We start from the raw sequence: 115,343 nt of genomic DNA on the forward strand, positions 1-115,343 counted from the left end.
GAATTTTGGAGTTATATGAACTCAGCTATAAAAAATGCAAATCCAGATGCTTTTCTGATGGCCGAAGTGTATAATCCAAAAGAATACCGCAATTATATCAGTTTGGGGAAAATGGATTATTTGTATGATAAAGTAGAAACCTATGATAAATTAAAGGACATCATTCAAGGGAAAACACCGCCAGATGGACTTACTTATATTCGCAATGGCATGGCAGATATTGATGTTCATATGCTAAAGTTTCTCGATAATCATGACGAACAACGATTGGCAAGCCCTGAGTTTGCAGGTTCTCCAGAAAAAGGAAAACCTATGATGGTAGTTTCTACAATGATTAGTTCGGCACCTGTTATGATCTATTTTGGTCAGGAAGTTGGAGAAGCGGGAAATGAAAATGGCGGATTTGGTTCACATTCCAGAACTTCTATTTTTGATTATGTGGGTGTTCCCAATCACCAAAGATGGATGAATGATGGCGCTTTTGATGGAGGAAAACTAACATCAAGTGAAAAAGAATTGCGTGATTTTTATAAAAGACTACTAAATTTTGCTGTTAAAAGCACAGCGGTGATGGGACAGTTTGAAGATTTGCAAGAAGTGAATCGTCAAGCATCTTTGGGTTATGATCCAAATCATATTTATTCGTTCGTTCGTTGGTCTGATAATCAAAAATTAATTGTACTTACAAACTTTTCATCTGAAATCTCAGGAAGTTTTGAATTGAAAATTCCAGCAGATATTATCAGTAAATGGAATTTAAAAGACGGAAGTTATACTTTAAAAGATCAATTGTATGAAAAAAGCACAATCCAATTACAAGTAACAAATGGAGAGGGTAAAGCTTCAATTACTATTGCACCTTTAGAATCATTTATTTATCAATTGTAACTAAATTTTTGAATGTATTTATTAATAAAAAAAGCTGATACACATCGTATCAGCTTTTTTTATTAATTACTTTTTAAAAGTTGCTAGGTAGTTTTCATTTACCTTATCCCAATTTACTACATTGAAAAAAGCATCAATATAATTTTTCTTTTTGTATTGATAATCTAAGAAATAAGAGTGTTCCCAGAGATCCATCCCTAAAATTGGCGTTCCGTGAAAGCCAACAACAGGAGCATTTGGCATTAATGGATTGTCTTGATTTTGAGTAGTTGTTATTTGAAGTACTCCTGTTTTATCTACAACTAGCCAAACCCAACCTGATCCAAATTGTTTGGTCGCAGTATCTTTGAAAGCAGTTTTGAAATTAGAAAATGAACCAAAATCTTTATTGATACTTGCAGCCAAAGTGGCTTTTGGTTCTCCTCCTGCTTTTGGCGATAGACATTTAAAATACAGACCGTGATTGTAGTAGCCACCGGCTGTATTTCGGATTACGGGATCGTTTAAATCTAGTTTTTTTAATACTTCTTCAATGGTAAGATTTTCTTTGTCTGTCCCTAAAACAGCTTTGTTTAGGCTATTGGTATAATATAAATAATTTTTGTAATGTGATTCTATAGTTAAAGCTGAAAAATCGGGTATTAATGCGTCATAGCCAAATGAAAGTTTATCGAGTTGAAAAGAACCTTCATCAGCTTTTACATCATCCGGATTTCCGATGGTTACTTTTTCTTGTGCCGTAGGCAAAGGAACTTCAACAACCTCTGTCAATTTTTTTTCATTGCAGGAAATGAGCAGCAAAATAAAAAGTAAATTAGAGAATAGAAGAGTATTTTTTTTCATGGCATTTGGCAATAATTATTTAAATAATGAATGGATTAATTCAATATAATGTTGTTTGGCTTCTTTTTTTGTAAGATGACTAATTTGAATCCAGGCATTTGTTTTAAATGCATTTCTCAAATCGGAATTTTCCGAAACATTGAATCTTGTTTTGTCAAAAGTGGCATGTTTATAATAAGCATAAAGACGTAACTGAACATCTTGAGGTAAAGATGCTTGAGTCATTTTTGAAGCTATTTCTACGGCTTCTTGAAACTGCTTATCTAAATCTTTTTCAATCATTAAGATTTTATTGCAATTATTGTTTTCCCCCCTATTGCTTTTTGATCAAGAACAACATTTATAGGTGTTCCTAGTGGTAAAAAAATATCAACTCTTGAACCAAATTTTATAAAACCTGCATCAGTACCTTGAATTACTTGCATTCCTTCTTGAGCATAATTTACAATTCGTCGGGCTAATGCACCCGCAATTTGACGGTATAATATAGCACCAAAAGTTTTGTTTTCTATTACAACTGTTGTTCTTTCGTTTTCTTCACTGGCTTTTGGGTGCCAAGCAACCAGAAATTTTCCGGGATGGTATTTACTGAATTTAACAATTCCACTCAAGGCATATCGAGTAACGTGTACATTAATTGGAGACATAAAAATAGAAACTTGAATTCTTTTATCTTTGAAAAATTCACCTTCATACACTTCTTCTATTACAACCACTTTTCCATCAACTGGCGCTATAATATGATTTTCATTAATTTCGACAGTACGTTTTGGGTTTCTAAAAAACTGTAAAATGATAATTAATAGCAGTAAAGTTGCTATTTCAATAGTCATTCGAATCCATTCAATTTGGATAAAATGATCTGTTGCTAAAAATACGACAGCAGTAAAAATAGTGCCTAATAAAATACTTTGAGTTCCTTCTTTATGAAACATAACTTAAAATTTGATAAAATAAAAATACAATTGGTGCTACAAAGATAACACTATCTAATCGATCTAGAATGCCTCCATGTCCTGGCATTATGTTTCCACTATCTTTTTTTTCTGAAATTCGTTTGAATTTGGATTCAACTAAATCCCCTATTGTTCCGAAGATTCCAACAATCAAAGCAATTGTGATCCAAATGAAGGTGTTTTTTTCAGGAAGCATTAAAAAATATTTTGATATAAAATAACTCGCAAGTATTGCAAAACCGATTCCACCCAAAAATCCTTCAATGGTTTTTTTAGGAGAAATTCTTTCAAACAATTTATGTTTTCCAATTGATTTGCCCACTAAATAAGCAAAGGTATCATTAGTCCATATTAGAATAAAAATACTAATCAGAATGTTTGGATTATAGCCTTTTATTCCAAATGGTATTTTTGTGATAATAATAAACGGAAGAATAATATACCCAATCAAATAAATAAATTTTGAAAAGGCGTCCACTTTTAAATTTTTGTTGTCAAATAAAAATACGATGCATTTTAAGGAGACAAAGAGTGACAAAAAAAGAACTGCTAAATCAAAATTTTTGCTGTAACGTAATATGTATAAAATGCCGTCAATTTTTGTAGCTATTGCAATTTTATAAAAAAAGAAATAGAATAATAAGGCTATTACAATTGGTGCAATTTTGTTTAAGTGTACTAAATTACAAAACTCAAGTACTGCAATTAATAAAAAAATACCAAATAGAATGAAAAAAGTTTCTATAGAGTATTGTATTGAAGCTATTAATAATAAAATGTAAATAGCTCCAGATATTGACCTTTTTAGTGTTTCATTCATTTTAAAGATCTTCTAAAAGCAATAAATATAAATTTTTGGCAGAACTTCCGTATTGTGTAAAATCTTCTTCTTTAGCTTTTTCGAAATATTTTATTGTAGTTATATTGGTTGGATATTCACGGAGGTATTTTTTTCTAATAGCACTTAGTCCATCGCTCTTTCCTTCTACAATTTGGCTTGTATTTGCTAAAATAATAATATTAGTGGGTAAGTCGTTAGGTTTTTTTTGTTTGATTTGATTTGATGAAAATAATATTGAACCTTCCTCAGCAACCAGATTTTCACAACTGGATAATAAGAACTTTGGTTCTTTAGTGGACGTATATACTATTTTATTTTCGTCTAATAGACTAAATAACTTGGGTTCATAACATAATGCTTCGCTTTCAAACCAGTCATTTTCTTCAAGTATATTTTCAAATTGATCTTTTACCTCATTTAAATTTTCACAGTATAGAAATTTACCTCCATTTTTTTTAAAATTATAGATAAATTGCTCATCCAGAGGGGAATTGATATCTGGATTTGGTTTGTTACTATTATTCCCGTTATCTTCGTCTGAAGAAGGATTGCTAGTACCAAATAATTTACTGAAAATACTCATATTGTGTTAATCTACGTTTTATGTTACTTGAAAACGTTCAAAGATAAAAAAATCTTAATTCAAAACAGGGTTTTGAATTAAGATTTTAAAATATTATGTTAATTTGTTTTTAAGAGACTACTTCTTCAAGGTTTTTGTCAAAGGTTCTTTTACCGAAAATTGCTTCTAAATCATCTTTAAAAATAACTTCTTTTTCAATTAAAATTGATGCAAGTTGATCTAGTTTATCTTTGTTTTCCTCTAGAATTGCAATAGCTCTTTGGTATTGACTTTCTATTAAATCTGAAATCTCTTTGTCAATTATTTTTGCAGTATCTTCAGAATAAGGTTTTGCAAAACTATACTCACTTTGCCCAGTTGAATCATAATAGGTTACATTTCCAATTTTCTCATTAAGTCCATAAACCGTAACCATGGCACGGGCTTGTTTAGTTACTTTTTCTAAATCACTAAGTGCTCCAGTTGAAATTCTGTCAAAAGTTACTTTTTCGGCAGCTCTACCACCCATTGTAGCACACATTTCGTCAAGCATTTGATCGGTGCGAACAATTAATCTTTCTTCGGGCAAATACCAAGCGGCACCAAGACTTTGTCCACGTGGCACGATAGTTACCTTAATTAATGGTGCAGCATGTTCCAGCATCCAGCTTACTGTTGCATGTCCAGCTTCATGTATTGCAATTGCTCTTTTTTCTTCCGGGGTTACAATTTTATTTTTCTTTTCAAGACCGCCAACAATTCGATCAACAGCATCCAAGAAATCTTGTTTGTCTACTGCTTCTTTGTTATATCTGGCTGCAATCAATGCCGCCTCATTGCAAACATTGGCAATGTCTGCTCCAGAAAAACCAGGTGTTTGTTTTGCTAAAAAGTCAGTATCCAATCCTTCTACTTTTTTCAAAGGAGCGAGATGCACTTTGAATATTTCGGCTCTTTCGCGAATGTCCGGTAAATCAACAAAAATTTGTCTGTCAAAACGTCCAGCACGCATCAAGGCTTTGTCTAAAACATCAGCTCTGTTGGTTGCTGCTAAAACAATCACATTTGAATTGGTACCAAAACCATCCATTTCAGTCAGTAGTTGATTTAAGGTATTTTCTCTTTCGTCATTTCCACCAGACATATTGCTTTTTCCTCTGGCTCTACCTACAGCGTCAATTTCATCGATAAAAATAATGGCTGGAGATTTCTCTTTTGCTTGTTTGAATAGGTCACGCACACGAGAGGCACCTACACCTACAAACATTTCAACAAAATCGGATCCCGATAAAGAGAAAAATGGCACTTGTGCTTCACCGGCAACGGCTTTTGCCAATAATGTTTTTCCTGTTCCGGGCGGGCCAACCAGTAAGGCTCCTTTGGGTATTTTTCCTCCCAGATTGGTGTATTTTTCAGGGTTTTTTAAGAATTCTACAATTTCTTGTATTTCTTCTTTTGCTCCTTCTAAACCTGCAACATCTTTGAAAGTTGTTTTAATATCGGTTTTTTCATCAAAAAGTTTTGCTTTTGATTTTCCAATATTAAAAATTTGACCACCACCACCAGCTCCGCCAGACATTTTGCGCATGATAAAAATCCACACACCAATGATAATAATGATTGGTAATAGACTTACAAAAATATCTGTCCAGTTGCTTTTTGGCAAGAAATTAAAATCTTTTAATTTTCCTTCTGCAACAGCTTTTTCTAATTTGGTTTGAAAAATTTGATCATTTCCAATATCAAAAGAATAGTGAGGTCCTTTGTTTGGTCTGTCCAAAACATCTTTTGCTACTTTTTTGTGTTCAGGATCTTTTAAGGCTTGCGCATTCAAAAATACTTCAGCTTCTGTTTTGTTGTAAACAATAACTTTTTCAATTTGTCCTTTTTCTAAATAGGAATTAAATTTAGATGACGTTAATTGAGAAGGTTCCTGAAAACTAGATCCACCAGTTGCAAAACTAATACCTAAGAAAATTAAGAGAATTGCCGTGTAAATTAACCAAGGACTTACTTTAAATTTATTCGAATTTGGATTATTATCTTTAGCCATTAGAAATTTATTTCTTTAGTATTTATTTTCGATTTTTGTGATTTTTGCATCTCCCCAAAGACTTTCGATATTGTAATATTCACGTATGTGTTTTTGGAATACATGAACTACAATATGTACATAATCCATAAGTACCCATTCAGCTACATCAGAGCCTTCTACGTGCCAAGGTTTGTCTTTTAAGTCTTTTGAAACTGTTTTTTGGATGGAATTTACGATGGCATTCACTTGGGTATTTGAATTACCGTTACAAACTACAAAATAGTCACAAACTGCGGTGTCTATTTCTCTTAAATCTAAAATATCGATATCATTTCCTTTTACTTCTTCTATCCCTTTTATGATGTTTGCTAATAACGCATCATTATTTATAGTCTTTTTCGCCATTTAATTTTTTATATATAAGTTTGTAAAGTTACCATTTTTTGTGATTATTTTTGAACCTTAACATAATATTAAATTATGTTACACAAAAAAACATATATGAAGCTAATCAAACTCGATGCCATAGATTCAACAAATGAGTTTCTTAAAGGGTTGTCAAGTAAACAAGAGCTGCAAAACTACACGGTTGTAACTGCAGAAAATCAATTGAATGGTAAAGGGCAAATGGGCTCAAAATGGGAGTCTGAAGAGGGTAAAAACCTTATTATGAGTGTATTGATAAAGGATTTTCTAACTGATAATGAGACTTTTTTTAATCTAAATATAGTGGTGTCTCTTGCAGTTATTCAGGTTCTTGAAAATTATGCAATTCCTGAATTAAGTATAAAATGGCCTAACGACATTATGTCAGCTAATAAAAAAATAGGTGGCATATTGATTGAAAATAATATAAAAGGGAACGGAACTATTACTTCGATAGTTGGTTTAGGCTTAAATATTAATCAAACGCAGTATGATAATTTGCCAAGGGCATCTTCTCTGGCGGTAATTTGTAATTCCAGTTTTGATAAAGAAGAAATACTTTTTAAGATTATTTCGAAAATGGAAGAATTCATTCCTTTTTATAAAGAAAATGAAGTTTCTCTTTGGAATGAATATAAAAGCAATCTATTTAGAGTTGGGATACCGACAGCTTTTTCAGATGAAAATAATATTAATTTTATGGGAATTATAAAAGGGGTTACTGATGCGGGAAAACTTCAAATTCAATTGGAAGATGACAGCATTTGTGAATACAATCTAAAGGAAGTGCAAATGTTGTATTGATGCAGTACAGCTCAATTATAAAAACGAAAGCCTTTCAGTTTGTTCTGAAAGGCTTTCGTTTTTATTTTAATTTATTTTAAAGTTTGGTCATGTTGTTTGCCAAAGTTTCAATGAATTTTCCAATTGGGCCTTTTATCATCATTGCCATCATTGCATTAAATTCACCTTCAAAATCAAGTTTTACAGCACTTGAACTATCCGAAACAGTTTCAATGTTTGCAACCAAAGTAAAGGGAAGTTTGTCACTAGCTGCTCCCAAAACAATTTTGTTTGGCGCAACTTTTTCTTTCATTTTTAATTTGATTTCTGGCATTCCTTTTAATCCAAAAATAAAAGCATCTTCACCTATTACTTCAAATTTTGCAATATTATCAGGCATTAATTTCTCGAAATTTTTTACATCACTCAACAAATCAAATAATTCCTGACTTGATTTTTCAACCTTAACTTTTGGACTTTCTAAATTCATTTTTTATTTTTTTTTATATCTAAAATCTTTATTTTTATATCTGAAATCAGATTCCCCAAGTCGATGGACTTACATTCCATTCTCTTAAGGTTTGTTCTTCTTCTTCGGTAATGTATTTTTTTGTCACAGCCAAATTTAAAAGGTTTTGATAATTGCTTAGGGTATATAAGTCAATTCTAGCATTTTTAAAGTTCTGATCAGCAACATCAAATCCGTAGGTGAATATTGCGGCCATACCTTTAATATTGGCTCCTGCTTCCCGTAAGCCTTCAACGGCAAGCAAACTACTGTTTCCAGTACTTATTAAATCTTCTATTATTACAACGCTTTGGCCTTTTTGTAAAAACCCTTCTACTTGGTTTTGGCGACCGTGTTTTTTTGGTTCTGGGCGTACATATACAAAAGGCAATCCCATACTCTCTGCAACTAGCATACCTATTCCAATTGCCCCAGTGGCCACACCGGCAATTACATCTGGCTTGCCAAATTGTTTTTCAATATTTTTAGAAAATTCATCTCTGATATAATTTCTTATAGCTGGAAATGAGAGAATTAAGCGGTTGTCGCAATATATAGGCGATTTCCATCCAGAAGCCCATGTAAAAGGATTTCCTGGATTCAATTTAATTGCATTTATTTGCAAAAGCAATTCGGCTGTTTTTTCGGCAGTATCTTTATTAAAAATCATAATACAAATGTATAAAGTTTTTGTTAACGACAAACCACTTTTTTTGACAAATGAAATCTCCAAGGAGACCGATTTTCAATTATTTTTACTTGATAGTATTGATATTGAGCAGGTTATTGTCAAAATGTTTCAAAATAAAATTAAAAAAGCGTATTTGTATCATCCTGATGAAAGTGTGATTATGAAAACGTTGAAAGCAAAAATTCCTGTAAATAAAGCTGGAGGCGGTTTAGTTTATAATAAAAAAGGGGAGGTTTTGTTCATTTTTAGAAATGGAAAATGGGATTTGCCAAAAGGAGGTACCGAAAAAGGCGAGTTAATCGAAGATACCGCAATGCGCGAAGTAGAAGAAGAAACCGGTGTAAATGGTCTCACAGTTGTTAGAAAACTTCAAAAGACCTATCATGTTTTTAAACGCAATGGAAAATATAAATTAAAAATAACCCATTGGTTTGAAATGAATTCTGATTTTGAAGGCATCCCAATAGGGCAATTGGAAGAAGGAATTGAGAAAGTGGCTTGGTTTAAGCCAAATGAAATTCCGGAAGCTTTGACAAACTCTTATGAAAATATAAAACTGTTATTTGAAGAAGAATCTGAAGATCATGAAGTTTAAAAGTTAATTAAAAAGGCTCAATTCAGATTGATTTGAGCCTTTTTTGTTTTTTATTAATTTACTTTTCTATAAACAGGATATTGCAAGTGCGCTTTTTCATAATAAACAGAATGTTTGTAAATCCAGTTTAATTGTGCTTCGCTATCTTTTGCGAATTTTGAATCTTCAAGAATTTTTTTATCTAATTCATATTTTAATTTGGGGTTTTCCTTTAATAGCTGAGCGGCTAGATCTTCAAATACGTACTCAGAATATCCCTCTTTTTGTTGTAAAATGGTATCAAAAAAGTTCCAATTAAAAAAGGAATCAATTGCTTCCGGTTCCAATGTTTCCAATAAATATTTAACGGCTTTTTGGCTAGTTGAAAAAACGTAATCCCCTTTGGCGAAAGCCTTATTTTCTCTCTTGGCAATTACCTGCGTTTTTCTGTGTGGATAATGGCCTTCGTAAGCGGTATTTGAGGTTTTGTAATCTGCTATTTTATAGCTTTCTACCTCGATTATGGTGTCTTTTTTTAATTGTGTAAACGAACAATTGTTGCTTTTTAGTAATTCGATCACATTCCAATATCCTTTTGGAATGATATAGGATTCCGGAATAGTAACATCTTTTACAGATTTATATTCTTTGATGTAAGGGATACTTTTTTGGTACGGTTTTGATCGGTCGTAAAACAAGCGTTGCCCCTTTGTAGCTTCGCTTTTCTTGAAGCTGGCTTCGTATCCCGAAAACAGAAATGTGGTAATTTTTGTGCTGTCAATTTGCCATTCAATTGGATAGGAAGATTTTGGTTTGTATTGTTCTTCATTTTTTAATCGCAAATGTTTTATTTTTTGATAATTGGTATCTGTAAAAGCAATTGTTGAGAGCATGTATTCATAAGTTGCTTTTACACGTTCAGCATATTTTTTGAGCATGTGAGTTTCGACCACAAACCCAATAGTGTTAAACAATGAGGTGTATCCTGTTGTATATCTTGGGCTATCAGAGAATTGTACAAAACCATTGTCAGGTGTTTCTTCAAAAGCATTGACATACGGAGTGGTTTTGATATTTTTTTTCTCTAAATCGGTTACAATAAAAGGCATCATTTCGGTATTTAAATAATCACCCAACACAGTGCCTAATTTGTTATGCTGTGTCATTATATACGTTAGTTTGTATTGATAATCGGCACCGTTGCTCACGTGGTTGTCTATAAAAACATCGGGATTTATTTTATGAAAAATAGCGACGAAACTTTTGGTATTACGGGTGTCGGATTTAATCATATCCCGATTTAAGTCATAGTTTCTGGCGTTTCCTCTAAAGCCATATTCTTCCGGCCCTTCTTGATTGACTCTTGTGGTCGAATTTCGGTTTAGCGCCCCACCAATATTATAAATGGGGATAGTTACAATGACAGTGTTTTTCGGCGCTTTGACTTTGCCTGTTGCCAAATCACGAAACAGTTGCATAGTCGCATCTATTCCGTCTGGTTCTCCAGCATGTATGCCATTATTGATGAGAAGTACAGCTTTGTTTTTCTGAATTTCCTCAAAGTTGAAATTTTTATCAGGATTGAAAGTGATTATGTGCAATGGTTCTCCACTGTCTGTCAATCCCATTTCTTGCATTTGTAAGGTTGGGAAATCATGCGCCAATATTTTATAATAATCCATCGTTTTTTGGTATGTTGCCGATTGATTTCCGTTCCCTTTTTCGAAAAAAGTATCGTATTTATTGTTTTTTTGTGCAAATAATGAAGAAGCAAAAATTAGAAAACAAAACGGCAATAATTTCATGATTGTGAATTTAAAATAGAGAATCCAAAAGTAATTATTTTTGCATTCAATTATTTATAATTTGATTTTGCATTTTGCCGATCATTAAAAACTGAATACAAAACACTTTTTTTAAACTACCTTTGCAAAATGAATAAGAAACACCATTCCAACAATATACTTTTGAATTTAGGCATCGAAAGTCTAAACGAAATGCAAGAACTAGCGCAAGATGCTATTCTTAACGATAATAATATTTTATTGCTTTCGCCAACGGGTTCCGGAAAAACATTAGCTTTTTTATTACCTGTTTTAGAAATGCTGCAACCCGAAATTCTGTCGGTTCAATGTTTAATTTTGGTTCCATCACGTGAATTGGGCCTGCAAATTGAACAGGTTTGGAAAAAAATGGGTACCGATTATAAAGTTAATGTTTGCTACGGTGGGCATTCGATTGAAACAGAAATAAAAAATCTAAGCAATCCGCCAGCAGTTTTAATAGGCACTCCAGGCCGAATTGCCGATCATATTGACAGAGGAACTTTTCGCTTGGACAAAATTCAAACTTTGATTCTAGATGAGTTTGATAAATCTTTGCAACTGGGTTTTCACGAACAAATGTCCTTTATCATTGGTAAATTAGCAAAACTCAACAAACGGGTGTTGGTTTCGGCAACATCGGATATTGAAATTCCAAAATATACAAGAGTCGTTAATCCTACCATTTTGGATTTTATACCCGAAAAGGAGCAGGAAACAAATTTGTCTATGAAAATGGTAGTTTCGAAAGAAAAAGACAAAATAGGAAGTTTGTTCAATTTGATTTGTTCTTTGAAATCCCAATCGGCTATTGTTTTTTGCAACCATCGTGATGCCGCAGAACGAATTAGTGATACGTTAAACGAAAAAGGAATTTACTCCACTTATTATCATGGTGGAATGGATCAGGAGGAGCGTGAAAGGGCGTTAATTCAATTTCGAAATGGAAGTGTGAGTTATTTAATCACCACCGATTTGGCAGCCCGAGGACTGGATATTCCTGAAATGAATCATGTGATTCATTATCATTTACCATTAAAAGCGGATGAGTTTACGCATAGAAATGGACGTACGGCTCGTATGCTAGCCTCTGGAACTGCTTATATCATCGCACATGAAAGCGAGAAAAAATTGGATTATATTAATTACGGAATGGAAGTTTTGAAATTAGAAAATTCAACTTCATTGCCAAAACCGCCAGAGTTTCAGACGATCTACATCAGTGGCGGAAAGAAAAATAAATTGAACAAAATAGATATCGTTGGTTTCTTTTCTCAAAAAGGGAATTTAGAAAAAGGAGACTTGGGATTGATCGAGGTAAAGGATTTTATCTCGTTCGCGGCAGTAAAATTTAATAAAGTAAAAGATTTACTTCATGCTATAAAAGAAGAAAAAATGAAAGGCAAGAAATTTAAAATTGAAGTAGCAAGAAAAGTCATTAAAAAAGACGAGGAATAATACTTAGTGTTTTTTTAAATTAGTTTGTTATCGTTGTTGTGTCAGGCTTTTATAATTTACAAACAAAAAAAGTAGATTAATGTTGATAAATAAATGAATTAAAGAAAAAGTTAATTTTATTTATTATTATGTTTGCGCACAAATACTTACCTATTGAGTATATCATTAAACCCCAAATACATTATGAAAAAAATTATTGCAATTGCTGTTTTGTTTATTAGTTCTATTGGATTTAGCCAAATTAAGGTTTTAGAAACTGTGCCAGTAGAGAAATTAGGTCGAGTGAATAATAGCTTTTATGTTCAAAAAATTGGTGATGAGTATACTTTCTTTTATACTACATCTCCAAGTGAAGGAGAAGAGTCTAGCTTGAAAGCATTTACATTCAAAAACATTGATAATGCGTATCAAAGTTTGTATAAAATTATGTCTGGTGGTTTTACAGCTAGTCCATTGAATGATGTAAAATTGGAATTACCTAATAATTATGTTTGGTTGCATTATATTGTGAGCTCTGATAAAACAAATGTGCAATTTATGGTTACTAATAAAGAATCAAATATTACTAACATTTCTGAGCCATTATCTAAAGAACAAGTAGAGAAATTGTTTCAAAAAAGCTAAATTTTAGTATTCTTATTTTAGAATAAAAAGTTATCTAAAAAAAAAACGTCCCGAAATACATCGGGACGTTTTTGGTTTTGTGCAATTTTAGACTATATTTTCTTAACGTATTGTGTGATAATTACAATTTGTTGTCCGTCGACTTTTCCTTCAATGTATTCGGCATTTTCGTGATCCAAACGAATGTTACGTACCGAAGTTCCTTGTTTGGCAACCATACTTGATCCTTTTACTTTTAGATCTTTGATTAAAACAACCGAATCTCCATGAGTTAAAATTACCCCATTTACATCGCGGTGTATGATTTTGTTTTCGTCATCTTCTCCTTCTCCTGTTGCTTGCGCCCATGCTAGTGTGTCTTCGTCAAAATACATTTGCTCCAACAATTCTTGGGGCCAGCCATTTTTGCGTAAACGACTTAACATTCTCCAGGCTACCACTTGTACAGGAACGTATTCACTCCACATACTGTCGTTCAAACATCTCCAGTGGTTTAAATCTTCATGCCCTGGATTCTCAATTTGATCAATACAAGTAGCACAGGCAAAAATGCTTTCGTCCAATCCGCCTTTTTTGGCAGGTAATACTTGGTATTCTTTTAAGTTTTCGGTCGCAGCACATAATTCACATTGGGAACCGCTGCGTTTATTTAATTCTCTTTCGAAGCTCATTATAAAGTGTGTGTTATTTTAGGTTGCAAAATTACGGTTATTTCGTAGGTTTCGCAAATTTATGTTTTGGAGGGATAGATTATCATTTTTTGCAAATGTCTACCAATTGTAATGATTTAAATGACAAATAAAAACTACTTATGCAGTTTAACTCTTACCGCTTCAGGGACCAGCATTTCGTATTCACCATAATTTCGAATAACATCTCTCACGATGCTGGAACTAATATAAGAAGTTCGGGCTGCGGTCAATAAAAAGACAGTTTCTATTTTGGATAATCGTCTGTTGGTGTGTGCGATGGCTTTTTCGAATTCGAAATCAGCTGGATTGCGGAGTCCTCTGAGGATAAAATCGGCTTTGATTTTATGACACAGGTCGATGGTTAAACCTTCGTAAGTAATAACAGTAACTTTAGGCTCGTTTTTGAATGTCTCTTCAATGAAACGTTTTCTTTCTTCGAGGGTAAACATGTATTTTTTTTCGGCATTGACTCCAATGGCAATTACAATTTCATCAAAAAGCGAAATACCTCTGTTGATGATGTCTTCGTGACCTAAAGTGATAGGGTCAAACGATCCCGGGAATATGGCTTTCTTCATTTTTTTAAGTTTCTAAGATTCTGAGTTTCTAAGATTCTGAGAATTAGTATCTCACGCCCAATGATTATCGGGATTGTTACTTAGTAACTTAATTAAGTGCTAACTCTATTGCATTTGTAAATAAATCTTCCAAAGATATTCCTGCTGCTTTGGCTTGTTGCGGAATCAAACTTTCGGTAGTAAGACCTGGGATGGTGTTCATTTCGAGCATGTGCGGTTCGCCGTCTACAATGATGAACTCGCTTCTGGAGAAACCTTTCATTTTGAGCACTTCGTAAGCACGTTTGGCAATTTCTCCCACTTTTTGGGTCATTTCATCTGAGATTCTCGCCGGAGTAATTTCCTGTGATTTGCCATGATACTTGGCTTCATAATCGAAGAAATCATTTTCGGAAACAATTTCGGTAATGGGCAAAACGGTAATGATTCCTTTGTAATTAATCACTCCAACAGAAACTTCTGTACCGTCAAGAAAACTTTCTATGATGATTTCGTTGTCTTCCTTATAGGCAATTTCGATAGCAATTGGCAATTCAGCTGCAGTTTTTACTTTTGAAATTCCGAAGCTTGAACCTGCTTTGTTTGGTTTTACAAAACAAGGCAAGCCTAATTTTTGTACAATTTCATCGGTCTTAATGATGTCGCCTTTATTTAGATAGTAAGAAGTAGCGGTTTTTATTCCGTATGGTTTTAAGACTGACAATAAATCGCGTTTGTTGAATGTTAATGCAGCTTGGTAATAATCGCAGGCAGTTTGTGGAATGTTTAACAATTCGAAATAAGCTTGCATCAATCCGTCTTCGCCTGGTGTTCCGTGAATGGCATTGAAAACGCAGTCGAAAGTTTGTTTGGAGCCATTTATATTTACCGAAAAATCATTTCTGTCAATCGGGAATTCTGCATCATTGGCATCAACATATACCCATTTTTCTTTAAAAATATGAATGCGGAAGGCATTGTATTTGGTTTTGTCCAAGAATTGATAAACTACGTTTCCGCTGATGAGTGAGATCTTGTATTCGCTGGAATAGCCGCCCATGATGATGGCAATGTTTTTCATTTTATACGTTTAATTGGTTAAACGTTTAACCGATTAACCGATTAAACGTATTCTAAACAAAATTATCATTTTTTTTGAAACGAAATAGGTTTATCTTTGCGGGAAATAAAAATATTTATGAGCTTAAAAAAATATCTTACGAGTCGTGTATTTTTTGGACAAGTAGCGATTGCGCTTGCCATTATTGCAGTTTTGGGTTATTTATTCATGCATTGGCTGACATTTACAACAGATCATGGGCATGAAATAACAGTTCCCGATTTGAGAAAATTGACAGAGGAACAAGTGGAAGATAAGTTGGATGAATTGGATTTGGATTATGAACTTTTGGACAGTGTTGATTTTAGGGGAGATTTTCCAAAATACAGTGTGGTTGAACAAGATCCTATGCCAGGAACTAAAGTGAAAGTGGGCAGAAAAGTATATATTAAAATCAATTCTTCGGGGTTTTCGTCTGTGCGAATTCCTGATCTCATTGAAAAAACATACCGTGAAGCAGTGCCAACGCTAAAAGCTTTGGGACTTGAGGAAGGAACAATCACATATGTACCAAATTTAGGAAAAGACATGGTGCTGGAAATGCGCTATAAAGGCAGAAATTTGAAAGTCGGGGACAGAGTTTTGAAAGCCTCTAAAATTGATTTGGTATTGGGAGATGGAAAAGAAAGTTATCAAGAAGAAGCTGTGGATAGTTTAGCTACTCCAACACAAGAAACACCAACGAATGAGCAATAATAGTGATCCAATAGAAGAACTAGACGAAGAATTATTTGAACATTACAAGTTTGAGGTTCCAAAAGGGCAGGCCATTTTGCGAATTGACAAATATTTGATGGGTTTAATTCAAAATGCTACACGAAATAAGATTCAGAATGCAGCGACCGAAGGGAACATTTTTGTAAATGATGTCCCCGTGAAGTCCAATTATAAAGTAAAACCTTTTGATGTTGTTCAGGTGATGTTGTCACATCCGCCTTTCGAAAATAGGGTCGATCCTGAAGATATTCCGTTGGATATTGTTTATGAAGATGAGGCACTTTTGTTAATAAATAAGCCTCCTGGATTGGTAGTACACCCTGGTCATGGTAATTATACCGGAACTCTTGTAAATGCACTGGCGTTTCATTTTGAGAATTTGCCAATGAACAGCAGCGAGCGTCCAGGATTGGTTCATAGAATTGATAAGGATACTTCGGGATTGTTGGTTATTGCCAAGACCGAAGCTGCCATGACGCATTTGGCCAAACAATTTGAAGCCAAAACATCCGAAAGAGAATATATTGCGCTAGTTTGGGGCAATGTTGCAGCAGAAGAAGGAACAATTGAAGGAAACTTAGCGAGACATTTGAAAGACCGCATGCAAATGGCTGTTTTTGCCGATCCTGAAATAGGGAAGCCAGCGATAACACATTATAAGGTACTCGAGCGTTTTGGTTATGTGACGTTGATTTCATGCCGACTGGAAACGGGCAGAACACATCAAATTCGTGCACACTTGAAACATATCGGTCATCCACTTTTTAATGATGAGCGTTATGGTGGTCATTTGATTTTAAAAGGGACTACGTTTACCAAATACAAACAGTTTATTGAGAATTGCTTCAAAGCTTTGCCACGTCAGGCATTGCATGCAAAAACACTTGGCTTTATACATCCTACTACTAAAGAAATGATGCGTTTTGACACAGAATTGCCTCAGGATTTTCAGGATTGTATCGAGAAATGGAGAGGGTATTCCAAATCCCATCATGCTGAAGAAGATTAATGAAAATAGAAGCCTCAATTTTGAGGCTTTTTTTATGGAATAAATATTTTTTTAGTTTTCCGAATGATAGTGTATGATTCCTTTTGAACCACTTGGACTTGGAATTAATTCTAAAACGGAGTCCGGATAAAGATTCGGTTCCATTCGATGGGAAACAAATAAAATAGTACTGTTGGTTTCTTTTTTTATGGTATTGATAAGTTGTATTACCAAGGCTACATTATGGTCGTCCAATCCTTCAAGAGGTTCATCTAAGACTAATAATGGGGGATGTTTGATAACCGCACGAGTGATAAGCGCTACTCTTTGTTGTCCGATAGAAAGACGATTGAAAATTTTGTTTTTTAGATGACTCATCTCGATTAATTCTAGCCATTGCGAGACTATTCTTTTTTGTAAGCTTGTGGGTTCTGTATACAATCCAATAGAATCAAAGAAACCAGAGAGAATCATTTCTTCCAGATTATACCTTTTATTAAATAAGTCGGTCATGGCTGTATTGAAATAACCAATTTGTTTTTTGATATCCCAGACACTTTCCCCACTGCCTTTTTTTCTTCCAAATAGTTCAACATCTTGCCCATAACCTTTTGAATTGTCACCTGATATGAGAGATAATAGGGTGCTTTTTCCAGAGCCATTAGGGCCAATAAGTTGCCAGAATTCGCCTTGTCTTATAGTCCAAGAAAGGGAGTCTATAATTGGCCTTTCATCATAACTTACGTTTATAGAATTCATTTTGACTAGAACGCGATTATCAAAAACTTCTTGGTGAATTGGCATTTTATAACTGTCGTTTTCAATAGAATTCTTTTTAATTGCGTTTATGGTTTTCAATTCAAATGAATTATTGTCAATTTGTGCTTTATTACGAATAAAAGCAAGCAAATCGTCAATTCGATTGACCAATTGAATAATACGAACGGAATTTGAGATATTTTCGATTGCCGCTGTTAATTCAATTCTTGAAGCATGATCCAAATGATCTAAAGGATTGTCCAGAATGATGTAATCCGGCTTTTGTTTGAGGCAATATATTAAAAATTCCTTTTTTCGTTCACCCGATGAAAAGGTACGCAGGTTTCGTTTGGATTCGGCTGTAGCTTCAATGGATTCGTATTGGTATTCCTGTTCGATTAATTTTTGGATGGAAATATCTGAATACAGGATTCCTTTTAAATTATTGAAGTCAGCTAATTCTCCTTGAATTTCTCCAGATAATAGTGTATTTATAAAGATTTTTTTATCGACTTGATTGGATAAAAGGATGTCCCAATGTTTCATTTTGGATGGGTATTTTTCGATATGAATTAATTTGAAAAATTAGCTTCAAAAGCTTTAAAGCGATTATCCAAATCCTGAACCAATTGTTTTTTCACCACAGGATCTTGAATAAAACTATAGTTGATGCTGTTGTACACAAATTGTTTAATGTCTGGGTATGAAATGGTTTTGTATCTTTTGGCCAATAGGACATATTGTTCGGTCATATTCGTACGTAATATTCCAGCATCGTCAGTACTTATAACGATGGGTACACCAAATTCTTTGTACAATAGAATAGGATGGCGGTTTTCTTTTACTTTTAAAATAAACTCATTACTGCTAAGATTGATTTCAATCGGTATGTTATTTTTAGCCATATAACGCATTAAATCATAGCTTTTTTCCTCGTATGCTATATCAACTCCATGCCCAATTCTATTGGCACCAGCCGTATAAACAGCCGCATTGATATGCCATGTCAACTCTTCGGGACGTACAAGACCTAAGGTAAGTTCTCCGGCATGCAAAGTGTATTTTACCTTTGGGAAACGGCTGTGGCAGTACTTGAACATCACCATGTGCAACCAATAATCTTTCATCGAAGTTTCGCCATCTTCGGGAGAAACGATATTCACTCCAGCCATGAGTGGACTGCTATCGGCCGAAATAAAAGCAACGACAAGATTTTTGAATAAATCTACTGGTTCCATGAAGCGCAATACAAAGTTTTGATAGCGCATCGTGAATTGATTATCGTCTATTTTAAGTTCCTTGTGCATTTTGGCAACGAAGTTTACATTAAAATCGGCAGCATATTTTTTGGCCTCTTTTTGGATGAAAATAGCATATAAGGAATCCAACGACTGCATAACGGCTTTTTCATTTTTGGTTGCCGCCATTTTTCTTAAATGAGAATTGTATTTGGCTAAATCATCCGTTTTTATGCCACAAGGAATTGTTGATAATTGGGTTTCAATGTAGCTTACATTTTCTTTAATAGCCCTGCTTTTTAGTTCCAATAAACCAGCTCCGAAATTGTTTTGTGTGGCAGGTTCAAACTTCATGAAAGATTCAAAAAACAATTTATCCGAAGGGTAATCTACATTATTGTAATCTTTGATAGACCACTTATGCATTATTTTTTGTTTGTAAACATCCAATTCGCCATTCTTTTGTAAAATCGAAAATAATACCCAGTCATTTCCATCCTGTTTTTCTTGGTTTACAGTCATGGTTTGTGTATTCAAATAAAAATCTTCAGCAATAGCATGGGCCAATAAAGGTTCTGCATAAATTGAACCGGAATAATGATGGTGTAAATCGCCTCCTTTGGGCATTTGGGCAAAAAAAGCGGTAAGTTCAGCTTCGTTATTTTTGATTTTTTCAAAATATGTTTCGGCCGATTGGGCAAATCCTGCTTGGAATAGGATGTAAAAAAGAAGGGTGAAAAATATCTTCATGGTATAAATTTCGCTCAAATATAATTCAAATTTAATTGAAATAAAAATTGGTAATTTTGAAATTTTTTAGGCGTGACCATAAATTGGCACTAAAAAAAAAGAAATCAGAATTACCATTACTAAATTTTGAAAGCTAATTTATTGCTCTTTTTTAAATAAAGGTTTCACCATTACTTTCAGAATAATCCAAATCTACATGAAAAGTTTCCTTTAATTTCCAAAGCGCCAACAACGAAATTATAGATAATAACGAACCAACAATCATTCCTGCTTTTAGAATATTTCCTTCAAAAAGGCGGTCTCGAAAAAAACTGTAAATTAAAATAATTAGCGGAAGTGAACCCCTAACAAAATTGGGAACTGTGGTTGTTACAGTTGCTCGAATATTTGTCCCAAATTGCTCGGCAGCTATAGTTACAAATAAAACCCAATACCCAACGGAGAATCCCATTGTAAAACACAGAAAATAGAACGTTGAGGCTGATATTCCGTAGGCATTCAAATAGACGAAAACCATGATTAGATTAAAAACCAAAAATAGGCGCATGATTTTTTTTCGGCTTTTTAGCCATTGGCTCAACAATCCGCTGGCAATATCTCCAACAACCAAACCGGTATAACAAAACGCAATGGCCTTTCCTGCGGCGATGGTTTCGGCTTGTTGCACACCAAGAGCTTTGGCTAATTCGGGTGAAAAAGTTATTAGAACGCCTACCAAAAACCAAAGCGGAATTCCAATAAGTATGCATTGAATGTATTTTTTAAATCTTTTTGAGTTGGTAAACAAAGACAAAAAGTCTCCTTTCTTTTCATCACTTTGTTGTACTTGCGTGAACATCCCGGACTCGGTGATACTGATTCTTAAAAACAACAACATTATACCCAATCCACCACCTGCATAATAGCACAAACGCCAATCCTGAAAAATTTGATAAACCAAATAGGCGGCAACTGCTCCTGAAACGCCAACCGAAGCGACAATCATGGTTCCGTAGCCGCGTTTGTCTTTAGGTAAGGATTCGGCAACCAATGTAATTCCGGCGCCTAATTCTCCTGCAAGACCGATTCCTGCGATCAATCGCCAAAACGCATATCCGTCAACAGTAGTTACCATTCCGTTGGCAATATTGGCTACAGAATACAGTAAAATAGAACCAAACAAAACAGATAATCGTCCTTTTTTGTCTCCCAAAACGCCCCATAAAATTCCCCCGAAAAGCATACCGAACATTTGCATGCTAATGAGATATTCTCCTTGATTTCGAATAGCATCTCCTGTGATTCCAAGGTCTTTGAGACTATCTGTGCGAACGATTCCAAAAAGTAATAAATCATAAATGTCTACAAAATAGCCTAGGGCAGCAACAATTACGGCTGCATTGAGAATAGATTTGGAATTTTTGGTTAATGGAGTGGGGATGCTATTCATTAGGATTTGGTTTTATGGCTAGTTTCATTAATAAATCGGTTTGTTGGTCATTGCCTAAAATAAAAATATGTTTGTCGAATGTGACAAAACCATTTTTGGCGTAAAACTGTAAGGCTCTGTGGTTTTCCTCCCAAACGCCCAGCCAAATATAATCGACAGCTATTTGTTGTGCAACTTTTAGGGCTTGGTCGAACAATAATTGACCTATTTTTTTTCTGTGAAAGGCTTGTAAAACATAGATGCGTTGAATTTCCAGCGTGGTATCTTCAAGTTCTTCCGTTTGTGCACTGCCTAAATTTAATTTTAAATAACCAACAGCTTCCTCATCTAAATAAGCAATATAAAAAGGTGAATCCGGATTGTTTATTTCTAAAGTTAATTGTGTTGTATTGAAATTTTCCTGCAGGTATTTCTCCATGTTTTCAGGTGTATTTATACCTGAAAAAGTTTCGGTAAACGATTGTTTACTGATGTTTTGTAGAGTTGGTAAATCTCCTAAATCAGCTTTCTTGATTTCAATCATTGGAATTGTTTTGTTTTTTATAAAATCAAAAATAAACAAAATAACCGCATTCATTTTAAAAATCTATAATGGCATTAAACAATTCAATTTATTGTTTCTGAATTCTAGTTTTCAATTTGTACTTTTGAAAATCTAATAAAAGAATCTGAAAGCATAGCTATTTATGAAAATTGTACTATCTCCTGCCAAATCGTTAAACTTTGAACAAGAATTACCAACTACACAATATACTTCATCTTCTTTTTTAAAAGAATCGAGACAGGTTCATAAGGTTTTGAAACAGCAATCTCCTAAAAATTTATCGGAGCTGATGTCAATTTCAGATAAACTATCTGATTTAAACTGGCGGCGCAATCAAAAATGGAAAACCCCTTTTACACCCGAAAATGCCCGTCCGGCAATTTATGCTTTTGACGGCGATGTGTACACGGGATTGGACGCTTATTCGATTCCAATCGAAAAATTAGGTCAGCTTCAAGATAGTCTAAGAATATTATCGGGCCTTTACGGTTATTTAAAACCATTGGATTTAATGCAACCGTACCGCCTCGAAATGGGAACCAAATTACCCATTGGCGAAAGTAAAAATTTATATGAGTTTTGGAAAAAGACCATAACCAATTCCTTGAACAAAGAGCTGAAAAAAGGGGAGTTATTCATTAATTTGGCCAGCAACGAATATTTTTCTGCGGTGGATGTCAAAGGGTTGAAAGTTCCTGTCATTACTCCGGAATTTAAAGATTACAAAGATGGTAATTTGAAGATTATTAGTTTTTTTGCTAAGAAGGCCAGGGGATTAATGGTGCGCTATATTTTGGACACCAATGCCCAAACGATTGATGATTTAAAAGGATTCAATTATGAAGGCTATCAATTTGATGCTAATTTATCTAAAGGCAATAGCTTGGTTTTTACCAGATAGAATTCAGATAACAGGTTGCAGAAGGCAGATTGGAGAATTCAGATTTGAGTTTGTCGATGTGCTTTGTGGGCACGGATTACAAATCCGCGCTATTGGGTCGTTGTTTTTTTGTCTACTTATCGTTTATTAATTTCATTAATGCGTCAATAAATTGGTCTAATTCTCTTTTAGTTTTGTTGTCGATTAAATTTCCTTGTTCGTTAAATTTTCCTTTTATTCCTTGAATTAGCAAACTTGTTTCGTCCGTAAATTTTGCCATTGCTGTTTTCATTATTAGTTGCAATTCTTCGTGCCCTTTTTGCCCACTTGCGGAAGCTGTTATCAGTCCAGTTGGTTTGTCCGAAAAGATTGTTGTTGCAATACACCATTCGATTGCGTTTTTTAGTCCACTTGGAATGCTAAAAATATATTCTGGTGTACAAATAATTATTCCGTCAGCTTGTTCAATATTTTTTCTAAATTCAATTATTTGCCTTGGTGGTTTGTCGGCTGAAAGTTCTGGGTCAAAATGAGGTAGTAATTTTAGGTCGTTGTAAATTGTCAAGTTAAAATCATTTGTTGCCAAAACTGCGATTTGTTCAACAAGTTTAAGGTTTGCAGAATTTTCGCTGGCACTTCCGATAATTGCTAAAATATTTTTCTTCTCTATCATTAAATTCTGTAAGTTTCTTGTCTGTCGTAATTTTAGGTACAATGAAGGCCAACGTTCTGGCGCTTGGCGAGGTTGGGGAATAAAGAGGCGAGATTTTTCGGTTAAACACAAATTTTCCAAATACAAAACCATCTTTAAATTCAGCCTAAAACCCCAATCTTGCCAAACGGCTGTTAGCAGTAGTTTTTTATTCAATATCAGGAATCACTATATTTTAAATCTTTTCTCATTGCTTGAATTATTTCATTTTCGATTGCTTTAAAATCTGCTCCTCTCAAACGATTTGAAACTTCTACAGCTTTATGTGCCGCTTCAGAAAGTAATTTTGTATCAACACCAGGCGTTCTATAAACGGAATATGTATGAAAAGCTTCAAAACATTCTTGATACTCTTTGTTTAAGTCTTCAATCATTTTCAAAATAGATGGTTTGATAAATGGTTGGTTAATTAAGTAAAAGTTTATAAAATCGTTCGATTCTTGAAATAAATCCTTTGCCATTTCTTCGTTTCCAATCATACCATATTGTTCAAGCTTGAATTTAAAGTTATATATTCTTTTCAATAATTCTCGATGAATTTCAATTTTTTCTTTGAAGATACCAGAATATGCAATTTTATATGTTTCTAAATTTTCTTCCCATTTTGTTTTTATCCATGTAAAGAAAATTACATTACATGCTAAAGTTACTAGACCAGCAGATAAAGCAGTGAGAATAATTTCCATAGTTGATTTAGTTTTTAAAAGTGTATTGATGTATGGTTTTTTGTAAAATTACTGCTAACTTGTATATACTCGCTACAAAGTAGCGTTTATACACCCAAATTTGGGTTGATTGGCGAAGGTTTACTTCGTTTTATTCTTCCTTTCAAATATAGAAAATAATAGTCACAAACTTACAAAGCGCAAATTTTGTTTTTTTAGTCGTTTTTATGCTCCACCCAGTAAAATAGGGGATCCGAAGAAAAAAAAATGCCCTGATGCGAGCTTCGGACTCCCTGATGCGGTCTTCGGAGTGCTTGATACGAGCTTCGGACTCCCTGATGTGACCTTCTGAAAGCTTGATGCAATCTTCGGACTGCGAATTACAGTCTTCGGGCAGGTTTTTGCTTGTTTCGGATGGGTTTTTACGAGAATTCAGATAACAGATTTCAGATAGTAGAAATGAAAAAAGCTCCGAATCTCACTATTGATTAGTGAAATTCGGAGCTTATATTTGTTGTTATTTAAGTCCCGGCAAAAAGCAAAATCTCTCTCTTTAGCCCTGATAGTAGTGGAAATCCTTGTGAGCCGGGGTTCGGCTTACAAGATTGCAACGGATAGCGGGACAATGCTAGTTAAAAATGCCTAATCTTTCTGCTCCTTATTATTAGCTAACTCAATTCTGAATTCTGCCTTCTGTAATCTAAAAATCTTAATGCATCGCCTCAGCCGGATTTACTTTGTTTTTTCCTTTTTTGATTAAAAGAATAAAAGGAATACACAGCAGGAATAAAATCCCGAGATACATAAAAATATCCATAAATGACAGTACAGAACTTTGTGCCATTACTTTTAGTTCAAGCACTTTGTAGGCTTTTGATAACGCTTCATTGGCAGTATATCCTTTGGACATAAACCCCATTTGCAGCTGATGGACTGTTTGCTGCACTTTATAAGATGACTGGTCAAGATAGGATATTAAATTTACGCGATGTTCCTGATTGAGCCTGGTGAGGTAAGTGGTAATAATCGCAATACCAAAAGAACCTCCCAATTGTCTCATCATACCTGTAAAGGCCGCACCTTCGCCAATATGTTTCCCTTTGAGGGTGGACAATGATAAAGTGGTAATAGGCACAAACAATAATCCCAAACCAATACCTCTGAGAATTAATGGCCAAAACATGTGCTCAACGCCAGTGTCTGGTGTCATTACTCCACGCATCAAAAAGGTAAAAAGGAAAAACACTAGGAATCCTACTGCAACCATATAGGCTTGAGGTACACCACGCTGAATCATTTTACCGATAAATGGCATCATAATACCTGTTGTTATCGAACTTGGAATTAACAATAAACCTGCATCGGTAGCTGTCCATCCTAATATTGATTGGGTGTATACTGGAATAATAAATGTTGATCCATACAATCCGAATCCCATAATGAAAGACATAATGGTTCCGATTCTAAGGTTACTGTCTTTTAATACTTTCAGATTTACAATTGGATGCTTATAAGTGAGTTCGCGCCATATAAACAGCACTAAACCAAAGACCGAAACGACGCTTAAGGTTACAATCATGCTGTCATTGAACCAGTCGTCTTGTTGACCATGCTCCAAGACAAATTGCAGAGAACCAATGAAAGTGGCCAAGAGTCCAATTCCCCACCAATCGACTTGGTTGGCTTTTAGTTTGTCTCCATATTTTGGGCTTTTCACATAACCAATAGTTAGTAAAGTGGCAATAATACCAATTGGAATGTTGATGTAAAAAATGAAAGGCCATGAAAAATGATCCACAATATAACCTCCCAATGGCGGTCCCAGTGTTGGGCCAACGATAACTCCCATTCCGTATATCGCCTGTGCCATTCCTCTTTTGGCGACAGGATAACTTTCAGTAATGATGGTTTGCGCAGTTACCAATAAAGCTCCTCCTCCCAAGCCCTGTATGAATCGAAAGGCAACGAGTTCCCAAATATTTGTGGCATTTCCGCACAAAAAAGAAGCCACTGTAAAAATCACGATGGAAGTTGCAAAGTAATTACGGCGCCCAAATTGCTGTGACAACCAACTCGTCATCGGGATTACAATTACGTTTGCAATAGCATACGCGGTAATTACCCAGGCAATATCGGTTAGGGTAGCACCAAGACTACCTCTCATATTATTTAAAGCTACGTTTACAATCGTAGTGTCTACAATTTCGAGCAAAGCACACATTATACAGGTTATCGTGATGATGACCCTGTTAAAGCCGTATTCTACTAAATCGTCTTCTTGGTTTTGTACCATTTTGGATTTTTAATATATAATGGTTTAAATTCCTTTAAATAAGTTTTTTTGCAAAACTTATTATTTCAAATGAACATCTACATCTGCGTTCATACCAGGACGAAGCAATTCTATTTTTTTAGGATCATTATTGGGATTCAAACTAATTTTTACTGGTAATCGTTGAATGGTTTTTACAAAATTTCCGGTTGCATTATCTGGTGGAAGCAATGAAAAACGAGAACCTGTTGCCGGTGAAAATGAAGTAAGTGTTCCTTCAAAATCATAGTCAGGATAGGCATCTACTTTTACGGTTACTTTTTGGCCAATCACCATTTTGTTTAATTGTGTTTCTTTAAAATTTGCCACAACCCAAGCTTCACTATTGTTGATGATGTAAAACAAAGATTGTCCTTGTTGTACCAATTGTCCAGGTTGAATGTCTATTTTTGAAATCTGTCCGTCGATTGCTGCAGTTACAACAGTATAAGTCAAATTAAGTTTGGCAACATCAAGTATTGCTTTTGCTTTTTTGATATTGGCAGCAGCAACTTCTGTTTGTTTATTAGAAACTCTTGATTTTGCTTCAATCACTGTTTTTTGAAAAGCACTTGCTTTTTCTTGTTGTTGTAAAATACGCACTTGGCTTTCGGCTTCTTGTTTGGCTGCTAATGCTTGTTCGTATTGTTGTTTGGTAATCGAATGATTTTTATATAAATTTTCATAACGGGCATAATCACTGTTTGCTCTTCCCAATCTAATTTTTGCAGTTTCAATATTCCCTCCAGCCGATTGTACATTGGCATCCGAAACAGCAATGCTTGCCAGTGCACTTCCAATATCTTCTTTGGCTACTTCAAATCCGCTTTCTGCAGCTATATAAGCAGCATTTGCTTCTTCTATTTTTAATTGATAATCTCCTTTATCAATGGTAAATAGAGTATCTCCTTTTTTCACAAATTGATTGTCTTTTACATATACTTTGCTAATATATCCCGAAACTCTTGGGATAATTGGGTTCATGTTTTTTTCTATCTGGGCATCATCCGTTTCTTCATGCCCTAGTGAATGGATGTATTTTGAAATTCCGTAAGTTCCTCCTGCTAGGATTAAAACCAATAGGATTATAATGAATTTTGCGTTTGTTTTTTTCTTTTCCATGATATTGGTAGTGGTTATATTTTTGAAAGGTTGAAGGTTTGTGATAGTTGGCCAGTAACTGAAAGTAACTCGTAGTATTTTTGAATAACATCTACTTTGGCAATGGTTTCGCTTATTTTTGATTTCAGTTGCTCAACATCTGCTTCGAGTAAATCATTGGTATCCGAAAGTCCATTATCGTATTTGTCTTTTACAATTCGGTAATTTTCAGTAGCTTGTTCGACAGCCTGGTTGTAAACAATATTTTGTTTTACTGCCAAATCATAATTGGTAATTGCCTGTTGCACTTGGATTCTAATATTATCTTTTAACAATTCTTCAGAATTTTGTACTTCAAGCGCTTTACTTTCGGCAATTTTTACCTGAGTACCATTTTTTAGAATACCGCTGATATCATAGGATAGACCTACACCAAAAAACATGGCGTTTTCTAATGTGATAATATTGTTTAGGTTCAAAGCGGCATATCCTCCTACCAAAGCAATGTTGGGGTAGTAGTCGCCTTTGGCCATTTTGATATTGTTTTGTGTCGCTTTTTCCTGATACTGCACTGCTGCCAAATCTTTACGGTTTTGAAACGCAGGCTGTTCGTCTGTAGGAATAGCATTTTTAGGAAAGTTAATCAAATCACTTTCATTTACCACTAGTTTTGTTTCTGTCGGTAATTTCAATAGAGTGACTAGGTAGAAATTGATTATCTTTTCATTATTTAAAGCTTCATCAAGCGTCAGCTGAATTTGGGAAACCTGAAGTTGTGACTTCAATAAATCATTTCTGGGTATGATTCCGTTTTTTTCCAAAGCAATGAAGTCAGTTACACGTTGTTCAGCACTTTTTTGATTTTCCTTTAATAATTCAATAGTTCTTTGTGCTTTGTACAAATTGGCGTAGTAGTCTATGACTCTCATGGTCACATCTTCTTTGGTTTGAGATGCCATTGCATTTTCTGCCTGGAACAAATTATCCTGTAGTTTTATACCATTCTGAATTTTCATTCCTGCAAATACAGGTACTTTCAGACTGGCTTGGCCAATAAGTAATTGGTCTGGTACCGGAAGAACTGCTGACCCTGCATTGATTTTTAAATCAACTGTTGCTTTTGTTAAACGCAGGTATTGTCCTGTGATTTTAAAATCGGGATATTGATTGTTCTTAGCCGATTGCAATTCTTGTTTCTTGGTTTCCACTTTGGTGTTGGCCAGTGAAATTTCATTACTTTTTGTCCAAGCCAATTGTATAGCCTCTTCCAGCTTTAAATTGGTTTTGTCTTGGGCATTGATGGATGAAATTCCAATAAAGAACCCTCCAAAGAGTATTAAATAACTAACTTTCATATGTCAAGAGGGCTTTAATGGTTTGTTGAATGTGCATTGTCAGAGTTGTTTTTATATAGGTGTTGTATTCTTCTTCGGTGTTCAAGTGCAAGAGATTTTCGTAAAAAGGTCTATTCAAATGAAAATGGAAATAGGTGCCGAGAATAGTTGTCGTAAGAAGCGGAACTACAATGTCTTTCCTGAAAATTCCTTTCTCCTGTCCATCTTGAATAATGGATTCTATAGATTTTAGATTTCCTTTCTTTAAATCTGTAAAAGCTTGAAGGTTAATTACCCTTTGACTGGAGGAAAATTCAAAATGCATAATTTTGTAGATGCATCTATTGCTGTTAATTTTATCGATATAAAGTTCTATAAGCTTGTGTATTTTTTGGAGTGGATCTAATTTTTCCAAAGTCAAAATGTCAAGCTGTAACTTAATATCTGAAATACGGTTTAAAATAATGGATTCCAATAATTGTTCTTTAGATCCAAAATAATAGGAAACCATCGCAATATTTATTTTGGCTTCCTTGGCAATGTCTCGTATCGAAGTTCCGTCAAATCCTTTTTCGGCAAAAAGCCTTTCGGCCACTTCTAGAATTTGGATTTGTTTTTCGTTAAAGTCCGTTTTCAATGCTGCATATTTTAATTCGAAACAAAATTAAACAACTGTTTAATTTAAACGATTGTTTAAGTTTATTTTAACGATTTTTTAACAATTGTAAAAATCAATAAATAGGGTTAAAATTGCATTTAGGCTTTGATTACTAGGGTTTTGAATTTATAAGGAGATGTTTTTTTTAAAAATTTTTAAAAATGCTTCAACAAAACAGTCAACTGTTTATTTTAAACATCGTTATAATTTCTCTTTAATTGGAATCCAGATTTCTTCTTCCGAATTGGGATCGTCTTTTTTATATTTTGCTCCCAATATTTCAAAATGGGGTCTATGGTCTAAATCGTATTTAGAGTTGGGAATCCAATTTCTGAAAATATAGTCAAAAATTTCAATGCTGTGCCCTTTATGTTCAAAAACGGCATAAAGCCCACCCGATAAAGTGAAAGATTCCATCTCTGTTGGTAAATTGTCAAACTTACTCACTTCAAGAGTAGCCAATTTTTCAAAAATTGTATTGGGATTGAAAGTTTCAAAATAGGTTGCTTCATAGACTTGCACAGCGAAGAAATCTGAACTTTTGGTGTTTTTAATTTCGCTGCGTCTTGGCATAAAACTTTTCCACAAATCTGCGGTTTTGTTGTTGGCAAGTGATGTTTGAATTCGTTTGCCAATTAATTTCTTTTCGGATATAATTTCAATTCTTGGAGTCATTTTAAATTATTTATCGAATGGATTTTTTCAGGCAAACACTGGTTGCAACATTTTCATATTGACCATAATTTGGTATTATTTCATAACCCGATTTGATGTATAATGCTATGGCTTCGGGATTGTTTGTACCGGTTTCTAGAACGAAACTGATATATTTGAGTTCACTTGACCAGACCTCCAATTCTTTTAGAATCAAACTTGCTATTCCTTTTCCTCGAAAATCAGGAAGTACAAACATTCTTTTGATTTCAACTGTATTGGAATCAAATTGTTTGAAGGCACCGCAACCGATAGCTATGTCATCCTGATAGCAAACTACGACATTATTGATTTTATCGAGTGTGTCATACTGAGCATAAAAATGATGGTCTTCGCCATCTTTAATTTTTAAAACTTCATCGAGCAAAACGACAAGATTTTTAAAATTGATGTTGTCGGCTGTTGTTCGGGTTGTAGTTATCATTCCTTTTTTGCTTAAAGTTTAACTATCGAATCCCTTTCACAAATTCCTCAATTTTACCAGTTCCATTTTCCGTCAAATGCGTGATAAATGCACTTCCAATAATCGCTCCTTTGGCATATTGTGTCGCTTGATTGAAGGTCTCGGCATTATTGATTCCAAATCCAATCACTTGAGGGTTTTTCAGATTCATGTCGGCTATACGTTTGAAATAGTCTTCTTGGGTACTACCAAAACCGGATTGAGATCCTGTTACACTCGCAGAACTTACCATATATATAAAGCCACCTGAAACGCTGTCAATAAAACGAATGCGTTCGTCTGAAGTTTGTGGCGTAATCAAGAATACATTGATTAATCCATATTTCTCGAAAGTGGCTTTGTATTGTTCGGCATATACATCTACCGGAAGATCGGGAATAATTAAACCGTCAATTCCTATTTCGGCACATTTTTTACAGAAATTCTCGACTCCATATTGTAGCATCGGATTGAAATAACCCATAATGACTAGCGGAATTGTGACGCTTTGGCGAATGTCTTTCAATTGGTCAAACAAAATTTGTGAGGTCATTCCATTATGTAAAGCTTGGGTTGAACTCGCTTGAATGGTTGGCCCATCCGCTAATGGGTCGCTAAACGGCAATCCAATTTCGATCATATCGACACCATTTTTTTCTAAATCCTGAATGATTTGTACAGTGTCATTCAAATTGGGATATCCAGCCGAAAAATAGATGGAAAGTATTTTTTTGTCTTCTTGTAATTTTTGATTTATTCGGTTCATTTTTAAAGTATTTTGTCTTTGGATTTTGAATCCTATAGTTGCGTTTTTATATTTTTATTTAATCGTTTAGTATTTTACTACTCCAATCAGAATTTTTCTTTTCTACAAGCAGTAGTCCAGAACCCGAATCTTCCATTTGGGCAATCAATTCTCCTTTGTTGTTCCAAAATGCAGAACGGCCGCCTGATGGACTTCCGTAAGAGTCTCCTCCAAAATTAGCCATCAGCACATTCATTTGGTATTGTGAAGCATAATTCTGTAACGATTCATGTGCTTTTGGAATCCCGTTTGGCGAAAAGAAAATACTGGCAATATAGATCGAACTATTGTTTTTGCTGGCATTTTCAGCATGCTTTGGATGATCGATATCGGCGCAAATGGCACAGGAAATGCGCTCGTTTTCTATTTCGAGTATTGGATTGTAATCAAAGGAAGGTTGATAATATAATTCTTCTCCAGTATGAAGAAATTGTTTGGTATATATAGAAATTGTGTCATTAGGAGAAATACAAAATTCGCCCAAAAACAAGTCCGATTCTATTTGTATCGGTGCTCCTGCGATGATGGTAATTTTATTTTTGAAAGCTAATTTTTTTAAAAAATCCAATCGTGAATCATTTTTGGTAAAAGCCAATCGTGTGGCATCTTCTCTTTCATAACCAGTAATGGATAACTCCGGAAACACAAGTAGTTGCGCCCCGTTTTTTGCAGCCAATTCGATAAGGCGATAATGATCCAAAAGATTGGAATCAATATCTCCGCGTTTGGGTTGGGTTTGAGCTGCTGCTAAAATCATTTTAATTTACAATTTACGATGTTGGATGTACGATGTTTGATTTGCGATTTTTGAAATGGTTAATCAAATATCTAACATTGATTTTTATTTGGCACTATTAATTCGTGCTGTTTTTAATGATGAAACTATTATTGCTACAATTTCATTAGCTTCTTTTTTTAGTAATTCTATTTCTGGTTGAAATTCTGTATCTGTTTTTTCTAGAGCAGTAATGTCAAAAAGAATTTCAAGAAAGAAATGACTTTCATCGGCTTCTTCTTCAACTATTTTTAATTTATTAATGAAGTCTGCTGCTGATTTTGCTCTTTGTGAAGCTCTATAATTTGCACCAAAAGAACTGGAACATCTAATGAGTTGATTTACATAAGCATTATATTCTCTTGATTTTGGTAACTTAGAACAAAGAATCCAGCAATCAATTGCAAATTTCTTTGTTCTCTTTAGCATTATTTCTTTCATTTTCAGATATACAATTTATTAATTATGATTTTAAATGTTTGATAGACGGATTGCTTAATTTATGAGTGATTTTTTCAATAACATTTCAAAATATCGTATATCAAATATCTTAAATCGTCTTTTAGATCGCAGCACTATAAGCCCAAGCTTTTTGATTCGATTGCAATTGCACTTCCACGCGTTTGTAATGCTTGCCCTCGTATAAATCGGCTTGACGAAGTTCATTTACAGTTACTTCATACACTATTCCGTCTATAGTATCATCTGAATTTTCGGTTTCCATAATGATTGGATAATGCACTATTCCGAATTCTTCTTCGATCTGAATTTCATTTAGTTCATAACCAATTAATGTTTCTGGAGTTCCTTGAAGAATACGCCCAAAAAGGTCTTCTTGAACATCTTTATCTTGTAAAGTTCCGTAAGCGAATAATTTTTGCATAAATTCTATATTTTGGAAATGTTAATTGTACCTGAATTTTAATTGTATACTTAGTGTGCGTTAGGGATGGAAGCGGCATCTTTTTTTGTCTCTTTTTAGAGATAAAAAAGATATAGCGTACAGCCCGACCCGACCTTTTTTGGGAGGGTAACGCCAAAATTATGATGCTACAATTTAAAATAGTCTATATAGGTGTTCAAATCTTTGTCGCCTCTTCCAGAAAGGTTGATCACCACAATGTCGTCTTTTTTGAACTTCATTTCGTCGAGAACAGCAAAGGCATGGGCACTTTCGATAGCTGGAATTATACCCTCCATTTTAGAGAGCTGCAATCCCCAATCCATAGCCTGTTCATCGGTAATGGAGATGAATTGTGCTCTTCCGGAAGCAAACAAATGTGCATGCATTGGGCCAACCCCCGGATAATCAAGTCCCGCAGAAATGGAATACGGTTCGGTAATTTGACCGTCAGTGGTTTGCATCAAAAGGGTTTTACTTCCGTGAATGATTCCGATTTTACCCAAAGCCGAAGTTGCGGCACTTTCGCCTGAATCAACGCCTAAGCCAGCAGCTTCAACGGCAATAATATTTACATCTGGATTGTCTAGAAAATGATAATAGGCTCCAGCAGCATTGCTTCCACCACCCACACAAGCAACTACATAATCGGGGATTTCACGGCCTTCTTTTTCCAGTAATTGTTCTTTTATTTCTTTTGAAATAACCGACTGGAAACGTGCCACCATATCGGGATATGGATGTGGTCCCACGACTGATCCGATGATGTAATAGGTGTCGACTGGATTGTTAATCCAATCGCGAATGGCTTCGTTGGTGGCATCTTTTAGGGTTTTTGACCCCGAAAGAGCTGGACGAACTTCGGCACCGAGCATTTTCATTCGCGCCACATTGGGTGCTTGACGCTTGATGTCGATTTCACCCATATACACGATGCATTCCAATCCCATCAAGGCACAAACAGTAGCTGTAGCTACGCCGTGTTGACCTGCACCCGTTTCGGCAATGATACGTTTTTTACCCAATCGTTTGGCTAGTAAAATTTGACCTATGGTATTGTTGACTTTATGCGCGCCAGTATGACACAAATCTTCTCTCTTGAGGTAAATTTTGGTGTTGTATTGTGCCGATAAACGTTCTGCAAAATACAATGGAGTAGGGCGACCTACATAATCCTTTAAAAGGGCATCAAACTCCGCTTGGAACTCAGGATCTGCTGTGATTTTTAAATAATTCTGACGTAATTCTTCTACATTTGGATATAACATTTCGGGAATGTAAGCACCTCCAAATTCTCCGTAATACCCTTTTTCGTTGACGTTGTAACTCATTTTTTTTATTTTAAATGATGAATTTAAATTTTAAATGCATCGATTATTTCAATTTTTAAATCCTTCAATCTTTTAATATCTTTTAACCCTGGTTCTATTTCAAATTTACTATTTATATCGATAGCATAAAGCGGCAAATTGGTTTTCGAAATTTCTTTTACGCTATCTACTTCCTCAATTCCGATTCCACCACTAAGGAAGAATGGTTTTGTAGAGGGGTACTTTTCTAATATTTTCCAGTCGAAAGTAGTACCATTTCCGCCAGGTAATTTTCCTTTGGTGTCAAAAAGGAAATAATCACAAACGGATTCGTATGGTTTCAAAACGCTGAAATCAAAATTTTCGTCAGCCGAAAACACTTTGATGATTTCTATTGTTGTATCAAATTTAGTTTTTAATTCCGTACAAAATTCTACCGATTCCTTACCGTGCAATTGAATGGCTTGTAAATCGTATTTGGCTATTTTTTCTTCAATTACAGAGATATTTTCATTGACAAAAACCCCAACTTTTTTAATTGATTTTGGTAAATCTGGCATATTTCCGTCAAAATAGCGAGCCGATTTTGGCCAAAATATGAATCCCATATAATCGGGTAGGAGCGAACCTACTTCGAGTATATTGTCGGGATATTTCATGCCACAGATTTTGAGTTCCATTTTTTTTAAGTTAAACCGCAAGGCTCGCTAAGGAATAGCAAAGTTCGCAATGCTTTTTTATTCAATTCGTGATAATTTGTTTCTTATTTCAATTGCTCGATAAATTCTTTTGCCGCTTTTCCTGCATTGTCGGTTTTCATAAAGTTTTCTCCAATTAGAAATCCTTTGTAACCGTATGGTTTCAGTTCATTAATGGCTTCAATCGAACTGATACCGCTTTCGGAAATTTTTACGAAATCATCTGGAATTTTTGAAGCCAATTCTTTGCTGAAATCCAAACTTACTTCGAATGTTTTTAGATTTCTGTTGTTCACGCCAATCATGTCTAGCGTTGGCATAATTGATTTTTCCAATTCTTCTAAGTTATGAACTTCCAATAATACTTCTAATCCTAAACTTTTTGCAAATTCAGATAATGATTTGATTTCTTCTCTAGTCAAAACTGCTGCGATAAGCAAAATCAAATCGGCACCGTGGGCTTTGGCTTCCAAGATTTGGTATTCATCTACTATAAATTCTTTTCGCAAAAGCGGAATGTTTACTGAGGCTCTTGCCAAAAGCAAATCATCTAGAGAACCGCCAAAATACTTTCCATCCGTCAAAACCGAAATCCCACAAGCACCGGCACTTTCGTATCCTTTTACAACTTCTTCCACGGTGAAACTATAATTAATTTCAGCTTTGGAAGGCGAACGGCGTTTGTGCTCTGCAATAATTCCAGAGTTGCTGTTTCTTAAATTTTGACTTAAAGAAATAGTTTTTTTACCAAATAAAACAGAAGTCTCCAATTGTGAAACTGAAATGATGGATTTTTTGATAACAACTTCTCTTTTTTTGTCAAATATGATTTTATCTAAAATATTCATTAATTTTTTATTTAAAGTTTTTTTTGTTTAAGGTTTAAAGTTGCACAACATTTCAACAACTTTAAACCTTAAACTTTAAACTATTTTTATTTACTTAGTTCTTGTAATTTTTTCAAAGCTAGAAAACCTTTTCCTGATAGTAAACTTTCTTTGGCTATTTGAAATCCTTCTAGAGTAGAGCATTTTGTAACGGTTGAAATTGCAATTCCTGCATTGGCACAAACCACGTTGTTTTGGGCTTCGTTTCCTTTTCCAGAAATAATATTCATAAACATTTCTGCCGATTCTTCGATGGTTTTTCCACCTTCGATTTCGTTTTGTTCCAAAAGGCGAACACCAAAATCAGCAGGATTCAATATTCCTTCTTTGGTGCTGGTTATCATTTTTGTAGGGCCAGTCAAAGACACTTCATCATAACCATCTAGTGAATGTAAAATGGTGAAATTGACGGGAGTATTTTGGTACAAATAACTATACATTCTAGCCAATTCGAGATTGAATACACCTACCAATTGGTTTTGTGGGAACGATGGATTTACCATAGGACCGAGCATGTTGAAAAAGGTTTTGACACCCAATTCTTTTCGAATTGGACCCACATTTTTCATAGCAGGGTGAAACAAAGGAGCGTGTAAAATGGCAATTCCAGCTTTGTCGATGCATTTTTCCAGAAAATCATTGTCGTTGCTGAATTTTACGCCCAATTTTTCCATTACGTTACTAGAACCAGAAATTGAGGAGACACCGTAATTCCCGTGTTTGGCTACTTTTATCCCGGCACCCGCAGCAACAAATGAAGCTAAAGTCGAAATGTTGAAAGTATCTTTTCCATCCCCTCCAGTACCGCACAAATCGATGGTATTGTAATCGGATAAATCTACTCGAATACACAATTCTAGGAGCGCTTCTCTAAATCCAGCTAGCTCTTCGATGCTAATGCTTCGCATCATATATACGGTCAAAAAAGCCGAAATCTGACTTGGATTGTAACTCCCACTGGAAATATTAACCAATACGTTTTTGGCTTCCTCTTTCGAAAGAATTTCGTGATTTATTAATCTATTTAATATGTTTTTCATTTTTTTATAAAGATGCTAAGTGGCTAAGATTCTAATTTTTTTATTTATAAACAAACACTGCCAATTAAATACTGAAAACTGCCTACTTTTTTCAATGTTCATTTCCTTGATAAATCCACATTGGCTCTGTATTTCCGGCACGTTCAAAACCATTTTTTTTATAAAAATCGACGGCTTTCCCATCGGCAGTAAGGATTTGCATGTGGAAGTGATTGTATTTCTCTTGCATTTTATCAACAATCATTTTTCCAATTCCTCTTCCTTGATATTCTGGAAGAACCAATAAATGAGGATAGTATACCGTTAAATGACCGTCGGAAATGGCATTTCCAAGTCCGACTAATTTTTTGTCTTCCCAAGCAGTTATCAATGTTTCAGAATTCAATAAACCATTGTATAATTGAGTTGGTTTTTCAGCTGAACTCCATTCGTTTGCTTTATAAAGATTTAAAATATCTTCAATTTTCAACTCTGTTGTCTCAGAAATTGTAATATTCATTTTTGAGTTATATTTTATTTTTAGACATATATTTTAAATAGTCAACAATTTGCTGTGATTGTTGTTTGGTGATTCCCAATGTTGGCATTTTTACTTTGTGCCTGAAAGAAGCTGGATTGACAATATAATCTATCAATTCAGATTCTTTCCAATACTCAGTTACGCTTTTGGGGTAGTTTAACTCGGGTCCCATTTCGCCACCTATTCCGTTTATCGCGTGGCACGTGATACATTGTTTTTGAAATAATACAAAGCCTTTCATTGCTTTCTTATCATCTTTTGGTTGTAAGGCTTCGATGTTTTTATTTTTTGAAACAAAGTGAAATTTTATAACATTATACGGCCATTTGTATTCTTGATTATCAGATGAAACTGATGTGTAAACCAAATAAAACGGGTCTGCATTCATCTCGTTTCCGTTTTTTATAATCTTTTCCCAATTGGAGCCTTTTGGGGCATCAACATCTTTGAATGCTAGATATGATTTGGCATTTAGGAATAATTCTAAAGGCATTTCAGGTTTATAACCATCAATACATTCAAAAACAATTAGCGTGTTTTTTATGTTAACTTTTGATAAATCAATTTCATTTTTTAAAAGAAGCAATGCGTTTACGGCATGATATTTCTTTGTTTTGTGATAAACAGGGTCATTTACAATAGTGACAACAGTATCTTTTCCCAGTTTGTTTTTTGCTTGCAAAGCCAATAAATCCAATTCCATTTCGGGTTGGGTATTAACTATTGGCTTTATTTTTTGATCCTTTTGTTGGTTACAAGAAAGGAAGCAAAAAATAAAAAGGCAAGAAACTAAAAAATTGATTTTAACTGTTTTCATAATTTTTTTGACTGATTACTAATAACGGAACACTGAATACTAGCTATTTACCCAGTTTTCTAAAATCTTTTTTCCATTGGGTGTCAAGACACTTTCAGGATGAAATTGAACGCCTCGAACATCGTATGTTTTGTGTCGTAACGACATTACCTGACCGTTTTCGTCAAAAGAAGTAGCTTCCAAAACATCCGGTAAATCAGTGTCAACAACCCAAGAATGGTAACGGCCCACTTCAAATTCGTTACCCAATCCTTCAAATAATAGTTCGTCATCTACCACTGTTTTTACCATTGTGGCTACACCATGATATACTTTATCGAGATTTGAAAGCGTTCCGCCAAAAACTTCTCCTATGGCTTGTTGGCCTAAACACACGCCAAAAATACTTTTGGTTGGTGCATATTTTTGAATTACGGCTTTTAATAATCCGGCTTCATCAGGTATTCCTGGTCCAGGTGAAAGCAGAATTTTGTCGAAAATCGCTATTTCATCAATATCAAATTCATCGTTTCTGTAAACGGTAACTTCGCAATTTAAATCTTCTAGATAATGCACTAAATTATAAGTGAAGCTATCGTAATTGTCTATGACTAGTATTTTTTTCATTTTTTTAAATTTTGTTTAAAGTTTAAAGTTTCAGGTTTTTTACTGAAGACTAAAAACTGAACACTGATTACTTTTTATATCGTTTCTGCCAAATCCAATGCTTTATTTAAAGCTAGTAGCTTATTATAAACCTCCTGCATTTCGCTTTCTTCGTTTGAACTGGCCACAATTCCAGCACCTGCTTGGGAATGTAATTGGTGGTTTTTGCTCAGGAAAGTTCGGATCATAATTGCGTGATTAAAGTTACCTTCAAAATCCATAAAACCAATGGCTCCACCATAAAAATTACGGTTTGTTTTTTCGTAATCTTCGATTAACTGCATCGCTCTGTGTTTTGGCGCACCGCTCAAAGTTCCAGCTGGAAAAGTATCGGCAACTACCTGCATAGTTGTGGCTTTCTCGTGTAAATGTCCTGTCACTTTGGAAACCAAATGAATAACATGAGAGAAAAACTGCACTTCTCTGTATTTTTCTACATTTACATTGTGTCCGTGACGGCTTAAATCATTTCGAGCCAAATCGACCAACATCACGTGTTCACTATTTTCTTTTTTGTCTTCCGATAAATTTTTGGCAAGGACAGCGTCTTTTTCGTCATCACCTGTTCTTTTGAAGGTTCCTGCAATAGGATGGATTTCGGCTTTTCGGTTTTTGACAATAATTTGGGCTTCGGGTGATGAACCAAAAATTTTGAAATCACCGTAATCAAAAAAGAATAGGTAAGGGGATGGATTGATGCTTCTCAAAGCTCTATACACATTAAATTCGTCACCTTTGAAACTTTGGGTAAATCTTCTGGATAAAACTAGTTGAAACACGTCGCCACGGAAGCAGTGTTTTTTTGCCAAAGCCACATTTTGTTTGAATTCTTCATCGGTTAGATTCGAAAAACCTTTGCCTTCTTTGGAGAATTTATACGAAGCGATGTTTCTGGATTGTAATAATTGTTCAATTTCGGAAATGTTGTTTTTTCCATCCAAACTGTGACAGAAAATATAAGCTTCGTTTTTGAAATGGTTGATGGCAATGATGTTTTGATATACCGCATAGTACACATCGGGAATCGAATTGCTGTTTTCTTTTTTGGCGATGGTTACTTTTTCGAAATAACGAACGGCATCATAGGATATATAGCCAAATAAGCCATTGTTGATAAACTTGAAATCTGTTTTGTCCGATTGGAATTGTCCTGAAAAATCTTGAATAATTTCCGGAATATTGGTGTTTGCATCAATAATAATAGTTTCTGAAGTTCCATCTGGGTATGTTTTATAGATGGTTTCATTTTCTATTTTTATCGAAGCGATTGGATTGCAACAGATATAGGAAAAGCTATTGTCGTTTCCGTGATAATCGCTACTTTCTAATAACAAGCTGTTTGGGAATTTATCTCTAATTTTAAAATAAACGCTTACCGGTGTAATTGTATCGGCTAGGATTTGTTTGTAGTTGGTTTGTAGTTTATACGTTTTCATTTGTAGATACTTATTGTTTTTTATTGGTCAAATGTAATTCACATATCTTCTTTATTGGTTGCTAAGAATTTACGACAATGTTCATTTCATGCTTTATGTTGCTTTGATGCTATGGATTTCTTTTTCTTTTATATGGTAGCCTAATTTTTGAAATAAAAAAAAGGCCTGTCGTGATGACAAGCCTTTTATATTTATAGTTCAAATAATACTATAGGAGCTTAGTTCACGACGACTGACGTAAATTGTTCCACCACCAAGTATTGTTTGTTATAGTTTTCATTTTCTTTTTTCTTGATTACAAATATATAAATGATATTCGGTCTGACAAAAATAATGAAATAAAAAAAAAGTTTATTTTTTAAAATTTTTGTTAAAAATAATTAGTTAATACACTAAGACTACATTTAACTCAAAATCATCATAAATCGTTTTATCTCCCAAATCATCAAAATAACTGCCTGAACCATATTTAATGTCATATTTAGTTCGATTAATTGTTAATGACGCAGTTGCTTTTTTTCCATTTACAACCAAATCAAATTGTATGGAATTGGTAATTCCTTTAATGGTCAAATCGGCATTGATTAAGTACGTATTGGGGCTTTTCGTTGCAATACTTTTAAAAACTAATGTTGAAGTTGGAAAATTATCAACGCTAAAGAAGTCTTCCGATTTTAAATGTCCTTCCAGTTTTAATTTAGAATTTCCAGTTTGATCAGTATTTGATAAGGATTGCATGTTTGCTATAAAACTACCTCCTACCACTTTCTTTTCTTTAAAAACAAGATAACCATCTTTGAAGTTTATTGTTCCTTCGTGTTGGCCAGTTATTTTTTTGCCTTCCCAATTGATGATGCTTTTAGTTACATCTATTTTGTAGGTTTGTGCAATTCCTTTATGAAATGAAAAAAGAATTACAAGAGTCATGCAAATTAGTTTTAAGGTTTTCATAGTTCGTTGAATTAAGTTAATAATGCACAAAAAAGAATTGATTTTTTTGATGAAAAAAGAGATAGAATTAATTATAAATCAGGTGTTTAAGTTTGAATAAGTAGATAAAGTTAATTTAAAATTTTGAATTTAAATTTGTTTTAGTCTATTATTTAATGGTTTATGGATTGAAGAAAAATGAATACTTTGACATTTTTTTCAATTTTCAATTTAAATAAAAAGCCTGATACTATAATATCAGGCTTTATAAATTAAAAGTTTGTTCGAAAAGTTTGTCTTGAACAAATTATTTTATACTGGCTAAAGGATTTGTGTTTTTGGTTCTAAAATCCGGATAATTTTTAACATCTGATTGAATGAATAATTCCGTATTATTCAATTTTGTAAAATCTAGTGAAAAGGTATCACTATCATACCAGGTAAGTAATTCTGGGTTATATATGGCACTTTCGCTTTGTACTACTCCGTTACATCGATTAATTTGTAAATTTTGAATATTAATTTTGGCCAAATTAATAGGTAAAGCACCTATTTTATTTTCGAGTAAAATAAAAGGGGCAAAGCCGTCAATGATACTATTGTTGATGCTGAAATAGCTTTTGTCCTTGATATAAACAGCTTCTCTTACCAATCCTTGATTGTTGTCTTCGGTATTTAATAGCGTAATATTATTGGCAGTAATTTTGGTTAATTTTTTGGTTATATCGGCATTTTCAATTTTATCATACGAATCAATTTCGAAGCAACGTGAACCAGAACGGTCTGATGAATATGGGTTTCTAATGGCTATACTGTTTGAAATTGTGCATTGAGCTCCTTGTGTATAATCAAAATCATCATCTGTTGCTCTGAAGGAAATCAGATTGTTGAAATTGACATCTCCTCCGTAACATTCGAATGAATCGTCATTGGAAAAGCTAATTTGGATAAAATCAAATTTGGTGCCTTTGCCAACTCCTCCAAGTGATAAACCATTTAATTCTTTGAGTGCATTTATTTTATGTCCAGAAAATTCAATTCGAACATATTTTAGAATTCCAGAATTGCTATTAGGATCTTGTCCGCCATAATAACTAACAGCGGGATCGAAATTAAAATCTAAAAAACTAACTCCTCCAATTTTATTTATAGGAGCTTCCCCAAGAATTACAATTCCGCCCCAGTCACCTGGTCTTCTTATTAAAACATCATTGTTTGAAGTAAAAATTATTGGTTCGTTTGCAGTACCTTCCGCTATAATTTTAGATCCCTTAGTGATTACAAGTGTTCCGCAAGATTCTTTATCCCCTCGTATTACTGTTCCTGGTTCTATTGTTAAAATTGCTTTATTGGTTACATAGATAGTTCCAATTAATCGATAAGTATTTCCTTTTGTTAACTTTAAATCCGTATCTATTGTGCCAGTTAAAATTTGGTTGGCATTGTTGTAAACAGTAGTTGAAGGTTTGAAGTTAGTCCAATTGGATAACCAATTAGTATCTCCAATTATTCCTTTCGTTTGTTGTGCATTCAATGTAATCGATAATAAAATAATAAAGACAACGAATAGTTTTGTTTTCATAACGCTAATGATTGTAGTTTTTTTTCAAAATTATAAATACAATGTTTTAGGCGTATATTCTTAATATTATCTATTTATGATTTTTAGGTTAAGAATTAAAATTATATAAAAAATAGTGCTTCTATATAAAAAAAATACCCCCAACAAAATTGCTGAGGGTACTTTCCATTTGTGGTATTTGTGTTTTTAGAATTTTAAACTTACTGTTAGTTCAAAATCATCATAGATAGTTTTGTCTCCTAAACCTTCGAAGAAACTTCCTGAACCGTATTTGATGTCGTATTTTGTTCTGTCCACTTTGAATGCTGTAGTAGCGGTATCTCCTTTTACAGTGATATCAAAAGTTACAGGATTTGTTTTTCCTTTGATAGTTAAATCAGCAGTTACAGTATATACGTCATTTCCTTTTGCAGCAATAGTTTTGAAAACTAAAGTTGAGGTTGGGAATTTTTCTGTTGAGAAGAAATCTTCTGATTTCAAGTGACCGTTTAATTTTCCAAGATATTCACCTGTAAGATCTGTAGAAGTTAGTGTAGTCATATCAACGGTGAATGTACCACCAGCTAAAACATTTTTTTTGAATACTAAAGCACCACTTTTGATAGCTACAGTTCCGGAATGTTGACCAGTTACTTTTTTCCCAACCCAGTTGATGGTACTTTTAGAAACATCTACTTTTTTAGTTTGAGCAGTTACTGCTAGTGTAGACAATGCTACAACGAATGCTAAGGCAATTGATTTTAAGTTTTTCATGTGTAATTTGTTTAATTTGATTTAATTGATTTTAATTTGAATTAGTAATTATTATAAAGTGATAAATAAGTCTTCTTGTGATTTTCTAACTTTTTTGTAAAATTGAGTTGCATCTTCTTCATGACGGTATCCAACAGTTGCAATAAGTGAAGCATTAAGATTTAGTTTGTCTAATCCTAATATTTCGTTTACTTGCGCAGGAACAAAACCTTCCATTGGTGTTACATCAATTTTAAGTTCGGCAGCAGCATTCAATAAATTTCCTAATGCTAAATAGGTTTGTTTTGATGTCCAAACATTTTTGATTGCTGGCTCCAAAGTTGATATTTTCGATTTCATAAAATCACCATATCCAGCCAAAGCTTCCATTGGAGTTTCTCTAGTAACGCTTATTGTATTCAAAAAATTGTCAATCGCTTCATCACCAATATTAGTATCATTGGCAAAAATGAATAAATGCGATGCATCTACGATTTGCGATTGCCCCCAAGCGGCCTGTTGCAATTGTGCTCTTAATTCAGGATTTTCAACAATAATCACTTTGTATGGTTGTAATCCATAAGAGGATGAACTCAAACGAATTGCTTCTTTTAAAGTGTTTAAATCTTCTGCTGAAACTTTTTTTGTGGCATCAAATTTCTTTGTTGCATATCTCCAATTTTGATTGTTTAAAAAATTGCTCATAATTATTGTTGTTTATTTAGTTCTATATTTTTCTAATAAGGTATTCAGTTGTACTAATTCTTCTTCGCTTAAATTTTTAGCAAATTGCTCTTCGTGTTCTTTTACTTTGGGGTCGAGTTCAGTTAATAAATCCAAACCTTTTTGGGTAATTAAAACTTCAATTTTTCTTCTGTTTTCTGGACAAACATTTCGAGTTACAAAATCTTTTAATAATAATTTGTCAACTAACCGTGTTGTATTACTTGTTCTTGCGAGCATTCTTTCCTGTATGATGCACATATTGGCAGGATGTCCTTTTTGCCCTCTCAATATTCTTAAGACGTTATATTGTTCTCCTGAAATATCATACGATTTTATAATCTCGTTAAAACTATCAGCAATAACGTTTTGTGTGTACATCAAATTTAAAACCACTCTAGTTGATTTAGTATAATCAACCGTACTTTTTAATTCATCTTCAATCTTCATATTTGCAGGTGTCTTATTTGTTGATACAAATGTAGTACTATTTATATTTGTATATACAAATGTTAAAGTTAATTTTTTGTTAAATCAAATACAATGGTCTTTTAATGTTTTTAAAATTAAAGTCTTAACCTCAATAATTATAAGGATTTAAGAATTAAAAAATATTGTTTAAGCCAATGAAAGACTGTTTTATTTTGATTGAAAAAAAAACCAAAACAATATAGTTTCGGCTTTTTTATAAAAATTTATATAGTTTATTTTTAGTCTTTCACTCCAAATTTGTCTAAGATTTGATTCATCAAGCACCATTTGGTTATTGACGATTGCAATAAATTTGCACCTACAAAGGCCGTAAACCACAACCAATTTTGATTGACATAGATGGATAATAGCAAACTGGCTAAGATGAAGGTGCCTGCAATACCTCTTACAATTCTATTTTTCATTTTCTTTTTATATTTAGATTAATTGGATTTTTCGATGTTAAGAACAGCAATATGAATGTGCGATAGCGATTCCTGCTCTATATTGAAATATTCCACAAGCTCATAAAGAGCATCAACTTTTTCTTTTGCTGTAAAAGCATAGAAAAGGATGGAATCTGTTTCGTTCATTTCGCTTCCAAACCAATTGGACTCAACAGCTTCTCCAGTACTGTTTTTATATCCTTTTACTTCTTGATAAGAAAAGGATTGAACAGACGCTTTTTTGAGCAATTGTTTGATTTCTTTTTCAAATTCTTTGACTGCAGTTATGAGTAGTAATTTCATTGTTTTATGTTTAAAGGTTTATGAGTTTAAAAGTTTAAAGTTTATAAAATTGGAAACCTTAAACTTGAAACTAATTTTTATTTCTCCCATTTTTTTCTTTCAGTGATATAATAAATCAAAGGCACGACCAGTAATGTCAATACTGTAGAGACGATGGCTCCAAATACTAATGAAATTGCCAAACCTTGAAAGATTGGGTCAAACAAAATAATGGAAGCTCCAATAACTACAGCACCCGTGGTTAGCAAAATTGGTGTCGTACGTACCGCACCTGCCTCAATAATGGCTTGTTTCAAAGGCACACCTTCGTTCAGTCGGATTTCGATAAAATCGATAAGCAACACCGAGTTCCTTACCATCACCCCAGCCAATGCAATCATTCCGATGAAAGACGTTGCTGTGAAATACGCATTCAGCAACCAGTGACCAAACACAATTCCTATTAGCGAAAGCGGAATGGCCAACATCATCACCATAGGCGTTTTGAAGTTTTGGAACCAACCCACAATCAGCATATAAATAATCACGATAACCACCATAAATGCCACACCCAAATCACGGAATACTTCCAAGGTAATTTGCCATTCGCCATCCCATTTTACGGTAAAATCACTTTCGTCCGTCGGTTGTTCCATATAGAGTTCGTTGACTTTGTATCCCTTTGGCAATTGCATTTTGGCCAGTTTTTCATTCATTCCCAAAATGGCATATACGGGACTTTCTAATGCTCCAGCCATATCCGCGGTTACATAAACCACGCGTTTTTGGTCTTTTCGGTAAATGGTTTTTTGCAATGTGTCCATTTCTACTTTTACCAAATCACTTACCGGAATCATATTTCCTTGACTTCCTTTGATTTTTAGGTTTTCAATGTCTTGTAAACTCGTTTTGTCTTTGTCGTCAAGCGAAAGAACGATGCCCACATTATCATTGGAATTTTCATCATACAAATTCGAAACCGGATATTCTTTCAATAAATACGTCAGATTGCCGACCACTTGTTGAGGAGCAATACCATTCAACATCGCTTTTTCTTTGTCAATTTTCAGTTTGTATTCCGTTTGATTGTCTTCAACCATCCAGTCGACATCCACAATATCGGTGGTTTTTTCAAGAATCGATTTTACTTGATGGGCCACTTTTATTTGGTCTTTATAATTAGGCCCATAAATCTCAGCCACCAAAGTCGATAAAACAGGAGGTCCTGGCGGAACTTCGATAATTTTTACATTGGCTCCATATTTCTTGGCTATTTTCTGAATCTCAGGACGCATTTCTTTTGCAATAGCGTGACTTTGTAAATCACGGTCTTCCTTGTGCAATAAATTCACCTGTATGTCGGCCATATTGCTACCGCCGCGCAAATCATAGTGGCGCACCAAACCGTTGAACGTAATCGGTGCCGAGGTCCCAATATAGTTTTGATAATTCACCACTTCGGGTTTTGTCGAAAGATACTGTGCAATTTCTTTTGTAACCGCAGCCGTGCGTTCCAAGGTTGTTCCTTCGGGCATATCAATAACCACTTGAAACTCATTTTTATTATCGAATGGTAACATTTTTACGACCACCGATTTGGTAAAAAACATCAATACCGATCCAAATAGCAACACCACCGTTACTGCTACCAGAATGCGTCTTTTGGCACTGCTCTCCAAGAAAGGACGTTCCAGTTTGCTGTAGATTTTGTACACCCAACTGGTTTCTATTCCTTCGGATTCTTTGTGTTTTTGCTCTTCTTTTTCTTGTAATAAATGATAACCCAAATAAGGTGTAACTGTCAAGGCCACAAACAATGACAATAACATCGCAATCGAAGCGCCAATTGGCATCGGACTCATATAAGGTCCCATCATTCCGGATACAAACGCCATAGGAAGTATTGCTGCAATTACGGTAAACGTTGCCAAAATCGTTGGATTTCCTACCTCATTGATCGCGTAGATCGCCGCTTGTTTGAAAGGCAGTCGCTTCATTTTGAAATGGCGGTGCATATTCTCAGCAATAATAATACTGTCATCGACCACAATTCCCACCACAAATACTAAGGCAAAAAGCGTGATTCTATTGAGCGTGTAACCTAATAAATAATAGGCAAACAACGTCAGCGCAAACGTCAGTGGTACGGAGAAGAAAACTACCAATCCACCGCGCCAGCCCATAGCCAACATTACCAAAAGCGTCACGGCAATAATCGCAATTCCCAAGTGCAACAGCAATTCTCCCACTTTATCCGAAGCCGTTTCTCCATAGTTACGGGTTACTTCAACGTGTACATCGTTTGGAATTAAATTCTTTTTTAATTGTTCTACTTTGGTAATAATTTTTGCCGAAATTTTCATCGCATCCGCACCTTTTATTTTCCCAACGGAGATCGTCACGGCAGGATATTCTGATTTGGCGGTTTTGAATTTTTCATTGGCTTTGCCATATCCAAATGACACATAACTTCTGGCTGTTGAGGGGCCATCTTGCACTTTGGCAACTTGTTTCAAATACACCGGCAGGTTTTTATTGACACCGACCACGAGGTTTTCTAAATCTTCGGCATTCGATAAAAATTGTCCCGTGGTAACCAAGTATTCTTTGTCGTCATTGACAAAACTACCCGATTGTGAACTGCCGTTATTGGCCTGAATCATTTGCATAACGCCCAAAGCATCCACGCCATTTTCGGCCATTTTATCTTTGTCCAAAATCACTTTCAGTTCGCGATTGTTTCCGCCAATTTCCTTGGTAATGGCTACATCTTTTACTTTCTCGATTTCCGAAGTCACTTCTTCGGCAAGCTGACGCAACTGAAAAGCATCTTGTTTCTCGCTCCAAAGCGTTAATCCCAGCATCGGCACATCATCAATCGAACGGGTTTTTACCATCGGTTTGTACACTCCTTGCGGGAACATATCTTCGTGTTTCGCCAACTCGTCATATAATTTTACATACGAACGCTCCACATCCTGCCCCACAAAAAACTGTACAATCAACATCGCTTGACCGTTCATGGCCATACTGTGCACGTGTTCGACCCCTTTGATATTCGAGATTACTTTCTCCAAAGGCTTGATCACACGACTTTCTACTTCGGCGGGGTTAGCACCAGGATAACCCACCATTACGTCGGCCATCGGAACATTTATTTGTGGTTCTTCCTCCCTTGGGATTAGAAACGAGCTGTACACTCCTATAATCATCAACGCCACCATTAACAGTATCGTTAACTTCGAATTGATGAAAAAATGGGCTATTTTACCTGAAATTCCTTCTTGCATAATATTTTTTGTTTAAAAAGTTTAACGTTTCAAGTTTAAAGTTCTTAGACTTATACCTAAAATCTGTTTTTAAAATCTGCAACCTGCTATCTGACTATTGAACACTAACCAAAGCTCCGTTATACAATTTACCATCAGCCGAAACAATATATTGCTCATTTGCCGATAAACCAGACAAAACTTCTACTTGATTGCCAAAGTTTTTACCAATACGCAACCATCTTAATATGGCTATATTTCCAGTTCCAATAGTATAAATTCCAGTTAACTGTCCTTGTTGTACCAAAGCACTTTCGGGAACCAAAACTTTTTCGCTTGTATTTGTTTGCTTCGCCTGTTCGCTATCGCTCGGGTGTATGGTATTGGCAACAGGAAACTGAACGTTTACGAACATTCCGGATAAAACTGAAGAATCGGTTTTGTCCAAATTGATTTTTACCAAATACTGACCACCTGTATTTTTTGCTGACAGACTTACTTCGCTTACTTTTCCGTTTAGAATTGCATTAGATGATTTTACCAAAACTTTTACCGGCATTCCTTTTTTGATGGCAGTAATGTCATTTTCTGAAACCATAGCCGTTACTTGTAATCTCGATGCACCTTCTATACTTACTAACGGCATTCCCGGATTGGCCATATCGCCTTCTTTTAAAAAAGTATTGGTTACAACACCCGCAAACGGAGCTGTGATATTCGAGTAGGAGAATTGTGCTATTACTTCGTTTCGCATTTGTTTGGCGCCTTCCAGACCTGCTTTTGCCATTTCATAACGAGCTGTCATATCATCCAATTCTTTTTGGGAAGCGCTTTGTTGTTTGAATAAATTCACAAAACGGTCGTAATCTTTTTTGGCATTGTTGTAGCCTGCTGTTGCTTGCAAAATACTAGCATCCACTTGCGCTTTTTTGGCTTGCAAATCGGTGTTGTTGATGCTGACTAATAATTGTCCCGCACCGACTTTTTGTCCCACTTGAACGTGAAGTTTGGTTACATAACCCATCATTCGCGTGCTTAAATTGGCGGAGTTTTCGGCTTCAATTTTTCCACTGGCCGTTACAAATTGCCCGTTGTTGTTTTCAGACACACCACTTACTTTTACCGTGATAGCAGGTTCTTTGCTAAGAGATACTTTCTTTTCTCCATGACAAGAGGAAAGCAGTAAAACGAATAGAGATGTGATTATAGCTGATTTAAATAAGTAGTTCTTCATTGTATATTTTTTATAATTGATGTTAATATTGAAATTTATTTTTGCTATTGCCATTGAAATTGAACTGTTTATTTTGTCAAAAACTGCAAGTATTCCTGTGTGTAATTGTATTCAAAAACAGCTTGTAAATATTCCAGTTCTTTTTGGTACATCTGTGTTTCTGTGAGCAATAAGTCTGTTGTTTTTTCTAGCCCTTGCGTGAAACGATTGCTTCTTATTCTATACGCTTCTTTGGATTGTTCCAAAGCCAGTTTCTCTAAATTCACTTTGTTTTCGGCATCTCTAAGTTGTCTGTTGGCTTTGCTCAATTCCATTTGGCTTTGCGCTTTATATTGTTGGGTTTCTATTTCCGATTTTTGAAAATCAGCTTTGGCTTTTTCCATTTTACCAATCGATTTATAACCGTCAAAAGCATTCCAAGACAACTGCGCACCCACTACATAGCCATTTGAATTAGATCCGAAAAGTTGCTGCGCATACATTTCGTAACTTCCAAAAGCGTTCAATCTGGGCAAGAAATTCATTTTACTCGATTGTAACATTTTGCCATAGGATTCGGTTGTTTTGTTCATCGCCTGAATGTCTTTTCGATTATCCGATAATGAAGTGTTGAAAGCATCGATTATGATAACATTGTCCAATTCTTCAATAGGTTTATACACTTTATTCGCAGTGCCTTCATCTAATAGAAAAGCCAAATAATCCGAAGCGTTTTGAATGTTACTTTTGGCATATTGCAATTGATTTTGAACTTCATTGACGCGCACTTGCATTGATAGCAAATCGGTTTTTTGCAAAATTCCCTGATTGAAATAATTCTGAATCAATTTCAAATTGGCTTCCGCCGTGGCATTTGCTTTTTCAATCACTTTTACGGCTTTGTAACTCATTTGCAATTGCATAAAAGCTTTGTTGATCTCCAGTTCCAAGTATTCTTTGGTTCTTTCGGTTTGCAATTGATACGCATCCATTTTGGATTTGGCTGCTTGTCGTCCATACAATCCGTCAACATTGATAAGCGGTTGCAAAACATCAATTCTGGTCGCAAAATTTTTGGTTTGTGAAGGATTGTTCAGTTTTGCAGGATCAAAGTCGGATGGCGTTAAAATCCCCTGATTCAATTTAGAACCAAAAGCCATCAACGGATTTGTCGTTGCCATAGAAGTGTGCGAAGCAGAGATGTTTGGCAAGAACAACGAATTCGATTGGCGATAATCAGCCTGAGCCGATTTGAAATCTTGATTCGCCATTTTTATTTGCAGGTTCTTATCAGACGCTTTTGCCCAAATGTCCTTTTTAGAAATAGCTATTGTATCTTGACTATATCCAAAATGGGTAATTGAAATAATGCCCAGTAGTATAAAATTGATTTTTCTCATAATTGGTTTTATTTATTATGAGGCAAATATATAATGAGGAAAAAGCGTGGTCAGTAACAATTGTCACAATGGTTACTCAAAATAAAAAAAAGTTCAAAATTATTTTCGAAATGCTAATTGTTAAAGAAAATTACAGTCGAGAATAAATGAGTATTAAAATTAATATAGGTTGAAAGTAATGCCACCTGATATGAAATTATGAACAGTTTGAGTCCTGTCTCGATTTAAATTTCCGTTTTGATTGTAAGTATATCGTATAAAAACTGGAATGGTATAGTTTTTAATGAACTTTAAGTTTCTTGAAACATTCAAACCCACATTGATGAATGCAAATCCTGTTTTACCGGTTTTATCAAATCCGTAATAGCCGGAATTATTGATAACAGCCGCTCCAACAAAAGGTCTGAGGTTTATTCTTGTCTTAAAATTAGTGTACGTATAGCCAATTTCAGAATAAGAGGAATAGGCTCTTTCCTTACTAATTACTTCCCCTGAACTGTTCTTTTCAACATCTTTGAAATCATCACCATAAATTATGGTGTTCCATTGAAAATCAAATGGATACTTTTTATTGGTGGAATCATATAAAAACGACACTTCAACAGATTGAGCCGAGTAAATTGAATAATCAAAATAGGGAGTTCTATAACCACCATAGACTTGGCTATTCTTTAGGGTCGCGGGGTTATAATAATCACTCAATACCACACTTATTTGCGGAGTTACCTGATAGGAAACGGACCAATCGTATTCATTATATGCGGTTGCACTACTCGATAAATTGGTACTTATCCAAACACCAAAACTCCATTTGTCATTTAATTGATATGAAATATTGGGCTGAAAAGAAATTTTGTCGGAGTTTAATAATATTCCTCTGGACAAATTAGGATAAACAATGCTCAATGAGGCAGTTAATTTTTTTTCTGGCTTTACAACTATTTCGGGTGCTGTGAGTAATTTTTTTGATTGCAATGCTACTTTTTCCACTTGGCCAAAAAGGGTCATGCTAGAAAAAAAAAGAACTAGAAATACTATTATATTTAGAGGATTATTTTTTATTGGAATTAAATTTTGAGGTTTTAATTATTAAAAAATCAGTAATTGATTGAATCAGTTCTGAATATAAAATCACTTGTTTATTTTGCTTGCAAATTTATAAACTTTATTCATTTTTAAAACTGTTTTTCTTATAGTTGTGTTGTTTATAACTTATTTTTCTAAAATCATGATTGTTTTTTAAAAGACTATATTATATTTATAAAAAAATAGTAACTAATTTTTCTAATTTTTTATTAATGAAAAAGAATGGAGAGGCATTATCTTATGAAGAATTACTTCAAAAAGTAGCTGAACAACAATTGCAAATTACCATTTTGGAGGACGAAAAGAATGCAATTACAAATTTTGAATATTTTGTAAAAGAGTCTCCTGATTTAGTTTGCATAGCTGATACTGATTCCTATTATAAAGTTGTAAACGATGGTTTTGTCAAAGTGCTGGGTTATTCTAAAGAAGAATTGTTATCCAGACCTTTTACGGATTTTATTCATCCAGATGATTTAGAAAAAACCTTTGCAGAAGTTAAGCTTTTGACAAAAAATTCTCCCACTATTGATTTTGAAAATAGATATGTAAAAAAAAATGGCCAACTGGTCTTTTTGCAGTGGAGAGCCAATTTGAATACTTCTAACAATTTAATATATGCAATAGCAAGAGATATTACTGAGATTAGAAGGACACAGGAAAAACTTTTATCCAGTGAAAAATCGCTGAATGAAGCCCAAAAAATTGCCAAAATTGGAAGTTGGGATTTTAATTTAATGACACAAGAGTTAAACTGGTCAAATGAATTGTATGAAATATTTGAGATCGAGAATAAACCCAATGACCCCAAACTATATGCTAAATATTTATCTTGTTTTTCACCAGAGGATGGGGAAGAATTAAATAAAAAAATCGCTAATACAATTGCAAATAAAGTTCCTTACGAAATGGAACATCGAATATTTTTAACAGACAATAAAATAAAATGGGTTTTTTGTACAGGGGTTCCAATACTGGATAAAAAAAATAATGTTGTAGCCTTAAAAGGTGTTGTTCAAAACATTACGCAAAAAAAGCTTATTGATGACACCATTAAGGCAAAAGAAAAAGCTGAGGCTGCTAATAAAGCCAAATCAGATTTTCTTGCCAATATGAGCCATGAAATACGAACTCCCCTCAATGGGATTGTTGGTTTTACCGATTTGTTATTGAAGACCACTTTTGACAAAGATCAGTTGGAATATCTCAATACAGTAAATGAATCGGCGAGCACATTGATGGATATTATCAACAATATTCTTGATTTTTCTAAAATTGAAGCTGGTAAGTTGGAATTAATTTATGAAGAAATTGATGTAGTAGAACTGACTAACCAAATTATAAATTTATTCAAATATGAGGCCAATCACAAAAAAATAGATTTAATACTTCATATTGAAAAGAATGTACCGCAATATATATTAGGAGATTCCTTTCGACTAAAACAAATATTGGTTAATTTATTGAGCAATGCCATGAAATTTACCTTTTCTGGGCACATAAAATTGAATGTGAGTCAAGAGGAAGAAAGCGAATTGATTTCTAAAATTAAATTTTCAGTAATTGACACTGGGATTGGAATCAAAGTTCAAAATCAAAATAAGATTTTTCAATCTTTTGTGCAAGCAGATAATACAACTACAAGGCGATACGGAGGTACTGGTTTGGGATTAGCAATCTCTAGCAAGCTTTTGGCCTTGAAAAAAAGTGAACTGAAATTATACAGTTCTTATGGAGTTGGGAGTGAATTCTTTTTTACAATAAGCTTTGAAAAAATAAGCAAAAAACAAAATAGAAAAATGGATGAAAAAAAAATAAAAATAGAAAAACCTGCAAAAACTGATAATACACTCGCCAACTATAGGATAATGATTGTCGAAGACAATAAAATTAATATGCTTTTGGTAAAAACATTAGTCAATAAAATAATAAGTAATTGCACGATAGTTGAGGTTTCAAATGGTTTTGACGCTGTACTTTTAGTGCAAAAAGAAATGCCGGATTTAGTTTTAATGGACATTCAAATGCCTATTCAAAATGGATACGACGCTACTTTAGAAATTAGAAAACTAGAAAAATTCAAGGATTTACCCATCATTGCATTAACTGCAGGAGTATTGAATGGTGAAAAAGAAAAATGTATGGAGCACGGAATGTCTGATTATATTACAAAGCCCATTGTTCTGTCAGAGTTAGAAAAAGTATTGTTTAAATGGCTAAAAAAGAATAGAAAAATATTTACCCTTTAAAAGCGCTTTTTGACGGTAAAAAAGTCTTTCTTTATAATTTTGAAAGATTTTTTTTGTTTTTAATTTAAAGCTATTTGTGATTCTAATTATTTAGTTATGAATGTGATATAAATTTCATATCTTTAATTGTTGTTTTTTATTATTTGGTTTTATCTATTAATTCAACTTTGTTTTAAGATATGAAAGAAACTATACCATCCATTGAAGAATTGCTTCAAAAATTAAAAAAACAAGAACAGAAAATTTCGATATTACAAAAGAAAATTGATTCAATTGCTAATTTTGAATTTTTCACCAAAGAGACTTCCGATTTTATTTGTGTGAGTGATTTAAATAGTTTCTTAAAAGAATTCAATATTGTATTTCTTAAAAAATCAGGTTACTCCAAAAGAGAATTATTAATCAATAGCTATCTTAAATTTATCCACCCAGAAGATGTTGCTAAAACTGCAAATGCTTTACAAGAACTTTTAGAAGATAAGACTTCGGTAATTTTTGAAAATAGAATCCTTACAAAAAAAGGAGAAAACATATATGTACAATGGACATCGATTATAAATCCTTCAAATAATCTAGTTTATTCCCTCGGAAGGGATATTACCGAAATTCGGATGATTCAAGAAAAGTTAACTGCCAGTGAAAATTTATTAAATGATGCTCAGCAATTGGCTAAAATAGGAAGTTGGGAACTTAATTTATTAACTAATAGTTTGATATGGACCAAAGAATTGTATCATATTTTTGAAATCCCAGAGATGCCTACTGATAATTTGTATAAACAGTATTTTGAACATTTTTCAGAGGAAGATCGAGAAATGCTAAATAATTTGATAGCCGAATCAATGAGGAGTAAAAGACCTTATGAAATTACTCATAAAGTATTATTGAGTAATAATAGATTCAAGTGGGTTTATGGAACAGGTATTCCTATACTAAATGAAAAAGGCGAAATTATAGCTTTGAGAGGAATTGCACAAGATATTACTGAAAAGAAACAAATAGAAAGTGAAATTCTAGCAAAGGAAAAAGAAGTTGCGACCATTAAAGAAAAAAAGCGTGAACAAGAAAGCAATGCGAAGTTTAGAAACTATGTTAAGAATGCTCCGGATGGTGTTTTTGTTGCAAATGAAAAGGGACTTTTTTTAGAAGTAAATTCAGCAGCAACAAAAATAATGGGTTATTCCCAAAAGAAGTTATTAAGCATGTCAATAAATGACATTATACATCCAAATTCGCTAGAAAAAATAAAATTATGTTTTGAAACCCTTTTTTTGAACGGAACTTCAAACGATATAGTTGCCTATATTCATAAAAATGGAGAAATTCGATATTGTTCAATAGATGCAGTAAAACTTTCAGAAAAACAAGTTTTATTGTTTGTAAAAGATATAACGGAAAATATTGAAGCAGTACAAGCTTTAAAAGAAAAAGAAAAGCGCTTCCGGGTTTTGGTAGAAAATGCTCCCGAAGCACTCGTTGTTATCGATTTTGAGCAGCAAAAATTTGTAAGTGTAAGTCAAAGTGCTTTGGTATTGTTTAAAATGACGGAAGAAGAATTATTAAATCTTGGGCCAGTTAATTTAAGCCCAGAATACCAACCTAATGGACAATTGTCTGCCGCTCTGGCAGATGAAAAATTTAAGGAAGCCATAGCGGGAGGGAAGCCCTCCTTTGAATGGACTCATATTGACAGTCAAGGAAATTCCATTTTTTGCGATGTCAGACTCGTACGATTGCCACCCGATAATAAAGTCTTAATTCGTGCAAGTATAATTGATATTACAGATCGAAAAAAAGCAGAAGAACATCTTAAAGAAAACGAACTTTTTTTGAAAGAAACACAACGTATTGCGCAACTTGGTACCTATAGTATGGATATGAGTACAGGTAAGTGGACCAGAACTGAAATATTGAATGATATTTTTGGAATCGATCAAAATTTTGATTTGAATGGTCAAAGTTGGTTTGAAATAGTTCATCCGATGTGGCGGGAAACCATGCGTGATTATGTACTTAATGAAGTTATTCAAAAGAGAGTTCAATTTGATAAAGAATACAAAATAATAAGAATAAAGGATCAAGCTGAAAGATGGGTACATGGAATGGGTACTCTAAAGTTGGACGAAAATGATCAACCGTCTGTTATTGTTGGAGCTATACGTGATATTACTGATACTAAAATAATGGAACTTGAATTAATAAGAGCCAAAGAAATAGCTGAAGAAAACGAAAAAGATTTGCTTTTTAAATACATTGAGTATGAAGAGATAAATGAAAAATTAAAACAAACCAACAAAGAACTAGTAAAAGCCAAAACTCAAGCAGATGAAGCCAATAAAGCAAAATCTGAATTTTTGTCTAATATGAGCCATGAGATACGAACACCACTAAATGGAATTGTTGGTTTTACCGATTTGTTGATGAAAACAAATCTCGAAAAAAATCAATTGGAGTATATGTCAACAGTCAATGTTTCGGCCAATACATTAATGGAGATTATTAATGATATCTTAGATTTTTCTAAAATAGAATCCGGAAAATTGGAGCTATTCAAAGAAGAAACTGATCTTTTTAGACTATTGCACCAAGTCATTGATTTGTTTAAACATCAGGCCAATTTAAAAAATATTGATTTGTCATTAAATATAGAAGAAAATGTACCTCAATACATACTCGCCGATGCTATACGATTAAAACAAATTTTGGTTAACTTAATTAGTAATGCTTTAAAATTCACCTCTTTTGGTCATATTCGATTGGATGTAGAGCAAACCAAATTGGGTAAAAAAAATAATGCTACCATAAAATTTTCAATAAAAGATTCAGGAATTGGAATCAAACAATACAATCAAAAGAAAATTTTCGACTCTTTTGTACAAGAAGATAATGCTACTTCGAGAAAATTTGGAGGTACGGGTTTGGGCTTGGCTATTTCAAATTTATTACTGGAGCTTATGAAAAGTAATCTTCAACTTAAAAGTAAATATGGAGACGGAAGCGATTTTTTCTTTTCGATTAAATTTAAAAAAGTGGAGCCCATAAAAGATACTTTTAGAGAATTGGCCCATCCTACAGTGATTAGAAAAGTTAAAACGGTAAAAAACATAAATGTTCTTCGGGTTTTGATTGTTGAAGACAATAAAATTAATATGTTTTTGGCCAAAACCTTGGTTAAAAGAATTATTCCAAATGTTATAATTTTAGAAGCTAGCGATGGTCAAGAAGGCATTGAGCAATTTGAACTTAATAAACCCGATTTGGTTTTAATGGACATTCAAATGCCCATTAAAAACGGGTATGAGGCTACTGTTGAAATTAGAAAGCTCAAAAAAGGTAAAAACACCCCTATTATTGCCCTAACAGCAGGGATTATGGTTGGAGAAAAAGACAAATGTATAGAATATGGAATGAATGATTATATTTCAAAACCTATCATTGAAGATGATTTAGAAAACGTAATACATAAATGGATTCCTGAAGAGGTTAAATAAAAGTTACTGAGACTCTAAGTTTCTAAGAATCTAAGTTACTGAGACTAAAAAATACAACAATCTAACAATCTACTGTATTCCGAGATTCTTAAACAATTCCTGATAATTTGGATTTGTTGGGTCCATTTGTTTTAATTGATAAGCCGTTTGTTGTGCTTTCGCCTTATTATTAGATTGGATATAAACAAAAGTAAGTGCATAATACAAATCGGGAGCGGCAGGGTTTATTGCAATTCCTTTTTGCAAAACGGCTTCTGCTTCTTTGTATTTTTGATTGGCATTAAGCATTAAACCATAATTATAATAAACTCTTGGGTTTTGAGATTTTAATTCAACCGCTTTTGCAAATGATTTTTCGGCTGCGGGTTTATCATTCATCTCATTATACAACAAAGCCATGTTGTAATAAATCCGTTCGTTGTTTTTGTCATTGGCCAAAGCTCTTTTGAGCATTTGCAATGATGCATCATTCTTTCCAACGGCATTATACAGCGATGCTAAATTTAGCAAAGCATAATTCATTTGGTTGTCTTTTTTAAGGCCTTTGAGGTAAAAAGATTCTGCATTGGTATAATCCTGCAGTTTAAGATAATAATCCGCAAGCATTACATTTCCCACAGAAAAATCGGTTTGATAACGAAGGTAACTCAGTAGTTCTTTATGGGCAGCATCAAAGGCTGTGGTATATTGACTCGGGATTTGATCTTTTGGTACAGTTAAAAGAAGATCGGCTGCAGCGATTCGAATAGCTCTTACTTTATCGGACAATAATGGAGCTACTTTTTCGATCCAACTATTTGGAGAAAAATTGGATAAACTACGTACTGCTCTGTAGCGTACTTGTGCATCTTTTTGATTCAGACAGGACAATAAAGTGTTTACACTTGTTGTGGTGGTTATGCTTCCCAAGTAAAAAGCGGCTGTAGCTTTTATAATATCTGGTGTGTTTTTATCATTAATCAATTTGGTAAGATGCGGCTCGCTGTTAAGATCCAGTTTACTGCCCGGAATCAAATCATCGGCAAAATGATATTTTCGTTTTGGTCCGTACCATTTTACAACAGCATCGGCCAAGGCTTTTTCGGATTTGTCTGTATGGCAGTTGCTGCAAGCGTTTGGAGTGCCATACTTTACAGAAAGATCGGGACGGGGAACCCTGAAACTATGGTCATGACGTAAATCATTCCCCATAAACAATTTGCCGGGCATGTGGCAGTTTACACAGGAAGCGCCATTTGTTCCCATGGTATGGAAAGTGTGTTTTGGAGTGTCATATTTGGTCGAAATATGGCATTGTGTACAGGTTTGATTGCCTATTTCGTGCTTCAATTTGGTACTGTGCGGATTGTGACAATTACTGCATCGTACTCCTTTACTAAACATTTTGCTTTGCAGAAAAGAGGTGTAAATATAATCTTCATCATCAACCTGACCATCGGCATGAAAGTGCTCCGTGTCTGGAATTTGCGGAATATAATTGTCCATTATTTCTTTGCTCTCGATATGCTTGGCTGTGAGCTCGGTTATACGGGCATGACAAGGAGCGCAAGTATTGATTTGCTCTATTTGTCCTGATTTTTTACCTAGTTTCATAAAACTACCTAGTACTTTATCCCCTGATTTATAATCGTCGCCTTTTACATATTCTAAGTGTTTTTGACCTGCACCATGGCAGCTTTCGCAACTTACGTTGATGATATTGTAACTGGTTTTGTAAGTATCGGTTTTGGTGTTGTAATTTTTATGCAAATTAGTAGAATGACAAGTGGCACACATGGTGTTCCAGTTTTGGGCATTTCCTGTCCAATGCAGCCAATCGTGTGAGGGTATTTTTTGACCAGCATATTGATTGAACCATTTTTTCTTGTTGACATCCCAACTTAAGCGAGGCACTTGCATACGGCCTCCCGGAAAATAAACTAGATATTGCTGTAAAGGGGTGTACCCAAAGATGTATTTTACTTCAAAATCATGATTCTTGCCGTCATCTCCTTCGGTGTTGATAAAGAATTTGGATCCTTTTTTGTAAAATCTGCTGGTGATGCCATCGGCAGTAAAAGTTATGTTATTGAAATCTCCTTTTACAGTGGAATCATTGGCAGGAAGCATCGACATATAATGATCGGATTGTTTCCAATCATGATGTTCTGTAGTGTGGCATTTTTTGCAGGATTCGTCTCCAACATAGGCATTGTTGGATGAAAGAACTTCGGTATATTCGGCGTCCTTAGAACTGCAACTATCTACTATAAAAACACGGAATACAACAAACAATATAAGAAGGATTGCAACAACAATCGATGATTTCTTGAGCATGAAAAAAGATTTTCTCAAAAATAAATAATAAATAATTAGTACCAAAGGCATTTTGGAAATATATGCAGTGTATATAGAAATTGTAAATAAAAAAAACAACCACTTCTCGACTCAAGTCGATTAGTGATTGTTTGTTGAAATTTATATTTAGTTTTAAAACGAATGGATAATCGATATAAAATTATTCACTCTTAGGATTATTCAAAGTATCTTGCAAAGTTTTGATATTTGTAATAGATAATTTAGGCTATCCAAATTTATGGTTGACTTCTGATTTAATTATCCTAAATAATTCGTTAAGGAATTTACAGTAGTCGACTGCTCATATTTGTATGAAAATTTAACCTATTTACAAAGCATTACTTCAGTTGAATTGAAAGCTTATTTATTTTGCCATCGAAACGGAACGGAAGCTTGTAATCTTTGTCATCAACAGCGGAACGTGTATCAACACCTACATCAAAGGTTTCATCAAGGGTCATGATGAAAGGTATGGTTTGTGTTAAATCGGCTTTACTCACTTCGTTTCCATCCACACTTAAAACCATTTTAGCAGGTTTGCCAAATCCTGGTTCGGAATAATTTAAATCTAAGACAATGGTATGTTTACCTTCCGATAATGCTGATTTTCCCTGTACTTTAAATTGTTTTAATGCCAAAACATTATAAGTAAAAACTGGTTTACCTTTAAGTATATATAAACCAAATCCACCAAAGTGTCCACCTTCAGTAACCAACATGCCGTCGCCGCCATCTTTTGGTACATCAATGTTTGCTGAAATTGTAAATGATTTACCTAAAATGTTAGGAGCGTTACTAGGTGGAATTCCAGAAATTTCGCCTGTGTAGACAAACAAATCCCGACCTGCAGTATAGCTTGGTTTGGGAGTAAGTACGCGCGGTAAAATACTGTTGTCTAGTGGGAACACATTATTTCTGGAAGCTTCGGCTAAAAATAGCTCCTGCATTTCTTTTAGTTTGTCAGGATTTTTCAAGGCTAGATCATTGAATTCTGAAAAATCTTCTTTAACATTATATAATTCCCATTGATAACCATTAACCACATCAGGCATTTTTGTTGTTCCCAACAGCCATGGGCCTGCAGGAGGTGTGGTACAAGCCAACCATCCATTATTATAAATGGCCCTATTACCAAACATTTCAAAATATTGTGTTGTTCGATTGGAAGGCACATTAGTGTTTGCTTTGTCCCAGGTATAGACCATACTTATCCCTTCAATTGGTTTTTGAGGTATACCATCAAACATAACAGGCGCTTGAATACCTGTAGCATCAAGTATCGTTGGCACAATATCAATCATGTGATGGAATTGAGTTCGGATAGTACCAACATCTTTAATTTTATTTGGCCAAGAAATACACATGCCCTGACGTGTGCCACCAAAATGCGAAGCCACTTGTTTTACCCATTTGAAAGGAGTGCTAAAAGCCCATGCCCATGGAACAGCCATATGTGGTTGAGTGGATGGCGATCCCCAAGCGTCTAAATATTTTAACTGATCAGCTACAGGGATAACAATGCCCTGTAAAGCTGCAAGATCAAAAGGAGTTCCATTCATAGAGCCTTCTGAACTGGTCCCATTATCCCCTTCAATGTAAATGATCAGTGTATTGTCTAGTTTGCCCATGTCTTCTACCTGTTGTATAACTCGACCAATTTCATAATCAGTATAAGCTACAAAAGCGGCATAAACTTCAGCTTGACGGGCAAATAATTTTTTCTGGTCAGGTGTAAGGGTTTCCCATTTTGGTAGATCGTCTGGCCAGGGAGTAAGTTGCGTGTTTTGGGGAATTACGCCTAATCTCTTTTGATTTGCAAATATCAAATCACGCATAGCATTCCAACCCATATCAAACTTTCCTTTAAATTTAGCAATCCATTCGGCAGTTGGCTGATGTGGAGCATGTGTAGCACCGGGAACATAATAGCAGAAAAAAGGTTTTTCAGGAGCAGCTGCATTCAATTGTTTTAAATAGTCAATGGCATCATCAGCCATGCCAGTAATCATGTTGTATTTTGGGTTTTCATTCCAAGGAAATATTTGTGTGGTATTACGAAATAAGAAGGGATGGTACTGATCGACTTCGCCACCCATGAACCCATAAAAATAATCAAAGCCCATTCCAATTGGCCACTGATCATAAGGTCCGGCAAGACTATATTGATAGCTGGGTGTATTGTGATTTTTTCCGAACCATGATGTTGCATAACCATTTTGTTTTAAAATGTTTCCAATTGTAGCATTATCTAAACCAATTTCTGAATCGTATCCTGGGTAACCAGTGGCTTGTTCGGCAACAACACCAAAGCCTACCATATGATGGTTTCGACCAGTAATTAATGCAGCACGTGTTGGAGAACATAAGGCAGTAGAGTGAAATTGTGTATAGCGAATTCCATTCTTTGCAATACGATCCATGTTAGGTGTTGGAATTACGCCTCCAAAAGTTCCCGAAACTCCGTAGCCAGCATCGTCAGTCATGATTAATAAAACGTTTGGTGCTCCTTTTGGCGGCACTATCTGCGGTTGCCAATAGGGTTTTGAATCGGCAGTACTAAGTCCAATTTGTCCGCCAAACGGAGAAGGTGGATTGGGAATATATCGGCCATCGACTGTTGTTGTTGAGCTGGGGGACCCTGGCGTACCTGTGGTTTGAATTTGAGCTATTGATAGCTGTGTTATCAAAAAGAATAATGATAATGCACTTAAATTTAAAATTGCTTTTGTTTTCATTTTTAAGGGTTTAAATTATTAATTTGTATTTGTTATTATCCCGTTCTTAATTTATAATCTTAATTATTCATTTTAATTATTTGAGGGCGTTTCTATTTTTTTTAAGTTAAAATTTGTTTTTTATATAATTATGAATTAGCAAGCCAATCTTCTTGATTTAACTAATAAACAAAAAATCAAACATTAGAAATTAGAATCATTACTATCGCTATTTATGTTATTAGTAGTTTTTCGTAACTGATACCATATTCTAGCAAGAGCTAGGGATAATATCGCATGAAGTCCAACCGCAGGCCATAGTAGTTGTCCAATAAATGTTCCTTCAAGACCTACATAAGCGAGATAGAATGTTGCGAGTGTACTGTAAGTGAACATACCACAAATTACTGACCACTTAGGCCAACAGGCTACTGACAATGAAATCAGTGCAATGCCTAACATTTGCGCCACAGGAATGGCGACTCCGGTAAGTTCCTTTCCAAATAACAATCTTCCTACAAGAGAAGGGACGATCAGCAATGCCAATCCTGTCAGGGCTTCAGCTATTGAAGTAAATACAAGTACTTTTTTCATGGATTTGATTTAAAATAGTAAAACGTTCTAATTTGTCTGAACAATTCCAGGAGGACTCCAGCTTCCTGATCCTACAGGGAGCACAGATGGCTGTTCTGTTTTTGGCCAATATAAACGTATTGCTAAATAAATTGGTCCATTTGGTGCAGGCAACCAATTGCTTTGCTTGTTTGCTCCTGGATTATCTTTTTGGATGTATATAGTTAATGATCCATCCGTATTTTTTTTCATGTTGGGCAACATCGGAGAGTTAATCAAATAACGATTAATAGGATTTTTAATCAAAAATTCGGTTTTACCATCATACATGGTAACCGACCAAAAGGCATTTACTGGAGGGTACTGACCCGCTTTGAAAGTAAGGGTATAATTGTGTTTACTGCCGTCTAAAGTTTCTCCATTTACATCAGTTCTTGTCAAAGGATAAACGGCCTCGACAGCTTCGTTACCATAGATGCCATTTTTTGCGGCAGCAGCTCTTTTAAGCCAATCTCCATTATAAAAAGAAGCATCCCCAAATAGTGCTGCTAATCCCCAACCATTAATTTGCTTTACTGCACTGCCCACTAAATATTTAGAAACCATGTCATCTCCAGCCTTCATCGCTAATAAAACAGCCGCTTTGTGTTCTAATGATAAATCACTAAATTCAAATTTTTTATTAGGACCAATCCCGATACTGGCTAGTTTAGCATGAATGGCTTTATTTTCGGGTGTTTCGGGTATAAATGCTAAAGCTGCGTTTAAATATTGGTAAAAATTGGTTTTAATTCCAGCGGTTGTTGCAGGAAGAAAATCAATTTTAGGAGCGGCAACAGGCGCAGGTTGATTTAAAAATTGAGACAGCGGTTGCGATTTATAACCAGCTTGTACTTTAGCAACATTAGGCATATCTGCTGCATTAAAAAGCTGCGTTCTGAAAATAGTAATTGCAAAAGGAGTTCCTGATCTGAATATTTTCTTAATTCCTTTGGGCAATGTGCCTTTCCAATCTGGACCAACAATGAGATAATTCCCAGCTTCACTACCTGTCGCTCGACTACCAATATAGCCATAAACATAGGTATTGGCATCAATTAATTGGACAGAATAGTAACGATTTTTTTCTACTGCTGGTACTGAAATCACAATGGGCTCAGTTCGTAAATCCAACCAAATCAATGAATAAGGAGTGTCGCTATTAGGCGAAATTACCGCTGTATCTTCATAAGTAAAAACACGGTTTTCGTTCTTAATTACATTAAAAGGGGCTTTGAATTGTCCTGAATTCTTATTAATAACATATTCATTCATTATGGCATAATTCATTACAATAGGCAATCCGTAAACAAATGCTTCTTGTGCAATAGCCTTAGTTTCAGAAATACTCGGAACTGCAATTCCAGCCAGTTTATCAGCTTGTCCCGCTTGGTTAATAGCATCGTTTTTTTTGCAGGATTGCAATGAAGTGATCAAAGCAAGACCAAAGACAATTAAGTAGATAGAATGTGGTGCTTTTATAGTCAGTTTTAAAAGTGTTTTTGCTTCCATTTTTTTAGGTTTTATAAAATTCTTAATTGGTTCATATTTTTCTGTTGAGCAAAGCTATTACAAGTACTTTTTTCATTCAGTTAAAATTGGTTTAGGCTTTGGTACGGGCTTTGAATCTGGATGTAGTTTGAATGTAAGTTTGTCTATTGTACCAGTGAAATTGAACGGAACTTCATAACGATATTCTAATAGTGAAACGCCAGTTCGTGTATCGCTGCCGATATCGAAAGTTTCGTCCTCCGGAATGGTTATTGGTATTCCATGTTCCATCGTATTGGTTGCAACTTCTTTGCCATCAACAATAAGTACTCCTTTTCCACTTTTACCCAAACCTAGTTCGTCTACTTTGTAGTCAAAAACAATGGTATGTTTACCTTCGTCCAATGCTGGACCCGACCATACTGTACGTTTAAGGTCTAGTAAGTTGTATAAAAATACTGGTTTTCCTCTGCCTATATTGAAAACATTTGTAATAACAATAGCAACTAATAAAGTGCCACCTAACCCTAAAATCGTTTGACTGGTTCTCATTTTGAATCGTGACCAGTTTTTACTTCTTGCACGCCAAACTAGAAACAAACCAAAAGCTAAAATTCCTAATCCTATATTTCGAAATAAAACGGCATTATCCCACCAATCGAATGCTGGACTCAAGAACAAGCCATAGCCGCCAAATCGTCCGCCATCAGTAACAATCATACCTTCCGCTCCGCCTTTTGGAATAGTAACTTCGGCAGTAATGGTATAATTTTTATTTAGAGTACTCGGAGCGCCACTGTTTGGAATTCCAGTGAGTACACCCGAATAGGTAAATTCAGTACGTCCTGCTGCAAGACTCGGCTTAGGGGAATTCCAACGTGATAATGTCGAGTTGTCAAGCGGAAGTACTTCATACTTTGCAGCCTGAGCATAGAACAAAGCTTGTAATGTCTTGAGTTTGTCTGGCATTTGGGTCGCTAAATCATTGGATTCGGTTGGGTCTTGTGCAACATTATAAAGTTCCCATTTGTAGCCGGTAATTACATCTGGTGCTTTACCCGAACTAAGTTCCCAAGGCAATGTAGCAGGTGTTGTACAGGCAACCCAGCCTTCGTTATAAATGGCACGGTTACCGAGCATCTCAAAATATTGTGTCGTGCGTTTGGAGGGCGCATTTTTATTTGCTTTATCCCAAGTGTAAGCCATGCTCACGCCATCCATTGGGCGCTGCACTATCCCATTTATAGTCTCTGGTTGCTCAATGCCGGTAGCTTCCAAAATGGTTGGAGTAATATCAATGACATGATGAAATTGACGACGAATACCACCTACATCATTAATATGACCTGGCCATGACATGGCTACGCCCTGTGCAGTTCCTCCAAAATGTGATGCTACCTGTTTTACCCATTTGAAAGGGGTATCCATTGCCCATGCCCAAGGTGCTGCATAATGTGGAAATGTTTTGTCAGATCCCCAAAATGGATAAAAGAGATATTGAGCATTAATGGGTACCGGAACACCATTAAATGTAGTAAATTCGTTTGGAGTTCCATCAAGCATTCCCTCGGCACTAGCACCGTTATCGCCGCTTATGTATATGATTAATGTATTATCTAACTCGCCAAGGTCTTCAACTGCCTGAATAACGCGACCTATCTCATAATCGGTATAGGCTAGATAAGCAGCATAAACATCTGCTTGACGAATATAAAGTTTCTTTTGTTTTGCATTAAGCGTTTTCCATTGAGGTAGTTCCTTTGGCCATTCGGTAAGTTTGGCATTTGGTGGCATTATACCCAAGCGTTTTTGATTGGCAAAAATGGTTTCGCGCAATTTATTCCAACCACTATCAAAAAGATGCATGTCACTGATTTTCTTAATCCATTCTTCGGTTGGATGGTGTGGCGAATGAACTCCGCCAGGAACATAATAAACAAGAAACGGCTTATCGGGCGCAACTGCTTTGATCTCTTTCATGCATTGTATGGCTTCATTAGCCATCTCAGTGGTGAGATTCCAAGTCCCAGCTGGTTTGCCTTGAAATGGGTAAATTGCAGTCGTGTTTCGGTAAAGATTGGGTTGCCACTGGCTGGCATCACCACCAACAAAGCCGTAAAAATATTCAAAGCCCATACCAACAGGCCATTGATCAAATGGTCCAGCTTGGGTAGCTTGATAGAAAGGTGTGTTGTGTTCTTTTCCAAACCACGAAGTAGCATAGCCGTTACCTTTTAACATTTCACCTATAGTACCATTCTCTTTTCTAATAACGGAATTGTAGCCTGGATATCCAGTTGCGATTTCTCCAACCACTCCAAAACCAGCAACGTGGTGGTTACGTCCCGTAATAAGCGCTGCTCTGGTAGGTGAGCAGAGCGATGTGGAATGGAAATTGGTATAACGTAACCCATTCTTAGCAATTCGATCTAAGGCCGGAGTGGGGATGACACCACCAAAAGTACTAGGCGAGCCAAAACCACAATCGTCAGTCATAATCAGTAGCACGTTTGGCGCACCTTTAGGTGGTACGACCCGTGGTGCCCAAAACGGCATTGATTCAGATGCTTTTTCCTTAATCGTCCCGCCAAATACAGGATCTGGGTGCGGGAGCTGTTTGCCAGCAGTTGTAGTGGCGCTCGGAGAGCCAGGAACACCTGTGGTTTGAACCTGAGCAATAGAGTTTAATGTTATCAAAAAAAATAATGACAATAGGCTGAAAACGCTAGGGGGGATTTTTGCTTTCATTTTTTGATGTTTTTTAAAAAAAATATTTATTCTGGTTTTGTTTTAATTTTTTTGAAGAAAAATTTGATTAAAAATAATAAAAATATTTCAAAAAACAGAATAAATAATGAAAAAAAAAGTTGCTATAATTGATTTAAAATCAGTAGTATAAATGAAAAAAAAAAGATTGTTTTAGGGTTGTTTTGTGATGGTTGTTTTTTCGATAAATAAGTAATTTTTTGTGTGGCGCTTTTTTGGATGTTTGGAAAAGGGAAAAAATTTTAAATCAATCCTTTCCACATTGCTAATTCCATATCCATGTTTTTAGTATTAATGGAAATATAATCCTAGTCCAATTCTCTTAGGTGTATTGGATTTTAATATCTCGAAAAATGAAATTTGTTATTGTCCTGAACCCAGTTTATACCCAGAATTGGTTACCACTATTTTTAATTTTTGAGAAGGTGCAATAAAGATGATGTTACCCGAATAGGTAGTTCCGTCTGGCAAATTTTGAAAATTAACATTCAAAGTAACGGCATCTGATGGAGTGTCCATGTAGGTATTGATATTATATTCCAAAAGTACTTTATTGACCATATCAACTTGAATAGCCAATAAATCTCCTTGTTTTAGATAATTGGGAAAATCCAATTCAAATTTTTGACCAGGTAGCAAAACTTTAATTCCCACCGCTCCAGCACTATAGAGTTGTTCCAAAACAGATGTTTGTGGCGGAATATAAGCTTTGATTTGTGTTTTGGCTTTTGCAATATAATCCTCAATGTCTGCTTTTTTATTGGCAATAATTCTTCCGCGAATTCCTCCAGGTGTTTCTGCTTGTGTAGTGGCGCCAGTGGGTACTTTTATCAGTGTGCCGGTTACATCATAATAACATTGGTTTTGGGTTACCGATTTTTGATTTCCATCTATAAAAACAGTGGTGGTTTCTATCCAGGAATATTTTTTGGCACTTATTTTACTGGCTTCAAAATTCTGTTTGATAAGTGCAATGCTTTGCTGTATGGAGGGGTTTTGTGCAAATGAGCTTGTAGAAGCCAGCACGAACAGGAGCAGTAATTTGATAGTTGTTTTCATTTTTTGTTAGATTAAATTAAATTATTAAGGTGATCTATTTTTACACTATTTGAATGCGTATTATGACTATAATGTTGTTCTTTTTTAATGAAATCAATGAAAAATAAAACGGTAAACGATTGAGGAATTTGAATATAAATGATTGATAGCTAAAGATATGTAAATTTAAACAATAATAGTTATCACTGATATTGTTATTTTAAATTTTAGGAGTTTCCGTTGCAAATATCAAACCGATAAAAAGATTTACTCAGATTTCTTTAATAGTCGGTATAAAATCAGGGACAAAAAAATAGAATTGTACACGTTGCAACTTAGTAGCAACAGAACCCACAGTAATAAAAGAAATTTTGCCCAACAGTGTCGCTACGATACATACCGCCACGGTTTATGAAGCCAACACTTTCTACACGGTGCAAAACAGCGGAGATGCCGCAGTGTGTTTTAGTCTTTCGGCGGCAACCAATCAGGATGTTCCCGGAACGGTGTTGCTTAACCCTGGTGAAACCCGCTCCCGTCTGGCTGAAAATTTGACACCAATGGGGGTATATTTTGTGGTGAATAATGACAATGCTATCCCCGCAAAAAAATCAAGGTTTGGGATGGAATAACCACTATAACGGGAACTAGTGAAAGCAAAAAAGCGAACAGAGAAATCGGTTCGCTTTTGTTGTTTTATGAAAATTGGTAATCATCTATTTTCAATGGGTTATTGATAATTTAACCATGCGTTTTTACCCCTTTTTTTAAAGGATAAACGGGCAACCTTGTTAAAAAACACTTTTAAAAATAGTGGTTATGGTTTTCTGACGATTCCAATTCTTGGAGATTTTACAGGAGCGGCAACTCCATAGATTATGGTAAGTCCAGAGCCACCACCCCAAGTTGAGATAGAACGTTTCGGATCTTTTGAAGTAGCAGCAATAGCATCATTCCAATTGTTGGCAGCCCAAACATTTCCTGCGGGATCAATTGCTACGTCGGTCAACATTTGAATGCTACCGCCAGTAAACGAGTGAATGACATCACCTGGTTTTGTTCCGGCAGGATGCCCTTGTGTATTGTTTCCGGCCATCAATACCACACTACGGGTACGTGGACCAAGATTTCCTACCCAAACATCATCATTTCCATCTATATTTACACCCCATGGCACATCAATTTGTCCTCCACCATCATAGCCTGCAGGTGCCGCCATGACTCCGTCTGGGGTTATCATGTGAACCAATCCAGTGCTTTTAGGATAGGTTAACATGGCTCCACCCAATATTTCAAACTGTTCCATAATAGAAGCGCCTTCAGGTACTTTTGGAACAGGAAAATCCAAAGACATATTACTTACTACCCAAACATTTCCTTTAGAGTCTAATGCTAAAGCTCTTACACTGAGTCCACAAGTAAAAGTTTGTGTTTTTGTAGGATCATTTGCAGGGAAACGTATGAGTTTATCAGATTGAGAGTTACTGACCCATACATAGTTTTGCGGATCGATCACAATATCAAAAGGAGAACTTAATCCCGCTACTTTGACAATACGTCCGTCTTTTGGTTTCCCACCTGGGAAATATAGCAATTGATTGTTAGAACCATCTGCCACCCAAACATCACCATTGGTAGCAACACCAATTCCCATAAGACCTTTCAATTTTTCTTTGAATGGAAAGATGCTTTCATCCCCGATAGGATTACCATTAAAGTCCATTACTAATATTTTTCCGTTAAAGCTTGTAGCCCAAACGTTATCATTGGTTACGGCAGTACCCCAACCAACACCATCCAATCCCATTCCGGTAAATCCTGTTATGGCTGGTGACAGTGCGGTTCCATTCGGAGTCATTTTTATAACTCCTCCACCGATACTGTTGACAACACCAGACTGTGAACCCGGCATCCAGTTTTGACCGCTCCAAAGATTACCTTCTGCATCAAACATAAACCTTCCATTTGCACACATACCACCACCTGCAAAACATAGACTTAACGTAAAATCGTCTGGAGTATAAGCCAAGTAGGGTATAAAAGGCGCACTTCGTCTTGAACCATCAGCAGGTTGAGGATAGACCTCATTGAATAAACCGAATAGTGTATTTGAGTTTACCCATGGCGCTTTGGCTATTCCTGCCATGGCTTCAAAAGTGCTTTTTGGCGTTGTGCCAGCTGTTGTATTTGAAGCTTGCAAAAACCTAGTTTTCCAATCACTTGAAGCAATAGTACCATAAGCGCTAATTAAAGAACCTAATGTATTGATGTTTGCCAAAGTAGTAGTTTGTGTACTGTTAAGAGGATCTAATAATACTTTTCCCCAGTTGCCTGTTACAGGATCAACCAGATTTGGAACGTTGCCAGCAGCGATTTTCAATCCAAGTGCTTTTCCAGAGATGGATTCTCCATTAATAAAACGGGCAGCAGTAAAACTGGAAGCTACTGTTGTCAGTTCATTTATTGTTACTTCTTTTGGAATATCACTGCTCAATAAAAGAACTAAGGTTACAGTATTATCGGTTGCTTTTGCTACAATATAATAAGCTGTTGAATTTTCGGCTTTTTTTGCATTCAATTTAAAAAAGCCTTTGTCATCGGTTTTTGTTTCCGAAAGTAGTTTTGGAGCTCCCTCGCTGGTAGCAAAAAATTGTACCGTTGCTTTTGCTACAGGTTTCTTTGCTAATTGTATTTTTCCTGAAATTTCTTCAGCAATGGTAGGGGTTGATGCATGTAAGGTGTTTGTAAAACCAATGCTCAAAATGGATATAAACAATCCTAAGAAGAAGCGTTTATAGGTTGTAAAAATATTGTTCCTCATTTTTAATTGTTTTTTTAAGTTATTATTTAAAAAAATATTATTTTTTGTTAGTAACATTAAAACCTCCTTAAAAAAGGAGGTTTTAATCTATTTAAACTTTAAGGTTGCAAAATAATTTTAACTCGTTGGATGAAATTATTTTTTACCAGATAGAAACATAGAATTTATAGTTTTTAAAAGAAAGAAATAGACGTTTTACTATTCACATAGCTATTCTATGTGTGAAATAGTGCTATTTCTATTTATTCTTTGCCTATTTTGCATTAATCTATGATTCTATATGGTTAAATTTTTATTTTATTTGAATTTCTCCCAACGGGTTAATTTTACTATTCGCCCGCGTGGCTACCCACTTTCGATTCCTGCATTTCTGTAATAATCTGATCCAAGTTGTAACTGGACGGGGTCTGTAGCGCAGGGAATTCTTTGTAGCTCATCAACTCCTTCATCCACAGTAGTTGTCCGATCGGTAACATGTTCCAGTCATATAGGTAAGCAGTGGTAGGCCCGGCTAGTGCACCGGCCATACCCAACAAAGTGTTTTCATTCATGATAGAACCTTCAAACGGATCACGCTTGATGTTGCACACCTGTGTCCAGTGATAACTCTGCACTCCCAAAAGTCCACCCAAAGGGTCAGAAGGTGCCATTGCGTAGTACATCTTCCAGTTTTTGTATCGCACCGCTGATGGGTGGGTTCCACTGTAGTAGAAAAAGGTCTCGCGCGCAGAATCTCCTGTACCTTCTATATACGCACGTTGATTCACACCGCTCAATGTGGTTTTCAAAATTCCTGGGTATTTTCCAGCCATAATCTGTTTGTTTAGGTCGTCGCCTTTGGGACCACCTGCGATATCAACAAGGGTAGGTAAAAAATCCATCATCGAGAAGATCTGATCCTTCATTATCCCCGGCTGTATATGCCCTGGCCAACGGATCAGTAATGGGACTCTCATACCGCCTTCCCAAGTAGTAAGCTTACCGCCACGGAACGGTGTAACACCTCCATCAGGGAAAGTAATAGTTTCTGCTCCGTTGTCGGTGGTGAAAACAATGATGGTGTTATCCATCTCGCCCATTTCCTCCAATTTCTTAAACACCAAGCCGATATTATCATCCATCTGCTTCATACCCACTTCATTTGGACCCCAGTCTTTGCCACCCTTAACGCCAAGCATCGCTTCGTACTTAGGCGACAATACGGTTGTTATATGCATACGTGCCGGGTTGTACCAGCAGAAGAAAGGTTTGTTTGTCTTTTTCGGGTTGTTGCGGTCGAGCCAGTCAATTACGTGTGCCGATATTTCTTCGTCCACGGTTTTAGAACGCTCTAGTGTAAGCGGACCTTCATCCTTACCTGTTTGGTTCTTCTCTGTACCATCGGAAGATTTCAACCAAAGAATAGGGCGAGGTGGAGTCATACAGGTTCCATCTTTTGGATCAATAGCCCCGGGAACCTCTGGTACACCTGGAATAGGTAGGTTCTTACATGGCAGACAAATACTTTGAACCAATGGTGAGCTGTTGATATCCGGAAAACTTACACCTTGCATTGCATCTAGGTGATACAGATAGCCCCAAAATTCCTGAACGCCGTGAGCCGTCGGTAATGAACCCGGCTTATCACCCAAATGGTTCTTACCAAATTCGCCCGTGTTATAACCAAGATCGAGTAGAAATTTGGCGATATGAGGGGTGCCAGGTAACAGCGAACTGGTTGAACCAGGCAACTGTGGCATGATCATACCTGCGCGCAACGGAGTCATTCCTGTCGCGAACGCAGTACGGCCGGCGGTACAACTCTGCTCCGAATAGGCGGTCATGAATTTTGCACCTTCTTTTGCAAGGCGGTCTATATTAGGCGTCTCGCCAACCATTAAGCCTTGGTGGTAAGCACCTACATTCATGATGCCAATGTCATCACCCATAATGAAAAGAATATTTGGTTGCTTCCCTGAAGTTTGCTTTTTTTGAGCAACTCCAACAAAAGAAACCAAAAACAGTAACAGTAATGCTAGGGGGAATTTGTTTTTCATTTTTTAATTGATTTTTAAATTATATATATAAACGAACACTCTAAAATTATTAAATCCCTATTTTTTTGGTTTTTCAGCCGTTTGGAACGGGAAGACCTGCAACCAATCATTTTTCATATCCATAATAACAAAACCGTATTTTTTGGCATTGTCCAATCCAACAGATAAATGTCCGATTTTTGAATCTCTATCGTAAGCCCATTCTCTAACAGCATCGGTATGGTGAATGAACATCGCAAAATGAGGTGTTGTTGCGGTGTTGGTCCATTGCATCATTTCGTAATCGCCATCAGAATTTCCAACTGTAAAAATGGGTTTTTTGCCAATGAATTGATAGATACCCACCGGTTTCCCAGCTTTGTCATCAATAAAATTAATGGCAGGTTGTTTCATTAATTTTGGTTTGCTTATAGTGTCATAAGCCACTTTTACGGAACTTCCCACTACCTGATAGGGAGGAATTCCGTAGGTTTCTTCAGTCCAAGGGCGCATAAAATCGACACCACCACCCGAAACGATGAATGTTTTGTATCCGTTCGCTCTTAAATATTTCAGTAACTCAACCATAGGAGTATAGATCATTTGAGTATACAGCTTGTCAAATTTTGGGTGTTTGGCAGTGGCAATCCAAGTTTTTACCGATTTATTGAAAGTATCAGTATCCATTCCTGAATGGGTTGCTGCTACGATTTCGAATACTGCTTTTTCTCCTCCTGCCAATACCGTTTTCATGTCACCTTCCAAAACGGCCTGAAAAGGTTGGGTAGTTTTCCATTCGGGATGTTGTGGGGCCATCAGTTTTACCTGATCTAAGGCAAAAAACAATTGCGAGTAAAAAGGCTGTTCTGCCCAAAGCGTTCCATCGTTGTCAAAACAGGCGATACGATCTTCGACAGCTACATAATCTGGACTTCCTTTTTTGGTTGTTTTTTTTACAAATTCAAGGATACTTGTTTTGGTTGCACCTGCATTCCAAGAGGGTAGCGGGTTTCTGAGGATTTCATTCTCGATTTTTTTTAATTCGCTCTCATTTTGTCCATAGGTACAAAAAGTCGTTGCGATAAGCAAGAGGGCGATTAATTTGGTTTTCATTTTCATTTTTTTTATTTAGTTATATTAATGTTTAAAAAATCAACGATTTACTTCAGTAAACCGTTGATTTTTTTATACAACTAAAAACATATTTTATTGACCTGCGTTAATGTCAATATTATAGTTTTTTAATTGTTGTTTTACAGATTCCATTCTTTCGTAGTCTGTAATTGTAATTGGCCCGGTATATCCATCACTTTGTAATTTACGGGGCGGATATTGTACATACGTTTTCATAATCGCTTCCAATTGCATTCCCATTACTGGAGCCAACCAAGTAGATTCAGTATAGTTGTTCATGAAAATATCATAACGCTCTTGTGGATCTCCCATAAGATTGAAAATTTGAGGAACAGTAGCAACATATTTTTCAGCTCCTTTCCATCCTAAATTGGTATCTACAGCCAGACCGCCAGTTGCTACACCATCATCCCCACGTAAATTAAATTGGAATTTGTATTGGTGCCAACGTATAGCTCCCGGTGACAATTCATTTTCGGTAAAATAAAACCAGGTTTCACGAGCTGATTTTCCTTTTCCAAATAATAGTGGAGACATATCAAAACTGTCAAAAATAGTTGGTTCTCCCGCTCTGTCTTTTTCCGGTAGTTTTACTCCTGCGATAGCTGCGAAAGTAGCCATGAAGTCCAGACCTCCTACAATATCGTGGTTTCTAATACCACCAGCGATTTTGCCTGGCCATACGGCAATGGCAGGAACTCTGTTGCCCCCTTCACGATCCGTACCTTTTGTCCCACGGAATGGAGTATAACCTGCATCTGGGTAAACGTCTTGCCAAGCACCGTTATCAGTTGTGAAGAAAACCAAAGTGTTTTTGTCTAATCCCAATTCTTTTAGTTTGGCCATAATCCTTCCCACACGAGTATCCAGTTCGACTAAGCCATCTGCATATTTGGTTTTTAAAGCCGATTTTTCTTTAAATTCAGGTGCAGGCATATTGGGTTGGTGTACCTTCATGAAATTGAGATTGATGAAAAAAGGCTGTTTTGATTTTGCGGCATCAGTAAGAAATTCGATACCTGCTTTTTCTACATATTCATCAAGATATGGAATCCCGACAACACCTGGTTTTCCATTAATTACAGGAGTATTTACGTATTGACCATTTACCGAAAAATCTTCAACTGCGGTTTGTCCTGCATTTCCGGACAATGATCCTTTCGTAGCTTTGGCATACATTTCGCGAAGTGCAGCTGGCATTTCAGGAAACCAAGTTGGGTCTGCGTAGGTATAGGCATTTAAGTGATATAAGAAGCAATTTTTCATTACATCATATCCTTGTGCATTCGGTAAGGCATAGTCCGATTCTCCTAAGTGCCATTTTCCTGTAAAATAGGTTTTATAGCCACCTGTTTTAAGTACAGAAGCAATTGTCCATTCAGCAGCAGGAAGTCCACCACCTTGCCCCTGGAAAGCCACTGTTGTCATACCGCTACGGTTTGGGTAACGACCTGTTTGCATGGCAGCACGCCCTGGAGTACAGCTTGGTTGCCCGTAAAATGAAAAGAATGTAATACCATCCTGGGACATTTTGTCGAAGTTCGGTGTAGCCATTCCACGCCCTTCTCCACCACCATAAGCACCTAAATCACCATAACCCACATCATCACCTACAATAAGTAAAATGTTTGGTTTGGATTGTGCCTGACTCAGCATCATAGCGCCTAAAATAAATAAAGATGCTAATAGATTTTTTTTCATAATTTCAGTTTTTAAATGTTATTTATAGTTGAGTGTTTAAAAAAAAACAAACTTTTATCCTTTTCTGGGAAAAAGAAACGCGACTACCATTCTTACCTGATCGGCACCCGCATTATCGGGGCGAACGGCATTGTGATAGTATTGCAATGAAATATTTAGGGGTTGTCCGCCAATCATGGTTATTTTTGAAACACCCATGCCTACAGGAACCGTCCATTGTTGATCGGATGCTGCGGCCCAATTGGCTGTTATCGAAGGGGCAGTCGAAATAGACCAACCCAATTTGAAGTTGTAATTGATAAACGGCTGAACAAACAACGAGTTTATTGCTGTAGTGGTGTCGTTTCCTGAAAAGCGCCACATTTGGTTGGCTACTCCACCCAGTACAAATTTACCGGGCATTGCCAATAATACCACACTAGGTCCTATTGCAAACTGACCTGTAGAAATTTCCTCAATAGTTGCAGTAGGCAATGAAAGAACAGGACCAACTGCCCAAATTAAGCTTTTTGGTTTGGAAGGAGAAAAATAGATTTGCTCCTGAATATCGCCAATACCGTGTAAACGTTCACCACCCGCTGCCGGAATATTCATTACCGGAACGATGGTACGGGAAACGATATTCCAATTTTCGGTAAGTGGCAAAGGTAAAACGGGTTGAATTAAGGTTTGTGAAAGTGTTTCTTTTCCCAATCCACCGCCTGATATCCAATTGAATTGAACTGGAATCGTATTCATATCAGCAACGGGGTTTTGGGAAGCTTTTGCCAATGCCATCATTTCTTGCTGCGCTACTGTAGGCGTTGGTTTTTCTTCTTGTGCAAATAGTGTAGTACCACCAAATACAATTGCAAATAAAGTTAGGTAAAGTGATTTTTTCATGGTTTTTGTTTTAGTTTTTTGTTTTAAATTGTTCGCATAAGCGAAATCTTCCTTAGAAATAAAACTAAAGAAGAATGATTTACGTTGCATTTTTTTATAAAGAATAAAATGACTCCGTTCTGTTTATTATATAGTCAAATACCAAATTAACATTGATTAAAGAAGTAGGTTGTTAATCAATATTAATTTTACATTATTTTTTTGTAAGAAACGGTTAGAAAAATTGGGGGAAATTTTGTAATCGTTTCTTTCGTAAATTTATAAAAAAAAATGTTAAAACTTCAATGGTTGCTTACTTTTGTTTTGTTTTTTATGAATATTTAACTTTTGTTTATCTCTCTTTTTTATTTTTTATTTTTTTTAAAAAAATATAAGATTTATCCCTAATAATTCCCGCCTAATGCCAAGTGCAAATTGATACGGTTGGCCAATTGCTCGTTTTGTAATGAAATTAGATTTTTTTGGCTCGCAATCAAAGCATTTTGCAATTGTAAAACCGAAAGTAAATCGATGGAGCCCGCTTGGTATTTTAGTTTTGCAATGCGCACTGCTTCAGTACGGTTGATTATTACCTTTTGTTCGAGAGCCAAACTTTGTGACAGCAGGTTTTCATACATAATTCCGTTCTCTACTTCTTGAAAAGCATTGAGTACTACACCGCCATAATTGGCAATAGCTTGTTGTTGTTGGGCTGTTGCTATTTGTACTTCTGCTTTGAGCATGCCTCCTGTATAGACAGGTACGCTCATGCCTATTCCAGCGGAGAGCATCAATGGGTTTAGTTTAAGCAACGAAAGGATGTGGTCGCTTAACAGTCCTCCAAAAAGATTAAAAGAGAAACTGGGTAACATGTTGAGTCGAGATACTTCTTCCTTTCTAAAAGCGCTTACGACTAATAGTTCAGCAGCCATTATATCAGGGCGTCGTTCCAATAAGGAGGAGGGGATTCCTGTTTTTACGGCAAGGGGTAGAATCGGGAAGTTTTTTACAGTTTTGATTTCGGCTGAAGGATATCTGCCCAGAAGTACTTCGATGGAGCGTTTGGTTTCTTCGTTAATTCCTTTTGCCTGTAACAATCCATTTTGGGCTTCATCTAGATTGGCATTGGCTTCGGCTACATCTATATCTCCTACTTTGCCTAGGTTTCGTCTTGTAATGACAAGTTCTAACATGTTTTTATATAATGCTACTACTTCCTCTGAAAATGCAACCATTTGATTTGCTTCAACCGATTGGTACCAACTTTTTGCAGTAATGGCTACAAGTGATTGTTTGGCATATTTAAAATCCAGTGTTGTGGCTTGAGAATAAGCTTCAGAAGCCGAGCGATTTGCTCTAAATTTTCCCCAAATATCGGGTTCCCATGCTATTAATCCTAATCCTTTTGAGCTTCCAAATGCGCCTTGATTATTGTCGTCAATCAAACTGCTGTATCCAAAATTTAGTCCTATTTGAGGTTTCAATTTTGAACCAACCACAATTACATTTTGGCTCGCGATGGTTACATTTGTTGCCGCTTTTTGCAGGTCGAAATTGTTTGCAACAGCCTCTTTTATAATAGCTTCAAGCTCTGGATCCTGAAAAGTTTTAATCCAATCGTTTGAGACACTAATGGTATCACTACCTGCTTTCCAAGTAGGAGGTATTGTCGCTTTTGAAGAAAGTGTTTCATTTACAATATCGCTATGCTCCGGAGCTTTGGAGAGTGCACATCCATAAAGCAATAGTCCTATTGAACCTATTAAGGTCAAAGATTTCCAATTTCGAATGTGTTTAGAAAGTGGTTTCATCTAGAAAGGCATTGGGTACAACCAGTTCATCCAAGTATAAGTGCGTATTCCGATGCGTCGTAAAGCAGCCCAACTACCCTGCATACCGTTGGTGTAAATAGCACAAGTTCCCTGTGTACCAATTGGAAATTGTGATTGGTCTTTTGCATCAAAAACTATTTTTACGGCAAACTGATTTTGAGGTAAATCTGGAGAAACAGGCTCAAAATTGGGTAAAGTTCCACTTGGCATTAATTGACCTACTCCATTTGCTTTCCAAATGGCTTCAACCTTTGCAGTAAAAATTTGACCTGGGTATAAATTGAGTGCCACTTCTACCGGTTGTCCAATTTTTACGTATTTTAAATTTTCTTGAAAATAATTGGCTAATAGATAAGGACCCGAATCGCAAATAAAAGAAGCGATTGCGCCTATGCGATAATCGCCAGCAACCATTCCGGGGCGTACTTGCAAGTTGATTATATGACCATCTTCGGGCGCATATAGCGTTGTGTTTTCTAAAAAATATTCGGCTTGATCGAGTTGTGCCTGAATTTCGGCCACTTTTGTATTGGTGCCATTGATGTTCGAATCCAATCTTATATTGGCCCGATCCAATTCGGCTTTTGCTTCTTTTATGGCAGCGGTATTCTTTTTGAGTTGTGCATCGCTTCTTTGCGCGTCTTCTTGAGGACCCGCACCATTTTTGGCCAGACTGGTGGTCAGATTTTGTTGGTATGCTATAAAACTCGATTCGCTTTGTTCTTTTATTAATTTTTGTTGGGCAATAACCACATCTGCTTGCATGATTTTTACATCCTGTTTGGCCTGTGCCAATTGTGCTTTGAGTTGATTGACTTTAAATTCATAAGGACGACGGTCGAATTGAAAAAGGGCTTGTCCCTTTTTGACAGGAACATCGGGTTGAACCAAAACGGCAGTTACCAAAGTAGGTTCGCTTAAACGAGGTACTAATTGGATGGTATGTTGAATCACTTTGGCTTCGGTAGAATACGGTGTTACAAAGCGAAGACCAATCATAAAGATAAACAATACATGTGCTAAGAAAAAAATCGCAAAACCACCCCAAGCAAACGTAAATGTTATCCATTTCTTTTTAAAAAAAATGAACCAAAAAATAAGGATAAAAAAAAAGACAGTTAGAAAGGCTGATATCATAATTTTCCTGGATTTTGTTTTAAATCTTCTATCTCTTCCTCGGTTGCTTTAGCCACTTCGTTTGGAAAGCGTCTAATATCTACAATATCTGTAGGTTTAAAAGCCCAGATAAAAGCCTGAATCCATGGGAGTACCGTTATAAATCCAGCCCAACCCATAAGTTTTACGGCTTCGGCTTCGGGATGCTTTCGGGCAATGGCTATTCGACCTGGCAAACCAGCAAACCAGAATAAAATAATTAGAAAAGAAAGTACTGTAAGCATTAAAACTACAAAAGTGATGTAGTCCCAAAAGTCTAAAGTGAAGCCCATGATGTATAGTTTTTTTAATAAAATAAACTCCTAGTCATTATACTATAATATTGAATCAAAAGTCATTCAATAAATAAAAGATACAAACTCAAATATATAAAACTTTTTATAAAAATTAGTAGGTGGTTTAAACTATTTTAATAAAAAAAACACCAATAATCATTAGAAATATGATTATTGGTGTTTCTAGTTATAATTCTATGAAATATTCAAATATTTCGCAAAATTTGTAGGTTTTGATTCTTCTTATTTAGATCCTGCAGCAGCAGCTGCAGCAGCCATTTTAGCTTCCAATTCAGATTTTAAAGCACTTAAAGTAAAACTGGCTCCTTTTTGCATTGGAGGGAATTCAAGAAGTGATTGTGCTGCTGCACCAATTTGTTTTTGTGCCAATACAAAACGCCAGAATTCATATTTGTACCATTCCATATACTCTAATGAACCTTGGTTTCCTGTGTACCAAGCTGTGCGTTCTAATGGATCTAGGCGCAAGTTGGTGATTGTTGGAGCACCAATAGTATAGGTTGTTCCTAACCATCCACCAGGTTGTTGTTGAAATTGGTATTTATAATCATCAACACGCAAAGCACCTAAAGTACTTTCTGCGAAATAAAATATTTCGTGACGTGCAGATGGTCCTTTTCCGGTAATCAAAGCAGTTTGGTCGTAACCATCAAGGTGATTTTTGTAGGTAACTCCTTCAACTGTTTTTCCTTTTAAAAGATCGGCAGTAATGTTTGGGTCTCCTGCAGCTGTTAAGAATGTTGGGAACCAGTCCATTCCTGAGAATATACCGTTTTCAACTTTTCCAGCAGGTACTTTTCCTGGCCAACGCAGTAGCGCCGGTGCACGGAAACCACCTTCGTAAGTAGTTCCTTTTCCAGCAAAGAAAGGTGTTTGTCCACCATCAGGCCATGTAAAGTTTTCGGTACCATTGTCTGTTGTAAATACCACAATAGTATTGTCGTCCAGACCATTGTCTTTCAAATATTTCATTACAGAACCCACAATGTCATCCAACTGTGCCATACCCGCTTCGTGAATAGACCAACCATTGGTTGAATTACGCATGGCTTCGTATTTTGGAGAAAGGTGTGTTACAATATGCATACGAGTTGGATTCAACCACAAGAAAAATGGTTTTTTGTCGGCTCTAGCTTTGTCCATAAATTTAAGAGAACTTGCCAAAAACTCATCATCGACAGTTTGCATACGTTCTGGACACATTTGGCCTTCATCGGATATTTTTTGTTTTCCAATTTTTCCCCAGCGAGGTTGTACCGTTGCATCATCTACAGTTGTTGCCCATGAGTGAATTACGTTACGAGGTCCAACTACATTCAATAAATCTTGAGGATATCCAGGATGGCAAGGATCTTCCATTGCATCTAAGTGATACAAATACCCTTGAAATTCATCAAAACCATGAACGGTTGGCAAAAATTGGTTTAAATCTCCTAAGTGGTTTTTACCAAATTGTCCTGTGGCATAGCCCATTCCTTTAAGGGCAGTAGCGATTGTAATTGCTTCTGCAGGCAATCCTATTGGTGATCCGGCTTGTCCTACAGTAGTCATCCCAGTACGGAAAGGGATTTCTCCTGTGATAAAGTTGGCACGACCAGCAGTACAACTAGCCTCAGCATAATAATCGGTAAATCGCATTCCTTCGGCAGCAATTTTATCTAGGTTTGGTGTTTTGGTAGCCATCAATCCCTGATTGTAGCAGCCCATATTTAGCCAACCAATATCATCGCCCATAATAACGACAATGTTTGGTTTTTTTTGCGCTTGTGTTGCCATCGTAGTAGCAAGAAGCAGCATTACTCCAATTTTTGCTTTAATTTTCATTTTATCTTAATTTGTTTGTTAATGATACAATCCAAATCTAATATTTTTTTTCGATTTATAATGAGAAATTCTTATTTAATTGTAAAAAAAAAGAGTGTTTGATAGGTCAAACACTCTTTTTTGGGAAATTATAAATTAAAAATTAGGCTTTTGGCTCTGCTTTGGCAGCACAACAGGATCTTTTTGTTTTATCACAGGTTTTCTTTTCCTCTGCAGAACAGGTTTTATGATCTTTTGTACATGCTTTTTTGACTTTTGCAGTACTTTCTTTTTTAGTAGTTTCTTTTGGTTTTGTTTCCTGAGCACTCGCACTCATTCCTGCAGAGAAGAAGGTTACGGCCAATGCGATGATTAAATTTTTCATATGTTTCTGTTTTTGATTTTAATGATGATTCAAAAATATTGTTTTTATCGAATGATTTAAATTAATTAACTTTTTTATAACTCAATACGGCAAGAGTATTTAAAACAACTGCATAAGCGGTTATAATGGAAAATTGAGTTGTAATATCTGAAAAAGTGGCGCCTTTGAGCATTACCATTCGTATGATTTCGACAAAATACCGAATGGGATTCAACAATGTAATATTTTGTGCCCAATTTGGCATGCTTTCGATGGGGGTAAACAGTCCGCTCATTAATAAAAAAATAACCATAAAAAACCAGGAGATAAACATGGCCTGTTGTTGGGTATCAGTATGATTGGATATAAATAATCCGATGCCTAAAATAAGTAGTAAATAAACAGAAGTAAACGCGTATATTAAACCCAAACTGCCCAACATTGGGACATTGAAAACGAATTTTGCAATTAGCAAACCTATAGTAAGAATCACCAAACCAAGTATCCAAAAAGGAAATAATTTGCCAATAATGAATTGGTGTTTCTGGATTGGAGTGACATTAATTTGCTCCAAAGTGCCTATTTCTTTCTCCCGAACGATATTCATTGCCGATAGAAATAGTGTAATCATAGTGACTAACAGCACTAAAATACCTGGAACCATATACGTTTTATAATTCAACGTATTGTTATACCAAAAAGAGGGAATGGTCACTATGTTTTGTGGCGCTTCAATGGAACCGTCGTTGTATTGCAAAAGTTCACTTTGAATTTTTTGGTTATATCCTCCAATGATTTGCGAAATATAAACATTCTCAACTCCTGCCGAAGCTCCGTCAATGGCGTTGATACATACGGACAATGTGGTAGTTTTATCGGTGATGAGGTTGCGTTCAAAATGGGTTGGAATTTCGAGAATAATATCTACGTTTCCTTTTTGCATTTCGAGATTGGCTTGTTCTTTAGTATTAAATTGATTTATTATTTTGAAAGATTTTGAAGCTTGAAATTTGCTAATGAGTTCTCTAGAAGCGGCAGAGTGGTCGTGGTCGATATAAGAGAATTTGATGTTTTGTACTTCAAAACTAGCTGCATTGGATAAAATCAAAAGTTGGATAAGGGGTAAAACAAATATAATAGGTAACATTCCTTTGTCTCTAAAGATTTGTCTGAATTCTTTTTGGATAATGAATATAATGGTTTTCATATTTGTTTTTTATCACTTAGGTTATTGGCTCGCAGATTTTTTGTTTTTTGAAATTGAGATTGTCATTGAGATTGAAATGTTTTTGTTTCCCCTGAAGGCCTAGCCCTGATAGCAATGGAAAGCCCGGAGCGGAAAAAAGTAGTTTTTTATTGCCCTAAAAAAGCGACTAGAAGAAGCTCTTTTTGGGCTTAGAAAAACACTTTTTGGAGTGAGGACTTGCAATGTATAGCAGGATTAGCTATTAATTATTTTTAAATTTTTTTCTTTGTTCTTGTCTCTATTTTCTTTTTTCACTCTAATCTTATTTTATATTTTTTGATGCTTATTGCTATGAAAAACACCGTCATTCCGACCAGAATTAATGTCTCTTTCCAGATGGTATGAATGGTGGCTCCTTTGAGCATGATGGCTTTGATAATGATGATAAACCACTTGGCGGGGATGATGTTACTCATGATTTGCAGTGGCAACGGCATACTCGAAATGGGGAATATAAACCCCGACAATATGATTACAGGAAGCATTAATCCCGCTAACGAAAACATCATGGCGGTTTGTTGGGATTGGGCGATGGTGGAGATTAAAATCCCCAGGGATAATGCGGTGATGATGAATAAAATACTTTCTAAAGCCAATAAAAGCAAACTTCCTTCGATGGGCATTTTGAACACGAAAAAACCCAAAAGTAATATGATTGTCGCATTGATAATCGAAAGAAAAATATATGGGAATACTTTTCCAATGACCACTTGAAAGGGTTTTATAGGAGAAACCAAAAGCACTTCCATAGTGCCCATTTCTTTTTCTCTTGTGATCGAAATGGACGTCATCATGGCCGAAACGAGCATCAAAATTACCGTCATCACACCGGGAACAAAAGTGAAAACACTCTTGAGTTCGGGGTTGTAATAGAGTTGGGTTTGCATTTGGATTTGGTAAATGGGTTTGATGTTTTTGTTGAGTTCCTGAGAGTAATTCTGTAAAATGGCGTTGATGTAATTGGTAATCGTATTGGCCATATTCGGGTCGGTGGCATCGGTGATGACCTGAACTTTGGCTATTTTTTTGTTTTGTAAGTTTTGAATAAAATCTTTTTCGAACACCAAGACGGCTTTGATTTTTCCGGTTCGAAAAACGCTTTCTATTTGGGCTTCATGAGTGATTTGATCCTGAATTTTGAAATACTTGGAGGCACTTATTTTATTGATTATTTGTAGGGTTTCGGCGTCTTTGGATTGGTCGAAAATAGCAATATTGACATTATTGATTTCATTGGTAATGGCAAATCCGAATAGCATAATTTGTACCATTGGCATCCCGAAAAGAATGAACATAGTACGTTTGTCCCGAAAAATGTGGTAGAATTCTTTTGTTACAAAACCGATGAATCTTTTCATTAATTAAAAATTTGTTTCAAGTTTAAGGTTTCAAGTTTTTGAACCATTAAGGGATTAAGCTTATTAAGTTTCAAAACGGCACTTAATTTCCTTAATGCCTTAATGGTTTTCTATTTTTTTTGTTCCCCCTTGGGGGTTAGGGGGCTTCAACATTTCTGGCGAGTTTTAGGAAAACATCATTCATGGAATCGACATTGTATTTTTGTTTTAAATTTTTTGGACTGTCAAGGGCTTCTATTTTTCCTTCGACCATAATCGAGACTCGGTCACAATATTCGGCTTCGTCCATATAATGCGTTGTGACAAATAGTGTAGTGCCTTTGTGTGCTTCGGAGTAAATCATTTCCCAGAATTGTCTTCTCGTTATGGGATCAACGCCTCCTGTAGGTTCGTCTAGGAATACTATTTTGGGTTCGTGCAACAATGCTACCGAAAAGGAAAGTTTTTGTTTCCAGCCTTGTGGTAAAGATTTTACGAGTTTGTCAGAAACATCATGTAAGCCAAGTTCTTGAATTAATTGTGCTGTTTTTTCTTTGATTTGAGCACGGGACAAGCCATAAATTCCGCCAAAAAAAGTGATGTTTTCCTTGATAGTCAAATCGTCATACATCGAAAATTTTTGGCTCATATACCCAATGCTTTTTTTGACCATTTCGGCTTGGGTTTTTACATCAAATCCCGCTACGATTGCTTCGCCAGATGTGGGTTTTGAAATCCCGATAAGCATTTTCATAGCTGTCGTTTTTCCGGCTCCATTGGCCCCCAGAAACCCAAAAATCTCCCCTTTGTACACATCAAAAGAAATACTGTCGACAGCGGTGAAACTGCCAAATTCTTTAGTGAGTTTTTTTACGGTTATGATTTTTTCTTCGTTCATTCTGAATGTTTTTTTTATAAATTGCTAACGACTGGATTATAAATATTTTTAACCGCAAAGACCGCAATGTAATCGCTATGTACGCAAAGCTTTGCGAACTTTGCGATTTTATTCTTTGCGCACTTTGCGGTTCATTTTTTATATAGATTACAAATCCATAAAAACATCTTCTATGGTTGGTTTTGTTATTTGGATTGCTATTTCGGTATGATTTTTTTCTTTTAAATATTTTTTTAATGCATCAGAATCGAATTCAGCTTCTTTGTCAGTATAATGAATGGATTCCCCAAAGGCATAAACGCTGTATTGACTCGGATAATTTTTTAGATCGAGTAGGAGCTGATAGGTGTTTTTAGCTCGGATATCATAGATGGTTTTCTCGTATTTGTTAATAATATTTTGTGGAGAATCAATTTTTAAAATTTGCCCTTTTTGGATTAATGCAATTCGGTCGCACAAAGCGGCCTCGTCCATATAAGGAGTTGAAACCAAAATCGTAATTCCTTTTTGTTGCAATCGCTTTAGCATTTGCCAAAATTCCTTTCGGGAAACCGGATCCACTCCTGTTGTGGGTTCGTCGAGAAATAAGACTTTTGGTTTATGAATTAAAGCGCAGCACAAAGCCAGTTTTTGTTTCATTCCGCCCGAAAGTGCGCCGGCTCTTCGGGTTTTAAAAGGTTCAATTTGAATGTAAATATCTTTGATTAAATCGTAATTTTCCTGAATGGTGGTGCCGAAAAGCGTCGCAAAAAAAGTCAAGTTTTCTTCGACCGATAAATCTTGATACAAGGAGAATTTTCCAGGCATGTAACCCACGCAATTCCGTATGGATTTGTATTCTTTTACAACATCAAAACCCGCAACGGAGGCGGTTCCTTCGTCGGCAAACAGCAATGTAGTCAATATTCTGAAAAGTGTTGTTTTTCCTGCACCATCAGGTCCTATGAGACCAAATATTTCACCTTCTTTTACTTCAAAAGAAATAGCTTCAACAGCTTTTATCTTGTTGTACGATTTGGAAATATTTTGAACTTTTATACTCATTTTTTTGGAGGAAGTTTAAATGTTTAAAGTTTAAAGTTTAAAATTTTTGAACCATTAACGGATTAAGCTTAATAAACTTAATTTCTTAATGGTTTAATTTTTGTTTTCCCTTCGGAAAGGTTAGGGGGCTATCCACATTTCGGCTGGCATTCCTATTTTTAAACTGCCATCATTTTTCACTTCGACTTTTACGGCATAGACTAAGTTTACGCGTTCTTCTTTCGTTTGGACGATTTTTGGAGTAAACTCAGCTACCGATGAAATCCAGGAAATGGTTCCAGGATACGATTTCATTCCGTTTCCGTTATCGATTTTTACGGTTACTTTTTGGTTCAGTTTTATTTGTGGGAGTTGGGTTTCACTAATATAAACACGCAAGGTCATTTGGTTGAGATTGGCTATTTTATAAAATGGTTTTCCAAAGGAAGTGATCTCATTGGGTTCGGCATATTTGGCCAAAACCGTCGCGTTAATTGGGTTGGTGATTTTACTTTTCTTGATTTGGTCATTTATTTTTTTAATTTGAACATCAATCGAAGCAATTTCGTTTATAATAGGTGCATTTTGGGTTTGAACGCCTTTTATTTGCTCTCTGATCACATCTACTTTTCCTCCAATTTCATCTACTTGACGTTTGGTTGCGGCATTTTCGGAAAACATATTCTGAATCCTTTTTTGTTCTATCAAAGTGGTTTTGAGTTGTGCCTGCAAAACATCGATTTGGGATAACACATTTGCCGATTTTGAATGTGTTGTAGCTTTAGAAGTAATGAGTTGTTGTTTATTGAGATACAATTGTGTTGTATCGACCAATCCTACCAAAGTATTCGGTTCAAGTACGTCGCCTTCTTCAAGATTTAAATACTCTAATTTTCCATTGGCTTCCGCCGAAATGGTAACTTCGGTCGCTTCAAAATTGCCATAACCATCGGCTTTGTTGTCGTTGTTGTTGCACGAAAACAGACTTGCTAAGAGTAAGAATATGATTATTTGTTTCATTTGTTTTAAAGTTTAATCGTTTAAGAGTTTAATCCTGTTAACCTTTCGGGGTTAAGGAGCGCCTTTTACCACCTGATAATTGGCTTTGGCGAGTTCCAATTGTATTTCGTGTATTTTTTGGCTGTTTTTGGCTTCATACAAATTGGTAAATTCGGTCAAATATTCGGAGGCAGTAATCACACCATTTTTTAATTGCGAGCTGGCCGATTTTTCTACATATTCCCGTAATGGAATTATATCGGTATCGGTGGCAATATTGGCTTCCGATTTTTTTATTTCGGCATTGATTTCTTGTAGTTGAATGTTGTTGTTGAGCAAGAACGTCTCTTTTTCGGTAGCGATGATGTCCGCAGAAACAGACAGCGCTTCTGCCTCAGATTTTGATTTGTTCCAATCGAAGACATTCCAATTGGCTCTCAATCCCACCATAAAAATGGGTTGAAACGAATTGTCAATCATATTCAGACCCGGATTACCGTAACCAGCTATTCCAAAGGCATTTATTTTTGGCAGATTATTTTTGGTTAGTATACTTTTTGAAGCTTCAATTTGTTGGTCTTGCAAGTCGAAATATTTCAATTCAGGACGATTGATTGTGGTGTTAGTTTCAGTTGCAATTATTGGCTTTTCTAATATAGTTGTTTCAGAAATATTGGAATACGTTAAGGAAGAAAGGTTCTCAAACAGCTTCTTTTTGTCGTATTGAATTTCGGAAAGCTGTTGTTTTATTTTTAGATTTTCGGCTTCCAGCACTTTTTCGGAGGCAGGAAGAATGGCTCCAAATTGAATACCTGATTTGACTTCTTTTATTTTGGATTCCAATTGATTTTGTTTTGCTATCAAAAGGTCATTGCGTTCCTGCAAAAGTAAAATCGAAAAAAATAGCTGATTGATTTTGGACTTCAGTTGGTACAAATTTACCTCGACTTGCTGTTGTTGCGTTTTGGTTTGAGCCTCTTTGAGTTTGCTATTAGCATCTATCATACCGCCATTATACAACAACTGATTAACATCCAAAGTAGCTTTGTATTGGTCTTTGTTTAACGGTTCCAAAAAGGGATTTGGTATGGTTGTGACTTGATTTTGATAGGTTCCTTGTGCATTCAAATCGATTTTAGGAAGTTTTCCAGTTTGTAAAGCATTCACTTCATAATCGGATTTTTGTTGCAATAAAGTAATCTGTTTGGCGGTTGGATAATTTTTATTGACCAGAGCATAACAGTTTTCTAGTGTCATTTTTTGTTGTGCCAAAGTAAAAAGTGGGAATAAAAAAAGGATTGTAAAAGTGTATTTTGAAGTGCTCATTTTTTTATCGAATTAATAATAGTTTCGGCTATGCTTGTTTTTCGTTCTTCCATCATTTCATTAAATTCACTTTCTGAAAGCTGAATGATTCCTTTTACCATCATTTTGGCTGCAAAAGGGAAAACCGTCATCGAAAAAATGTCTAATAAAAGTTGCTTTGGAGGAATTGGTTTGATGATTCCATCGGCTATTTCTTTTTCGATTTGGGCTAGTAAGGGAGTAGGATCGGGTCTGTTTTTATGATTTAAAAACTTCATCACAAATTCGGGATTGTTGTTCATTTCCTGAATTACAAAAGGTGGTAAATAAGGGTTGACAATGACAAACGAAATGTAATTGTTAGTAAATTTTCTAATTTTCTCGAAAACCGTTGCATCCGAATTGAAAATGGCATTAATCTGTGGTGCTAATTGGCTAAAGGCATTCATAAAAACCGCTTCGAAAAGCAATTGTTTGTTCTTGAAACAATAATGCAACATTGCTTTGTTTATGCCTGCTTCATCTGCAATTTCCTGCATGCGTGCTCCAGCGAATCCTTTTTTTTGAAACACTATTCTGGCCGCATTGAATATTTTTTCTTCGGTTGTCATAGATACTAACTGTATGGTTTAACCATTTGGTTAACAAAGGTAAATAAAAAAAGTATTTCGGGTTGAAATACTCGTGATTTTTTTGTCACTGATTAAACAGATTTCCACTGACTAATTTGTTCTAATTTGCGAAATTAGTGGCTAATATTGTTTTTTTACCTATTTCTTCTCTTCCTTTACAAACATATTAAACAATAACCCACCAAGTAAACTACCATAAAGTGTTGAGTTTACTGGTTTTGAGGTTATGGCGCAACTGCCCGAAGCACAACCCACAAAGTGATAGTATAAATAGCCGGAAATCGCACCAATTATGATTCCGATGCTCGTGATAATAATCGCTTTCCTGGTCATGAATTACTTTTTTCTACAATTACTTTTATTAAATCGGCTGAGCTCAGAACCCCCGATTGCCTCCATAATTGTTTGCCGTTTTGAAAAAGTATCATGGTGGGAACACCCCGAACTTGGTATTGCGAAGCGATTTGTTGGTTTTTGTCCACGTCAATTTTGATGATAGAAATACGATCACCCAAATTGTCTTTTACCTGTTTTAATATTGGAGCCAATGTTTGGCAAGGCCCACACCAAGTTGCAAAAAAATCGACCAATACAGGTTTCTCGGATTGAATAATATTGTTGAAGCTACTCATTTTGTATGTATTTATTTTTTAGGAATTGCACATCCATTTGGACCACAACCCGTATTGAAAAGGGCTTGAATAAAGAAAAATAATCCGAAGGCTATGAAAAACCATTCGCGGGTGTAATACGCTTGTACGAATAGGAATATTGCAAAAGCCAAACGAAAGATTCGCATAATATGCCAATTGGTGAAAAGTAGGTTTTTCATTTTTTGGGGTTTAAAAAAGGTTAAGGGTTTTAAAGTTTAAATCGTTTAAAGTTGTTTAAGAGTTTAAAGTATTTCGGAATTGCAATTTGAATTGTCTCCTAACTTTGGTTTGAGTAATTTTTTATTTTCTAAAACTTAGATCCAATTTTATATTTTACATCATAAGCGATTTCTTTTTGCAAAGTATCTAATGGGATTTCATTTTGACTTATTATCAATACTTCGGCAAAATTGCTGCTCATGCTCACGTTTAAAACTCCTTCGATGGAAGTGAACTTTTCGGAAACGGTATTTTTGCAACCACTACAGGTGATGCCTTCAAAAGGATATGAATTAACGGAAACTTCATTGTTCTTTTGCAATTCGATAAACAATTCGGAACCAGCTCTAGGAGTGGCAGAATTATGACAAACTTCCATTTTTAGAAAATCAAAACTAACTTTGAAAAGCAATTCATATTCTTCTTGGCTACCGCCAAAAGGAGGACCACTTTCGAATGTTCGATTAAATAACAAACCCGAAATTTTTCCTTCTTTAGCTAGAAGCTGATGCATTTTCCAAACGTATTTTTGTCGCATGATGGGGGGCAAAGCACAAAAGAAGGTTTGTTCAATTATTAAATCATAAGCGCCTTGATGTTCAAAAAAGTCTCCCAATACAATTTTTATATTAGGGTTATCTTTGAATTTGGTTTTTAGTTTTTCAATCAATGTTGGTGCAATATCAATAACGGTAACGTTTGTAAAACCTTTATATAGAAGATATTCCGCTTCATAGGTATTTCCGCATCCGGGAATTAAAATAGGAAGGTTTTTGTCTTCAATAGTATCAATATAGCTTTTTAATGGTGGAGAAACTTCACCGAGGTCCCAACCGGTTGTATTGGCTTGATACTGGTTGTTCCAATAGGTTTGATCCAAAGGCTTTTCGCAGGATACTACACAACATTGTAATTCATCCATTCTTATTGTTTTTTATTGGTGTTTATTCCTAAAAGTGTATATAATGGACAAAAACTAATAAAACTTGTTAGCAAAAATACAATTGCAAAAGCCAATAAAACAATAGCTAGTGTACCCGTTATGATACCTGCATAGTACAATATTGCAATGATGATTCCAATTACTGAACGGATCAATTTGTCTGTAGAACCCATATTTTTTTTCATAATATAAAAGTGTTTATTGGTTAATGAATTGTTATAATTGTATAAAGTTTAAGTTAAATGCTATTGAATTTTGCTTTGACAAACAAAATCTGTTCTGGGAACATCAGTTTTGGTGATGGCGTTAAATCCGCCTTCTATTTCGCTGAAATTTCTAAACCCACGAGCTTGCAAAATCGATGCTGCAATCATACTTCGGTAGCCACCGGCGCAATGCATAAAGAAATGTTCTTTTGGATCAATATCTTTTATCCAATTGTTGATGTTAGCAAGTGGTTTGCTGTAGGCATCTTTAATATGTTCAGCGCTGTATTCTGATGCTTTACGGATGTCGATTATTTTGTTTTCGCCAATTTTCAGATCGTTTTTAAATTGTTCGGCATTGATTCTATTTACGGTGTCGATTTCTTTTCCTGCGTTTTTCCAAGCCTCAAAACCACCTTCTAAATGTCCTAATAAATTATCAAATCCTACGCGACTCAATCGTGTCACGGTTTCTTTTTCTCTTCCCACCTCGGTTATCAGTAAAATGGGTTGTTTTACATCGGCGATCAAAGCGCCTACCCAGGGGGCAAAATCGCCATCGACACCAATGTTTATGGATTGAGGAATAAAACCTTTGGCAAATACTCCATTGTCTCGAGTATCTAGAATTAAGGCGCCCGTTTCGTCTGCGGTAGCTTCAAATTCGTTTACGGTTAATGCTTTCATGCCTAGATCCATTACGTTTTCAAAACTATTGTATCCTTTTTTATTCATAGCCACATTCATTCCAAAATAGGCAGGAGGAGGAAGAAGACCATCAGTAACTTCTTTGATGAATTCGGCTTCGGTCATATTGGCTCTCAAAGCATAATTGGTCGCTTTTTGGTTTCCAATGGTCGAAACAGTTTCTTTGCTCATGTTTTTTCCACAGGCACTTCCGGCACCATGAGCAGGATACACTATGACATCATCTGCAAGTGTCATGACTTTATCTCTTAACGAATGAAATAACAATCCGGCCAACTGTTCTTGTGTCATCCCAGCTGCTTTTTGAGCTAAATCGGGTCTTCCGACATCACCTATAAATAAAGTATCGCCAGAGAAAATAGCATAATCTTTTCCGTTTTCGTCGATTAATAAAAAAGTAGAACTTTCCATGGTATGACCTGGAGTATGCAGTACTTTTATTTTGATATTTCCAATTTCAAAAATTTGATTATCCGTTGCAACTGTGGCTTCAAATTCAGGCTTTGCGGTTGGTCCATAAACAATTTTTGCTCCGGTTTCTCTGCTTAAATCCAAATGGCCAGAAACAAAATCAGCGTGAAAATGGGTTTCGAAAATATATTTCAATTTGACACCATCACGTTCGATTCTGTCCAAATAGGGTTGTGTTTCTCTAAGCGGGTCAATTATAGCCGCTTCGCCATCTGAAGTGATGTAATATGCGCCTTGTGCTAGACAGCCAGTATATATTTGTTCTATTTGCATGATTTTAATTTTAATGTGATACAAAGTTACTTCTGTTTTATGATATTTTCAGTGACAAAAATTACTTTAACGTAAGTTTATTTGAATAAAATTTCTTTGATAATGATATAAATTCCCATGATCAAAATGAACCAACCAAAAATGGGTTTCAATTTGTCACCGTCTAATTTTTTGGACAACTGTGTACCAATAATCATCCCGATAAAAGCCATACCTGAAATAGTGAATAAGAAAGGATAATTGATTGGTGTTCCAATATATAAATCACCAACAAAACCAATGGAGGAATTAATAAAAATGATTAATAATGAAGTTCCAACAGCCTGTTTCATAGGTAAATTAGCGAAAAATAAAAGAGCTGGAATAATTAAAAATCCTCCGCCCGCACCCAAAAAACCAGTTACAATTCCAACCACGGAGCCAATTAAAGCTAAATGCAAATAATTAGTTCCAGTAGATTCTATATTAGAATTGGTTTTACGAATCATAGAAAAAGAAGCTGCCATCATCAGGACAGCAAAAATAATCATGATCAGAAAATTTTTGGTGACCTCAAAATTATTTATCGTAAAAAGTACATTGGGAATCTTTAAAATGATCACTTCTCGAATAACCAATATGGAAAATACAGATGGAACCGCAAAATACATTGCCGATTTGATTTTGAGATTTCCCATTCGATAATGACTGAAACAACCTGATAAAGCAGTAATTCCGACAATAAATAATGAATAACTAGTAGCCAATTTAGGATCTATTTTGAACAGATAAACTAATATAGGAATAGTCAAAATAGAACCACCACCACCGATGAGACCTAAAGAGAGCCCAATAATTATTGAAGCCAAATAACCGAAGTATTCCATGTTTTTTTATTTGTGTCAAAGATGCAAAGACTATTGTTGATGTAAAGTAACTTTTGTCACAGTTTTTTAATAGTGTTCAGTGTTCAGTTTTTGAGAGATCAGTTAGCAGTTTTTCGGTAAACTATAGTAGGAGTCAACTGAATACTGAAAAAAACTGACCACTGACTACTAAGTATTTACATCAATATCTCAATCTGGTTGCGATGCAAAACGACCAAACCACGTTGTTCCATTTTTTTGAGTAATCTCGAAATCACTTCTCTGGAGGTATTCAAATCCGATCCGATTTCTTGGTGCGAAAGTTTCAGTTCCTTGCATCCACAGGCTTCTACTTGTCGTTTTAGATAAAATTCAAGGCGTTCGTCCATAGCTCTAAAGGCGATGCTGTCAATAACTTCCAATACTTCTTCGAAACGATTTCGATAAGTACCAATCACAAATTCATACCAACTTCGATGTTCCATCATCCATTTGTCCATCAAGGATAAAGGAACCATAACCACTTCGGCATCTTCAACCACCTTGGCCATAATTTGGCTCTTTTCATTCTTGGTCGCACACACCATTGAGAGCGCACAAGCTTGACCAGGCTGAAGGTAATACATAAAAAACTCACCACCATCATCATCTTCACGATACACTTTGATAGTTCCTTTGGTAACCAAAATAGTGTTTTTAATGTATTGTCCTGTGCGCATAATGACTTCTCCAGCATCAAAATGCTTGATGACTTCGTTTGTCTTTATATCTTGTATCAGCTGGTTTGAGAAGGAAGGAAATATGTTTTTTAGTTGCTCTGGCATTTTTGTCTTGATTTTAAAATTAGTTGAGATACCAATACTGTAAAAGTAATAAAAAAGGAGATGTTTTTATTAATTGCAAAGGGAAGTGCCTATAATAAATTATGAATTACAGAAAAGAATCGGATAATTAAGTCCTGATTTTAAACTATAAATAACAGATATTGTGATTCACTGAATATTGATTTTTACGAAAACGTTTTCTTTGTTTTATTGATTAATTCACAAAAAAGAGGTGATTTGTTTAAGGAAAAACTCGTATTTTTACATAAAAATATATATTATGAAATTGCCACTGATGGCAAATTTGCGTAAGCACTAGCAATCAATAATAAGGCGATTTCAGATTTGACCAATAATAAATAAATTTTACAGATATGAATTTAACACAAGAAGATTGGATTTCACAATTTGAAGCCGATGAGAAAGCAGTAATGCTGGATGTGAGAACAGAAGACGAATGTGATCAAGGTATAATAGAAGGTTCTATCAATATTGATTTTCATAAGGGTCAGGAGTTTATTGATGCGATTGCAGCATTGGATAAAAATAAAAATTATTATGTGTATTGCCGTTCAGGAGCGAGAAGTGCAAAAGCATGCGAAATGATGAATGAATTAGGAATTGAAAATGCCTATAATTTACTCGGGGGAATTATCGAATGGAATGGTGATATAGTTTAACACCAAACACAAAGAAGTATAAGCCTCTTTATAAATTTAAAAATAAATAACCAAAACAACCAAAATAACCAGGAATGAACACAATACCTCAAGAATTTCAAATTACAGAACCGCTTATTCAAGATACTTATTTGGTAAATGGTGAATTAAAAAAATGGACTGGAAAAACAACCCCAGTATATTCTACAATTTCTTCAACTGAAAAATATGAACCAACATTATTGGGTTCTATTCCGTTTATGGGCGAGGCCGAGGCGCTTGAAGTAGCCGAATCCGCAAAAGCTGCTTTTAATAACGGACAAGGTTTATGGCCAACCATGAAAGTGGTGGATCGTATTCATTGTATGGAAAAGTTTGTGGCCCAAATGAAGGAAACCCGTACTGAAGTTGTGAAACTTTTGATGTGGGAAATTGGGAAAACATTGGGTGATTCTGAAAAAGAATTTGACAGAACGGTAGAGTATATTAATGATACCATCGAAAGCTATAAAGAATTGAACAGCCGTTCGGCACATTTTTCTAAAGTACAAGGAATCAATGCTATGGTACGTAGAGGACCAATTGGAGTGGTTTTGTGCCTTGGACCATACAATTATCCATTAAACGAAACTTTTACCTTGCTTATTCCAGCTTTAATTATGGGGAATCCTGTAATTTTTAAACCGGCAAAACATGGTGTCCTTTTAATTTCTCCATTGTTGGAAGCTTTTAGAAGCAGTTTCCCAAAAGGGGTAATTAGTATTGTTTATGGAAGAGGACGTGAAATTGCTTCGCCAATAATGAAATCTGGAAAAGTTGATATTTTAGCTTTGATCGGAAACAGTAAATCGGCTATTGCTTTGCAAGATCAGCATCCAAATAAAAACAGATTGCGTCTAGTTTTGGGATTGGAAGCCAAAAATCCAGCTATTATTCTACCGGATGCCGATTTGGATTTGACAATTCAAGAATGTATTGCAGGAACTTTATCTTTTAATGGTCAAAGATGTACAGCTTTGAAAATTATTTATGTTCACGAAAATATTGCTGCCGAATTCAACAAACGTTTTGCTGAAAAAGTAGATGCTCTTGCTTTTGGAAACCCATGGGAGAAAGGAGTTTCTTTGACACCGCTTCCTGAAACCGAAAAACCGGCCTATATTCAAGAATTGATTGACGATGCGACCGCTAAAGGAGCAAAAGTAATCAATGCAAAAGGAGGAGAACATACCGATAATTTTATTTTTCCAGCCATTTTGTTTCCTATAAATAAAGAGATGAGAGTGTATCATGAAGAGCAATTTGGTCCAGTAGTACCCGTTTTGACTTTCAAAGATATCCAGGAACCATTAAACGATATGGCTGAATCGAATTACGGACAACAAGTGAGTTTGTTTGGTAAAAACATCAAAACCATTGCGCCGCTTATTGATACTTTGGTAAATCTGGTTTGTAGAGTAAACTTGAATAGCTCTTGCCAAAGAGGACCAGATGTTTTCCCGTTTACAGGAAGAAAAGATTCTGCTTTTGGGACATTGAGTATTCATGATGCATTGCGTTCATTCTCAATCAGGACTTTTGTAGCGTCTAAAGACAATGCTTATAATAATGAAATTTTGCAGGAATTGTTAAACAGCAAAGAATCGAATTTCATCAATACTGATTATATTTTGTAATCGCCTTTATACTATTTAAAACCGTCTCATTTCTTGGAATGAGACGGTTTTTTTTTGCTTAAAATTTCAACCGACTGAGTTATAATTTTATATAATTAACTGTTTTCTAGATTGATAGTAAAGTGGTGCTTGTAAATTGTGTATATTTGTAGGAGCAGTTACTTTGCTGTTTTTCAATATGCAAACTATTGAATAAGTGTTGTTTCCTTATAGTTTAATTGATTTTGATAAATTTATTAAAACAAAAAATATTAAAAAGAAAATAAAAATAGTTGCCAAAAGTGTCCACGAACGTTTGCATCGTGAACCTTATTATGTTCATCCCAAATTAAAATTCATTCCCAATATAGTCATTAATCTTATCACTTTGAGTATCGCTTTGGCTTTAATAACTACTATTTTGTACCTATTGATTCGTTTTCTTATAAAAGCTTTTTATCATTTGTAATAGCGCAAAAGTTAAAAAAAACAGTTCTGAATCAGTATGTTTTGTCAAGATATTTTGATAGTGTATATAAAAAATGTATTTTTTTTGTTACAAAAAACGTCATTTTTAGACTTACTTTTTGTTATTAGTAAAAATCATCAAAACCAAACAATCTAAAAATGAAAAAACAAATTCTATTGCAACTATTATTGACCATTTTTTTCTTTGTGCAAAGCAGTTTTGCCCAAGAACTATACATGCCTCGAAATATCAAAGAAGCCTATGCAAAAGGAACCCGTTCTATGGATGGTAAACCAGGTAAGAATTACTGGCAAAATCATGGTGTTTACACAATGGATATTACTGTAAATGCTGATACTAAAATTGTAAGTGGCACAGAAAGTATCATTTATGAAAATAATAGTAACGATACTTTAAAAAACATGGTAATCAGATTTGTAAATAATTTGCATAAGCCCTCTTCTCCTCGAAGTGGCAATGTTAGCGATGATTTTTTATCCAATGGATTAACAATTACTTTATTAAAAATAAATGGAGAAGTATACAAAGAAGATGCCAGAAAATGGGGGACTGTAGGTAACGTTAAAATGAAGAAGCCTTTGCCTCCAAAGTCTAAGGCGACTCTTGAAATAGAATGGAATTATCCATTATCGAAAGAGAGCGGAAGAGAGGGTCAAATTGATGAAACTACTTTTTATGTTGCGTACAGTTATCCTAGAGTGTCTGTTTTTGACGATTATAACAAATGGGACAGATTGCCTCATACCGACCGCCAAGAGTTTTATAACGACTTCAATGACTACACTTATACGGTAAAAGCACCCAAAAATTACGTGGTCTATGGAACAGGGGATTTATTGAATCCAGACGAAGTCTTGCAGTCTGAGTTTGCTTCCCGCTTAAAAAAATCATATACAACAGATGAGGTAATGCATATAGCCAATGAGAAAGAAATGAAAGAGGGACGTGTAACCCAACAGAAAGATTGGAATAGCTGGAAATTTCAAGCCAACAACATTACTGATGTTTGTTTTGCTTTGAGCAATCATTATGTATGGGATGCAGGAAGCGTTGTTGTAGATACCAAAACCAATCGACGTACAAGTACACAGGCTGCTTATGATATAAAAGGAACTGATTTTATAAACTCTGTCAAAAATAATAATTATGCATTGGCTTGGTTCTCCAATAATTGGCCTGGAATTCCGTATCCATATTCCAAAATGACCGCTTTTCAGGGATTTGCCGATATGGAATACCCAATGATGGTCAATGATTCTCAAGTTGGTGACGCAGTTTTTGCCCAATTGGTGCAGGATCATGAAATAGCACACACTTATTTTCCGTTTTATATGGGAATAAATGAAACCCGATATGCATTTATGGATGAAGGTTGGGCTACCACTTTTGAATACTTAATAGGTATCGCTGAACATGGAAAGGAAGCTGCCGATAAATTTTACAAAGAGTTCAGAGTCGATTACTATATAAATGACAAATCAACAGAAGAAGACCAGCCTATAATTTCGATGTCGACTCAGGTTTCGGATGCGGGATATGGAAATAATTCATACGGTAAAGCTTCTCTGTCTTATCTCGCCTTGAAAGATATGTTAGGAGACGATCAATTCAAAAAATCATTACATTTTTATATGGATACCTGGAACGGGAAACATCCAATTCCTTGGGACTTTTTTAATTGCATCAATACCAGTTCGGGTAAAAATTTAAATTGGTTTTTCAATAATTGGTTTTTTACCAACAATCATATTGATCTGGCAATCGATAAAGTGGAAAGCTTAAATTCAAAAACAAATATTTCGATCAAAAATGTAGGTGGTTTTGCTATTCCTTTTGATGTCGTAGTAGTGTATAATGATGATTCGAAAGAGACTTTGCATCAAAATCCGGCCATTTGGGAAACCAATCAAAAAAATACAGTAATTTCTTTTAATTCCACTAAAAAAATAAAATTGATTTCTATTGATAATGGTATATTTATGGATGCTACTCCGTTAAATAACGTATGGAATAATCAGTAAATTAATCTTTTATTTGATATTTATTAATTTATGTCAATTATTTTAAATTTTATGCAAAAACAAGTGATTTCATGATAAATATCAGTTTTAATACTATAACGTTTTCTTAAATTTGATGTATAATTAAACAGCACAAGCCATGAAAGTAGAATTTAAATTTTTAGTAGTACTAACTTTACTAATCGTAACAGGAACAAAAAGTTTTGCACAAGAATTAAGCTGGGTTGCACCAGAATATTCTAATTCATTAAAAAATCCATTTGTAGGAAATCAAAAGGCAACAAATGAAGGGAAAGAAATATTCAATCAGATGTGTGTATTGTGTCATGGTTTGAAAGGGCAAGGGAATGGTGAAGCCGGTCTTACATTGGAACCACATCCTGCAAATTTCTTAGCATTGAATGTAAAGAGCCAAACAGACGGTGCCATTTTTTGGAAAATAACCAATGGAAAAGCTCCAATGGCCACTTATTTTGAACTTTTAACAGACGACCAAAGATGGAAATTGGTTAACTATATACGAGAATTAGAAAAAAAATAGTTTTGAATTAGTACATGAAATAATTTTTTTTTAAGAGAAACCGCTACTGCTTAATATTTTAAGGAGTAACGGTTTTTTTTGTGGGTAAAAATGTTTGTTAAATTTAAAATAGGGTATAAGTTCGTTAATTTTTATGTAATTTTATTGTACGTAAACAACTGATATTGTTATTATTCATTTTGATAAATCTATACTAAGAGCATCAGTTTTTTTGTCAGCGACCGTTAGCAATGTAATTTAATAGTTATTTAATAGTTATTTAATTTATTACATATGAACTTTGATTATATTCTATTAATATTTGTTTTTAGTCATTTGCGAAAAACATTGCAAAGCAAAATTTTATTGCCTCAGATAGACAAATATTTGTTTATTGGTTTTTGGCTTTCAATAATGCTTTTAATTGCCGAATTCTTTTTGCATTCGAGAACACATATAACTGCTTGGATAGCACATGCAATGTTATTTACAATAATCTACTTTTGTGTTACCCAAAACGAGTTTAAATCTGTTAAGCCTTTTATTTATTCGATATTGCCTTTTGTTGTTGTAAATTTTATAGAAGATTTTATAGCACTCATCAATTCCTCTTTTTATGATGAATGGAATAATTATTTTGATACGGCAATTGTTTTTTCTATCATTTGGTTTTTTGCCATGTTTTTTATTACAAGAAAACAACGTAAAGACATGGAAATAGAGCAATTAAAAGCTATAGAGCGAGAAAAAGAATTTCAACAATCAGAAATTTTAAAAGCAAAATTAGAAATACAAGTAGCCGAACGTACAGCACAGCTTCGCAGTCAAAAAGATGAACTGCAAAAAACATTGGACGAACTTAAAACAACGCAGGAGCAATTGATTCAATCCGAAAAAATGGCAAGTCTTGGGGAACTTACAGCAGGTATTGCCCATGAAATACAAAATCCATTGAATTTTGTCAATAATTTTAGTGAAGTTAGCGGCGAACTTTTGGATGAAATGAACGAAGAAATTGAAAAAGGAGATTTTGACGAAGTAAAAAATATTGCTAACGACATCAAACAAAATTTAGAAAAAATAAATTTTCATGGCAAACGAGCCGATAGTATTGTTAAAGGAATGCTGCAACACAGTCGAACTGGTAATAATACAAAAGAACCAACGAACATTAACAAATTGGCCGATGAATACCTTCGGCTTGCCTATCATGGACTTCGAGCCAAAGACAAAAGCTTTAATGCGGACTTAATTACTGATTTTGATGAAAACTTACCTAAAATTAAAGTATTGGCACAAGAAATTGGTCGCGTATTACTGAATTTATTTACGAATGCTTTTTATGCCACCCATCAAAGACAGAAAAAATCGGGTGAAGCATACAAACCAATTGTCAGTGTGAAGACTGAATTGAAAGCAAATGGAATTGAAATAACCGTAAAAGACAACGGTATTGGGATCCCAGAATCCATCAAAAGCAAAATAATGCAACCATTTTTTACCACCAAGCCTAGTGGTGAAGGTACAGGTTTGGGATTGTCTTTGAGCTACGATATAGTGGTAAAAGGGCATGGTGGAAGTATTGCTATTGATAGTAAAGAAAATGATTATACTGCTTTTACAATTTTTCTTCCACTAGAATAAAAAGTGTATTTATTCCAATTAAATATGTAAATTTTATTGGGTATACATAGTTGTAATTAAGAGTTATAGCGATTAAATTATTAATCTTTCCGAAAAGAGTTGATATGAAGATATTAGTAGTAGATGATGAACCCGATGTGCAGCCGCTTTTTTTGCAGCATTTTCGTAAAGAATTGCGCCACCACGATTTTGAATTTGACTTTGCCCTTTCCGGCGAAGAAGCATTAGAATATCTCAGAGGCAATAGTATGGAAGTAGTACTTATATTATCGGATATTAATATGCCTGGTATGAGCGGTATTGACTTATTGTCCAAAATCCGTTTGGATTATAAAGATTTATCACCCGTTGTGATGATGATTACCGCTTATGGAGATGAAGAAAATTTCAGACAGGCGATGGACAAAGGGGCTAATGATTTTTTAACAAAACCGCTGGATTTTAATGTGTTAAAAGAGAAACTAAAAAAAATCATGGACAATGGCTAAAATACTTGTAGTTGATGATGAAGCGGACTTGGAAATTCTGGTAAAGCAAAAGTTCAGAAAAAAGATTCGGGAAAATGTCTATCAGTTCATTTTTGCCCAGAATGGGGAAGAGGCTTTGCAGAAAATTTTGGAACATCCAGACTTGGATATTATATTAAGCGATATTAATATGCCGATAATGGATGGATTGACCTTACTGAGTAAATTACCCGAAGCCAATCCGATGTTGAAGGCGGTAATGGTATCAGCCTATGGAGATATGCACAATATACGGTTGGCTATGAACAGAGGAGCATTTGATTTTGTTTGCAAACCGGTAGATTTTGATGATTTGGATTTAACTATGTCAAAAACAATATCACATGTAAAACAATTGCAGGAAACCATTAAAGCAATCAAGGAGAATAATATTCTCAAGATGTATGTTGATGAAAATGTAATAAATTTTATGACCAACAAGGAGTTTGAAAACAGCCTTCTTAAAAATGAAATGTTGGAAGCAACAGTACTTTTTGTAGACGTATGTGGTTTTACCTCGATAACAGAGCAATTTCCTGCAAACACAGTCGTGAATTTACTCAACGGATTATTTGATACAATTGTAAAGGAAGTGATTGCTCAGGAAGGGCATGTTGATAAATTTATGGGTGATGCAGTTATGGCTGTTTTTAGAGGAAATTATCATCTTGACAGGGCTATTGATGTAGGACTCGCTTTAAAAAATCAAATCAAAAACAGTGAAGAAATAACAATTGGTGATAAAAAATACAAGCCGGAAATTTCGATTGGTATCAACTCTGGGGAAATGGTTTCCGGAAATATTGGCTCGGCATCTTTAAAGCGATTTGATTATACCGTTATTGGCGATGCAGTTAATACGGCTCAAAGATTGCAAAGTGTTGCCAAACCCGGACAAATTATTATTTCAGAGGCTGTATATGCTATTGTAAAAGAATCATTTAAGTGTGTGTTAAACGGAGAATTTGCATTGAAAAACAAATCGAAACCGGTAAATACTTATGAGGTAATTGAATAAAGTAATTATATAACAATTATAAAAATAGTTACTAAACTTTGAGAAAATATTGAAATATTTAATTAAATCAACTTACGGAATAACTATTAAATTCTTTATCAGTCACTCTTTCCAACCAATCAATTGACCCTTTTGGCGTAACTGCGGTAATTGCAATATGTGTTAATGAACTATCGCGAGAAGCACCATGCCAATGTTTAATATCAGCAGGTATTTTGATAACATCCCCTCTTTGAATCGATTGAATGGGCTTGTCTTTTTCCTGATAATAGCCAATTCCATCTGTAACAATCAAGATCTGGCCTCCCGGATGGGTGTGCCAATTGTTCCGGGCTCCCGCTTCAAAAGTAACGTTACCGATCACACTATTAAATTCATTTTCATTCACCAATAATTTCACCCATGCATTTCCCGTAAAATAATCAGGATTTGCTTTTTCTCCTTGGGGAAATATTAAATTTTGTTCACTTGGATCTGTTGTGTTCATGTTTTCTTATTTTTGAACTAGTAGTAGGTTTAGCGAAGTTAGTAAATTAGCATTTCCCAATTCTTATAGTGTTCCGAATAGCTGGAAATAATCCTAAAAAAGTTCTCCCTGTATCGCTTCAGATTGCTTATTGCTTTTAAATTCGAAAGTGTCAGTTACAAAAAATTGTTTTTTGTCCTCGTCAAACAGCCTTAAAACAACATTGTCACAGACAAAATTGAGGTTTATTGTTGTGAATAAATGATTGGCTTTGATTAGATTTTGAGGGCTTAGTTTTCGGGCAATGGAAAGATGTGGATTGTCACTTTTTTTCATACTGGGAATTAAAAGTGATTTATGAAATAACTTCATGATTTCCTTTACTCTTTTTTTGGAATTGCTGTCCGGATTTATGACAAAAGCACCATTTGAAAAAGTGCTAAATTCATTTAAGTACACTACAATCGGCGATAATGCATCACATAATTTACTGATTTGATTTTTTATCACTTCGATTGATGTGCCAGTTGCTTTGAATTCGCAAATGGTAATATGTCCTACTGAATTTTTACTGTTGAACCAGCCTACTTCTGCTGCTAATTGTTCTTTCATGGACATAATTGAAGCAAGTATAGGTTCTGGAGGTTGAATCACAAGGGAATATAATTTTTCCATGATTTTAATTTGTTTACAGAATTAATTGCTCCAACTATTAGTAATTCTATTTCTTCTTAGTGCTATTGTCAGATTTTTTCAAATACTGATCGAGTGGATCCAATAGATTCTTAGCATTACTCATTTTGTCAGAAAGGGCTTGCGCCTCAGTAACCATAGCTGTTGTTAAACCGCGAGTGGCAGTAATATTTTTTTTGGCATTATTTTCAGGTGATTGATCTATTTTAGTGGATAACAAAAGCAGAGCTATTCCCGCAATTTTGTTCTCTTTTACACCTTGACCCCTTACATAAAGCATTCCTAAATTTCCAATAGCCAATCCATCTCCTTGTACAGACGCTTTGCGATACCATTTATTAGCCTTCGCAAAATCTACTGGTGTTCCTTTTCCATTTTCGTAAAGTACTCCTAAATTGAATTGTGCGGGTGCGTTACCCTGTGCTGCGGCTTTGCTGTACCAAACAACGGCTTCTTTTTCATTTTTAGTAACGCCGATACCTTTCTCATACATGACGGCCACATTAAATTGTGAATCGATTTGGCCGACTTTGGCCGCAGCGAGAAATTCTTTGAAAGCTAGCGGCATATTATTTACGTTAAGTGCTTCGACACCTGCTTTGAAATTTGGATTTTCTTTTGTTTGCCCATACGTGTTTACTGTTATTACCAAAGTAGTGAGCAGGAGTAGGCTTAACGCAAAAAAATTAGATCTTACTATTTTCATTTTATTTTTTTTGTTAAATATACATAACATATTTAAAAATATCGCTGTGAAATAATAGCTGATCGATTTTATATCAAAGCTTCTCTTATCATTTTCATTATTTAGACAACAAATAATTTTTGAAAGTAGCAATTTAATAGTATTGCAGGAACAGGGGGTATTCTTTGTTTTGCAATTTTTAGACTTATTTTTTTGCTGGGTTAAAAATTTAAAAAGCTGATACATCCTAAGATTTACAGGCTTTTGATTGCATTTAAAATGAATTTGTGGAATCGCCGGGAGCAACTGAAGCATGTATTGGAACTCTTACAAGATCCCAAATACAAAACCAACTTCACATTAATCCAATTGCCAAAATCTGTTGCAGTAGCTGCTACCAGCAGTTGTTCTTTAGGTCTTTTTTTTATTATAGTTTTCACCTTTTTTTAAGCGATATAACTTCTATATTTATTTTTTGACCATCTTTTAAATATCCTGGATAATACATTTTCGGTCCAAATGCTTTAAATCCTAAAACAAAGATTTTGTATAGTTTAGTAGTATCAATTTTAATTTTAACAGAACCCTTAGAATCCATTATATATATATTCTACGGGAAAAGTCTTTGTTAAAAACCCAAATCTTTCCTTCCTAACTTCTACAGTATCGAACAAATTAACTCTGTGTTGTTTGTCTTACTATCAAATCAGCACCGCTTTTAGGCGGGGCGTTCCTTGATATAGAGCAAAACGTCCTTCGACTGCGCTCAGGATGAACATTGTAACAATCACATTTCTATTTTATGATACTTTGCTGGCTACCCAAAAACGCAGGTGAAGGGAACGGTGCCAACCCTGATGGCTGTGCGAAGTGCGCCACCGTTGAAAAAACTAGGGTCGACAGACATGATACTGCTGGAATGTAGTGCAGCGTAGCTTGCGAAGTTAAACGGAATGAAGCCGTATTGTGGATGTAATAGCCCCGCCGAACTCAGGAAGAGAGCGAGTGAAGATGAGGGTGAGGAAGCATAGTGGTGGCCTGCTCTTTTCGGAGCGGGCTGAAGCCATGCTGACGAGAGGACTGTGGAACGGAGGGCGGTGGCTTTTTCGGCCGACGACCGACTGGAGCAGCCGAACGGAACAAAGCGAACAACCAGAGAGTGACCTATTGATTACTAAGACCATTATGAGTTAGCAGCGAGACTGAATTGTTAATGTAAGTATATCTTTTCTTCGTGAGTACTATTAATAGCTTGAGAATGGCAGCTTTTTGAGCAGCTCACTATTGATACTTGAATGATAGGATTAACTATTTTGAACTGCTCACGAACCTGTTCTGGAGATAATCTTTACACCAACATGTATTAACTATTTCCATCTTTTTTAAACTGAGATGGTGACTTGCCGAAAAATTCGGAAAAACTGCTTGAAAAATAAGATTGCGAATTACTACCCACAGCATAAGCAACCTCTGAAATTTTATTATCAGTTGTAGTTAGTAATGTTGCAGCATGATTCATACGGATTGTTCGTATTAAATCTATAGGAGATTGATCTATAATTCCTTTCATTTTACGATGTAGTTGTGCTCGACTTATTTTCAATTCATCACTTATCATTTCAACACTAAGTGCCGGATTATCCATATTTTTCTTTATTATATCAAAGGTTCTCTCCATTAAGCGTTCATCCGCCGAGGTCAGAATGCCACTTTCGACTTCCCAGTTTATAGAGTTGCTGAATTTTTCTTTTAGTTTTTGACGTTGATTAAGCAAATTTCGAATTTGAGTTTTGAGTAAATCCATATTAAATGGTTTTGTGATGTAGGCATCTGCTCCTAAATCGATCCCTAAAATTTGATCTTCTAATTCTGATTTTGCAGACAGAATAATAATTGGAATATGACTTGATTCTATATTTGTCTTTAGTGCTTTACACAATTCAATTCCGTTCATTTTTGGCATCATTATATCTGTAATAATTAAATCTGGGGATTTAGAATGAACCTTCTCTAAGGCTTTTGCACCATCCTCTGCTTCAATTATTTTATAATTTGCATTAAGTTCTACTTTAAGTAATGTTCTCATGTCAGCATTATCCTCAACTATAAGTAATAATGGTTTTGTTCCATTAATTTCTGTCTCTAATATATTTTGTGCTTCTGAGATTATTTTATCGTCATTTTTAGAAATTACAAAATTGTTTGTAATGGCGTTATTTTGTGTAGCATCAGTTTGTATTTCATCATTCTTATTTACATCTCCTGTTGGCAAATATATATTGAAAGTTGAACCTTCGTTCAATTCACTTTTTACAGTTACTATGCCATTGTGAAGCTTCAAAATGTTTTTAACAAGATTCAGTCCAATTCCAGTGCCTAAGTATTGTACATCAGATTCATTATGTTGATAGTATCTTTCAAAAATCTTATCAGTTACTTTAGTTGACATTCCAATGCCTGTGTCCGAAATTCTAATCACAACATATTCTTTATCATTTAATGTTTCAAAATCTGTTGATACGGCTATATATCCTTTTTCGGTAAATTTAACGGCGTTGGAAATAATATTATAGATGCACTTATCTAGCATGCTAGGGTCGAACCATACTAATGTGTTTCCAATTTTATTTTCGAAGGTCAAATCAATATTTTTCTCAGTAATTATATCTTTAAATGTATCCAAAATGTCTTTAACTATTGATGATACATTGATTTGTTTCGCATTTACTTTCATTTGACTTGTATCTAATTTCCTTAAATCAAGAATCTGATTGATTAAATGAAGCAATCGTTGCGAATTTTTACGAATAATTGTGAGTAATTGTAATTTTTCGTCATTGTTTTCATTTTGAATCAATCGATCTAGAGGGGAAGAAATAAGAGTAAGCGGCGTACGAAATTCGTGAGAGATATTTGTAAAAAACACTAGTTTTGACATATATATTTCTTTTTGTTTCTTTATTTCTAGTTTTTTTATCTGCCTTTTATTTTTTTTGCTGCTTTTTATTTTCAGCGCTCTGAATATCATGAACGATGAAAAAGCAATAACTACTGCATAGATTAAATAAGCCCACCAAGTCCTCCAAAAGGGAGGGTGTATAATTATAGTAAGTTTTTTTTCCTCACCTTCAAGTTCATTATTTGCCTTTCCAGTTTTTAAATGTAGCGTGTAATTACCCGGAGCGAGGTTCGTGTAAGTTACTGACCTACTACCGGCGGGTAGATTTTGCCATTTTGTGTCAAATCCATCCAGATATGATGAAACAAAAAGTTTTTTTCCTGCAAAAAATTCTGGAATTGAAAATTCGATAGTAATACTTTTGTTGACATAACTTAAATTTATTTCATTCAAATAGTTCAGGGACTTGGGAAGTATAATTCTATCACTTATTTTTCGATTTATAAGTACTTGTTGGTCGTACTGTTTCAAATTGGTAAGTATTATATTATTAGTCGGTTTCCTAGATTTTATCATATCTGGGTTAAAAATGTTTATTCCTTTCGTGCCTCCAAAGAATACTTCACCATCATTACTTAGAAAATAGGATCTTGAGTTAAATTCATCACTTTGTAAACCATCCTGCATATTGTAAGACTTAACTAAATAGTTTTGGGTGTTCAAACATGATATTCCCTGATTATCACTTATCCACAAGCTGTTTTTTCCAGTAAACACTAAACCTTTTATTCTATTACTGATTAAATTGTTGTCAGTAGTAAATACTTTAATATCACCATTTGAGGGGTTTAAATAATTTAATCCATTGTCAGTGCCAAACCATATATTGCCTTCATTATCTTCTGCAATAGAGTGAATCATATTGTTACTCATTTTGCTGTTAGTCTGTGTATTATAATTTATGAATTTATTCTTTTCAATGATAAAGCAGCTTAACCCATATACTGTTCCAATCCATAAATGTCCTTTTTTATCTAAATAGAGTTTATTGACCCAATTGTTTATTAGACTGTTTCTTTTTGAGGATTGCATATAATTTGAAAATCGTTTTGTTTTCTTATCGAAGCAGCTTATACCTCCAGAATGTGTTCCTATCCATATTTTTCCATCTTTTGATTGTGTAATTGTTCTTACATTATTGCTTTTTAATCCACCGTTTGTGTTTTCGGTATTATAATTAATAAACTTACCCGAAAGGTGGTTCATTACAGACAGACCTCCCGTATATGTAGCAACCCAAGTTTGAAGTTCATCATCTACAAAAACATCTAATGCTGCGTTGTCAGCGAGCGAATTGCTATTCGATTTGATATTAATAAATTGCTTTTTAAAATTATTATTTCTGTTAAATACTATTAAGCCACCACCATCAGATGCCATTAGGATGTTTTTAAATTTGTCAACAAAAATGCTATTAATGCAGTCATGAAATGGAATGCCATCAAAATTTCTATACGTTTGGAATCCTGCATTGCTATTTTTTATAAGACATATACCCAAAGTAGGAACGCCTATCCAAATATTATTTTCTTTGTCAGTATAAAGAGAGTGCACACGACTTCTTCCCAGTTCAAAAAACCGCTCTACAAAAACTGGATGAGGGTAAACTGCTTGATTTATTGTATTATAAACTAATAGTCCATCTCCATCAGTGCCAATAAGAATATTGTTTTGGGCATCTAAACCTAAGCTAAAAATAATTTTTGATGGAATTTTTGAATTTACATTATCCAAGACTTGAAATTTAGAATTAGCAGGATTGTATTTTACTAGTCCTATTTTAAGAATACTTATGTATATGGCATTATTTTTTGATTTTATTAATCGTAGTACCTGATTCGAGGGCAATGCGCCATTCTCTTTATTATAATGTCGGATTTTATTAGTAGTTACATTGTATACTGAAATACCCTTGTCAGATGAGGCAAACCATATATTACCACTGCTATCTTCGGCAATGTCTGTAATAATATTACTGCAAATTGAGAGAGGGTTTCTGGGCTGATAGAAAAAATGTTTATTTTTTTTTCCATTTCGGTCTATCATAATTACTCCATTTATTGATGTCGATAACCAAATGTTATTTTTACTATCTTCAAAAATTTTCTCAATTTTAATAGCTTTATTCTTGACGTCCTTTAGTTTAAAATCAATAGTTCTAAATACATTTAATTCATCATTGTATACTTGACAACCATTGTATGTTCCTACCCAAATCTGCCCTTTTTTGTCACATAAAAGACTCACTATACTGTTATTGGTTAGATTAGATGAATCTGTACTATTTACTTTGTATGTATTAAAGCTTAAGCCATCATATTTGCTCAACCCCTCTTCGGTTCCGATCCAGATAAATCCATGTTTGTCTTGTGCGATACTTGTAACTATTGAATTGCACAAACCATCATTTGTGGTTTTTATAACCGAGTTAGAAATTCTAATAACGGTATTACTTTGTAAAGTTATTGTTAAAAGCAACAAAAGAAGGATTGTTTTTTTCATAGAAAATATTGTCATATTAGTATTGTAACATCAGCTTACAAATATAAACATAAAGAAAAACCTAATTTATGGGAGTCTATTAAGTTCTGTATTATTTTATTCGATTTTGTAACATCGACGTATAATTCTACAAAATTTAAAAAAAGCACATCAAAAACGAACGATTAAAAGCAGTGTGTTCATATAAATTTGTAGCTCAATCGATTTCTTATGTACAACCAAAAAATATTTGCTTATGAGTTAAAGAAAAAATTACACTTTAATTATTAAAAAACTTAATCAATTTAATAAGGACTAAAAATGCAACTTGATTGTATTTAAAGTTAAAACTAGAACAACCAATTTATTAACCAAAAAAAAAAATATGTTTATGAAAAAAGCATTTTTATTGCTATTATTTATCGGGTTTTATTCTTCGATTTACTCACAAGTAAATGTGAAGGGTAAAGTGATAGATAAAATATCCAAAGAATCGCTTTATGGCGCTACAATTTTGGTGGATGGTAATGGTAACGGTACCATTACAAATATATCAGGAGAATTTCAAATTGTTGCTCCTAAAGGTGAATCACTTTTAATTTCTTTTGTTGGTTATAAACCAAGAAAAGTATCAGTTATGCCGAACCTCACCATAGAACTCGAGCCTGATAATACAAATCTAAATGAAGTAGTTGTTGTTGGATATGGTACTTTGCGAAAAAAAGATGTAACTGGTGCTATTGGCAAGGTAAATACAGATGATATACATAAAGTAACAACTATTGATGCTGCAAAAGCACTTCAAGGCCGCGTAGCTGGTGTAAATGTAATTTCAAATTCTGGGAGTCCTGGATCTGGAGTTAAAATTAGAATCCGTGGAATTGGAACAATTAATAATTCCGACCCTCTCTATGTAGTAGATGGATTTCCAATGGGGGATATTAGTCAAATCGCACCAACTGATATTGAAAGTATGGAAGTTTTAAAAGATGCATCTGCAACTGCTATTTATGGTTCCCGTGGTGCAAATGGTGTAATTCTTGTAAGAACACGTAATGGTTCAAAAAGCGGAAAATTTAATGTGTCAGGTACTGTATTAACTGGTGTTTCAGTATTTAACAAACGTTTAGATCTTGCTGATGCTACTGAATTTGCAAATGCACGTAAATCAATTGGTATGACAGATGATATAATTAATTATGTCCTCGATCAGCAGGCTGCAGGAAACTATTTAAAAGGCACTGACTGGCAGAATGAAATATACCGTCAAGCACCTACTACCCGATATAATGTTGGAATTTCTGGTAATTCAGAAACATATTCGTATGATGCCGGTGTAACTGCTTCAAATGAAGAAGGAGTTGTAAAAGGAACGAAACTAGAGAAGTTTTTATTCCATTCAAATAACAATCTTAAACTAACAGATAAGATTAAGTTAGGTATGAATTTTAATTATGCCTATTATCAAAGACCTGGAGAAAGAAATGATTTTTATGGTGGAACAATTACAGGGGCATTACGTTCGGATCCTATTTCTGTTCCTTTTGATAACTATACCAATTTTTACGGTGAAGTATATTACTCACAGGCCGCTACAAATCCAGCATTATCAATTTATTTGGCAGAAAAACAAAAACAAATAGGTAATAGGTTTATGGGTAATTTTTTCTTAGAGTTTAATGACTTATGGACCAAAGGTTTATCTTTTCGTTCACAGTTCGGAACCGTTATGGATTATAACGAAAATAAATCATATAGCCCAGAATATTTTATAACTCCAACTCAGAAAAACGATGTTTCTTCACTAAATCAAAGCGCAGGTAAAGGGTTAAACTGGGTATTTACCAATTACTTCTCATATAATAAAAAAGTAAGTAAATTAAACATCAATGCTACATTGGGTACTGAGTTGCAAGTAAACCAATATTCTGATATTTGGGCAACAGGTTATGATGTACCCGAAAGTGCATCGTTGCAATATCTGGGAGCACATAAAAATGCTGTTTTATTTGGTCTAGGCGGTGGAAAAAGTGAAAACCGTTTGGAGTCATATTATGCTCGTGGTAACTTTGCATGGGACAATAAATATGTATTGACGGCTACAATACGTGCAGATGGAAGTTCAAAATTTACGCCAGAGCAGCGTTGGGGTACTTTCCCATCATTTGCTGGTAGTTGGAATATTCATGACGAATCATTTATGTCTGGTGTAGAAGAAATATTACCAACTTTAAAACTACGCGCTGGTTGGGGATTAGTAGGTAATCAGGGCAGTGCTGGTAATTTTGACTATGTTTCGAGTGTGAACGGAGGATACAACTACACATTAAATGGCGTTCCAGTAGAAGGTGCAGTTCAGTTACAACTTGCTAATACGGAACTTTCTTGGGAAAATTCTGAGCAGTTTGATGTTGGTCTTGATTTTGGATTATTTAATAATCAACTTACAGGTACAATCGATTATTTTATTCGTAACACAAACAATATGATTCTTGCAAAACCTATACCAACATATGCAGGTATGAAAAAACCAGCGGTGAATGCAGGGACAATGCAAAATAAGGGATTTGAGTTTACTTTGAATTATGCAAATAATAAAAACGAATTCAAATATGATTTGGGATTAAATTTTGCTATTATTAAAAACGAAATTACCAGCTTAGCTGGTGGTGATCCGATTCGTAGTGGAGGTGTAGGTAGATTAGGAAATACAACTAAAACCGAAATCGGTAGAGAGATTGCCTATTTCTATGGTTACCAAACCGATGGCCTTTTCAAAACACAGGAACAATTGGATGCTTACAAAAAAGATGATGTTGCTATTCAACCCAACGCAGGTCTTGGAGATGTAAAATTCGTTGATAGAAATGGTGATGGAAAAATCACAGAATTGGATATGACCTATTTGGGAAGTGCAAGTCCTGATCTAACTGGTGGTTTAAATGTAAATTTATCGTATAAAGGTTTTGATATGGTACTGTTTTTCGTTGGATCCTATGGTAACGAAATAGTAAATTCAATGCGTCAGTCGTTATATAATTCAAAAATGTTCGAAACTAATATCAGTCATGATATGGCAGTGAACTCTTGGACACCCGCTAATCCAAATTCAAATGTGCCTCGTTTAAATGCAGCCGATTTAAATAAAAACACCGAGAACTTCTCCGATTTATATGTAGAAGACGGCTCTTATCTTCGATTAAATAACATTCAATTGGGTTATACAATTCCAGTTTCACAGTCAAAAAGATTTGGTATTTCAAACTTTAGAATTTATACAACAATCGATAACTTATTGACTTTTACTAATTACACTGGTCTTGATCCCGCATCGTTTGGTTTGAATGGGAATCCATTCTACTATGGTGTTGATATGGTTAATTACCCACAGCCTACCAATTATTCACTTGGTATCAATATTAATTTTTAAAAAAAAAACAGATAGTTATGAAAAAAGCAAAATATATTATCCTGTTGACAGTCTTGATGCTTGGGTTTTCAGGCTGTTCGGATTTCCTTGATCTCGAACCTCAGGGATCAGAAAATAGTGCCAACTTTTTTGACACTCAAGAAAATGGTGTTCGCTCAATAATTGGTATTTATGATATGCTCCAACTTGATGAAGGAGCTGGGCCTGATGGCCAATGGATGGGACATCACCACGATTTTTTT

The 115,343-nt window shown here is 35.0% G+C and carries 104 protein-coding genes (2 of these 104 cut by a window edge); 21 read left to right on the plus strand and 83 right to left on the minus strand.

From position 1 onward, the window contains the following. Positions 1 to 888, plus strand: the 3' end of a protein-coding gene (locus tag OLM57_RS10695; RefSeq protein ID WP_264563684.1) for an alpha-amylase family protein. It extends 984 nt beyond the left edge of the window; the window shows 888 of its 1,872 coding nt (coding positions 985-1,872); the start codon falls outside the window, past its left edge; the stop codon is at positions 886 to 888. Positions 889 to 954: 66 nt separating this feature from the next. Here the strand turns inward: OLM57_RS10695 and OLM57_RS10700 are convergent, their stop codons facing one another. From OLM57_RS10700 to rsfS, 7 genes are all read right to left on the minus strand, one after another. Continuing rightward, entirely contained in the window at positions 955 to 1,731 is a 777-nt protein-coding gene (locus OLM57_RS10700; protein ID WP_264563685.1) for a superoxide dismutase, read from the minus strand. A gap of 15 nt (positions 1,732 to 1,746) precedes the next feature. Beyond that, positions 1,747 to 2,013, minus strand: a complete 267-nt coding sequence (locus OLM57_RS10705; RefSeq protein WP_264563686.1) for an acyl-CoA-binding protein — start codon at positions 2,011 to 2,013, stop codon at positions 1,747 to 1,749. Continuing rightward, complete coding sequence (locus tag OLM57_RS10710) at positions 2,013 to 2,666, minus strand: phosphatidylserine decarboxylase family protein (protein WP_264563687.1); 654 nt, start codon at positions 2,664 to 2,666, stop codon at positions 2,013 to 2,015. The genes OLM57_RS10705 and OLM57_RS10710 overlap by 1 nt, the downstream gene beginning before the upstream one ends. Beyond that, positions 2,656 to 3,507, minus strand: a complete 852-nt coding sequence (locus OLM57_RS10715) for a phosphatidate cytidylyltransferase (protein WP_264563688.1) — start codon at positions 3,505 to 3,507, stop codon at positions 2,656 to 2,658. The genes OLM57_RS10710 and OLM57_RS10715 overlap by 11 nt, the downstream gene beginning before the upstream one ends. A 1-nt stretch (position 3,508) precedes the next feature. Then, complete coding sequence (locus OLM57_RS10720) at positions 3,509 to 4,111, minus strand: LUD domain-containing protein (protein ID WP_264563689.1); 603 nt, start codon at positions 4,109 to 4,111, stop codon at positions 3,509 to 3,511. A gap of 109 nt (positions 4,112 to 4,220) precedes the next feature. Beyond that, on the minus strand, positions 4,221 to 6,143 hold the full coding sequence (gene ftsH, locus OLM57_RS10725; RefSeq protein WP_264563690.1) for an ATP-dependent zinc metalloprotease FtsH: 1,923 nt from the start codon (positions 6,141 to 6,143) through the stop codon (positions 4,221 to 4,223). A gap of 15 nt (positions 6,144 to 6,158) precedes the next feature. Then, complete coding sequence (rsfS, locus tag OLM57_RS10730) at positions 6,159 to 6,530, minus strand: ribosome silencing factor (protein WP_264563691.1); 372 nt, start codon at positions 6,528 to 6,530, stop codon at positions 6,159 to 6,161. A 96-nt stretch (positions 6,531 to 6,626) separates the two neighbouring features. Between rsfS and OLM57_RS10735 the strand changes: the two genes are divergently transcribed. Then, positions 6,627 to 7,355, plus strand: a complete 729-nt coding sequence (locus OLM57_RS10735) for a biotin--[acetyl-CoA-carboxylase] ligase (protein WP_264563692.1) — start codon at positions 6,627 to 6,629, stop codon at positions 7,353 to 7,355. Positions 7,356 to 7,431: 76 nt separating this feature from the next. Here the strand turns inward: OLM57_RS10735 and OLM57_RS10740 are convergent, their stop codons facing one another. Further along, positions 7,432 to 7,824, minus strand: a complete 393-nt coding sequence (locus tag OLM57_RS10740) for an SRPBCC family protein (protein ID WP_264563693.1) — start codon at positions 7,822 to 7,824, stop codon at positions 7,432 to 7,434. Positions 7,825 to 7,870: 46 nt separating this feature from the next. Further along, positions 7,871 to 8,512, minus strand: coding sequence for an orotate phosphoribosyltransferase (gene pyrE / locus OLM57_RS10745; RefSeq protein ID WP_264563694.1), 642 nt, complete (start codon positions 8,510 to 8,512; stop codon positions 7,871 to 7,873). A gap of 7 nt (positions 8,513 to 8,519) precedes the next feature. Here pyrE and OLM57_RS10750 point away from each other — a divergent pair, with 7 nt between their 5' ends. Next, the gene (locus OLM57_RS10750) at positions 8,520 to 9,128 is read left to right on the plus strand and encodes an NUDIX hydrolase (RefSeq protein WP_264563695.1); all 609 of its coding nucleotides are present in this window, start codon (positions 8,520 to 8,522) and stop codon (positions 9,126 to 9,128) included. 53 nt (positions 9,129 to 9,181) lie between these two features. Here OLM57_RS10750 and OLM57_RS10755 read toward each other — a convergent pair whose 3' ends face one another. Beyond that, positions 9,182 to 10,912 (minus strand): M14 family metallopeptidase, encoded by a 1,731-nt coding sequence (locus OLM57_RS10755; protein ID WP_264563696.1) that lies wholly within the window; start codon positions 10,910 to 10,912, stop codon positions 9,182 to 9,184. 129 nt (positions 10,913 to 11,041) lie between these two features. Here OLM57_RS10755 and OLM57_RS10760 point away from each other — a divergent pair, with 129 nt between their 5' ends. Both OLM57_RS10760 and OLM57_RS10765 read left to right on the plus strand, forming a co-directional pair. Further along, positions 11,042 to 12,388 (plus strand): DEAD/DEAH box helicase, encoded by a 1,347-nt coding sequence (locus tag OLM57_RS10760; RefSeq protein WP_264563697.1) that lies wholly within the window; start codon positions 11,042 to 11,044, stop codon positions 12,386 to 12,388. 183 nt (positions 12,389 to 12,571) lie between these two features. Next, on the plus strand, positions 12,572 to 13,012 hold the full coding sequence (locus OLM57_RS10765; RefSeq protein WP_264563698.1) for a hypothetical protein: 441 nt from the start codon (positions 12,572 to 12,574) through the stop codon (positions 13,010 to 13,012). Positions 13,013 to 13,104: 92 nt separating this feature from the next. Here the strand turns inward: OLM57_RS10765 and OLM57_RS10770 are convergent, their stop codons facing one another. The 3 genes from OLM57_RS10770 to OLM57_RS10780 form a co-directional block, all read right to left on the minus strand. Next, positions 13,105 to 13,683: a PhnA domain-containing protein gene (locus OLM57_RS10770; protein WP_264563699.1), complete on the minus strand. Its 579-nt coding sequence runs from the start codon at positions 13,681 to 13,683 to the stop codon at positions 13,105 to 13,107. Between the two features lie 134 nt (positions 13,684 to 13,817). After that, complete coding sequence (gene coaD, locus OLM57_RS10775) at positions 13,818 to 14,282, minus strand: pantetheine-phosphate adenylyltransferase (RefSeq protein ID WP_264563700.1); 465 nt, start codon at positions 14,280 to 14,282, stop codon at positions 13,818 to 13,820. 88 nt (positions 14,283 to 14,370) lie between these two features. Continuing rightward, the gene (locus OLM57_RS10780) at positions 14,371 to 15,342 is read right to left on the minus strand and encodes a D-alanine--D-alanine ligase (RefSeq protein ID WP_264563701.1); all 972 of its coding nucleotides are present in this window, start codon (positions 15,340 to 15,342) and stop codon (positions 14,371 to 14,373) included. Between the two features lie 117 nt (positions 15,343 to 15,459). On the opposite strand from OLM57_RS10780, the gene OLM57_RS10785 reads away from it, so the two are divergent. Together OLM57_RS10785 and OLM57_RS10790 are read left to right on the plus strand one after the other, a co-directional pair. Then, positions 15,460 to 16,077, plus strand: coding sequence for a PASTA domain-containing protein (locus OLM57_RS10785; protein WP_264563702.1), 618 nt, complete (start codon positions 15,460 to 15,462; stop codon positions 16,075 to 16,077). Then, positions 16,067 to 17,107, plus strand: a complete 1,041-nt coding sequence (locus tag OLM57_RS10790) for an RluA family pseudouridine synthase (RefSeq protein ID WP_264563703.1) — start codon at positions 16,067 to 16,069, stop codon at positions 17,105 to 17,107. Before OLM57_RS10785 ends, OLM57_RS10790 begins: the two co-directional genes overlap by 11 nt. A 51-nt stretch (positions 17,108 to 17,158) precedes the next feature. Here OLM57_RS10790 and OLM57_RS10795 read toward each other — a convergent pair whose 3' ends face one another. The 4 genes from OLM57_RS10795 to OLM57_RS10810 form a co-directional block, all read right to left on the minus strand. Further along, positions 17,159 to 18,391 (minus strand): ATP-binding cassette domain-containing protein, encoded by a 1,233-nt coding sequence (locus OLM57_RS10795; protein ID WP_264563704.1) that lies wholly within the window; start codon positions 18,389 to 18,391, stop codon positions 17,159 to 17,161. Between the two features lie 26 nt (positions 18,392 to 18,417). Further along, positions 18,418 to 19,833 (minus strand): adenosine deaminase, encoded by a 1,416-nt coding sequence (locus OLM57_RS10800; protein ID WP_264563705.1) that lies wholly within the window; start codon positions 19,831 to 19,833, stop codon positions 18,418 to 18,420. A gap of 151 nt (positions 19,834 to 19,984) precedes the next feature. After that, the gene (locus tag OLM57_RS10805) at positions 19,985 to 21,262 is read right to left on the minus strand and encodes an MFS transporter (protein ID WP_264563706.1); all 1,278 of its coding nucleotides are present in this window, start codon (positions 21,260 to 21,262) and stop codon (positions 19,985 to 19,987) included. Next, entirely contained in the window at positions 21,255 to 21,839 is a 585-nt protein-coding gene (locus tag OLM57_RS10810; RefSeq protein WP_413614326.1) for an N-acetyltransferase family protein, read from the minus strand. The genes OLM57_RS10805 and OLM57_RS10810 overlap by 8 nt, the downstream gene beginning before the upstream one ends. Positions 21,840 to 21,948: 109 nt before the next feature. Here OLM57_RS10810 and yaaA point away from each other — a divergent pair, with 109 nt between their 5' ends. Beyond that, positions 21,949 to 22,707 (plus strand): peroxide stress protein YaaA, encoded by a 759-nt coding sequence (gene yaaA, locus OLM57_RS10815; RefSeq protein ID WP_264563707.1) that lies wholly within the window; start codon positions 21,949 to 21,951, stop codon positions 22,705 to 22,707. Positions 22,708 to 22,819: 112 nt separating this feature from the next. Here the strand turns inward: yaaA and OLM57_RS10820 are convergent, their stop codons facing one another. From OLM57_RS10820 to OLM57_RS10970, 31 genes are all read right to left on the minus strand, one after another. After that, positions 22,820 to 23,359, minus strand: coding sequence for an NADPH-dependent FMN reductase (locus tag OLM57_RS10820; protein WP_264563708.1), 540 nt, complete (start codon positions 23,357 to 23,359; stop codon positions 22,820 to 22,822). A 197-nt stretch (positions 23,360 to 23,556) separates the two neighbouring features. Next, positions 23,557 to 24,084, minus strand: a complete 528-nt coding sequence (locus tag OLM57_RS10825; protein WP_264563709.1) for a hypothetical protein — start codon at positions 24,082 to 24,084, stop codon at positions 23,557 to 23,559. 688 nt (positions 24,085 to 24,772) lie between these two features. Further along, entirely contained in the window at positions 24,773 to 26,356 is a 1,584-nt protein-coding gene (locus tag OLM57_RS10830; RefSeq protein WP_264563710.1) for an MDR family MFS transporter, read from the minus strand. Between the two features lie 60 nt (positions 26,357 to 26,416). Then, complete coding sequence (locus tag OLM57_RS10835; RefSeq protein ID WP_264563711.1) at positions 26,417 to 27,496, minus strand: HlyD family secretion protein; 1,080 nt, start codon at positions 27,494 to 27,496, stop codon at positions 26,417 to 26,419. 14 nt (positions 27,497 to 27,510) lie between these two features. Beyond that, positions 27,511 to 28,830: a TolC family protein gene (locus OLM57_RS10840; protein ID WP_264563712.1), complete on the minus strand. Its 1,320-nt coding sequence runs from the start codon at positions 28,828 to 28,830 to the stop codon at positions 27,511 to 27,513. After that, entirely contained in the window at positions 28,820 to 29,446 is a 627-nt protein-coding gene (locus OLM57_RS10845) for a TetR/AcrR family transcriptional regulator (protein WP_264563713.1), read from the minus strand. The genes OLM57_RS10840 and OLM57_RS10845 overlap by 11 nt, the downstream gene beginning before the upstream one ends. Positions 29,447 to 29,668: 222 nt before the next feature. After that, positions 29,669 to 30,142: a GyrI-like domain-containing protein gene (locus tag OLM57_RS10850; protein ID WP_264563714.1), complete on the minus strand. Its 474-nt coding sequence runs from the start codon at positions 30,140 to 30,142 to the stop codon at positions 29,669 to 29,671. A 10-nt stretch (positions 30,143 to 30,152) separates the two neighbouring features. After that, positions 30,153 to 30,605 carry a GNAT family N-acetyltransferase gene (locus tag OLM57_RS10855; RefSeq protein WP_264563715.1) on the minus strand — a complete coding sequence of 151 codons (453 nt, stop codon included), beginning with the start codon at positions 30,603 to 30,605 and terminating at the stop codon, positions 30,153 to 30,155. Between the two features lie 22 nt (positions 30,606 to 30,627). Next, positions 30,628 to 31,389: a tryptophan synthase subunit alpha gene (gene trpA, locus OLM57_RS10860; protein ID WP_264563716.1), complete on the minus strand. Its 762-nt coding sequence runs from the start codon at positions 31,387 to 31,389 to the stop codon at positions 30,628 to 30,630. A 58-nt stretch (positions 31,390 to 31,447) separates the two neighbouring features. Then, positions 31,448 to 32,185, minus strand: coding sequence for a carbon-nitrogen hydrolase family protein (locus tag OLM57_RS10865; RefSeq protein ID WP_264563717.1), 738 nt, complete (start codon positions 32,183 to 32,185; stop codon positions 31,448 to 31,450). An 84-nt stretch (positions 32,186 to 32,269) separates the two neighbouring features. After that, complete coding sequence (locus OLM57_RS10870) at positions 32,270 to 32,644, minus strand: four helix bundle protein (protein ID WP_264563718.1); 375 nt, start codon at positions 32,642 to 32,644, stop codon at positions 32,270 to 32,272. A gap of 121 nt (positions 32,645 to 32,765) precedes the next feature. Next, positions 32,766 to 33,086: a gamma-glutamylcyclotransferase family protein gene (locus OLM57_RS10875; protein WP_264563719.1), complete on the minus strand. Its 321-nt coding sequence runs from the start codon at positions 33,084 to 33,086 to the stop codon at positions 32,766 to 32,768. Between the two features lie 167 nt (positions 33,087 to 33,253). Then, positions 33,254 to 34,435 carry a tryptophan synthase subunit beta gene (trpB, locus tag OLM57_RS10880; protein WP_264563720.1) on the minus strand — a complete coding sequence of 394 codons (1,182 nt, stop codon included), beginning with the start codon at positions 34,433 to 34,435 and terminating at the stop codon, positions 33,254 to 33,256. Positions 34,436 to 34,458: 23 nt separating this feature from the next. Further along, on the minus strand, positions 34,459 to 35,094 hold the full coding sequence (locus tag OLM57_RS10885; protein WP_264563721.1) for a phosphoribosylanthranilate isomerase: 636 nt from the start codon (positions 35,092 to 35,094) through the stop codon (positions 34,459 to 34,461). Between the two features lie 83 nt (positions 35,095 to 35,177). Continuing rightward, positions 35,178 to 35,960: an indole-3-glycerol phosphate synthase TrpC gene (trpC, locus tag OLM57_RS10890; protein ID WP_264563722.1), complete on the minus strand. Its 783-nt coding sequence runs from the start codon at positions 35,958 to 35,960 to the stop codon at positions 35,178 to 35,180. Positions 35,961 to 36,046: 86 nt separating this feature from the next. After that, positions 36,047 to 37,039, minus strand: a complete 993-nt coding sequence (gene trpD / locus OLM57_RS10895) for an anthranilate phosphoribosyltransferase (RefSeq protein WP_264563723.1) — start codon at positions 37,037 to 37,039, stop codon at positions 36,047 to 36,049. A 91-nt stretch (positions 37,040 to 37,130) separates the two neighbouring features. Next, on the minus strand, positions 37,131 to 37,538 hold the full coding sequence (locus tag OLM57_RS10900) for a GNAT family N-acetyltransferase (RefSeq protein ID WP_264563724.1): 408 nt from the start codon (positions 37,536 to 37,538) through the stop codon (positions 37,131 to 37,133). Positions 37,539 to 37,545: 7 nt separating this feature from the next. Continuing rightward, a complete protein-coding gene (locus OLM57_RS10905) occupies positions 37,546 to 38,376 on the minus strand; it encodes a c-type cytochrome (protein ID WP_264563725.1) in 831 nt (276 codons plus the stop codon). A 39-nt stretch (positions 38,377 to 38,415) separates the two neighbouring features. Continuing rightward, on the minus strand, positions 38,416 to 38,982 hold the full coding sequence (locus OLM57_RS10910; RefSeq protein ID WP_264563726.1) for an anthranilate synthase component II: 567 nt from the start codon (positions 38,980 to 38,982) through the stop codon (positions 38,416 to 38,418). Between the two features lie 74 nt (positions 38,983 to 39,056). Next, positions 39,057 to 40,457 (minus strand): anthranilate synthase component I family protein, encoded by a 1,401-nt coding sequence (locus OLM57_RS10915; protein ID WP_264563727.1) that lies wholly within the window; start codon positions 40,455 to 40,457, stop codon positions 39,057 to 39,059. Between the two features lie 384 nt (positions 40,458 to 40,841). Then, a complete protein-coding gene (locus OLM57_RS10920; protein WP_264563728.1) occupies positions 40,842 to 41,408 on the minus strand; it encodes a YceI family protein in 567 nt (188 codons plus the stop codon). A 286-nt stretch (positions 41,409 to 41,694) separates the two neighbouring features. Continuing rightward, positions 41,695 to 42,969 (minus strand): hypothetical protein, encoded by a 1,275-nt coding sequence (locus OLM57_RS10925; RefSeq protein ID WP_264563729.1) that lies wholly within the window; start codon positions 42,967 to 42,969, stop codon positions 41,695 to 41,697. Positions 42,970 to 43,155: 186 nt separating this feature from the next. Further along, positions 43,156 to 43,722, minus strand: coding sequence for a YceI family protein (locus OLM57_RS10930; RefSeq protein ID WP_264563730.1), 567 nt, complete (start codon positions 43,720 to 43,722; stop codon positions 43,156 to 43,158). A gap of 51 nt (positions 43,723 to 43,773) precedes the next feature. Continuing rightward, positions 43,774 to 44,406 (minus strand): NAD(P)H-dependent oxidoreductase, encoded by a 633-nt coding sequence (locus OLM57_RS10935; protein ID WP_264563731.1) that lies wholly within the window; start codon positions 44,404 to 44,406, stop codon positions 43,774 to 43,776. Between the two features lie 12 nt (positions 44,407 to 44,418). Further along, positions 44,419 to 44,874: a MarR family winged helix-turn-helix transcriptional regulator gene (locus OLM57_RS10940; RefSeq protein WP_264563732.1), complete on the minus strand. Its 456-nt coding sequence runs from the start codon at positions 44,872 to 44,874 to the stop codon at positions 44,419 to 44,421. 260 nt (positions 44,875 to 45,134) lie between these two features. After that, positions 45,135 to 45,320 (minus strand): DUF2892 domain-containing protein, encoded by a 186-nt coding sequence (locus OLM57_RS10945; RefSeq protein WP_264563733.1) that lies wholly within the window; start codon positions 45,318 to 45,320, stop codon positions 45,135 to 45,137. Between the two features lie 18 nt (positions 45,321 to 45,338). Further along, positions 45,339 to 45,644 (minus strand): hypothetical protein, encoded by a 306-nt coding sequence (locus tag OLM57_RS10950; RefSeq protein WP_264563734.1) that lies wholly within the window; start codon positions 45,642 to 45,644, stop codon positions 45,339 to 45,341. 77 nt (positions 45,645 to 45,721) lie between these two features. After that, the gene (locus tag OLM57_RS10955; RefSeq protein ID WP_264563735.1) at positions 45,722 to 48,913 is read right to left on the minus strand and encodes an efflux RND transporter permease subunit; all 3,192 of its coding nucleotides are present in this window, start codon (positions 48,911 to 48,913) and stop codon (positions 45,722 to 45,724) included. Positions 48,914 to 49,007: 94 nt separating this feature from the next. Further along, positions 49,008 to 50,126 (minus strand): efflux RND transporter periplasmic adaptor subunit, encoded by a 1,119-nt coding sequence (locus OLM57_RS10960; protein ID WP_264563736.1) that lies wholly within the window; start codon positions 50,124 to 50,126, stop codon positions 49,008 to 49,010. Between the two features lie 68 nt (positions 50,127 to 50,194). After that, positions 50,195 to 51,505 carry a TolC family protein gene (locus tag OLM57_RS10965; protein ID WP_264563737.1) on the minus strand — a complete coding sequence of 437 codons (1,311 nt, stop codon included), beginning with the start codon at positions 51,503 to 51,505 and terminating at the stop codon, positions 50,195 to 50,197. Positions 51,506 to 51,664: 159 nt separating this feature from the next. Further along, positions 51,665 to 52,513 carry a hypothetical protein gene (locus tag OLM57_RS10970; RefSeq protein ID WP_264563738.1) on the minus strand — a complete coding sequence of 283 codons (849 nt, stop codon included), beginning with the start codon at positions 52,511 to 52,513 and terminating at the stop codon, positions 51,665 to 51,667. Between the two features lie 290 nt (positions 52,514 to 52,803). On the opposite strand from OLM57_RS10970, the gene OLM57_RS10975 reads away from it, so the two are divergent. Together OLM57_RS10975 and OLM57_RS10980 are read left to right on the plus strand one after the other, a co-directional pair. Next, the gene (locus tag OLM57_RS10975; RefSeq protein WP_264563739.1) at positions 52,804 to 54,840 is read left to right on the plus strand and encodes a PAS domain-containing protein; all 2,037 of its coding nucleotides are present in this window, start codon (positions 52,804 to 52,806) and stop codon (positions 54,838 to 54,840) included. 179 nt (positions 54,841 to 55,019) lie between these two features. Next, positions 55,020 to 58,331: a PAS domain S-box protein gene (locus OLM57_RS10980; protein ID WP_264563740.1), complete on the plus strand. Its 3,312-nt coding sequence runs from the start codon at positions 55,020 to 55,022 to the stop codon at positions 58,329 to 58,331. Positions 58,332 to 58,400: 69 nt separating this feature from the next. Here the strand turns inward: OLM57_RS10980 and OLM57_RS10985 are convergent, their stop codons facing one another. From OLM57_RS10985 to OLM57_RS11010, 6 genes are all read right to left on the minus strand, one after another. Beyond that, positions 58,401 to 60,647 (minus strand): ammonia-forming cytochrome c nitrite reductase subunit c552, encoded by a 2,247-nt coding sequence (locus OLM57_RS10985; protein WP_264563741.1) that lies wholly within the window; start codon positions 60,645 to 60,647, stop codon positions 58,401 to 58,403. A gap of 359 nt (positions 60,648 to 61,006) precedes the next feature. Beyond that, positions 61,007 to 63,403 carry an arylsulfatase gene (locus tag OLM57_RS10990; protein WP_264563742.1) on the minus strand — a complete coding sequence of 799 codons (2,397 nt, stop codon included), beginning with the start codon at positions 63,401 to 63,403 and terminating at the stop codon, positions 61,007 to 61,009. 183 nt (positions 63,404 to 63,586) lie between these two features. Then, positions 63,587 to 63,976, minus strand: coding sequence for a hypothetical protein (locus OLM57_RS10995; protein ID WP_264563743.1), 390 nt, complete (start codon positions 63,974 to 63,976; stop codon positions 63,587 to 63,589). Positions 63,977 to 64,003: 27 nt separating this feature from the next. Then, positions 64,004 to 65,506 (minus strand): DUF1254 domain-containing protein, encoded by a 1,503-nt coding sequence (locus OLM57_RS11000; protein ID WP_264563744.1) that lies wholly within the window; start codon positions 65,504 to 65,506, stop codon positions 64,004 to 64,006. Between the two features lie 72 nt (positions 65,507 to 65,578). After that, a complete protein-coding gene (locus OLM57_RS11005) occupies positions 65,579 to 68,233 on the minus strand; it encodes an arylsulfatase (protein ID WP_264563745.1) in 2,655 nt (884 codons plus the stop codon). Positions 68,234 to 68,614: 381 nt separating this feature from the next. Continuing rightward, entirely contained in the window at positions 68,615 to 69,310 is a 696-nt protein-coding gene (locus OLM57_RS11010; RefSeq protein ID WP_264563746.1) for a hypothetical protein, read from the minus strand. A 350-nt stretch (positions 69,311 to 69,660) separates the two neighbouring features. Here OLM57_RS11010 and OLM57_RS11015 point away from each other — a divergent pair, with 350 nt between their 5' ends. After that, positions 69,661 to 69,921 carry a hypothetical protein gene (locus tag OLM57_RS11015; RefSeq protein ID WP_264563747.1) on the plus strand — a complete coding sequence of 87 codons (261 nt, stop codon included), beginning with the start codon at positions 69,661 to 69,663 and terminating at the stop codon, positions 69,919 to 69,921. A gap of 185 nt (positions 69,922 to 70,106) precedes the next feature. Here the strand turns inward: OLM57_RS11015 and OLM57_RS11020 are convergent, their stop codons facing one another. The 25 genes from OLM57_RS11020 to OLM57_RS11140 all read right to left on the minus strand — a co-directional run bounded on the left by OLM57_RS11020 (position 70,107) and on the right by OLM57_RS11140 (position 95,874). Beyond that, positions 70,107 to 72,110 carry a hypothetical protein gene (locus tag OLM57_RS11020; protein WP_264563748.1) on the minus strand — a complete coding sequence of 668 codons (2,004 nt, stop codon included), beginning with the start codon at positions 72,108 to 72,110 and terminating at the stop codon, positions 70,107 to 70,109. 329 nt (positions 72,111 to 72,439) lie between these two features. Further along, positions 72,440 to 74,146 carry an arylsulfatase gene (locus OLM57_RS11025; RefSeq protein ID WP_264563749.1) on the minus strand — a complete coding sequence of 569 codons (1,707 nt, stop codon included), beginning with the start codon at positions 74,144 to 74,146 and terminating at the stop codon, positions 72,440 to 72,442. 57 nt (positions 74,147 to 74,203) lie between these two features. Further along, positions 74,204 to 75,238: an HAD family hydrolase gene (locus tag OLM57_RS11030; protein WP_264563750.1), complete on the minus strand. Its 1,035-nt coding sequence runs from the start codon at positions 75,236 to 75,238 to the stop codon at positions 74,204 to 74,206. A gap of 93 nt (positions 75,239 to 75,331) precedes the next feature. Next, the gene (locus OLM57_RS11035; RefSeq protein ID WP_264563751.1) at positions 75,332 to 76,960 is read right to left on the minus strand and encodes an arylsulfatase; all 1,629 of its coding nucleotides are present in this window, start codon (positions 76,958 to 76,960) and stop codon (positions 75,332 to 75,334) included. Positions 76,961 to 77,014: 54 nt separating this feature from the next. Then, positions 77,015 to 77,842, minus strand: a complete 828-nt coding sequence (locus OLM57_RS11040; protein ID WP_264563752.1) for a hypothetical protein — start codon at positions 77,840 to 77,842, stop codon at positions 77,015 to 77,017. 383 nt (positions 77,843 to 78,225) lie between these two features. Next, positions 78,226 to 79,632: a TolC family protein gene (locus tag OLM57_RS11045; protein WP_264563753.1), complete on the minus strand. Its 1,407-nt coding sequence runs from the start codon at positions 79,630 to 79,632 to the stop codon at positions 78,226 to 78,228. Then, positions 79,633 to 80,652 carry an HlyD family secretion protein gene (locus OLM57_RS11050; protein ID WP_264563754.1) on the minus strand — a complete coding sequence of 340 codons (1,020 nt, stop codon included), beginning with the start codon at positions 80,650 to 80,652 and terminating at the stop codon, positions 79,633 to 79,635. A 134-nt stretch (positions 80,653 to 80,786) separates the two neighbouring features. Next, positions 80,787 to 81,101, minus strand: a complete 315-nt coding sequence (locus OLM57_RS11055) for a DUF3302 domain-containing protein (protein WP_264563755.1) — start codon at positions 81,099 to 81,101, stop codon at positions 80,787 to 80,789. 246 nt (positions 81,102 to 81,347) lie between these two features. Continuing rightward, on the minus strand, positions 81,348 to 82,949 hold the full coding sequence (locus OLM57_RS11060) for an arylsulfatase (RefSeq protein ID WP_264563756.1): 1,602 nt from the start codon (positions 82,947 to 82,949) through the stop codon (positions 81,348 to 81,350). Between the two features lie 142 nt (positions 82,950 to 83,091). Beyond that, positions 83,092 to 83,313, minus strand: coding sequence for a hypothetical protein (locus tag OLM57_RS11065; protein ID WP_264563757.1), 222 nt, complete (start codon positions 83,311 to 83,313; stop codon positions 83,092 to 83,094). Between the two features lie 61 nt (positions 83,314 to 83,374). After that, complete coding sequence (locus OLM57_RS11070) at positions 83,375 to 84,499, minus strand: ABC transporter permease (protein ID WP_264563758.1); 1,125 nt, start codon at positions 84,497 to 84,499, stop codon at positions 83,375 to 83,377. A gap of 290 nt (positions 84,500 to 84,789) precedes the next feature. Continuing rightward, positions 84,790 to 85,896 carry an ABC transporter permease gene (locus OLM57_RS11075; protein ID WP_264563759.1) on the minus strand — a complete coding sequence of 369 codons (1,107 nt, stop codon included), beginning with the start codon at positions 85,894 to 85,896 and terminating at the stop codon, positions 84,790 to 84,792. Between the two features lie 136 nt (positions 85,897 to 86,032). Then, positions 86,033 to 86,773 (minus strand): ABC transporter ATP-binding protein, encoded by a 741-nt coding sequence (locus tag OLM57_RS11080; protein ID WP_264563760.1) that lies wholly within the window; start codon positions 86,771 to 86,773, stop codon positions 86,033 to 86,035. Positions 86,774 to 86,920: 147 nt separating this feature from the next. After that, positions 86,921 to 87,817: an ABC transporter ATP-binding protein gene (locus OLM57_RS11085; RefSeq protein ID WP_264563761.1), complete on the minus strand. Its 897-nt coding sequence runs from the start codon at positions 87,815 to 87,817 to the stop codon at positions 86,921 to 86,923. A gap of 120 nt (positions 87,818 to 87,937) precedes the next feature. Next, entirely contained in the window at positions 87,938 to 88,816 is an 879-nt protein-coding gene (locus OLM57_RS11090) for an HlyD family secretion protein (protein ID WP_264563762.1), read from the minus strand. A gap of 51 nt (positions 88,817 to 88,867) precedes the next feature. Further along, the gene (locus OLM57_RS11095; RefSeq protein ID WP_264563763.1) at positions 88,868 to 90,121 is read right to left on the minus strand and encodes a TolC family protein; all 1,254 of its coding nucleotides are present in this window, start codon (positions 90,119 to 90,121) and stop codon (positions 88,868 to 88,870) included. After that, positions 90,118 to 90,711 (minus strand): TetR/AcrR family transcriptional regulator, encoded by a 594-nt coding sequence (locus OLM57_RS11100; protein ID WP_264563764.1) that lies wholly within the window; start codon positions 90,709 to 90,711, stop codon positions 90,118 to 90,120. The genes OLM57_RS11095 and OLM57_RS11100 overlap by 4 nt, the downstream gene beginning before the upstream one ends. 159 nt (positions 90,712 to 90,870) lie before the next feature. Further along, positions 90,871 to 91,065, minus strand: a complete 195-nt coding sequence (locus OLM57_RS11105; protein ID WP_264563765.1) for a DUF6132 family protein — start codon at positions 91,063 to 91,065, stop codon at positions 90,871 to 90,873. Beyond that, positions 91,062 to 91,364: a thioredoxin gene (gene trxA, locus OLM57_RS11110; protein WP_264563766.1), complete on the minus strand. Its 303-nt coding sequence runs from the start codon at positions 91,362 to 91,364 to the stop codon at positions 91,062 to 91,064. Before trxA ends, OLM57_RS11105 begins: the two co-directional genes overlap by 4 nt. Before the next feature lie 11 nt (positions 91,365 to 91,375). Continuing rightward, positions 91,376 to 91,564 (minus strand): hypothetical protein, encoded by a 189-nt coding sequence (locus tag OLM57_RS11115; RefSeq protein WP_264563767.1) that lies wholly within the window; start codon positions 91,562 to 91,564, stop codon positions 91,376 to 91,378. 128 nt (positions 91,565 to 91,692) lie between these two features. Further along, positions 91,693 to 92,526, minus strand: a complete 834-nt coding sequence (locus OLM57_RS11120) for a methyltransferase domain-containing protein (protein WP_319800246.1) — start codon at positions 92,524 to 92,526, stop codon at positions 91,693 to 91,695. Between the two features lie 2 nt (positions 92,527 to 92,528). After that, positions 92,529 to 92,732, minus strand: coding sequence for a DUF2892 domain-containing protein (locus OLM57_RS11125; protein WP_264563768.1), 204 nt, complete (start codon positions 92,730 to 92,732; stop codon positions 92,529 to 92,531). Positions 92,733 to 92,792: 60 nt separating this feature from the next. Beyond that, complete coding sequence (locus OLM57_RS11130; RefSeq protein WP_264563769.1) at positions 92,793 to 94,205, minus strand: MBL fold metallo-hydrolase; 1,413 nt, start codon at positions 94,203 to 94,205, stop codon at positions 92,793 to 92,795. 77 nt (positions 94,206 to 94,282) lie between these two features. After that, positions 94,283 to 95,071 carry a sulfite exporter TauE/SafE family protein gene (locus OLM57_RS11135; RefSeq protein ID WP_264563770.1) on the minus strand — a complete coding sequence of 263 codons (789 nt, stop codon included), beginning with the start codon at positions 95,069 to 95,071 and terminating at the stop codon, positions 94,283 to 94,285. 176 nt (positions 95,072 to 95,247) lie between these two features. Then, positions 95,248 to 95,874, minus strand: coding sequence for a Crp/Fnr family transcriptional regulator (locus OLM57_RS11140; protein ID WP_264563771.1), 627 nt, complete (start codon positions 95,872 to 95,874; stop codon positions 95,248 to 95,250). Between the two features lie 374 nt (positions 95,875 to 96,248). On the opposite strand from OLM57_RS11140, the gene OLM57_RS11145 reads away from it, so the two are divergent. From OLM57_RS11145 to OLM57_RS11175, 7 genes are all read left to right on the plus strand, one after another. After that, a complete protein-coding gene (locus OLM57_RS11145) occupies positions 96,249 to 96,554 on the plus strand; it encodes a rhodanese-like domain-containing protein (RefSeq protein WP_264563772.1) in 306 nt (101 codons plus the stop codon). Positions 96,555 to 96,628: 74 nt separating this feature from the next. Further along, positions 96,629 to 98,209, plus strand: coding sequence for an NADP-dependent glyceraldehyde-3-phosphate dehydrogenase (locus tag OLM57_RS11150; protein WP_264563773.1), 1,581 nt, complete (start codon positions 96,629 to 96,631; stop codon positions 98,207 to 98,209). 606 nt (positions 98,210 to 98,815) lie between these two features. Continuing rightward, positions 98,816 to 100,699, plus strand: a complete 1,884-nt coding sequence (locus OLM57_RS11155) for a M1 family metallopeptidase (protein WP_264563774.1) — start codon at positions 98,816 to 98,818, stop codon at positions 100,697 to 100,699. A 139-nt stretch (positions 100,700 to 100,838) separates the two neighbouring features. Next, the gene (locus OLM57_RS11160; RefSeq protein ID WP_264563775.1) at positions 100,839 to 101,240 is read left to right on the plus strand and encodes a c-type cytochrome; all 402 of its coding nucleotides are present in this window, start codon (positions 100,839 to 100,841) and stop codon (positions 101,238 to 101,240) included. 273 nt (positions 101,241 to 101,513) lie between these two features. Then, complete coding sequence (locus OLM57_RS11165) at positions 101,514 to 102,863, plus strand: sensor histidine kinase (RefSeq protein ID WP_264563776.1); 1,350 nt, start codon at positions 101,514 to 101,516, stop codon at positions 102,861 to 102,863. 104 nt (positions 102,864 to 102,967) lie between these two features. Beyond that, complete coding sequence (locus OLM57_RS11170; RefSeq protein ID WP_264563777.1) at positions 102,968 to 103,351, plus strand: response regulator; 384 nt, start codon at positions 102,968 to 102,970, stop codon at positions 103,349 to 103,351. After that, complete coding sequence (locus OLM57_RS11175) at positions 103,344 to 104,387, plus strand: adenylate/guanylate cyclase domain-containing protein (protein WP_264563778.1); 1,044 nt, start codon at positions 103,344 to 103,346, stop codon at positions 104,385 to 104,387. Before OLM57_RS11170 ends, OLM57_RS11175 begins: the two co-directional genes overlap by 8 nt. Before the next feature lie 67 nt (positions 104,388 to 104,454). Here OLM57_RS11175 and OLM57_RS11180 read toward each other — a convergent pair whose 3' ends face one another. The 3 genes from OLM57_RS11180 to OLM57_RS11190 form a co-directional block, all read right to left on the minus strand. Beyond that, positions 104,455 to 104,874: a cupin domain-containing protein gene (locus OLM57_RS11180; RefSeq protein WP_264563779.1), complete on the minus strand. Its 420-nt coding sequence runs from the start codon at positions 104,872 to 104,874 to the stop codon at positions 104,455 to 104,457. Between the two features lie 93 nt (positions 104,875 to 104,967). Continuing rightward, positions 104,968 to 105,528: a 2'-5' RNA ligase family protein gene (locus tag OLM57_RS11185; RefSeq protein ID WP_264563780.1), complete on the minus strand. Its 561-nt coding sequence runs from the start codon at positions 105,526 to 105,528 to the stop codon at positions 104,968 to 104,970. A gap of 46 nt (positions 105,529 to 105,574) precedes the next feature. Continuing rightward, positions 105,575 to 106,252, minus strand: a complete 678-nt coding sequence (locus OLM57_RS11190; protein ID WP_264563781.1) for a tetratricopeptide repeat protein — start codon at positions 106,250 to 106,252, stop codon at positions 105,575 to 105,577. A gap of 781 nt (positions 106,253 to 107,033) precedes the next feature. Between OLM57_RS11190 and OLM57_RS11195 the strand changes: the two genes are divergently transcribed. Next, positions 107,034 to 107,156 (plus strand): hypothetical protein, encoded by a 123-nt coding sequence (locus OLM57_RS11195; protein ID WP_264563782.1) that lies wholly within the window; start codon positions 107,034 to 107,036, stop codon positions 107,154 to 107,156. A 438-nt stretch (positions 107,157 to 107,594) separates the two neighbouring features. Here the strand turns inward: OLM57_RS11195 and OLM57_RS11200 are convergent, their stop codons facing one another. After that, entirely contained in the window at positions 107,595 to 111,692 is a 4,098-nt protein-coding gene (locus OLM57_RS11200; RefSeq protein WP_264563783.1) for a hybrid sensor histidine kinase/response regulator transcription factor, read from the minus strand. Positions 111,693 to 112,062: 370 nt separating this feature from the next. Here OLM57_RS11200 and OLM57_RS11205 point away from each other — a divergent pair, with 370 nt between their 5' ends. Beyond that, positions 112,063 to 115,101 carry a SusC/RagA family TonB-linked outer membrane protein gene (locus OLM57_RS11205; protein WP_264563784.1) on the plus strand — a complete coding sequence of 1,013 codons (3,039 nt, stop codon included), beginning with the start codon at positions 112,063 to 112,065 and terminating at the stop codon, positions 115,099 to 115,101. Between the two features lie 17 nt (positions 115,102 to 115,118). After that, positions 115,119 to 115,343: the beginning of a RagB/SusD family nutrient uptake outer membrane protein gene (locus OLM57_RS11210; RefSeq protein WP_264563785.1), read on the plus strand. 1,455 nt of this gene lie beyond the right edge of the window; 225 of the gene's 1,680 nt are visible here — the first part of the coding sequence; it begins with the start codon at positions 115,119 to 115,121; its stop codon lies off the right edge, out of view.

The sequence above is a fragment of the Flavobacterium sp. N3904 genome, assembly GCF_025947305.1.
GTDB lineage: Bacteria > Bacteroidota > Bacteroidia > Flavobacteriales > Flavobacteriaceae > Flavobacterium.

What these genes read in the sequence shown, in the direction of transcription:
- OLM57_RS10935 (WP_264563731.1), bottom strand. Translation starts at nt 44,406, where the DNA reads ATGAGCAATTTTTTAAACAATCAAAATTGGAGATATGCAACAAAGAAA.
- OLM57_RS10755 (WP_264563696.1), bottom strand. Translation starts at nt 10,912, where the DNA reads ATGAAATTATTGCCGTTTTGTTTTCTAATTTTTGCTTCTTCATTATTT.
- OLM57_RS10925 (WP_264563729.1), bottom strand. Translation starts at nt 42,969, where the DNA reads ATGAAAACAAAACTATTCGTTGTCTTTATTATTTTATTATCGATTACA.
- OLM57_RS10810 (WP_413614326.1), bottom strand. Translation starts at nt 21,839, where the DNA reads ATGAATGCGGTTATTTTGTTTATTTTTGATTTTATAAAAAACAAAACA.
- OLM57_RS10700 (WP_264563685.1), bottom strand. Translation starts at nt 1,731, where the DNA reads ATGAAAAAAAATACTCTTCTATTCTCTAATTTACTTTTTATTTTGCTG.
- OLM57_RS11160 (WP_264563775.1), top strand. Translation starts at nt 100,839, where the DNA reads ATGAAAGTAGAATTTAAATTTTTAGTAGTACTAACTTTACTAATCGTA.
- OLM57_RS10950 (WP_264563734.1), bottom strand. Translation starts at nt 45,644, where the DNA reads ATGAAATTACTACTCATAACTGCAGTCAAAGAATTTGAAAAAGAAATC.
- OLM57_RS10855 (WP_264563715.1), bottom strand. Translation starts at nt 30,605, where the DNA reads ATGATAACTACAACCCGAACAACAGCCGACAACATCAATTTTAAAAAT.
- OLM57_RS10910 (WP_264563726.1), bottom strand. Translation starts at nt 38,982, where the DNA reads ATGAAAAAAATACTAGTCATAGACAATTACGATAGCTTCACTTATAAT.
- OLM57_RS10970 (WP_264563738.1), bottom strand. Translation starts at nt 52,513, where the DNA reads ATGACCCTTTTTGGCCAAGTGGAAAAAGTAGCATTGCAATCAAAAAAA.
- OLM57_RS10735 (WP_264563692.1), top strand. Translation starts at nt 6,627, where the DNA reads ATGAAGCTAATCAAACTCGATGCCATAGATTCAACAAATGAGTTTCTT.
- OLM57_RS11020 (WP_264563748.1), bottom strand. Translation starts at nt 72,110, where the DNA reads ATGAGGAACAATATTTTTACAACCTATAAACGCTTCTTCTTAGGATTG.
- OLM57_RS11190 (WP_264563781.1), bottom strand. Translation starts at nt 106,252, where the DNA reads ATGAAAATAGTAAGATCTAATTTTTTTGCGTTAAGCCTACTCCTGCTC.
- OLM57_RS10955 (WP_264563735.1), bottom strand. Translation starts at nt 48,913, where the DNA reads ATGCAAGAAGGAATTTCAGGTAAAATAGCCCATTTTTTCATCAATTCG.
- OLM57_RS10905 (WP_264563725.1), bottom strand. Translation starts at nt 38,376, where the DNA reads ATGAAAACAGTTAAAATCAATTTTTTAGTTTCTTGCCTTTTTATTTTT.
- OLM57_RS10885 (WP_264563721.1), bottom strand. Translation starts at nt 35,094, where the DNA reads ATGGAACTCAAAATCTGTGGCATGAAATATCCCGACAATATACTCGAA.
- OLM57_RS11040 (WP_264563752.1), bottom strand. Translation starts at nt 77,842, where the DNA reads ATGAAAAAATCACTTTACCTAACTTTATTTGCAATTGTATTTGGTGGT.
- yaaA (WP_264563707.1), top strand. Translation starts at nt 21,949, where the DNA reads ATGAAAATTGTACTATCTCCTGCCAAATCGTTAAACTTTGAACAAGAA.
- OLM57_RS11115 (WP_264563767.1), bottom strand. Translation starts at nt 91,564, where the DNA reads ATGAAAAACCTACTTTTCACCAATTGGCATATTATGCGAATCTTTCGT.
- OLM57_RS11200 (WP_264563783.1), bottom strand. Translation starts at nt 111,692, where the DNA reads ATGAAAAAAACAATCCTTCTTTTGTTGCTTTTAACAATAACTTTACAA.
- OLM57_RS10785 (WP_264563702.1), top strand. Translation starts at nt 15,460, where the DNA reads ATGAGCTTAAAAAAATATCTTACGAGTCGTGTATTTTTTGGACAAGTA.
- trpC (WP_264563722.1), bottom strand. Translation starts at nt 35,960, where the DNA reads ATGAATATTTTAGATAAAATCATATTTGACAAAAAAAGAGAAGTTGTT.
- OLM57_RS10840 (WP_264563712.1), bottom strand. Translation starts at nt 28,830, where the DNA reads ATGAAAGTTAGTTATTTAATACTCTTTGGAGGGTTCTTTATTGGAATT.
- OLM57_RS11035 (WP_264563751.1), bottom strand. Translation starts at nt 76,960, where the DNA reads ATGAAAAAAAATCTATTAGCATCTTTATTTATTTTAGGCGCTATGATG.
- OLM57_RS10965 (WP_264563737.1), bottom strand. Translation starts at nt 51,505, where the DNA reads ATGAGAAAAATCAATTTTATACTACTGGGCATTATTTCAATTACCCAT.
- OLM57_RS11005 (WP_264563745.1), bottom strand. Translation starts at nt 68,233, where the DNA reads ATGAAAGCAAAAATCCCCCCTAGCGTTTTCAGCCTATTGTCATTATTT.
- OLM57_RS10920 (WP_264563728.1), bottom strand. Translation starts at nt 41,408, where the DNA reads ATGAAAACCTTAAAACTAATTTGCATGACTCTTGTAATTCTTTTTTCA.
- OLM57_RS10850 (WP_264563714.1), bottom strand. Translation starts at nt 30,142, where the DNA reads ATGACTCCAAGAATTGAAATTATATCCGAAAAGAAATTAATTGGCAAA.
- OLM57_RS11140 (WP_264563771.1), bottom strand. Translation starts at nt 95,874, where the DNA reads ATGCCAGAGCAACTAAAAAACATATTTCCTTCCTTCTCAAACCAGCTG.
- OLM57_RS10750 (WP_264563695.1), top strand. Translation starts at nt 8,520, where the DNA reads ATGTATAAAGTTTTTGTTAACGACAAACCACTTTTTTTGACAAATGAA.
- coaD (WP_264563700.1), bottom strand. Translation starts at nt 14,282, where the DNA reads ATGAAGAAAGCCATATTCCCGGGATCGTTTGACCCTATCACTTTAGGT.
- trpD (WP_264563723.1), bottom strand. Translation starts at nt 37,039, where the DNA reads ATGAAAAACATATTAAATAGATTAATAAATCACGAAATTCTTTCGAAA.
- OLM57_RS10800 (WP_264563705.1), bottom strand. Translation starts at nt 19,833, where the DNA reads ATGAAGATATTTTTCACCCTTCTTTTTTACATCCTATTCCAAGCAGGA.
- OLM57_RS11180 (WP_264563779.1), bottom strand. Translation starts at nt 104,874, where the DNA reads ATGAACACAACAGATCCAAGTGAACAAAATTTAATATTTCCCCAAGGA.
- OLM57_RS11125 (WP_264563768.1), bottom strand. Translation starts at nt 92,732, where the DNA reads ATGAAAAAAAATATGGGTTCTACAGACAAATTGATCCGTTCAGTAATT.
- OLM57_RS11185 (WP_264563780.1), bottom strand. Translation starts at nt 105,528, where the DNA reads ATGGAAAAATTATATTCCCTTGTGATTCAACCTCCAGAACCTATACTT.
- OLM57_RS10790 (WP_264563703.1), top strand. Translation starts at nt 16,067, where the DNA reads ATGAGCAATAATAGTGATCCAATAGAAGAACTAGACGAAGAATTATTT.
- OLM57_RS11030 (WP_264563750.1), bottom strand. Translation starts at nt 75,238, where the DNA reads ATGAAAACCAAATTAATCGCCCTCTTGCTTATCGCAACGACTTTTTGT.
- OLM57_RS10900 (WP_264563724.1), bottom strand. Translation starts at nt 37,538, where the DNA reads ATGAATATTACAATTTCTGAGACAACAGAGTTGAAAATTGAAGATATT.
- OLM57_RS11095 (WP_264563763.1), bottom strand. Translation starts at nt 90,121, where the DNA reads ATGAGCACTTCAAAATACACTTTTACAATCCTTTTTTTATTCCCACTT.
- OLM57_RS10795 (WP_264563704.1), bottom strand. Translation starts at nt 18,391, where the DNA reads ATGAAACATTGGGACATCCTTTTATCCAATCAAGTCGATAAAAAAATC.
- OLM57_RS10945 (WP_264563733.1), bottom strand. Translation starts at nt 45,320, where the DNA reads ATGAAAAATAGAATTGTAAGAGGTATTGCAGGCACCTTCATCTTAGCC.
- OLM57_RS11105 (WP_264563765.1), bottom strand. Translation starts at nt 91,065, where the DNA reads ATGACCAGGAAAGCGATTATTATCACGAGCATCGGAATCATAATTGGT.
- OLM57_RS11025 (WP_264563749.1), bottom strand. Translation starts at nt 74,146, where the DNA reads ATGAAAAACAAATTCCCCCTAGCATTACTGTTACTGTTTTTGGTTTCT.
- OLM57_RS10985 (WP_264563741.1), bottom strand. Translation starts at nt 60,647, where the DNA reads ATGCTCAAGAAATCATCGATTGTTGTTGCAATCCTTCTTATATTGTTT.
- OLM57_RS10780 (WP_264563701.1), bottom strand. Translation starts at nt 15,342, where the DNA reads ATGAAAAACATTGCCATCATCATGGGCGGCTATTCCAGCGAATACAAG.
- trpB (WP_264563720.1), bottom strand. Translation starts at nt 34,435, where the DNA reads ATGAGTTACAACGTCAACGAAAAAGGGTATTACGGAGAATTTGGAGGT.
- OLM57_RS10715 (WP_264563688.1), bottom strand. Translation starts at nt 3,507, where the DNA reads ATGAATGAAACACTAAAAAGGTCAATATCTGGAGCTATTTACATTTTA.
- OLM57_RS10975 (WP_264563739.1), top strand. Translation starts at nt 52,804, where the DNA reads ATGAAAAAGAATGGAGAGGCATTATCTTATGAAGAATTACTTCAAAAA.
- OLM57_RS11010 (WP_264563746.1), bottom strand. Translation starts at nt 69,310, where the DNA reads ATGAAAACAACTATCAAATTACTGCTCCTGTTCGTGCTGGCTTCTACA.
- OLM57_RS10760 (WP_264563697.1), top strand. Translation starts at nt 11,042, where the DNA reads ATGAATAAGAAACACCATTCCAACAATATACTTTTGAATTTAGGCATC.
- OLM57_RS11080 (WP_264563760.1), bottom strand. Translation starts at nt 86,773, where the DNA reads ATGAACGAAGAAAAAATCATAACCGTAAAAAAACTCACTAAAGAATTT.
- OLM57_RS11100 (WP_264563764.1), bottom strand. Translation starts at nt 90,711, where the DNA reads ATGACAACCGAAGAAAAAATATTCAATGCGGCCAGAATAGTGTTTCAA.
- OLM57_RS11195 (WP_264563782.1), top strand. Translation starts at nt 107,034, where the DNA reads ATGATACTTTGCTGGCTACCCAAAAACGCAGGTGAAGGGAACGGTGCC.
- rsfS (WP_264563691.1), bottom strand. Translation starts at nt 6,530, where the DNA reads ATGGCGAAAAAGACTATAAATAATGATGCGTTATTAGCAAACATCATA.
- OLM57_RS10960 (WP_264563736.1), bottom strand. Translation starts at nt 50,126, where the DNA reads ATGAAGAACTACTTATTTAAATCAGCTATAATCACATCTCTATTCGTT.
- OLM57_RS10870 (WP_264563718.1), bottom strand. Translation starts at nt 32,644, where the DNA reads ATGAAAGAAATAATGCTAAAGAGAACAAAGAAATTTGCAATTGATTGC.
- OLM57_RS10980 (WP_264563740.1), top strand. Translation starts at nt 55,020, where the DNA reads ATGAAAGAAACTATACCATCCATTGAAGAATTGCTTCAAAAATTAAAA.
- OLM57_RS11135 (WP_264563770.1), bottom strand. Translation starts at nt 95,071, where the DNA reads ATGGAATACTTCGGTTATTTGGCTTCAATAATTATTGGGCTCTCTTTA.
- OLM57_RS11075 (WP_264563759.1), bottom strand. Translation starts at nt 85,896, where the DNA reads ATGAAAAGATTCATCGGTTTTGTAACAAAAGAATTCTACCACATTTTT.
- OLM57_RS10820 (WP_264563708.1), bottom strand. Translation starts at nt 23,359, where the DNA reads ATGATAGAGAAGAAAAATATTTTAGCAATTATCGGAAGTGCCAGCGAA.
- OLM57_RS10805 (WP_264563706.1), bottom strand. Translation starts at nt 21,262, where the DNA reads ATGAATAGCATCCCCACTCCATTAACCAAAAATTCCAAATCTATTCTC.
- OLM57_RS11130 (WP_264563769.1), bottom strand. Translation starts at nt 94,205, where the DNA reads ATGCAAATAGAACAAATATATACTGGCTGTCTAGCACAAGGCGCATAT.
- OLM57_RS11145 (WP_264563772.1), top strand. Translation starts at nt 96,249, where the DNA reads ATGAATTTAACACAAGAAGATTGGATTTCACAATTTGAAGCCGATGAG.
- OLM57_RS10710 (WP_264563687.1), bottom strand. Translation starts at nt 2,666, where the DNA reads ATGTTTCATAAAGAAGGAACTCAAAGTATTTTATTAGGCACTATTTTT.
- OLM57_RS11090 (WP_264563762.1), bottom strand. Translation starts at nt 88,816, where the DNA reads ATGAAACAAATAATCATATTCTTACTCTTAGCAAGTCTGTTTTCGTGC.
- OLM57_RS11170 (WP_264563777.1), top strand. Translation starts at nt 102,968, where the DNA reads ATGAAGATATTAGTAGTAGATGATGAACCCGATGTGCAGCCGCTTTTT.
- OLM57_RS11070 (WP_264563758.1), bottom strand. Translation starts at nt 84,499, where the DNA reads ATGAAAACCATTATATTCATTATCCAAAAAGAATTCAGACAAATCTTT.
- OLM57_RS10940 (WP_264563732.1), bottom strand. Translation starts at nt 44,874, where the DNA reads ATGAAGATTGAAGATGAATTAAAAAGTACGGTTGATTATACTAAATCA.
- OLM57_RS11065 (WP_264563757.1), bottom strand. Translation starts at nt 83,313, where the DNA reads ATGAAAAATTTAATCATCGCATTGGCCGTAACCTTCTTCTCTGCAGGA.
- OLM57_RS10720 (WP_264563689.1), bottom strand. Translation starts at nt 4,111, where the DNA reads ATGAGTATTTTCAGTAAATTATTTGGTACTAGCAATCCTTCTTCAGAC.
- OLM57_RS11155 (WP_264563774.1), top strand. Translation starts at nt 98,816, where the DNA reads ATGAAAAAACAAATTCTATTGCAACTATTATTGACCATTTTTTTCTTT.
- OLM57_RS11205 (WP_264563784.1), top strand. Translation starts at nt 112,063, where the DNA reads ATGAAAAAAGCATTTTTATTGCTATTATTTATCGGGTTTTATTCTTCG.
- OLM57_RS10770 (WP_264563699.1), bottom strand. Translation starts at nt 13,683, where the DNA reads ATGAGCTTCGAAAGAGAATTAAATAAACGCAGCGGTTCCCAATGTGAA.
- OLM57_RS10705 (WP_264563686.1), bottom strand. Translation starts at nt 2,013, where the DNA reads ATGATTGAAAAAGATTTAGATAAGCAGTTTCAAGAAGCCGTAGAAATA.
- OLM57_RS11150 (WP_264563773.1), top strand. Translation starts at nt 96,629, where the DNA reads ATGAACACAATACCTCAAGAATTTCAAATTACAGAACCGCTTATTCAA.
- OLM57_RS11175 (WP_264563778.1), top strand. Translation starts at nt 103,344, where the DNA reads ATGGCTAAAATACTTGTAGTTGATGATGAAGCGGACTTGGAAATTCTG.
- OLM57_RS10995 (WP_264563743.1), bottom strand. Translation starts at nt 63,976, where the DNA reads ATGAAAAAAGTACTTGTATTTACTTCAATAGCTGAAGCCCTGACAGGA.
- OLM57_RS10875 (WP_264563719.1), bottom strand. Translation starts at nt 33,086, where the DNA reads ATGCAAAAATTATTCGCTTACGGAACTTTACAAGATAAAGATGTTCAA.
- OLM57_RS10915 (WP_264563727.1), bottom strand. Translation starts at nt 40,457, where the DNA reads ATGAAAACGTATAAACTACAAACCAACTACAAACAAATCCTAGCCGAT.
- OLM57_RS11045 (WP_264563753.1), bottom strand. Translation starts at nt 79,632, where the DNA reads ATGAAACCACTTTCTAAACACATTCGAAATTGGAAATCTTTGACCTTA.
- trxA (WP_264563766.1), bottom strand. Translation starts at nt 91,364, where the DNA reads ATGAGTAGCTTCAACAATATTATTCAATCCGAGAAACCTGTATTGGTC.
- trpA (WP_264563716.1), bottom strand. Translation starts at nt 31,389, where the DNA reads ATGAACCGAATAAATCAAAAATTACAAGAAGACAAAAAAATACTTTCC.
- OLM57_RS10740 (WP_264563693.1), bottom strand. Translation starts at nt 7,824, where the DNA reads ATGAATTTAGAAAGTCCAAAAGTTAAGGTTGAAAAATCAAGTCAGGAA.
- OLM57_RS10830 (WP_264563710.1), bottom strand. Translation starts at nt 26,356, where the DNA reads ATGGTACAAAACCAAGAAGACGATTTAGTAGAATACGGCTTTAACAGG.
- OLM57_RS10865 (WP_264563717.1), bottom strand. Translation starts at nt 32,185, where the DNA reads ATGATTTTAGCAGCAGCTCAAACCCAACCCAAACGCGGAGATATTGAT.
- OLM57_RS10765 (WP_264563698.1), top strand. Translation starts at nt 12,572, where the DNA reads ATGAAAAAAATTATTGCAATTGCTGTTTTGTTTATTAGTTCTATTGGA.
- OLM57_RS11165 (WP_264563776.1), top strand. Translation starts at nt 101,514, where the DNA reads ATGAACTTTGATTATATTCTATTAATATTTGTTTTTAGTCATTTGCGA.
- OLM57_RS10990 (WP_264563742.1), bottom strand. Translation starts at nt 63,403, where the DNA reads ATGAAAACAAAAGCAATTTTAAATTTAAGTGCATTATCATTATTCTTT.
- OLM57_RS11060 (WP_264563756.1), bottom strand. Translation starts at nt 82,949, where the DNA reads ATGAAAATTAAAGCAAAAATTGGAGTAATGCTGCTTCTTGCTACTACG.
- pyrE (WP_264563694.1), bottom strand. Translation starts at nt 8,512, where the DNA reads ATGATTTTTAATAAAGATACTGCCGAAAAAACAGCCGAATTGCTTTTG.
- OLM57_RS11085 (WP_264563761.1), bottom strand. Translation starts at nt 87,817, where the DNA reads ATGAGTATAAAAGTTCAAAATATTTCCAAATCGTACAACAAGATAAAA.
- OLM57_RS11120 (WP_319800246.1), bottom strand. Translation starts at nt 92,526, where the DNA reads ATGGATGAATTACAATGTTGTGTAGTATCCTGCGAAAAGCCTTTGGAT.
- ftsH (WP_264563690.1), bottom strand. Translation starts at nt 6,143, where the DNA reads ATGGCTAAAGATAATAATCCAAATTCGAATAAATTTAAAGTAAGTCCT.
- OLM57_RS10825 (WP_264563709.1), bottom strand. Translation starts at nt 24,084, where the DNA reads ATGGAAATTATTCTCACTGCTTTATCTGCTGGTCTAGTAACTTTAGCA.
- OLM57_RS10835 (WP_264563711.1), bottom strand. Translation starts at nt 27,496, where the DNA reads ATGGAAAAGAAAAAAACAAACGCAAAATTCATTATAATCCTATTGGTT.
- OLM57_RS10930 (WP_264563730.1), bottom strand. Translation starts at nt 43,722, where the DNA reads ATGAAAAACTTAAAATCAATTGCCTTAGCATTCGTTGTAGCATTGTCT.
- OLM57_RS11055 (WP_264563755.1), bottom strand. Translation starts at nt 81,101, where the DNA reads ATGGGCTTCACTTTAGACTTTTGGGACTACATCACTTTTGTAGTTTTA.
- OLM57_RS11050 (WP_264563754.1), bottom strand. Translation starts at nt 80,652, where the DNA reads ATGATTGGTCTTCGCTTTGTAACACCGTATTCTACCGAAGCCAAAGTG.
- OLM57_RS11000 (WP_264563744.1), bottom strand. Translation starts at nt 65,506, where the DNA reads ATGGAAGCAAAAACACTTTTAAAACTGACTATAAAAGCACCACATTCT.